We start from the raw sequence: 82677 nt of genomic DNA, 5'->3' as shown, positions 1-82677 counted from the left end.
GCGGCCCGTGAGGCGGTGGGCCTGCGGCGGGTGCTGGCTGAGCAGGACCCGGCCGCCTTCACCCCGAACCTGGTCATATCGCTTCGCGTCCTGGCGAGTCTCCTGGCCGAGGTCGGCAATGTTGACGAAGCGCTTTCGGTGTTCACGGCGCACAGCGAGAGCTTCAGCCCCTCCACCCGCGCCCGCCTCCTGCTCGCCCGCGCCAACTGGCGCGACCACGGCAAGGCAGAAGACCTGGTCCAAGCGGCCCGAATGGCGGACGACTCGGATGATCCGGCACTACTCGGCCCGGCCCGCCGCGAGGTAGCACAAGCGATCCGGACCTCCGAGGTGGACACTCACCCAGAGGCGCTTCCGGCCTGGGCATTGCTACCCCCACAGGACCCGCGGATGGAACTGCTACAGGGATGGCTGAAGTGCTCGGATGTCTCCGAACGCGTGGACTTCCTGGAACGGAACTTTTCCGAGCCCACAGCGGATGACGTGGCCTTCTACGCTGCCGCCGCCGAGCTGTATGTGGACATCCCGGCGATCGAGGCACTGGCGCAAATGGTTGAGTACATCGCAGAGGCGGGCATCGAGTTGGTGGCCGAGCAGCTGCGGGTCATCGCACGTGCCTATTCGCTTGCCCAGCACTTGCTGGAGGCCCACCAGTCCGGCAGCGGAAGCAGCTTCCTGCGCGAGCAGCTCTCCGGCGCGGACGGAACACCTCGGGACGAGCCTGCATGGGAACAGACTCTGTCCCATCCACAGATGCGCGACGCCGTGACTTCCGTATTGGATGACAATCTCCCAGAAGCCCTGGCCCAGCGCATGCGCGCCATACTGGACCTCGCCCTGCTCGCCGACCCGGAGCTCGCCTACGCGGTTCACGACACCTCCGAGGGCGCCGAGGACGCCCTCCAAGAGCTGCTCGAGGCACACAACTGGCGAGCCCTGGCAGCGGCAGTGAAGGTGCGCGCGGAGCTGTCCGGCGGCACCTACGGGCGCGTAGCCCTGGCGGTCGCCGCAGCCGCAGCGGGAGACGTTGACGAGGCCCTGGCTCACATAGAACCCGTCTGGCAGGGGGACCCGGTCGACCGCCGCCTCATCGACGCCCTCCTCACACATGCGGCGCTCGATCCCGAGTGCCCCGAGGGCCTGACCGAGCTCCACTCCCGGCTATCCGCCCCCTCCCGCCGAGATCGGTAGAAGTTACGTGCCGAGATCGGTAGAAGTTACGTGCCGAAATCGGCACTAGTTACGTGCTGAGACCGGCACTAGTTACGTGCCGAGATCGGCACTAATGACGTGCCCGGGTCGGTCCGAACCCGCCACACGCGGCGCAGTCGAGCGCTGGCACGCCTACTCCTACACAGCCTCCGGCGGCAGCACGTCCGTCTGTGCCGGCACTTCTGCAATGCCGATCGGGCAGGTGATGCCGTTGGGGCCGTGGTTGCAGTAGCCGCCCGGGTTCTTCTCCAGATAGCCCTGGTGGTAGTCCTCGGCCAGGTAGAACGGCCCGCCGAACTCGTCGTACAGCTCCGTGGCCGGGGCGATGGTGGTTACGCAGGTGCCGCGGCCCAGCCGGGTCAGCTCCCCCTGGAAGGCAGCCCGGATGGCCAGGGCGGCATTCGCCTGCGCCGACGTCGTGGTCCACACCGCCGAGCGGTACTGGGTGCCGACGTCGTTGCCGTGCCGGTTCAGCTGGGTGGAGTCGTGGTTCTCCCAGAAGGTGCGCAGCAGGCTCTCCCCGCCCGCGCCGCACACGGCGGGGTCGTAGGCCACCCGCACCGTCTCGGCATGGCCGGTGGCGCCCGTGCACACCTCCCGGTAGGTGGCGTTCGGGGTGGTGCCGCCCATGTAGCCCACGGCGGTGGCGACGACGCCGGGCCGGCGCCACAGGAAGCGCTCCACGCCCCAGAAGCAGCCGCCCGCCAGGTAGATGACCTGGGTGCCTTCGGGCCAGGGACCGTCCAGGGGTGTGCCCAGGACGACGTGCTCGCCCGGCTCGGGCAGGAGCGTGCTCTCCCGACCGGGGATCTCGGCGTTGCGGGCCGGGCGCTGCCGCGGCGTCGGGGCGGAGGAAGGAACGGACTGCGAAGGTGCTGTCATGGGGACGACGTTACCCGCGGGCGCTGGGCGCGCGCAGAGCGGTCCATGGACGCTCGCCCGGGGCGAATGGGAGGACGCGCCGACATGCGGGCGCCCCGCTCCCACCGCGATGGCCGGGAACGGGGCGCGACGCCGGGTAGATACGTCAGAGCGCCTTGACGTCAACGATCTCGGCGGAGATCTCCTTGCCGGTGGGTGCGTTGTAGCTGACCGTGTCGCCAGCGCGGTGGCCCATGAGGGCACGCCCCAGGGGAGCGTCGGGGGAGAAGACCTTGACACCCTCGGGGACGTCCTCGGTGATCTCCTGCCCGCCCAGGGCGAAGGTCTGCTCGCGGCCGGCCACCTTCGCAGTGACGATCGTCCCCGCGGTGACGGAGCCGTCGAAGGGGGCGGCGCCGACCTGCGCGTGCTCCAGCATCTCGGTGAGCGTGACAATGCGGGCCTCGTTGAGCGAGGCCTCCTCGCGAGCCGCGTGGTAGCCGGCGTTCTCGCGCAGGTCGCCCTCCTGGCGCGCGGCCTCCACGCGCTGGGCGATCGCCTTGCGCTCAACGCTCTTGCGGCGCTCGAGCTCCTCGGTGAGTCGGTCGTACGCCTCCTGGGTGAGCCAGGTGCCCTGCTGTTCGGTGGTCTCGTCGGCCATGGTTCCTCCTTGCGAACGGGCGGCAGTAATCCTCAGAAATCCTCAGGTGCTGTCTGGATATAAAGGGCGAGTCTATACGCTCCCGCCGGATCGTGCCTCGGCGGCCGCTGCATCGACGACGGCGTCCTTGCCGTTGGCCCGCCTCAGCCGCTCCTTACGGCGGGCGTCGTAGCGGGCGAGCGCCCCGGGGGAGAGGGTGGAACGAACACGCTCCCGCTCCGCCTCGACGTCGAACGCGGCCAGCGGCCAGGAGACCTCCTGGTCGGCCAGGGCGTGCAGCAGCAGCTCGGTGACCACCAGCCGCGTGTACCACTTGGAGTCCGCAGGCACCGCATACCACGGAGCCGTCTCGAAGGAGGTGGCCGGCAGCATCCGCTGGTAGATCGCCTGGTAGTCGAACCACTTGGCGCGCGTGCTCAGGTCCGACGGCGAGTACTTCCAGCGCTTGTCCGGGCGGTCGATGCGCTCCAGCAGACGCAGCCCCTGCTGCTCGTGCGAGATCATCAGCGCCACCTTCAGGATCGTGGTGCCCGCCGCGATGAGCTCCTCCTCAAAGGCCCGGATCTGCTCCACGCGCTCAGTGAAGGCGTCGTCGTCGAGCATGCCGCTGGCTCCGGGCACGAGGATGTCCTCGTAGTGGGAGCGGTCGAAGAAGCCGATCATGCCGGGGCCGGGAACGGCCTTGCGGATCCGCCACAGGAAGTCGTGCGCCAGTTCCTCCTCGGTGGGGGCCTTGAAGGCCTTCAACTGCACGCCCTGCGGATCTACCAGGCCCATGACGTGGCGTGCGAGCCCGCCCTTGCCGGAGGTGTCCAGGCCCTGGGCAACCACGAGGATGCGCTTGGGGGAGCCCTCCCTTGAGGCGGCGAACAGGCGCTCCTGCAACGAGGCCAGCAGCGGCGTGGCCGCCTCCACGTAGGTGGCCGCCTCCGCCTCGCCTCCCTCCCATCCGGGGGTGGCCGCGTGTTCGAAGGACGCCAGGACGAAGGAGGACCCTACGCGCAGGGCCGCGCGCGGATCGAGGGACCAGCGGCTCACATCGCGCAGCGGGCCGCGGCGATGGTGGTTGTGTGCGGCACTGCCGTTCTTCTTGGGCATCTCGGTTCCCCGTCCTGTACCGGTCGCGTGGATCACAGCGTAGCTGTGCGCGGGTCTGCCTCTCGCACACGACTTCGCCTCTGAGACACGCGTTTTCGGCGCTTTGCGGGTGTTTAGAGCGTGTAGAACTCCAAAACACGTGTTCGTGGCGGGATCGCGTGTCTATGAGGCAAGCGCGTGTTGATGGTGCAGGGCGCGTGAGCGCCGCAGCCAGATGCTCGCCGCGAGCACGGTGCAGGCCGCGAGCAGCTCGGCGGCGCTGGGGTCGCGGTTGATCAGCAGGAGCGCGTTGCCGGGGAGGAAAAGTCCCATCGTCCCGTATATCACGACCGCGAGGGTGGTCCGCTCGAAGCCCGCATAGGGCAGCAGCAGCGCGATCAGCCCGCCGACCCACAGGGCATTCTCAATGCACAGCTGCGCCACATCCCGGCCGCCGGCGAGACCGCCCACGCATCCGCTGACCATCGCCAGCAGTGCAGTCAGCGCCAGCAGCCAGATGAGCGTGACTCGCCGATGGCGGGGACGGCCGTGGGGGATGAGGCCGGCGAAGGGGTCGTGCAGCCAGCTAGCTATAACCGGCGCGGCGATCACCGGCAGGTAGAAGTACCCGTAGGCGACGTGCTGTCCGGACAGCGCCTCCTGATCCGACTGGAAGGTGGGGATCGTGACCGAGGCGATCGCGGAACAGGCCACCACGACGAGCAGCAGGGCGGCGGCATGCATGCGGGAGCGGTGCGCAATGAGCTCAATGCGCACGACTGGCAGGAGTCTCAGCACGTTGACCCCAGCGGCTCGTTCCACCAGGTGAGCTGGACATCCTCGGAGGCGTCGCTCATGAATTCCATGCCGTCCATCTCGACCAGGTCTTCCAGGGGCCACATCCCCAGCTTGTAGTGGAGCCAAGACTCGCGACTAAAGGGATGCTCCTCATCGAAGCAGACGTTCCAGTCGGCCGCGGCGGCAGCCACAGCGCTACTCGGATCGGTACGGACGCCGCTAGCTGAGAGAAAGGCCATCGAGTCGCCTGCACTCGGATAGTCGATGCCATCCTCGATGTAAGTACTGGGCCGGCTCCCCGGCGGCAGGACCTGCGCGATCTGCTCGGCTGTGCCTAGGGCGCGCGGCAGGAAGCGCTCGTGGTCCGGCAGCAGGCACACCCGGGCGCCGTCCGCCTCGGAGCACACGTACCGGTCCGTCAGCAGCGACTCGCCTATGGCCGGCGGGGCAATCGTGACGAGCGCTCCTCCGGCCCCGACCAGCAGCGCCGCAGCCGCCGCGGGCAGGCGGAGGCTGCGACGGCGCAGTTGCGCCTGGCTCAGCAACAAGGCTCCCGCGGCTATCGCCATGAGGAACAGCGTCTGGAACACGAAGTGCGTAGGCACTGGGGTCAGTGGCAGGAACAGGTGCAATGACGTCAACGGGGTGAAGCCGGGTACTGTGCCGTCGGCATCCACCCAGTCGAGCGTCACGGGGACGATGTATGTGACCAGGATGACCAGCGGAAGCGAGAAAGCCGGGTGCAGGAACAGTCCCAGGGCCAGGCTGAGCGCCAGGACCGCCAGCACGGCCGCCGTCGCTGCTACGGGCGGCCAGGCCGAGGGACTGGTCGGCGTCGGGTTGAGCCCCGCCGTGATGGCGTAGGCGGTCGCTACCACCAGCAACCACGCGAGGAGGCTCGGGGCCAGGCACCGGCGCAGAAGGAAACCCGCCATGCGGGTACCACCGCATCCCAGCTCCAAGGAGCGCAACGGTTCAATATTGCGCCGCGCATACAGAGCCAGCGGCAGGCCCGCCAGCGTAGCCGCGACCATCCCGCTGCTTCCCAGCACGGTGCCGGTCTCGTTCCAGTCGCCCGCCCAGCTGGGATCGGCATTGAGGCTCGCTGCAGCCGCCATGGCAAGAATCGCGGCAGATATCCAAGGCATGCGCCTCATGCGGCCGCCCGAGCCCGGTCCAGGCAGGCCAGATAGGCCTCGTCGCCGTCGCGAGTGTCCGGTGCGAAGCGGGCGAGGAAGTCGTCTACGGCACCGGCGTGTACCACCCTCCCGGCGTCAAGAACGACGACGTGATGCGCCGCTGGCAGCACATCATGCAGTGCGTGCGTGGACACGATCACGCGGCACGAGCGCGCTACCTCCGCGATCAGCTCAAGCAGCCCGCGGCGCTGGTGGGGGTCGAGGTCGTTGGTCGGCTCGTCCAGCAGCAGTAGGGCCGCAGGCGAGACGTGGCTGGCGGCGAAGGCGAGGCGGCGGTGCATGCCGCCCGACAGCTTAGACACCGGCTTGTCGGCGTCCTGGCTCAGCCCGATCTCCTGAAGCAGTTCCGTGGCGCGTTCCCGTGCCTGCGTGCGTGAGGCGCCGTCGAGCCAGGCCAGGTGCTCAAGCACCTCACGGGCGTGCAGATCCCGCGGCAGCTGCGGCGACTGCGGCATGAGCGCAACGGAGCTGGGGCTGAGCATCCCGCCGCCGAACCTGACTTGCGGATGCGCAAACTTGATTCTGCCGGCCAGGGCGGACAGCAGCGTCGTCTTGCCGGCACCGTTCGGTCCCGCCAGTACGGTTGTGCCCCGCGGCAGTTCAAGACCGGTGACATCGAGAGTGAAGTCACCCCGCTGAACCCGGCATGATGTGATCGTCAGGGAGCCCGTGTCCATCGCGTGCCCGTCTTCTCGGTTTCAGGTGCTTGCGGCAGCCGCGGCCGCCGCGGGCATTATGCACTCATCGCAGCACCGCCAGGTAGCAGGCGGTGCACTGGCAGGCCCAGGCGGCCACCGTGCACGCGTGGAAGATCTCGTGGAAGCCGAACCAGCGGGGGAAGGGGTCGGGCCGCTTGCGGGCGTAGATGACGCCGCCGACCGTGTAGACGACGCCGCCGGCCACCAGCAGCCACACGATCGCCGGGCCGCCGGTGATCCAGAACTGCGGGAGGAACCACAGCGCGACCCAGCCGAGCAGGATGTAGAGCAGAGTGCCCAGCCAGCGCGGCGCCGTCGGCCACACCACCGTCTGCAGGATGCCCAGCGCGGCCCCGCCCCACACGATCCCCAGTACCAGCCGGGCGGTGCCGGCGTCGAGCAGCGCCACCGACAGCGGCGTGTAGGTGCCGGCGATGAGCAGGTAGATGTTGGCGTGGTCGAAGCGCTGCAGGACGGCGGAGACGGCCCGCGGGAAATGACCGTTGGAGATGTGGTAGACGCCCGAGTTGGCGAACAGCAGCAGCGAGCAGACCAGGTAGGCCGCGCAGGCCCACTTCAGGGCGGCTCCCGGCGCCAGTGCCGTCAGCACGATGCACGCGGCCAGCGCCAGGGGGGCCGTGCCTGCGTGTATCCACCCGCGCAGCTTCGGCTTGACGACGCGGGCGAGCTCGTTGGCGGCGCTGATCGCGGCCGCGCCGCGCGACTGGACGGTGGTGCGCATCGACGGTTCTCCTCACGGGCGGTGGCTCAACTGCAACTTACGCTACCGTAGGTTACGCTGCCGTAGGTTTGCTGGAAAGGTGGGCTGCGGCTCACTCGCGCGCTACCCTCGGACCTGGCGCGCCCGCCGACCCTGGTGCGGTGGCGTCATGGCCAACCGGCGCGCACAGGAAAGAGACGAGTCATGGCGGGCAACAACCTCCTCTACAACCTCTACGAGCGCCGCCTCGCCGCCCAGGTCAAGCCCGAGCGCGTGCCCCAGCACGTGGGCGTGATCCTCGACGGTAACCGCCGCTGGGCCCGGGCCATGGGCATCGGCACCGCCCAGGGACACAAGCGCGGCGCCGACAAGATCGAGGAGTTCCTCGGCTGGGCGGAGGACGCCGGGGTCGGGGTGGTCACCCTGTGGCTGCTGAGCACCGACAACCTCTCCCGCGACCCCGCAGAGCTCTCCCCGCTGCTGGACATCATCGCCCACGCCGTGGACGAGCTGGCCGCCACCGGCCGCTGGCGGCTGCGCCTGGTGGGCGCCGTCGACCTGCTGCCCGCACCGGTGGCCGAGCGGCTGCGCGCCGCCGTCGCCTCAACTGCTCGCGCCGACGGCGCTGCCGGGGATGGCGTTTCTGCAAGCGGCGGCGGGGAGGCGAGGGCGGATCTGGCGGGATCCGCGGGCGCCCGGGACGCGGCGGACAGTGGCGAGGGCGACTCGCGCATGCAGGTGAACGTGGCCGTGGGCTACGGCGGGCGCCAGGAGATCGCCGACGCCGTGCGCGACCTGCTGCGTGAGCGTGCCGCCGCCGGCGCCACGCTGGAAGCGGTGGCCGACTCCCTGTCCGAGGAGGACATCACCGCGCACCTTTACACCAAGGGGCAGCCCGACCCCGAGCTGGTCATCCGCACCTCGGGCGAGCAGCGCCTTTCCGGCTTCCTGCTGTGGCAGTCGGTGCACTCCGAGTACTACTTCTGCGAGGTCTACTGGCCGGCATTCCGGCGCATCGACTTCCTGCGGGCGCTGCGCGACTACGGTCAGCGCGAGCGCCGGCTGGGCAGGTAGCCGGGCACTCGCCCTGCCTATGGCTGTGCCTGCCGCCGGTGGCCGGCGTCGTCGTGGGTGCTGCGGCCGCCGCGCCCGAACGCAACCGCCCCTTCGGCGGCGACAGCAGGTATGGTGAGCGGTGTCACAGGCGGGTGGTGTTCGGGTGCCCGGCGCCGCCCGCCGAACGCCGACGGAGGCAGCTATGCGAACTTACGTCCTGGACACCTCGGTCCTCCTGTCCGACCCACGCGCGGTGCTGCGCTTCGACGAACACGCCGTCGTGCTGCCGGTGGTTGTGGTCACCGAGCTGGAGGGCAAGCGCCACCACCCCGAGCTGGGCTACTTCGCCCGCTCCGCGCTGCGCCTGCTCGACGCCCTGCGCGAGCAGCACGGCCGACTCGACCGCCCCATCCCCGTGGGCGACCGCGGCGGCACGGTGCGGGTCGAGCTCAACGGCGCCGACGCCCACGTGCTCCCGGCCGCCATGCGCCTGGGGGACAACGACTCCCGCATCCTCTCGGTGGCCGTCACCCTCGCCCGCCGCAGCCGCCAGGGCGGGGGAGAGGAGGGAGGCGAAGTCGTCGTCGTCTCCAAGGACCTGCCCATGCGCATCAAAGCGGCCGCCGTGGGCCTGGCCGCCGAGGAGTACCGGGCCGAGCTCGCCAGCGAGGACATCTACTCCGGCATGACGGCCGTGTCTGTTACCGAGGAGGAGGTCTCCCGCCTGTGGGACGACGGCGTCCTGGACCTGGCGGGGCTGGCGGACGAGGAGGCCGCCGACGACGTGGCGGCCCAGCCCACCCACACCGGCGTGGTCGTCAGCTCCCCGCGCGGTTCGGCCCTGGCCACCGTGGTGGATGGGACCCTGCGCCTGGTCGATCCGGCGCGGGAGGTGTTCGGTGTGCGTGGTCGCAGCGCCGAGCAGCGCATCGCCATCGACCACCTGCTCAACCCCGACATCGGTATCGTGTCGCTCGGCGGCCGCGCCGGCACCGGCAAGTCGGCGCTGGCGCTGAGCGCCGGCCTGGACGCCGTGGTGAACCGGCGCGAGCACCGCAAGGTCATGGTGTTCCGGCCCCTGTACGCGGTGGGCGGGCAGACCCTCGGATACCTGCCCGGTGACTCCGCGGAGAAGATGTCTCCCTGGGGGGACGCGGTGTTCGACACCCTCAGCTCGGTGGTTCCCACGGACCGGATCGAGCGGATCGTCGCCGCCGGCCAGCTGGAGGTGCTGCCGCTGACGCATGTGCGCGGCCGCTCCCTGCACGACGCCTTCGTGATCGTGGACGAGGCGCAGTCGCTGGAGCGCAACGTGCTGCTGACGGTGCTGTCCCGGATTGGCCAGAACTCCAAGGTGGTGCTCACCCACGACGTCGCCCAGCGGGACAACCTGCGGGTGGGCCGCTGGGACGGCGTGGTCAGCGTGGTGGAGTCCCTGAAGGATCGGGACCTGTTCGCGCATGTGGACCTGGTGCGTACCGAGCGCAGCGAGATCGCCGAGCTGGTCACGCGCATGCTCGACGAGGTGCCGCTGTACTGAGCTCTGGCGGCGCGCCCGCCTGTGGTGGGCGCGCCGCCGGAACTGCGGCTTCTACCGACTTCGGTACGTAACTTCTACCGATCTCGGTGAGGGGGCGGCCGGGTATGGCCGGGGTACGGCCGGGGCGTGTGGTCGTCGGGTCAGGCGCCGCGGGACTCCAGCTCGGCGCGGGTGGGCGGGTTGGCGCCGGCGCGGGAGACGGTGATGTCGGCGATGGCGGCTGCGTGCCGCAGCACGCGCTCCAGGGCGGCGGCGTCGATGCTGCGCAGCGCCTCGCGCTGCTCGGCGCCCACCAGGCCCTCGGCCCAGATGCCGTCCTCGAGCCCGCCCATGAAGGAGTCGCCCGCGCCGACGGTGTCGGAGACCACCACGGTGGGGTCGGCGGGCACCTCCATGCGCAGGCCGGAGGCGGTCACCGCCAGGGAGCCCTGCTTGCCGCGGGTGACGACGACGACGGCCGCACCCAGCTTCAGCCAGCCGCGCGCCACCTCCTCGACGTCGGCGTCCTCGCCGTAGAACCACTCGATGTCCTCATCGGAGCACTTGACCAGGTCGGCCAGGGAGATCAGCCGCTCCACCTGGGCGCGCGCCTGCTCGGGCGTGCCCATCAGCTGCGGGCGGGCGTTGGGGTCGTAGCAGATCGTGGAGGTGGCCCGGAAGTCGGACAGCACCTGCTCAACCGTGGCGGCGCCGGGCTCCAGGATCGCGGCAATCGAACCGGTGTGTACCAGCAGCGGTGCGGCCTCGCCCTCAGCGCGCTGCGGGTAGGGCGGGTTCCAGTCCAGGTCGAAGACGTAGGTGGCGGCCCGGTTGGCGCCGATGGTGGCCTGCGCGGTCGAGGTCCGGGCAGCGCCGTCGGAGCCGGGCGTCAGCCGCACGCCGGAGGCCTCCAGGTGCGCCCGCACCGCCAGGCCGCGCGCGTCGGTGCCGATCCAGCAGTCCAGCTCGGCGTCACGGCCGAGGCGGCTGAGGCCCAGGGCCACGTTGGCGGGCGAGCCGCCGGGGATGTCCTGGGCGGGCTGGTCGGGGTGGATGACGACGTCTACGAGCGCCTCGCCGATGACGAGGGCGGTACCTGCGGGGCCGGGTGCGGACATGTTTGGGCTCCTAATTGGTGGTGACCGAGGGCGGACGTGGGCTAGAAGGTCAGAAGGGGGTGGAGGCGTGGTTGCCCGGAGCGCCGGAATCATCGGCGGTATCGGCATGGCCGACGTCTGCGACGGCGGCCAGACGGGCGCGTGCGTCATCCAGCCAGGACTGGCAGCGGGCGGCCAAGGCCTCGCCGCGCTCCCAGAGCTTCAGCGCTTCCTCCAGGGGAACCTGACCGGCCTCCAGGCGCTGGACGACGCCGACCAGCTGCTCGCGGGCCTGCTCGTAGGGCAGCGAGGCGACGTCGGCATTGGCGTCTGCGGGGCCGGTCGACTCAGCGGGGGAGGGCTCGCTCATGCCCCGATTCTTACATGCGCGCGGCCGCTGCGCGCCGGGTCCGCGGGCCCATTCGCGGGTACTTGCGCAAGACTTCCGCGGGCCGCGTGCGGGCCGGGGAGGCGACGGCGGCGAGGCGGCGGCCGGAGCGGGGCTCAGGGCTCCGGCGTGGCGGGCTTGGTAGTGCCCACGACCTGCGCCACCAAGCGGCCGGAGGCCAGCACGCCCTCGATCAGGTCGCCCTTCTTCAGCTGCTGGGCGGAGGTGATGATGCCAACGCCCGGGGCGCGCAGAATCGCATAGCCGCGGTCGAGCACGCCCTGGGGGGACAGCGCCCGCAGGCGGGCGTGATCCGCCCGCAGGTCGGCCGTGGCCAGGGACAAGGTGGCGGACAGCGCCCGGCGCATGCGCTCGCGGGCCTGGTCCAACTCGGCAATGCGGTCGCGCACGATCAGCGTGGGGTCGGCCATCACGGGCCGGGCCCGCACCTGGTCCAGCCCGCGCTGCTCGGCGTCGAGGCGAGAGCGCAGCACCGTGCGCAGGCGGTCACGCGCCTGGTCCAGGCCCATCATCTCCTCCGCCAGGTCCGGCACGATCCGGCGGGCGGCGTCCGTCGGTGTGGAGGCCCGGTAGTCGGCCACCAGGTCCAGCAGCGGGCAGTCGGTCTCGTGCCCGATCGCGGAGACGATCGGGGTGCGTGCCGCCGCGGCCGCACGCACCAGTCCCTCGTCGGAGAAGGGCAGCAGGTCCTCCACGGCGCCGCCCCCGCGCGCCACCACGATCACGTCCACCTCCGGGTCGGCGTCGAGCTCGCGGATGGCGGCGGTGACCTCCCGCACCGCCTGCGCCCCCTGTACGGCGACCTCCCGGATCTCGAAGGGCAGCCCGGGCCAGCGCAGGCGGGCGTTGACGATCACGTCGTCCTTGGCCTTGGCGTTGCGCCCGCACACGAGCCCGACCCTGCGGGGCAGGAAGGGCAGCGGATGCTTGCGCTCGGCGTCGAACAATCCCTCGGCCGCCAGGATCCGGCGCAGCTGCTCGATGCGGGCCAAAAGGTCGCCGATGCCGACCGGGCGGATGTCGTCGGCGCGCAGCTCCAGGCTGCCGCGCTTGGTCCAGAAGCGCGGCTTGGCGTGGACGACGACGCGCGCCCCCTCGGTCACCTGCGTGCCGGTGGCCTGCTCGATGGCGGCCAGCTCGCGAGTGAACACGGACACGGACATGGACATGTCGGCGTCCGCGTCGCGCAGGGTGAGGTACTGCACGCCCGAGCCCGGTCGGCGGTTGAACTGGACGATCTGACCCTCTACCCACACGAAGGTCATCTTGTTGATGTACTCGTCGATCTTGGTCGACAGCAGTCGCAGCGGCCAGGGATTGTCCGGCGTGGTCTCCCGCGCCAGGCGGGCCAGCGGGCGGCTCGCACCGTTGCCCGCGGGCGTGTCACCGGGCGCACTCGCGGGTGTGCGCGCGGGCGGGCCCGGACTCGTGCGGCGGTTGGGCGGGTACTCGGTCACGGGCCCCACTGTGCCACGTTAAACGTGCGGCGGGCGTGTTCGCAGGGCGGGCTCCTGTGGCACAGTGGTGGGCGTGACCACGAGCGAAACCACCACTGCCAGCGCCGAGGAGGCGCCCGTAGTCCCCGGCAGGCGCATCCTGCTGGCCGCGCCGCGCGGCTACTGCGCCGGGGTGGACCGCGCCGTCGACGCCGTGGAGCAGGCCCTGGCCCATTACGGGGCGCCGATCTACGTGCGCAAGGAGATCGTCCACAACAAGTACGTGGTGGAGGCGCTCTCGCGGCGCGGCGCCGTGTTCGTCTCGGAGACCGACCAGGTGCCTGAGGGCGCGCGCGTGGTGTTCTCAGCACACGGGGTTTCCCCGGCCGTGCACGCACAGGCCGCCGCTCGCCACCTGCAGACCATCGACGCCACCTGCCCGCTGGTCACCAAGGTCCACAAGCAGGCGATCCGCTTCGCCAAGGACGACTATGACATCATCCTCGTCGGCCACGCCGGCCACGAGGAGGTCGAGGGCACCCAGGGTGAGGCGCCCGAGCACATTCAGGTGGTCAACGGCCCCGCCGAGGTCGACTCCGTGCAGGTGCGCGACCCCGAGAAGGTCGTGTGGATCAGCCAGACCACTCTGTCCGTGGATGAGACCATGGAGACGGTGCGGCGCCTGCGGGAGCGCTTCCCCCACCTGAGCGACCCGCCGGGCGACGACATCTGCTACGCCACCCAGAACCGGCAGGGGGCCGTCAAGGCGATCGCCCCGCGGGTGGACGTCATGATCGTGGTCGGCTCCGGCAACTCCTCCAACTCCGTGCGGCTGAAGGAGGTAGCCCTGGAAGCCGGCGCTCCGACCGCGCACCGGGTCGACTACGCGCGCGAGCTGGAGGCCTCCTGGTTCGAGGACGCGAGCACAGTGGGCCTGACCTCCGGAGCCTCCGTGCCGGAGATCCTGGTGCGCGAGGTGATTGAGCGACTGGGGCAGATGGGCTTCACCGAGGTCGAGCAGGTGCGCACGGCCACGGAGAAGATCGCCTTCTCCCTGCCCAAGAACCTGCGGGCCGACCTCAAGGCGGCGGCCGGCGGTGCAGTCCCGGAACGGCGCCGCCGCCCCGCCCAGGACCACACCTGCTGAGCGTGCGAGCCGTCCGCTCAGCTGATAATGCTGCCCAGGGCCTCGGCGTCGGCCACCACCCGGTCGAAGGGCACCAGCCAGACCGGGCCGTTCGGGCTGGTGACCTGGACCACCAGGTGCTCGGCCTGCAGGCACTCCAGGCGTGAGGCGGTGTCGTCCCCCTGCGTCTGCCACGAGGGCTCCTCGCTGGGGATGATGTAGCCGCCCAGCGCCGGGTTCGCCCAACGCAGCAGAAGCACCCGGGCGCCGGCGCGCGCAGGAACTGCGGGGTTGGTGGCCAGCGAGGAGGCGACGCCCTTCGCCGAGCCAATGCCGACGGCCTCGGCGAGCGCGCCGTAGGTGGTGCAGATGGCGGGTTCGTGCTCAATGAGCTTGGTCATCGCCTGGGAGACCCGCTCACGGGCGGAGGAGTCCGCCGCGGCGTCGGCGATGGCCCGTACGCGCGCCCCGGTCAGCTGGGCCTTCTCGGCCAGCTCCGAGGAGCTCAGGCCGCTGGCCAGGCCACGCAGGATGAGGTCGTCGCGCTCATCGCGGAGCGTGGAGAGCTGGTCCTGCAGCTGCTGCTGCCTGGCGGCGAGCGTGTTCAGATGGTTCAGCACCTCGGCGGCGTCGCTCCCGGTGCGGGCGGAGACGTCAGGGACTCGGGCAGTGCCGGCTCGGGGCGAGGCGCTGCTTGTGGTTGCGGCTGTCATAGGAAGGTGGACCTCCACATGTCGCGGTCAGAGGTTGCCAGGCACGCTACGGGGCGCACCTGGGAGGTTGCTGCGAAGTATCGCATGAGACCAGTTTATGTGAATGGTAGCGTATATGTAACCCCAGCGTTGCGACCTCGGCGTCGGGGGCGGGCTTTCGTGCGCCCGCCATTGCGGCACCGCAGCGGCGGTGCTACTCGTCAGTCGCGGCCAGTTCGGCGCTGGAGAACCGCCGGACCTGGGCCTCGTCCGCGCGGACGGGCTTCGGCGCAGCGAGCCCCTCGCCGAGCGGCTCGAAGGAGCGGGCCGTGACCAGCAGCCGCGACTCCATGGAGCCGACCGCCTTGTTGTACGCGGCCACCGACCGCGCCAGGGCGGTTCCCAGGGTGTCGAGGTGCTTGGCCACGGTGCCCAGCCGCTCGTAGAGCGTGCGGCCCAGGGCGACCAGCTCGCGCGCGTCGTCATTGACGGCGGTGCGGGCCCATGCGGTTGCGCAGGTGCGCAGCAGTGCCAGGAGCGAGGCGGGTGTGGTCAGGGCGACGCCGCGGTCCAGTGCATGCTCCATGAGCGTGGGATCCGCCTCCAGCGCCGCTGCCAGGATGGGCTCGGCCGGCACGAACAGCACCACCAGGTCCGGGGAGTCCTGGAGCGTGCGCGCATAGTGGCGGTCCGCCAGTGCATCGACGTGTCCGCGCAGCGCCTTGGCGTGTGCGGCCAGCAGCTTGGCCCGGCGCCGCTGGGCGTCCGCTCCGGCCCTTCCCGCGGCGTCTGGTCCTGAACCGACGGCGCAGGCCTGCAGGTAGGAGTCCAGCGGCACCTTGGCGTCCAGGGCCAGGAAGCCGTCGCCGGGCAGGTGCACGACGACGTCGGGCCGCGACCTGGCGGGATCGCCGCCCGAGCTGCCGGCTCCGTTTCTCCGTCCGACCAGGGAGGCCACCGAGCGCTGCTCGGCGAAGTCGATGTGCCGCATCATTCCTGACGCCTCCAGCACGCGGGCGAGCTCGACCTCGCCCCACACCCCGCGCGAGGAGCGCGAGCGCAGGGCGCCCTCGAGCGCCGTCGTCGTCCGGCGCAGCTCGCGATCGGACTCGGCGCCCGCGCGCAGCTGCTCGGTCAGCGTGGCGTGCTCGGCGGCGCGCTGCTTGTCCATCTGCTCCACCCGGGCGCCGACCTGCTCCAGCTGTGCACGCACCGGTGCGAGTGCCCGCAGCACCGAGCCGTCGCGCTCCGCGCGCTCCTCGGCCGCGGTGGTGCGGGCCGCCAGCTCCTCCGCGCGGGCGCGCCACTGGGCCGCCTCGGTGCGCAGCGCGGCGGCCTCGTCCCGGCCGCCCGCCCTGGCGGTCGCCGAGCGGGCCACGGCCAGGGCGTAGCCGACCACCGCTCCGACGAGCAGGCCGGTGAACAGGAGCAGGATGGGAAGCGCTGTGGACATGAAACCACCATCGCACGGGCGGCCGACAAGAACTCCGGGCGCTTAGCGGCGGGCCGCTACACTCGCCCCGTGGCACTCACTATCGGAATCGTTGGACTGCCCAACGTCGGCAAGTCGACCCTGTTCAACGCCCTGACCCGGGCGACCGTTCTCGCGGCGAACTACCCCTTCGCCACGATCGAGCCGAACGTCGGCGTCGTACCGCTGCCGGACCCGCGGCTGGACGCGCTGGCGAAGATGTTCAACTCCCACAAGGTCGTGCCCGCCACCGTCTCCTTCGTGGACATCGCCGGAATCGTGCGCGGCGCCAGCGAGGGGGAGGGGCTGGGCAACCAGTTCCTCGCCAACATCCGTGAGGCCGACGCCATCTGCATCGTCACCCGCGCCTTCGACGACCCCGACGTGGTCCACGTCGCCGGCAAGGTGGAGCCCGCCTCGGACATCGAGACCATCACCACCGAGCTGATCCTGGCCGACATCCAGACCATGGAGAAGACGATCCCGCGCCTGGAGAAGGAGGTGCGCGGCAAGAAGACCGAGGCCGCCGTGCTGGAGGCGGCGCGGGCCGCGCTGAAGGTGCTGGAGGACGGCGAGCTGCTCTCGGCCGCCGCGGCCGGCAAGGGGCTGGACACCGAGATCCTGCGCGAGTTCCAGCTCATGACCACCAAGCCCTTCATCTACGTGTTCAACATGGACGACGCCGGCATGCAGGATGCCGCCCGCCAGCAGGAGTTGGGTGCGCTGGTGGCGCCCGCGGAGGCGGTGTTCCTGGACGCCCAGTTCGAGGCGGAGCTGGTGGAGCTGGAGCCCGAAGAGGCCGCCGAGATGCTGCGCGAGAACGGCCAGGAGGAGTCCGGCCTGGACAAGCTGGCGCGCGTCGGCTTCGACACGCTCGGCCTGCAGACCTTCCTGACGGCGGGGGAGAAGGAGTCGCGCGCCTGGACGATCCGCAAGGGTTGGACCGCCCCGCAGGCCGCGGGCGTGATCCACACCGACTTCGAGAAGGGCTTCATCAAGGCCGAGATCGTCTCCTACGACGACCTCATGGAGTACGGCTCCATGGCCGAGGTACGCGCCCACGGGCGGGTGCGCATGGAGGGCAAGGACTACGTCATGGCCGATGGCGACGTGGTCGAGTTCAGAACAGGACTAACCTCTAAAAGGTAGACTCGGTGCATGGCCGAGAGCATCACGGAGAACCTGTTCCGCACCTTCCACGGTGCGCAGACCTTCATCGAGAAACATGACATCCCCAAGGAGTATGGATTTCTAACGAAGAAGGATGGCGGCACCGACGCAGGTTACCCCGACTTCTTCAAGGACATGGATGAGTGGATCATCGTCGTGGAGGCCAAGTCGGGTGCGCCCGGCCCCAAGACCAGCCATGCGGCCGCTGAGGCCGAGGTTCAGGGCTACATGGCCAACAACGCAGTGCCGGACGTTGACATCGTGGGCATCGCTGTTTCCGGGCAGACTATGGACTCGCTCAAGGTCACGTACTACTTCCGCAAGGGTGGTACCGATGACGTCGAGGTCATTGACGGGCTCACGGCGCTCATGCCTCTGGACGCCCTTGCGAAGCACTACCAGGCGGTGGCGCACGGCGACCCCCTCTCCGATATCGAGCTGCGTCGGTTCCTGCTACAGCTCAACGAGCGGTTCCACAAGGACTCCCGCGTCCGGGACACCGAGCGGTCGCTGTTCTTCTCTGCGCTCATGATCGCCCTGGACGACAACCCGTTCCGCGCCGTCTACCAGTCGATCGACGCCCCCGAGGACAATCGGCTGGTCGAGGCACGCTACCTCAATGACCAGATCGTCGAGGCCGTCCAACGTCAGCTCTCCAAGAAGGTCAACTCGCGTTCTAAGGAGATCGACTGGGCGGACCGGTTCGCCTTCGTGAAGACTGTGGACATCCCCTTGGACGAGTACAAGAACATCATCGCCGACATTGACGAGCGGGTGCATCAACCCTCGAAGCAGGCCACCAAGCGGGACGTCCTCGGTCGCGCGTACAAGATCTTCCTCTCGCGCGCAGGCAAAATGGACAATAAGAACATCATCCTCACCCCGGACCACATCATCCGACTCATGGTTGATTTGGCAGACCTCGGTCGTGACGACGTCGTGCTCGACACTTGCATGGGCTCCGGCGGCTTCCTCATGGAGGCAATGGAGCAGCTCGTGGACATGGCCCACGGTGACCAGGAGCGGATCGACCACATTCACAACCACCAGCTAATCGGTATCGAACTGGACCCCATCCTGTTTGCCCTCGCTTGCTCGAACATGTTCCTCCACGGTGACGGCAGATCGAACCTGCTCTACCGAGACTCCCTGATCAACCGAGACCGCACCTTCGCTGTGACCAAGCAGGACGAAAAGCTGCGGGACTACATCCGCAGTTTGAAGCCCAACAAGTGCGTCATCAATCCTCCTTACGAAGGGGACCATCCGATCAACTTCACTATTTCGGCGCTCAACTACTTGGAGGAGGGCGGTCGGCTCGTCATCATCATGCCGAACAACACCCTGTCCAAATCATCTAATGCCAGGGCATCGGAGTCGATCCTGCGGCACGCTCAGCTTGACTTCGTCATCGACATGCCCCAGCAGCTCTTCTTTGAGCAGGGGCGCGGAGTCAAGACCTCAATCTTCGGTTTCACGAAGTCGAGCAATGGACATCGGCAGGACTCACTCGTCACGTTCGTGGACATGGAGGATGACGGGCACGAGGTTCGATATGGCGCAGGCCGACGTGATTCAGGGCGTTGGACCGCAATCGCAACCGCGGTGGAGCGGGCCGTGCGAGACCATCTGGAGTTGGAGGCTGCGCGTTCTTGGCGGTCGGTGATCTACGACGACCAAGGACGCCTTGAAGCGCGCGGCGTAAGGCGAAACCCGTGGCCGCAGGCGCAGTCACATGATCTCGATGCCGCCGTAGCAGACTGGCAAGAAGCGAGAGTGCTGCGCAAGGAGGCCTACGAGCGCATGAATGAAGCGCTGCTGGCCGTCGGGTTGGGTGTCCTCGATGCATGAGTGGCCACAGATGCAGTTGAGGGACGTCCTGCAGCAGCACAAGCCTGATGCGCTTGTACCAGCTAACGAGGAACGCGTTCGCTTCGCTGGCGTGCGGTGGTACGGCCTAGGTCTGTTCGTGCGTGAGGAGCGGTCCGGTAGCGAGGTGATCGGAAAGTGCTTCCCGCTGAAGCCCGGGGCGCTGATCTACAACCGTCTCTTCGCATGGAAACAGTCGTTTGCCGTTGTCCCGGCTGAGTTCGCCGGAGTCATGGTCTCAAGTGAGTTCCCGCAGTTCGATGTCGAGCGCGAACGAGCGATCGCAGAGTTCGTGGCTCTGTACTGCGCCTCTCCGCAGTTCGCCGCACTAGCCAAGAGTGAGTCGACGGGAGCTGCGGCGGTCAGCCGGAACCGACTGAAAGAAGTCCATTTTCTACAGCTTCCGATTCTGCTGCCAAGTCTTGAAGAGCAGCGAACCATCGTTGACCTGATGACGCGCGTAACGGACGCCGTCGCGGCCGCGGAATCAGAAGCAGCCATGTTGATGGAGGTCCTTCGCTTGCGTAGGGACGAGCTGGTCGGCGCGGTCGAATCGGTTAGAGTGCGCGCGGACGCTGCTTTCGGCATCCGCCTGGGACGCCAGCGCTCACCGGAGCGAGCGACTGGCCCGTCGATGACCCAGTACCTTCGGTCAGCCAACGTCGGCTACGACGAGCTGCGCATGGACGATGTCATGTCAATGGACTTCGACGCGAAGGAACGCGAGCGCTACCGGCTCCTCGACGGGGACGTGTTGGTCTCTGAGGGCAGCGCCAGCCCGACCGCAGTAGGCATGCCGGCTGTCTGGCATGACGAGCTCGACGGGCCCGTGTGCTTCCAGAACACTCTGTTGCGGTACCGCGCCATCGAGGGGATCACCACCCCGGACTTCGTCCGCCACTGGTGCCTGTGGGCCTACGAGTCCGGCCAGTTCCGCGAGACAGCGGGCGAGGCACCGGGCGTCCGCCACATTGGCTTCAAGAAGGCCAGCGCAATGCAGGTGCGCCTTCCCAATCTTGACCAGCAGGCCGAGATCACGGCTGTGCTCAACCCCATGGCAGACGCGGTGGCCGCCCTGCGGGCCGAGGCGCAGCGCCTCCTGGAACTGCGTTCGGCGCTGCTCGAAGCCCTTTTGGCTGGCGAAGTCGATCTGCTGGGCGCAGCTGACGAAGAGGAATGATGGCTGACCAGAGTACGGCGCCCCGCAAGGCGGCCATCTATCTGCGCATCTCCCAGGACCGCGAGATGGACGACTTGGCCATCGACCGGCAGCGCGAGAAGTGTGAAGACTTGGCTCGGTTCCGACAGTGGGAGGTTGTCGAGACCTACGTCGACCAGTCGAAGTCGGCGACAGACCGCACCAAGGTGCGCCCCGCCTACGACCGCATGGTGTCCGACTATCAGGCTGGAGCGTTCACCGCGATCATCTGCTATGACCTCGATCGCCTCACGAGGCAACCGCGTCAGCTTGAGGACTGGATCGAGGCGGCCGAATGGCGAGGCCTCGCACTCGTCACCGCCAACGGTGACGCCGACCTGACCACCGACGGCGAACGCATGTACGCCCGCATCAAGGCTGCGGTCGCCCGAGCCGAGATGGAGCGCAAGGGCCAGCGTCAGAGAGACGCCCAACGGCAGCGAGCCCACCAGGGGCGCGCTCCCAAGGGCATGCGACCGCTGGGTTATGCGGTCAACGGCGACGTCGCCGAAGACGAGGCCACGACCGTGCGAGCCATCTACGCCGCCTTCACCCGTCCCGAGCACCCCGAGTCCCTCCGGTCGCTCGCGCGCGCACTCTCGGGCGCCCAGGAGGTCGCTGGCATCGCTCCCAGGCCGAAGCACTCGCACGTGGTGTCTGTCGAGCGTGCCGACGCCCGTAAGGCAGAGGGCAAGGAGCCTCGACCCATCGAGCTCGACGGACCGTGGTCGCCGAGCACAATCCTCGGCATCCTGCGCAACCCCAGGTACGCCGGGTTGTCGACCTACACGCCCAAGGTCGCCCAACCCGACGGTGGTCGACGCCGGTCGTGGAAGGCGCAGATTCTGCGCGACGACGCCGGCGAACCGATCCGTGGGCAGTGGGAAGCCATCGTCGACGACGAGACCTGGTGGGCAGCCCAAACCATCCTCGACGACTCCCGGCGCATCACCAATACTTCGGGCTCGACCAAGCGCAAACACCTCGGCTCGGGGCTCTACCGCTGCGGCGTCGTCGTCGAGGCCGACGGCGCGGTCTGTGGCAAGCGGGTGACCGGCGGTCCCCGGGGCTATCGCTGCGCCGGCCACATCGTGCGCTCCGGGGCTGCCATCGACGACAACGTCACCAACCGCATCGCTGAGCGCCTGTCCGAGCCAGACGCCCTGCGCAAGCAGATGCAGGCCGAACACGGCCCCGCTACGCGTGGGATCGCCGCCGCCATCAGTGAGCACCGGGCGCGCATCCTACGGGCGCAGCGTGACTACGACGACGGGGTCATCGAAGGGCGAGACCTCAAGCGCAATCGGGACGCAGCCGAGGCGCGCATCGCCGAGCTGGAGGCCGAGCAACTGACGGTCGGCCGCGCTGGTCGCCTCACCCCTGTGCTGGGCACGGATGACCCGGCCTCGGCGTTCCGCGAGGGGTCGCTCGACCTGCGCCGCCAGGTCATCGACACGTTGGCCACCGTGACGCTCTACCCGCAGCCTCGGGGGCGCCGTGGGTTCGACCCTGCCTCCGTCGAGATCGACTTCGGCGAAGAGCCCGATCTAGCCGAAGGGCGGTCTGAGCACCATGCAGAACTGCGAGATGATCTACGTGGCCCGCAACCGCTCGAAGGGAAGCTGCTGACATGACGAGCATGGCTCCCGCAGACGCGCGGACCTTCTGGAAGGCGTTGATGGACAACGCCTCGAACCTCATCACCGATGCCCACCTGCTGCTCGAAGTCGGGTCGTTCGGGCGAGCCCGCTCGCTGACCGTCCTCGCTCAGGAGGAGCTGGGCAAGGCCTTGTGGATATACGAGGAGTTCGAGCGGTCCTGGTCGACCGGCAGCACCGAGCCTCATGCGGTCGGCCGCCTCGGGATGAACGGCCGTTCCCACATCCGCAAGTACGCCAGCGCCTACGTGTTCGGCGATGAGTTGGCGGAGTTCTGGGGGCGCTTCGACGTGGACAAATACACCCCGCGCGACGGCGAAACCGAGAGGGAGATGTACTCTCGATGGGAGCGCGAGGCCGAGGAAGCAGCGACTGCGGCCAATCTCGCCAAGCAGGCCGGTTTCTACGTGGACCGCGACACGAACGGCACGATCACCACCCCGTCGGACGTCGGCGAGGGCACCATTCCTGAAGATCTCCAGACCGCCGCGCAGGTCATCGAGATGATGCTCATCAAGGACCACACCCGCATGAAGCACGACGCCTCCACTCCGTACGACAGCACCCACACGCAGCAGTTCCGTCTCCTGCCGATCTCGCACCCTGAGGACTGGGCCGCCGCATCGGAGGCCTTTCGCAACAGCGGAGGCGACGCGTTCCCCACCTCGGGTTCCGAGTAGCGCCGCTGGCGTGGCGCCGGGGGCCTCCACGAGGACCCGGCCGAGCGCCGATTCACGTGAGTACGGCTGTGATGACGCCGGGTCCCTCCTGACACCGAGGAGGACCGTCATGACCACCGACGCCATCTCCCAGGAGACCCCGCGCATCTGGGTCGGTTGCCTCGCCTGCTACAACGCGGGTCGACTCGTGGGCGAGTGGTTCGCCTGCACGGACCCCGACGAGGTGGTGGCCATCGACCTGGCCACCGTGCACGCTGCCGTCGGCGGCCCGCGCGCAGGCTGCGAAGAGCTGTGGGTCATGGACACCGACTCGACCACGAGATGGGGCTCAACGAGGCCGCGGAGTGGGCAGGGTGCGTTCAAGAGGCGGGAGCCGAGCATTGGTCGGCGGTCTGCGCCTGGGTGCGCTCGGGTGCCTACGTGGCGGAGGGAACCGGGGAGGTGCCCAGCGTCAGCGACTTCGAGGAGAGGTTCTGCGGACACTGGGACTCGTTCGTCGAGTACACCGACCAGCTGGCCGAGGACACCGGCCTGATGAAGGGCTGGTCGGCGGAAGCCATCAAGTACTTCGACTGGGCAAGCTGGAAGAACGACCTGTCGTACGACTACACGGTGATGGACGCCCCGTCCGACCAAGGCTACGGGGTCTACATCATCCAGAACCGGTAATGGTTCCTCCAAGGTCCGCTGAAAGTACCCGTCGAGGTCCACCTGGGGTACCGCCGCCCACCGACCGAGGGGAGGGACACGCCAGGGTCCACTCCACTGAAAGTACCCTCCCAGGACCATCGAAGGGCCCGGCTGCTCAGGCAGCCGGGCCTCCTGCTTTCAGTAGTCGAGATCACCGTCGTCTGGCGAAGGTGCCAATTCGGCATCCGTCGCGGCGTCCATCTCGGCAACCAGCAACTCACGGGCCGTGAGGTCCCTCTGGGGCGTGGCCGGCTCCTCAGGCAGGGGGTGGGGCTCGTTGTGTGGTGGCAATTCCCGCGGGGGTTCCCGTCGGCGGCATGCAGTGGCGAAGATGTGTCACCCGCCGGGGCCTTCGTCGAGGACGCGCCTGCGCCGTCGAAGACGCTCTCTAACCGTCGAGGACGTCCTTCCGGTCAGCGTCCTGACCGGCTGCCCCGCGTCCTCACGGGCTGTCCCGCGTCGTCGAGGGGCTCGCGGGGTTCGTTGACCCCGCCGGGGGATCGTCGGAATGCCCGCGACCGCCTCGCGGTCCCCAGCACGACCTCTTGTGGGTCCGACCGAGCACGCTGCCGCCCGTATCCGAATCCCGCGACACGCAGCCCCGAACCGTCGCGTTCACACGAGCGACCCATACGCCGACTCCCGCCAGATCTGCCCTGCCCAACCCCCGAGGCGTGATCTTTACCATGCCATCACCTCCCGGTGTCGCTGCGTCGCACTGTGTGCAGGTGGGCGGAGATATCGCTTTGCAGTTGACACCGTGTCAGGGTGTTCGATGGGCTGCATGGATCACGACGAACGGCTGCTGCGCATCGGCCTGTTCTCCAGGCTGACCGCGATCAGTGTGAGGATGCTGCGGTACTACCAGGAGCAGCACGTACTGGAGCCCGCGGCTGTCGACCCGTTCACCGGGCACCGGTCCTACGCGCCTGCCCAGCTCACTGACGCGCACTGGATCACCCGGCTACGTGACGCGGGCATGCCGGTAAGCGAGATCGCCGAGATCATGGCCAACCGTGGTGATCCGCAGCGCGTGCGCGCCATCATGTCCGCCCACGGCGCCCGCCTCGATGCCGAGCAGGAACGCCTGGGACGCATGAGCGCCGCGTTCGAACACATCAACGCCTACCTCAAGGAGTCGACCATGGACATCAACGTCCGCCAGATGCACATGCCCGCCATGACGGTGGCGGCTCTGCGCCGCGTGCTGCCGTCCTACAACGACGAGGGCCAGCTGTGGCAGGAGGTCGTGCCGCTGATGGAGCGCAGCGGCCTGGTGCTGCCCGAGCATGACGAGGGGCTGGGCGGAACCACCTACCTCGACCCGGAGTACCGGGAGTCCGACGTCGACGTAGAGGTCTGGATCAGGGTCCCCGCGCCCTTCACGCCGGTGGCGCCGCTGGAATGCCGTGAGGTGCCCGCGCGCGACGTCGTGGTCGCAACCCTCCACGGCAGCTATGACGGCATGCCCGAGGCCACCGCGGCGATTGGCGGTTACATCGCCGCTCACAACCTGCGCACGGGACCCATGTTCAACATCTACCGGGTCGGCCCGGCGCACAACCCTGACCCCTCCACCTGGGTAACCGACGCGTGCTTCCCGATCATCGAGGAGTGATCGCGTCGTCTCTTTCCGCCTCGGCGCAGCCGGGAGCTGCCGGAGCGGAACGCCGTGGTTGCCGATGAACTGATCACTCGGGTCGGCATGCGTGGAGGGCCGCTGACAGGGCGAGTGCTGTTTGTCGATTCACGACCTTGGGGTGCGTTTCACGACCCCGGGGTGGTCGTGAAACGCACCCCAAGGTCGAAAACCGTCAGCATGGCGCTAGTCTCCACGACATGAGCGAGCTGACCTACCTCACCGGCCGCGGCTCCGTCGCGCCCGACCAGATCGAGGGCATGTTCGTCGGTTGGCCGTCCCCTCCCTCCGCGGCGCAGCTGGTGGCAGTCATGGACGGCAGCTACCGACGCGTCTGGGCGCTCGACGGCGACCGCGTCGTCGGCTACATAAGCGCCATCAGCGACGGCGTGCTCAACGCCTTCATCCCCTGGCTTGAGGTCCACCCGGACTACCAGGGCCGGGGGATCGGTGCGGAACTGGTGCGCCGGCTGCTCGCCCAGCTCGACGACATGTACGCCGTCGACCTGTGCTGCGATCCGGAAATGCTGCCGTACTACGAAAGGCTCGGCTTCGCCCGCCTGGCCGGCGCGGGTCTGCGCAACCCCGGTGCGCTCACAGGTGAGAACACGCCGCAGACGCTTTCGGATCTCTGAGACCGCTCGCCCGCACCCCTGCTGTCTGGCTAGCACCTGTGGCTTTACTCGGTGGGCGGTCTGCGCCGCAGGGTCTTGAGCTCCGCGCGCCGTCGCTTGGCCGCCAGGCGACGGCGCTGGGAACCGCGGCCGGGCTTGGTGGCACGGCGCGCCACCGGCGGGCTCGTCGCGCTGCCCGACGATCCGCGGGCGATCGAGATAGTGCATCGTTCGGCGGGTTCGCGCCGCTCCTGACTCGATGCTGGCGTTCGGCGCGGGCCGCAACGCAGCGGGTACCAATTATTGGTCGGATGGGGTCATGGCAACGAACACCTCCGTCAGCCTCGACGATCACTTCACCGGATTCATTGCGCGCCAGGTCGGATCTGGACGCTACCGGTCCGCAAGCGAGGTTGTCCGCGCCGGCCTGCGCCTGTTGGAGGACCGGGAGACGGAACTGGCGGCATTACGTGAAGCGCTTGCGGAAGGCGAGGCGAGTGGGCCCGCTGGGCCCTTCGACTTCGACGCCTTCATCTCCTCAAAGACATCGAAGACGTTATGAGCATTTATCGGCTGACCCCGGCCGCGCGCTGAGTGCGACCGCTACACCCGCAGCACGCCGCGCCACCCGCGCGCCCCGTAGTAGGAGTCGGCGCCGTTGTGGTAGACGAACACCCGGCCGAAGCGGCGGTCGCCGAACAGCGCCCCGCCCAGGGCGCGCACCTCCACCGGCGTCGCCAGCCAGGTGGAGGTCTTCAGATCGAATTCCCCGAGGCTCTGCAGGTGGCGGTAGCCCACCTCATCCATGAGCTCGACGCCGAAGGCCGCCGCCTCACCCGCGGCGCTGCCCCGCGGCGGATTCCTCTTGCGGGAGCGCAGTGCGTCGTCGTCCAGGCAGAGGCTGCGCCGGCCCGAGGGAGTCTCCGCCGCGCAGTCGTAGAAGACGAAGGCGTCCGCCTCGGCGTCGTAGCCGACCACGTCCGGCTCCCCGCCCGTGTCCTCCATGCGCCTGAGCGCGGCCACGGCCTCCGGGCGCGCCGCCAGGCGCGCGGCGACCTCGTCCCAGGAGATGCCCTCGTGCCTGTGCGGGTGCGCCTTGAACCGTTCCCTGAGCAGATCGATCATGTCATCCCCTCTGCTTGCGCTGTGCCAATGGCAGGACACATTCTCGCCTACGCGGACGGGCCAAGGCGCCGCCGCAGGGGACCACTCCCTGGTCCGTCACGCGACGGCAACACGGCTGGTCTCTAGGATCGTCCCGAAGCAAGCACATCAGGAGGAAGCATGATCAGGGTAGCGATCAACGGATACGGTAACCTCGGGCGCGGTGCCGAGCAGGCCGTCGCCAAGAACGAGGACATGGAGCTCGTCGTCGTCTTCACCCGCCGTGACCCGGCGTCGGTGACCACCCAGGGCGCCCCCGTCGCCCACGTGGACGACATGCCCGCCTGGGCCGACAAGATCGACGTCTGCCTGAACTGCGGCGGCTCGGCCACCGACCTGATCGAGCAGACCCCGGCCGCCGCCGCGCTGTTCAACACGGTCGACTCCTTCGACACCCACGCCCGCATCCCCGAGCACTTCGCCGCCGTCGACGCCGCTGCCAAGGCTTCCGGGCACGTCGCCCTGATCTCCACCGGCTGGGACCCGGGCCTGTTCTCCATGCTGCGGGTGCTGGGCGAGGCCGTCCTGCCCGACGGCGCCACCACCACCTTCTGGGGGCCCGGAGTCTCCCAGGGGCACTCCGATGCCCTGCGCCGCATCGACGGCGTGATCGACGCCAAGCAGTACACCCGCCCGGTGGAGGCGACCGTCGCCGCGGTCAAGGCCGGCGACGACGTCGAGCTGACCACCCGCTCCATGCACACCCGCGACTGCTACGTGGTGGCGGAGGAGGGCGCCGACCTGGCCCGCATCGAGCGGGAGATCAAGGAGATGCCCAACTACTTCGCCGACTACGACACCACCGTCAACTTCATCACCGCCGAGGAGCTGGCCGCCCGGCACGCCGGCATCCCGCACGGCGGCACCGTCATCCGCCGCGGGCACACCTCCGAGGGCGTGGCCGAAACCGTGAACTTCGAGCTGCAGCTGGACTCCAACCCGGAGTTCACCGGCTCGGTGCTGGCCGCCGTGGGGCGGGCGGTGACGAGGCTGGCCGCGCGCGGCGAGTCCGGCGCCCGCACCGTCTTCGACGTGACGCTGGCCGACCTGTCCGCCAGGACCCCCGAGGACCTGCGCGCCCACTACCTGTGATGCTGGTCGTCCCGCCCGGCGCCGTCTTCGCTCAGGCGGCGCCGGGCGACCTGTATCGATAGGCTGGCTTTTGTGGCAGGCGAGCAAGTGCATAGGGATCCCGGCCTCGGTGACGCCACCATCTGGGGTGAGCAGGCACCGCGCGCCTTCCTGTGCGTTCACGGTGCCGGCGGTTCGCGGCGCGACGCCGAGGGATTCGCCGCCCGGGCCGCACAGGCCGGCTGGCAGACCGTCGCCTGCGACCTGCCTGAGGGACTACTGCCCTGGGAGTGCGTGCCCTACTTGCATGACCTGGCGGCGCAGATGCGGCAGCGGTGGCCCGTGCTGGGGCTGCGCGCCACCAGCATCGGAGCGTGGCTGTCTCTGGTTGCGCTGCGCGATGCGCACCTCGAGCTCGCGCTGCTGCAGTCCCCGGTGCTGGACATGGTCGGATTGATCGAGCAGATGCTGCGCCAGGCGGGTCTGTCGCGCGAGGCACTGGCCGAGCAGGGCGAGATTCGCACCGATTCGGGCGTGCTCTCCTGGCGCTACCTGATCTACGCCGAGGTCCACGCGGTGGCCAATTGGAGCGTGCCGACGTCGATCATCATGGGGGATCAAGATGAGCTGCTGCCGCGTGAGCCGGTGGGCGCCTTCTGCCGCCGCTTCGGCGCCGACCTGACGGTGGTGGAGGGCGGCGCCCACTGGTTGCACGAGCCCGGGGAGCTGGATGCCGTGGTGCGGTGGGAGGAGGCCGCTCTGACGACGGACGAAGAAATGCCTGCAATGGGTTCCTGACAGGCGCTCTCGGGCCGTGCGGCGGGCAGAGCGCGCGAAGATGTCAGAGAATGCACCACTTTGGCGTGTCGCGGTGATGCTTGCGGGACGTAGCCGCGTGATCATGCGGTTCATCTTTGCGGCTCGAGCCGGCTCGGGTTGAAAGTGGTGTCTTCCGTGCCATCATCCGGCCCTCTCCGGCTCGCTCGCGTTAGGTGCCCGCGAATGGAGCCGCGCCTGCTTACTGGTGCCGGGCGCCTGAGCACCTTCGTCGGCCGCCTCGGCCAGACAAGCTCGCCATCACACCCGCAAACGCGAGGAGCCCCTAATGCGTCGATCGATGGCTGCTGACGACAGTTCAGAGTGTGAGGTGTCGTCTCGGTCCTCGGCGCACCCTGATGTGGGGAGACGTAGGTGCCGGCCCCGAACTGAGCCGGACGCCTGAGCGAGTGCATCCGAACCGTAATCTTGGTAGCTTCACCGCTGGGGCGCCCCTGAGGCGCCGTCCTCCCGTCCCGACCAACAGACAGGAACCCAAGTATGAAGACTCCTATCGTCAAGACCGCCACCATGACCGCTGCGTTCGCCCTCGTCCTGGGGCTGTCCGCCTGCGGGGGCAACAGCTCAAACGACGCCGAGCAGTCGGCCTCGCCGTCGGCTGAGGAGCAGGCCGCTACCACTGTCGAGTCGGAAGCTGACGCCGGAGCCGACGCTGGAACCGATGGGGGTCTTTCCGCGGACGACTTCGAGGTCGGCGGCGACTTCTCCGGCACCTTGAATGGCGAGCCCTTCGAGATCGAGAACGTCGGGGTGGCGTGCGGAGAGCAGGACGGGAACACCGTCATCGGGGTTGGTCCGTTGGACGCCGCACTGACCGACCCGGGAGTGAGGTCGATATCCCTCGTGGTTGATGGTGCCACGAGTGAAGTCTCGCTGATCACCATCATCCCCGGTGATGGAGAGTCGCTTAACTACACGAATATTGGTGGCTACAGCAGCGACGCGGGCAGCGTGCAGGCCGAGATCGACGGCTCCACCTACACCGTCACCGGCGAAGCCGCCCCGAGTAGCTCGACGGATACCCAGCCCTTTGAGTTCACCATCACCTGCCCCTGACACAACCAGGCGGCGGTCTGCTCTCGCCCGCGTGCGGCGCCCTCCGTGTGTGGAGGGCGCCGCACGCCGTCGTGAGAGCTCGGTCTCTCCCGAGGCTGCGCGGGGCGAGCCGGATAGCGCGGGACGAGTGGGGGAGATGTGTCGTACTGGCGCCACCCCATAGGTTCGAATCGATGTAAAATTGCTCCGCTTCCGGCAGGTCTGCCGGCTGTATCGCTTCGGCCTCGCCCGCCCGACGCAACAGGAGGATCGTGCACGACACCTGGAATCCCTGGCACGGCTGCCGTCGCGTCTCCGAGGGCTGCGACCACTGCTTCATGATGTTCCGCGACGCCTCCTGGGGTGTTGACGGCGAGCTCATCCGCCGCGTCGGGTCCGACGGCTTCCGCTACCCGCTCGCCGTCGACCGCACCGGCGCCTACAAGGTGCGCGCCGGAGAGATGCTGCGCGTATGCATGACCAGCGACTTCTTTCTGCGCCAGGCCGACCCCTGGCGCGAGGAGGCCTGGGACATCATCCGTGCCCGCCCGGACGTGAAGTTCTTCCTGCTGACCAAGCGCCCGCACCGGGTCGCCCGCTGCCTGCCCACTGACTGGGGCGACGGCTGGGACAATGTCATGCTCTCCGTCTCCATCGAGAACCAGCGCCGCGCCGACCAGCGCCTGCCCGTGCTGCTCGACCTGCCCTTCACTCACAAGGGCGCCATGGCCGCGCCCCTGATCGGCCCCATCGAGCTTGGCCGCTACCTGGCCGATGGGCAGATCGAGCAACTGATCGTGGGCGGGGAGAACTACGGCGGCGCCCGCCCGCTCGATGTCGACTGGGTCCGCTCCCTGCGCGCCCAGTGTGAGCAGGCGGACGTGTCCATGACCTTCATCGAGACCGGCTCCACGCTGATCAAGGACGGGCGCACCTACCGGATGGGCTCCAAGCGCAACCAGTCGGTGCAGGCCCATCGCTCCGGCCTGTCCTACACCGCTCAGGGCCGCAGGCCCTGGCGCCTGCGCGCCCCGCTCGGTTGGGAGGTCCCCGCCGCCCAGCTGCACGTGCCCCACTTCGACGGCGACTGCCTGAGCTGCGGCTCCCGCCCCATCTGCAACGGCCTGTATCGGGGACGCTGCGCCTGAGGTGCGCCGTTTCCCGGCGCCAAGCGCACGACAGGCGGGGCAAGCGCGGCTAGGCTCGGATCATGACGACGCTTCCCTGGTCCGCAGGCCACTGGCTGAACCCGCCCGCCGCCGTCGAGGAGAGGGGCGGGGACCTGCTGGTCACCGCCGTGGAGAAGTCGGACGCCTGGCGCCGGACCGGCTACGGCTTCATCGTGGACTCCGCTCATGCCCTGCTGGCACCCTTCGTGCAGGACAGCGCGGTGGAGGTGGATATGACCGCGGCCTTCACCGAGAACTTCGACCAGGCCGGGGTCATGGTGCGCGTTGACGCCGAGCACTGGGTCAAGGCGGGGGTCGAGTTCTCCGACGGCGCCTGCCAGCTGGGCGCCGTCGTCACGGCCGGCAACTCCGACTGGTCGGTGAGCCCCGTGCCCGACTGGCAGGGCAAGCGCGTGCGCATCCGTGTCAGCCGCAAGGGTGACGCCCTCACCATGCGCGCGGGACTCATTGCGCCCGACGGCACCGCCGCCCTGCGCATGGTGCGCCTGCTGCCCTTCCCCGAGGGCGCCGTCGCCCAGGCCGGCCCCTTCCTGTGTGCCCCCAGTCGGGCCGGACTGGTCGTTCCCTTCCACGCCTGGCGGGTAACCGAGGCCGACGCCTCGCTCCACTGACCGCCCAGATCGTGCGTCGACGGCGTTGAGTAGGATCTGCGGAGCGAACCGCTAGCAATTCGTGTCATGAGGAACCGGTAGCCTGCTCGAGTCGGCTCCACCCCGCCCTGTGGAGCCGTCCGCCGGGGAGTGCTGGGCATACGCTCAAGCGCCCGGTGGCTCAGGGCAACCTCAACCATCTCCGCACCGAAATCCATGAAGCTCAGTAATCACGACCTGGCCCTGCACGGCATGCTCAGCGTTCTCCCGCCTTACCTGGAGCGCTACCTGCGCAACACGCTGGGGAATCGTTGCACACCTGAAATGCTGCGTGCTCTGCTCGCCGGGTCGGGCCCGGTTCCGGAGCTCCCCGACCTGGCGGACCTGTCCATCCAGATCCGCATCCTTACCGCGCGTGGCTCCAACGGCCGCTACCTCATGCCGCTGCCACCGGGCGCGGGCAGCAAGCTGCACGAGGTGCGCCGCTTCCGCAATCAAGCGGTACACGGGGCTCGTTTCGACGCCGACAAGACCCTCGCGGCCCTGGTGGCCGTGAGTGAGCTGCTGCGGCTCATTAGAGCTGAGTCGGGGCGTGAACAGATACGCGAGCTCATAGGCAGCATCGACGACGGCCGGGGCGCCCGCCGCGGCCCGCTCGACGCCGTCGACATCAAGGTCGAGTGCGCGCCCGTGATCGGCTACGCGCACGCGGTCGCAGGCCTGGAGGCGGAGGTATCCGTTGCCCTGAGCCTTCCCGACTCTGCGGCAGGCGCCCCGGGCCCCGTCGAGGCGACCGTGACCATTATTGAGGACGACGGCGGCCACGAGCTGGTCGAGCCGTGGCGGTTCACCTGCGACGCGGGTGCGCAGCGCGAACTGCACACCAGCAGGGCCTTGAAACTGAACCGGGACAACCTGGCGCAGGTCGATCAGCCGGGTCCTGCGCACGTGCGCGTGGAGCTGCGCACTCGGGATGGTGCGAAGCTGGTCCGCCGGATTGATGCCCTGTCCGCATTGCCCCCGCGCCAGTGGCAGCAGACCGGAGGCGACTGTTGGGCCGGCCCGGCGCTGGCGACCTTCGTCCAGCCCGATCAGCCTGCGGTTCAGGCGCTGGCAGCACAGGCGCGCTTGCGCGCCGGCCTGGGTACAGCCGCCTTTGCACCCGACGACGTTGCCGATGCGGCCTGCGCCCTACTGCGCAGTCGCGGCATCGCAGCGGACGGGGGTGGTTTTCGAGGGCGGGATCCGCTTACGGTCCGCACCGCGGGCGAGGTCATGGATGCGCGTTCCGGCAGCGCGCTCGACGTCGCAGTCCTGCTCGCCGGCATCCTGGAACAGCTCGGGGGCCACCCGGTGCTGGCGCTGACGCCCGCCTCGGTGCTGCTCGGCTACGCGAGGAATGACGCGGCGAGCACGGATGGCTCCCCGGAGGCCTTCGCCGCAGGGGTGCGGCAGGGCGGCATCGGACTGATAGACCCGGTTGCCGCGCTGTGCTCGCCCGCGGGGGTGCTACACGCGCCGGGTGACGCGGCCCAGCAGATCGTGGAGGCCACCCTCGCAGAACTGACCCTGGTGGTTCCGCTCGCTGCGGCACGCTCCGGCGGTGCGGTGCCGCAGCCGGTGCTCGAACGCGACGAGGACGACGTCGTCGTGGAGCTGCCCCTGCCCCCGTCCGCCGCCCGGGCGGAACAGGATGCTGCGGGCCTGTCCGCTCCGACGCCCGCGCCCGCAGACCAGACGCGCCCGGCGCCCGAGCCGGGCACCGGGCGGGCGGCGGATGCGGCACCGGCGCGCGTGGAGGAGTGGAAACGGTCCCTGCTAGACCTGTCCCTGCGCAACCCGCTGATCGACCGCACCGCGCGCTCAGCGATCGAGCTCAAGGTGCCGCCGGAACTCGTCGGCGACTTCGAGGACATCGTCAACAAGCGCGACAACCTGGGCCTCAGGGCCGCAGCCGGCTTCGGCGGCAGGCCCGCCCGGGGCGCCGCGCAGGCGGCGGATGACGCCACGGAGTTGCTGAAGGCGCACACCGTGGGTGCGGTTCTTGGAAGCAAGGAGTACGTGCGGCGCCTACAGAACCTGGCCGCATCCGCTCGCACCACCCTGGAGGAGACCGGGGCGAACAACCTGTACCTCGCGATCGGCACGCTCTGCTGGTACGCCGATGGTCAGCGTGTGCGCTCTCCCCTGATCCTTATCCCCGTGAAGCTGGAACGGGAGGGGGACACGTTCATTGTGTCGCTGGATGAGGCCGGCGTGTCCACCCCCAACTACTCCCTGCTCGCGCGCTTCCAGGCGGATACGGGCATCGAGCTGACGGCGCTGCGTGAGCCCGAATACGACGACCACGGCGTCAATGTTGAGGCCACGCTGGACAAGCTGCGTCAGCAGCTGCGTGCCGCAGGTCGCCGCGACCGCGTCGAGCCCACCGTCCACCTCGGGCTGTTCCGCTTCTCCACTTACCGCATGTGGCGGGACCTCGCGGAGGACTGGCCGACCATAATCGCCAATCCGCTGGTGGCGCGCCTGCTGGACGGCACTCCCGGCGCCGGCGCTGCGGATCAGGCGGCCGGGCCGGCGACGGATCTCGATGAGGTAGTGGAGAACCTGCCCCTGGTGGCGGACTCCGCCCAGGCCCAGGTGATCGCCGACGCCGTCTCCGGGCGCAACCTGGTGGTTGAGGGGCCTCCCGGCACGGGGAAGTCCCAGACGGTCGCCAACCTCATCTTCCGTTCCCTGGCGCTGGGGCGCACCGTCATGTTCGTGGCGGAGAAGCAGTCCGCGCTCGACGTCGTCGCCCGGCGCCTGGGCGAGGAGACCGGCATCGGGGACCTGCTGCTCAACCTGCACGACAACGGCATGCGCCCCACCCGGGTTCGCGAGGCGCTACGCAGGGCACTGGAGCTGCAGGCACCCGGCCACGACGCCGCGGCAATGGCGGGACTGCGTCGCCAGCTGACGGACTCGCGGGGCGAGCTGGAGGCGTATCGCGAGCACCTGCACGCACCGGGGCAGGAGGGCAAGTCCTACTATGCGGCTCGCCAGGCACTGGTGGAGGCCATGGGGACGTCCGCGGCGCCGCATGTGCAGGCAGTCTTCAACGCCTGCGCCACCCGTAGCGGGCTGGACGGCTTCGACGCGGGCAAGCACGAGGCGCAGCTGGACGAGTACCGGCGGTTGCAGGCGAGCCTGCGCGAACAGCTGGCGCCCGAGCTGCTCGATGAGGTCCTGAGGCGTCGCGACCGCGTGCTGCGCGAGTCCGGGGACCGCGCCGAGAAGCTGCGCCGCGAGCTCGAGCGCCGCAAGGGCACTTTGAATGTCCGTGAGCTGGTCAACTCCTACTGGGACCTGATCACCGCGATCACCCCCTGCATCCTGGTGTCCCCGGACTCGGTGGCCCGCTTCTTCCCGCCGAACAGGCGTTACGTGGATATGGTGGTCTTCGACGAGGCCTCCCAGATCACCGTCGCCGACGCCGTCGGCGCCCTGGGGCGGGGCCACACCGCAGTGGTGGTGGGGGACCCCAAGCAGATGCCGCCCACGCCCTCGCCGGGCACGGCGGCCGCAACTGGTCGTAGCGCCTCCGGGGACGGCGGCGCGGACTCGATCCTCGACCGCTGCCTGGAGCTAGGCCTCCCAACCCGCCGCCTGACCTGGCACTACCGCAGCCGGGTCGAGTCACTCATCGCCTTCTCCAACCGGCACTACTACGACGGAAGGCTGCTGTCCTTCCCGAGCCCACTGGTGATGGCCGCAGCTCCGGACGACGGGCCGGACGGCTACGGCATCTCGCTGCGGCGCGTCAACGGCACCTACTACCGCGCCGAGACGGCCAAGCACCGCGGTATCAGACCCAACACCAACCCCGTGGAGGCCCGGCAGATCGTAGACGAGGTCAGCAGGCGCTTTGAGGCATCACCGCAGGCCACCCCGTCGCTGGGAATCATCACCTTCAACAATCACCAGTGCGAGTTGATCGAGGCCGAGCTGCGAAACAGCGGCCGCAAGCGCATCATTGACGCGCTGAAGGCGCCTGATGGCCTGTTCGTGCGCAACCTGAACAATGTTCAGGGGGAGGAGCGCGACACGATCCTGGTGTCGGTGACCTTCTCAGCCAACGAGCGCGGCGACCTGCCGCTCAACTTCGGGTCCCTGAGCCAGGCCGGCGGTCAGCGGCGGCTGAATGTGGCGATTACTCGGGCCCGCAGGCAGGTGGTCGTATTCTCCAGCTTCGACCCGGAGGACCTGCACGCCGAGCGCTCCACCCACCAGGGGGTGAAGGACCTGCGCGAGTACCTGGGGCGGGCCCGCAGCGGTATTGCGCCGCACGGCCGACCGCGCTCGGTCGCCTCCGTGGACCTGCACCGAGACCAGATCGCCGAGCGCTTGCGGGAGGCGGGCGCGGAGGTGATGTCCGGCGTCGGGCACTCGGACTTCGAGATCGACCTGGTGGTCACCGGGGCCGGGGGGAGGCGCGTGGCGGTGCTGCTGGACGGGCCCGGCTGGAACCGGCGGGCGAGCGCCACTGACCGGGACCTGTTGCCGGTCGATGTGCTGCATTCCATGGGGTGGGAGCGGATTGAGCGCGTCTGGATGCCCACCTGGGTGGCTGATGCGGATGCCGTGGCCGCGCGCCTGCTCGCCGCCTCGGGAGGCGCGCCGGATGCAGCGTCTGCGATGTCCTCGGTGTCGGCGGCGTCGGCGCCGACACCGCCCTCCCGGCCGCAGCCCACGGCGGCGGAGACAGAGGCAGCGCCGACGCCCACGGAGGTCTTGGCGTCAGAGCCCCTGCCCGAGCAGACGCAACCCGCTGCGCCGGATGCTGCGGCTGCTTCAGAGGCTACGCCACTGACCACGACGGAGTACCGGCAGTGGCGGCCCGTGGGCGTGTATCCGCTGGAGGTGCTCAACCGCGCACAGGACGTGGACTCGCCGGAACGCGCACAGGTCGTCGAGACGGCTCGCGCCATCTGCGACGTCGAGTCCCCACTCACCCGGCATCGGCTGATCGTCAAGCTCTGCCGTGCCTACGGGCTCACCCGAGTGGTGAGCTCCCGGGAGGAGAAGGTCGATGCGCTGCTGGGCGACGCATTCGCCTATACCGATGCCGCAGGGTTCGTGTGGCGGAGCATGGACGCTGCCCGGATGCCCGTGCACTACCGGCGTCATGCGCTGGATCACGTGGACTCCATCGAGGAGATCCACCCCCGTGAACTGGTGGCGCTGATGCGTGAAGTCCGTGCCGGCTCAGCCGGATGGGTCTCCACCGAGGATCTTTGCAATCAGGCGCTCAAACGCCTCAGCGTCAAGAAGCGCAGGCTCAGTGCCAGCGGAGTGAAGAAGGCCCTTACCGATGCGTTGGCGGAGGTCGAGCGGGAGGACGACGGGTGGTAGCACGGCGGGGCTGAGGGACCTGGAGGCTCGGACCTCTGGCCGACCTGCCGTCGCGCCAAGTCGGTTCGATATGTGTCGGACCCCGCCCGTATGGTGAGGGCATGGCCCGAGAGATCACGCCCGAGGACTGGCCGGCACGGATCGCCGACGCCGAGATCGCGAGCGTGGTCGGCTCGGCGGCCTTCGGACGCGGGCGCCGCTACGCGGATGAACGTAGGGTCGCCAACCTGTCCGTATCTGGAAACGGCGAGATTCTGGCCGCCGCGGTTCGCGGCGCGCAGGGGCGGATCTACCAGACCATGGTCTACGCCCGCAGCTCCGGCGAGCGCGTGAGCTGGTCGGGTACCTGCTCCTGCCCGGTGGGCGGCAACTGCAAGCACACGGCCGCCCTGGTCCTGACCGCCCGGCGCCAGGCCCGGGCCTCCGCCGCGCCGCCCGGGGACGCCGACTGGGAGCGCCGCCTGACCCAGCTGCTGCGCACCCGGCAGAACGCGCGCCGGGCCGTCGCCATTGAGGTTGCGGACACCGAGACCGCGCGCGCCGGAGCCGGCTCCCATAGTGCCGGCCGCTTCGGATTCGCCTCCGCCCGCCCGGGTCGCCTGCACCTGCGCCCGCTGATCGCCGGCAAGCGCGGCTGGGTCAAGCAGGGCATCTCCTGGCGCGGCCTCATGAACGGGGACCTGACCGGTGAAGTGGCTCCGGAGGTGCTGGCCGCCCTGGCCGAGCTGGCAGCCATGGACCCCTATGGCGATTACTACTACAGCAACTCCGTGATTGACCTGGGTGCGCTGCCCGCACGCGTCTGGGACGTGCTGCGCCGGGCCGTCGCCGCCGGGGTCACGCTGACAACCGCCCAGCGCAGCGGCAGCCCGGTGCGAATCCTGTCCGGCCTGCGCGCTGGCGTCGGCGTCCGCCGCCAGGCCGACGGCACCGCCCTGATCCGCCCCGCGCTGGACTTCGACGCCGTCGCGGGGCTGGTGCTCGGCGAGGGACGCGGGCCCGAGGCCCGGGCGCTGGGCGATCCCACCCACGCCTACGCGCTCGCGGGCACGGACGGCGCTCTGAACCTCATGCCCCTGGAGCCGCCGCCGGGCGAGGTGCTGGGCCGACTGCTGTCGCGCCATGAGCAGGTCACCATCCCCGCCGCGGATGTGGAGCGCTTCGAGCGCGAGCACCTGGGGCGGATCGCCTCCGTCCTGCCCATCGTCGACCTCGACCCCTCCCTGAGCGTGCCCGACGTCGGCACACCGGTCGCGGTGCTGCACGTGGGCCTGGACGCCGCTGCGCACCGCGCCGAGACCTCCTGGTCCATCCGCTACCTGACCGCCGCCGGATCCAGCTGCGGCGAGGTCGCCGTCGGCGGCCTGGCGGAACTCCTCACCGGCCCCGGACCGCTGGAATGGCGGGATCCGGTCGGCGCCTCCGGCATGGCGGGAACGGGCGCGGACGATGAATCCCGCTCCGCGGTGGTCGCCGAATCCGACTCGGGGCGGCGTCTTGACCAGGCCCCCTCAACCCGCGACGCCGAGGCCGAGGACCGCCTCGCCCGCCGCATCATCGACGCCTGCACGCCGCTGGTACCCACCCATGGCCGGCTGTGGCAGCCGGGCAGCTTCACCGCCATGAACACCGCCCGGCTGATCACCCGGGCGCTGCCCGTGCTTGAGGGCGTCGAGGGTGTCGTCGTCGAGATCTCCGGGCGGGTGCCCGACTACCGGGAGGCCGAGGAGACCCCGCTGATCACCACCGCCGTCGAGGACGACGACGAGCACCTGGACTGGTTCTCCCTGCGCGTGCGCGTGCGGGTGGGGCAGGAGGACGTGCCCATCGAGCGGCTGATGACCGCGGTCGCCCAGGGGACGGAGGAGGTGCTGCTCGACTCCGGCAAATGGATCAACCTGACCGATCGCCCGGAGATCGTGCGCCTGGCGCGGCTCATGGAGGAGGGCCGAGACCTGCGCGACCCGCACTCCCGCAGCGCCGGCGACCTGGCGGTCACCGCCTTCCAGGCGGGCCTGTACGCCGAACTGGAGCAGCTCGGCGTGATCGGGGAGGCGACCCGGCGCTGGCGCGAGGGCGTGGAGCGGCTACTGGCAGTGACGTCCGCCGCCGAGGCCGGTTCCGGGCCCGGGGGCGGCACCGGGACCGGCGACGCGAGCGGTGCCTCCGGGACGGCGGGCCTCCTGGACGCGCCGGTGCCCGAGGGACTGCGTGCGCAGCTGCGCCCCTACCAGCTCGACGGCTACCGCTGGCTCGCCCTGCTGCAGTCAACGGGGCTCGGCGGCATCCTCGCCGACGACATGGGCCTGGGCAAGACGGTACAGGTGCTCGCCGTCGTCCAGCGCATGGTGGAGCAGCGGACGGCGGGCGTCGCCGCGGCCCAGAACGGTGCCGCGGACGGTGAGGCGTCACCGCAGCCCGGGGCGCTCCGGGACGGCCCGGTGCTGGTGGTGGCGCCCACTAGCGTCGTCGGCGCTTGGGCGGAGCAGGCCGCCCGCTTCTGCCCCGACCTGCGGGTGCGCGCCATCAACCGCACCCGCGCCAAGCGGGATGAGAGCCTGGAGGAGATCCGCTCCGACGCCGACCTGGTGGTCACCAGCTACACCATCGCCCGTATCGAGGAGGAGGACTTCACCGCCGTCGACTGGGCCTGGGTGGTGCTGGATGAGGCCCAGTTCGTCAAGAACCACAACGCCGTTACCTACAAGGCCATGCGGCGCCTGCGCACGCCGTCGACGGTGGCGATCACCGGCACGCCGCTGGAGAACTCACTGATGGACCTGTGGAGCCTGCTGTCCATCACGGCGCCCGGGCTGTTGCCCGGCCCCGACCGCTTCGCCGAGCTCTACCGGCGCCCCGTCGAGCACGGGGACGACTCCGCCCTGGCGTCCCTGCGGGCACGCATCCGTCCCTTCCTCCTGCGCCGCACCAAGGAGGCCGTTGCCGCCGACCTGCCCGCCAAGAACGAGCAGATCCTGTCGGTGGAACTGGCGCCGGGGCACCGGCGCGCCTACGACCGGCGTCTGGCGCGTGAGCGGCAGAAGGTGCTGGGGCTGCTGGAGGAGGACACCGCCCAGTCGCGGTTCACCGCGCTGAAGTCCCTGACGATTCTGCGGCAGATGGCGCTCGACCCGGCGCTGGTCGAAGGGCCCGACGCTGAAGAACTCGCGTCCGGCCGGCGGGGGACCGCCCTGGTCGGAGAAGCCGAAGCGGGGAGCACCGGATCCGGGCGCGCCGCGGTTAAGCGCCGCCGCTCCAGACCCACGGCCAAGGTCGAGGTGCTGCTGGAGACGCTGCAGCCCGTGGTCGCCGAGGGCCACCGCGCCCTCGTCTTCAGCCAGTTCACCCGCTACCTGGCGGGGGTGCGCCAGGCGCTCGAGGCCGCCGGCATGCGCACCGCCTACCTGGATGGCACCACCACCAACCGGCAGGAGGTCATCGACGCCTTCCGGGGCGGGGACGCCGAGGTCTTCCTCATCTCGCTGAAGGCCGGCGGCTTCGGCCTGACGCTGACCGAGGCCGACTATGTGTTCCTACTCGACCCATGGTGGAATCCGCAGGCCGAGGAGCAGGCGGTGGACCGCACTCACCGCATCGGCCAGGACAAGCCCGTCATGGTCTATCGGCTGGTTTCCGCCGGCACCATCGAGGAGAAGGTGATGGCGCTGAAGGAGAAGAAGGCCGAACTGTTCGACCGCGTGGTCGAGGGCTCCGGGGACGGCGCGGCTTCTCCCGGCGCGGCGTCGGCCGGGCGCGCTCGGCTAACCGCCCAGGAGATCCGCGAGCTCCTCGGCGGCGAATGAGCGGCAATATCGTTTTGCCGACCCGCCCCGAACCGGGACCGCATTGGTGACGCGGCAGCCTCCGCGGCGGGAAGCGGAGGTGAATCGTGAAGTCTCCTCAGCCCGAGATGACGACCCCGCGGCGCAGCCAACGACCCGCATGCGCCTCCTCATGCATGAAGGCGGCCACATCGGCGCGGGAGACACGCTCCATCCCGTGCATACGCAGTGACTCGCCGACGCGGCAGCCTCCCCGCGCGGGCCCGTTGGTCAGCGCCGTCGGATAGACGAAGATCCACTCCAGGTCGCTGGCCCGCAGAAGCTCCTCCGCCGCAGCCTTATTGGCGTAAATTCCGCGCAGGAAGGTGCGGTAACCGAGCCGCTGCGTGAGCGTCGCGGTGCGGATGGTGTCCCCGACGCCGAAGGACGACATCCACACCAGGCGGCGGACTCCGGTGCGCTGCGCCGCCGCGACGACGGCGCTGGCGGCTTCGGTGAACAGGTCGCCATGGCGGGGCGAACCACCCCGACCGAGCGTGGAGATCACGGCGTCGCAGCCGTCCATGGCTCGGGCGACGCAGTCGGCGTCGCGCGCATCCCCTGCGGTTACGACCGTGCGGCCTGCCAGGTCGCCCAGCTTCTCCGGGTTGCGTACCAGGACGTGCACGTCGTCGCCGTGGTCAAGCGCCAGGGCGAGTGCGTGGTTGCCGGTGGGGCCGGTGGCGCCCAGGATGAGCAGTTTCACGGAGTGCCTTTCAGAGACGTCTGCGGGCGCTGTACGCGATGGAGCAGGGATTAGGGAGCCTAGCATGGTCGATGCCGCGCCGCGGGCCGGACGCCGAGGACGCGCTCCAGCCGTCGAGGACGTCCTCCAGACCCACGTTCTCGCGGGTTGGGCCGCGTCCTCGCGGGCTTACACGCGTGCTCAAGCAAGCAGCGGGCACAGGCAGGGGAGTCGGCCCGACTGGGGGCGGAGGTCCGGTGGCGCCAGCCGCCATTTCTACCGATCTCGGCACGTGACTTCTACCGATCTCGGTGAATGGGGTGGTGGGAGGGCTTGCCCTCCGGGCATATTGGCATGGTATTCCCGAGGTGTTTTCAGGGGCCTTTTAAATAACATTAGGCGGCGTTGGCTATAACGGGAATCTTGAAGAATCTTGGAAGGTGTCGCAATTGTTTCGGAAAGCTGGGAAGATAGCCCTGGTTAATTGCAAATAAAGGCTGATTGGCTCATGGGTGTGGTAGTGAACACAGCGCAGTGATATTCCTATGTCAATCGTTGTCAACCGAGAGGAGACCCGACATGTCACGGCCAGCATCAAACGGTTCCACCGCCCCGGATCCGGGCAGCAGCGAGCTCAACCCGCTGTTCGCCCGTCCCGGCGAGGCCTATGACCTGCCGAAGTTCCGCTTCCCCGCCGGGGAGGCCCTGCCCGAGACCGCCTACCAGGTGGTGCACGACGAGGCGATGCTGGACGGCAACGCCCGCCTCAACCTCGCCACCTTCGTCAGCACCTGGATGGACGAGCACGCCGACCGCCTCTACCTGGAGGCGGCCGACAAGAACATGATCGACAAGGACGAGTACCCGCGCACCGCGGAGATCGAGACCCGCTGCTGGACGATGCTCGCGGACCTGTGGCACGCCCCGGATCCGCGCCACACCATCGGCACCTCCACCATCGGCTCCTCCGAGGCCTGCATGCTCGGCGGCCTGGCGCTCAAGCGCCGCTGGCAGAAGGCCCGCCGCGCCGCCGGCAGGCCCACCGATCGGCCCAACCTGATCATGTCCAGCGCCGTGCAGGTGTGCTGGGAGAAGTTCTGCAACTACTTCGACGTCGAGCCCCGGTATGTGCCCATCAGCGAGGACCACAAGGTCCTGGACGGTCACGGCCTGGAGGACTACGTCGACGAGAACACCATCGGCGTGGTGGCGATCATGGGGGTCACCTACACCGGCATGTACGAGCCGGTCGCCAAGATCGCCCAGGCCCTGGACGCCATTGAACAGCGCACCGGGCTGAACATCCCGATCCACGTCGACGGCGCCTCCGGGGGGATGATCGCGCCCTTCATCCAGCCGGAGCTGGAGTGGGACTTCCGCGTCGACCGAGTCGCCTCCATCTCCACCTCCGGGCACAAGTACGGATTGGTCTACCCCGGCATCGGCTGGGTGGTGTGGCGCGAGCAAGCCGCCCTGCCCGAGGAGCTGATCTTCGAGGTGTCCTACCTGGGCGGGCAGATGCCAACCCTGGCGCTCAACTTCTCCAGGCCCGGCGCCCAGGTGCTGTTGCAGTACTACATGTTCCTGCGGCTCGGCTTCGACGGTTACCGCCGGGTACAGGCCAACAGCCGCGACGTGGCTCGCTACCTGGCCGACCAGGTCGCTGCCATGGGTCCCTTCGACCTGTGGAACGACGGCTCGGACATTCCCGTGTTCGCCTGGCGGCTGCGCGCCGACCACGCCGACAAGTGGAACCTGTACGACCTGTCCGACCGGCTGCGCATGAAGGGCTGGCTGGTCCCCGCCTATCCGATGCCGGATGACCTCACCGACGTCACCGTGCAGCGGATCGTCGTCCGCAACGGGCTCAGCCACGACCTGGCCGACGCCTTCCTGGAGGACATGCGTGCCGAGGTCGCCTACCTCGACCGGCTCGATGGGCCGCTGCCCCACGAGTCGGACCGCCCTACCGCCTTCCACCACTGAGGGGTCGAAATGTCACTCAAAACCTCCGACAACGTGATCGGAAACCCAACCGGCCCCGACGACGGGGCTTCCGGCAGCGCCGGAACGACGGCTGGTGCGCCCGCCGTCCCGTCCGGCCACGCGCCCGCCGGGACCCTCGGGGACCTGCCCGCCCGCGGTGCCGTCTCCTCCGAGGACGACTCGGCCCGCCCCTCCGCCGGCATGAGCGTGTTCAACCTGGCCATGCTCACGGTGGTGGCCGTGGCCTCCCTGCGCTCGCTGCCCGCCATGGCCGGCTACGGCCTGTCCTCGGTGGTGCTCTACATCATCCCGGCGGTGCTGTTCATGGTGCCCACGGCGCTGGTAGCGGCCGAACTCGCCACCGGCTGGAAGGGCGGCGTATTCATCTGGGTGCGCGAGGCCTTCGGGGAGCGCTGGGGCTTCGTGGCCATCTGGCTGCAGTGGGTGCAGAACGTGGTGTGGTACCCCACCCAGATCGCCTTCATCGCTGTGAGCCTGTCCTACGTGGTGGGCGGCGGCACGCTGGCGAACAACGGCGTGTACGTGGCCGGCGTCATCATCATCCTGTACTGGGTCTCCACCCTCATCACCCTGGCCGGCGGCAACCTGTTCGCCAAGGTGGGCTCGTGGAGCGGCATCATCGGCACGCTCTTTCCGGCGGCGCTGCTGATCGTCTTCGGGGCCGCCTGGCTGATCTCCGGCACGCCCTCCCAGACGGAGCTGACGACGTCTGCGGTCCTGCCGCCCTGGACCGGCCTGGCCTCCATCGTGCTGATCGTGTCCAATGTGCTCGCCTACGCGGGCATGGAGGTCAACGCGGTGCACGCCAACGACCTGTCCGACCCCGGCCGTGGTTACCCGCGCACGGTGCTGATCTCCGCCGTCATGATCCTGGCGATCTTCATCCTGCCCACGCTGGCGATCGCCGTCGCGGTTCCCAAGGCTAGTCTCGGAGTGGTGGACGGCATCAACCTGGCCTTCCAGACCTTCTTCGACCACTGGCACCTGGCCTGGGGCACCCCGGTGATCTCGCTGCTGATCGCCCTGGGCGCCTTCGCCTCCGTGGTCACCTGGATCGCCGGCCCCTCCAAGGGCCTGCTCGCCGCCGCCCGCACCGGCCTGCTGCCGCCGGCCCTGCAAAAGCGCAACAGCGCCGGCGTGCAGCGCTCGATCCTGGTGCTGCAGGGGGTGATCGTGACCATCCTGGCGCTGCTGTTCGTGGTGATCCCCAACGGCAACACCGCCTTCGTCACGCTGATCGACATGGCCGCCGCGCTCTACCTGATCATGTACATGATGCTGTTCGCCGCCGCCATCCGCCTGCGCGCCACCCGCCCGCAGGTGCAGCGCACCTACCGCACCCCGGCGATGGGGCTGGTGGCCGGCGTCGGCTTCCTGGCCTGCGCGGTGGCCTTCGTGCTGTCCTTCGTGCGCCCGTCCGGGTTCACGGGGCTGAGCACCGTCGGCTACGCCCTGGTGGTCGGGCTGGTGATCGTGGTGCTGGGCGTGCCGCCGCTGATCTTCTACGCGCTACGGCGGCCCGGCTGGCAGCTGGAGCCCGACCACGCCGTCGGCGACGCCATCCTGGTCAACCCGCCGCATCCGCGGCAGGGGGATAGCGGTGAAGCGGCGCGCGAGCCCAGGCACCACCTGCGGGCGGTCTCCCGACGGCATGGGAGCCATCCCACGGGGCGGGCCTCATAGCCGGCAGAACCGGATCGTCCCCGGGGCCGGAGCGTCCTGGCAACAACCGGTGCGCTCCTCCCGTCCGGGTCCGAACCGGTGATCAGCCCAACCCCAGTGGGCCCCGGCGCCTCTTTCAGGCGCCGGGGCCCACTGGTGCATGATGCACCCATGCGCACGACCTGCAGCAGCCGCCTCGCCTCCACCCCGGTGCCCACCACCGACGCCCATGTGCACACGCGCAGCCTGGAGGAGTTCCCGGTCGAGGGCGGGATCCGGGCATGAGCGCCACGTATCCCGGCGCGCTCATCCGCCCCGCCCAGCCCGACGACGCCGCGCGGGTGGCCCGCCTGCTCGCCCTGCGGGGCATCACCGTGGAGGAGGCCCTGGAGCAGGCGCCGCGCATGATTGCCGCGCTGCCGGTGCTGCTCCTGGCCTCCCTGCCACTGGGGCCGGCCGCCGATGACCCGCAGGCCCGCGTTGAGGACGCCGAGGCGCCCGCGAGTGCCGACATCGGGATCGGCGATGACGCCTCCGCCCCAGTGGCCCTGTCGGGAGCATTCCTGCTCCCCGGCGACCTGGAGGAGGGACGGCCGGAGCGCTGGATGGTCTCCGGCCTGATCGTCGATCCCGCCGCCCGCCGTCGCGGCATCGGCCGTGCGCTGCTCGCCGCGGTGGCCTCCGCCGTGCAGGAGGTCGCGCCGGGGGAGGACCTGTTCAGCGTCGTCGAGACGGCCAACCACGCCTCCGTGGCCACCCACTTGGCCGCCGGCTTCGAGACGGCCGCCCACGTGGACGGCTACGCCGGCCTGGTCTTCGACGACGCCCTGCTCATGCGCCTGCCGGGCGCGGCGGATCACTGACTTCGAAGCCGACTAGCAGCCGTCACTGTCGCAAACGGTCACAAACGAATCTGACGTGCCGAACGGCCGTACTCGGATCATTGGAATCATGCGGTTTTGTTTCCGGCCCCTGGTGTCGGGGCCGGTGTTTGTGCCCGTTTGCGACAGTGTTGGCGCGGATCGGGCCGGAAGGGGGGCCAGGAGGGCTGGAAGGTGCGCGGCTCAGTCCAGCAGGGGGAGCAAGTCCCGCAGGCTGGCTACGACGAGCGCACCGGGGGCGTCATCGGGCAGGGTCACGGTGGTGCCCGGACGCACCAGCAGCGCCGCGGGCATGCCCGCCTCCCGGGCGGCAACCACGTCGATCGGCCGGTCCCCGACGCACAGCACCTCCGCCGGATCCAGGTTGTGTCGCTGCGCCAGCAGCAGGTTCATGTCCGGACTGGGCTTGCGGGCCACCCCGTCGGGGGCGCAGACGACGTCATCCATCTCCAGGTGCAGCCCCTGTAGCAGCGCCGTCGCGGAGGTCCGATCCCGGTGCGTGGCCACCAGGTTGAGTCCGCCCAGCTCGCTGACCCGCGCCATCACCTCCCGCGCCCCGTCCATGACGGGCGCGGGCCTGGTGCGCCAGCGCTCCTTGAGGTCGGCGTACGCCGCCTCCAGCGCCTCCGGGTCAAGGCGCTGCTCGTCGCTGAGCGTGGCGATTGCATGGGCGATGGAGTGCCGGGTCAGCCCGGTCACGTGCCGCAGATGCTCGGGGGCGGCGTCCCCGAAGGCCGCCTCGCACAGGACCCGGTCAACCTCCGGGTAGGTGTCCACCAGTGTGCCGCCCATGTCCCAGATAATGTGACGCATGCAGTCATTGTCCCCGCAATCCGCCCCCGCTGTTGGCGATTCGCCCGCACCATCCGGGAACGCCGATCACGCCGTCCCCTGGGCCATGCAGATCGCCGTCCACTACGACAAGGTCCACCCGCCCCGCCGCATCGACGTCGCCGAGGCCTCCGCCCGCGCCGTTGTCGCCCTGCTGGCCGCCCCTGAGGCCGCCCCGGGCGGAGCCTGGCACGAGGCCGTTGAGTACTGGCGGGACGGGCGCATCCGCAAGCTGGTGCGCCGCGCTCGCGGCCGCCGCTGGGAGGAGATCCAGGAGCTTCCCGGCGTCACCGTCGCCCAGGCGGGTCCGGCCGGGTGGGGCAGCGCCGAGGCGCGCGCGCTCGTGCCCGGCCCGGTCCGCCCGCTGCCGCCGGCCCTGGCCAAGACCCAGGTGGAGGGCACGCACTTCCCCCACGGCGACGAGCTGCCCCCTCCGCCCGCCGCAATCACCGCCGCCGTCGCCAAGGCCCCCGACGCCGGCCGCGGGATCACCCTGACCAGCGCCTCGGTCTCGGAGCAGGCCCTGGTGACGGTGGAGGTCACGCCGTTGGAGGAGATGACCAGTGGGAAGCTGTGTGCCCAGGTCGCTCACGCCGCCCAGCTGGCCTGGGAGAGCCCGCGGCTGCCGGCGGATCTGCGCCGGCGATGGGCGGCGCAGGGGTACCGCGTGCGCGTCGCCTTTCCGTCGGCGCAGCCCTGGCGGACCCGGAAGCGGCCGGTCTCGGTGGTGGACGCCGGCTTCACCGAGCTGGACGGGCCCACGGAGACCACGCGCGCCTTCTGGTGACGGCTGCCCAGGCGGCGTCAGCGGACCGGCGGCTGAGGCGGCCCTGCCCGCGTGGCGGGCGATGGCGCAGGCGGGACTCAGGCGGCGTCGGACGCGGGCTCGGGCGTGCCGCGAAACACCCACAGGCGCATCAGCACATACAGGTAAATCCCCTCGCAGCAGGCCGAGATCACCCGGGCCAGCTCCGCGTTGACGCCCACTAGGTGCAGCAGGCTGGACAGCCCCAGAATGAAGATGACGTACTGGGAGACCAGGCCGACCGCGTAGCGCGATCCCTGGGCGGTCAGCGACCCGTGGGACTGGAAGTTCAGCCACCGGTTCAGCAGCAGCGAGTACAGGCCCGCCAGGGCATACCCCACGGTCACCGCCAGCGGGTAGAACCAGTGCAGCCGCTCGTAGAACAGCCACAGGAAGCTCATGTCAATGACGAATCCGGAGCCGTTGATGAGCGCATAGCCGATGAAGGTCACCGGCACCCGATGACGCACTATCCCCGGCAGCAGCCGGTGAATGCGGTTGATCAGGTGCAGGAATACGCGCGGGGCCAGGCGGGCGGGATCCTCCAGGCGGGCATTGATCCGCCGGTGGGCGGCGGCGGCGGCCTTGACGGCGTCCGGCGTGCGGTCCGCGGGGGAGGCGGGACGCCGCCCCCGAATGCCTCCGGACGTCGTGATGCTCGTCATGGTCTTCCTTCCGGGCGCCGGTTCCGCTGCGCCTACAGACCCGAGTTTCGTGTGTCCGCAGGCGCCTCGCAAGCCCGTATGGATGAACTCTGGATTCCGAAAGTATGAGATGAACCTGGACGGCCTCCTACCGGAGGATGAGAAATGACTGTCGGCGTGTCGGGCGCGCTCTGGCGCCCTTCGGCGCGTCGGGGACGCGCGCGGGGAGGCAGCCGGGCGAGCCGAGAATGCGCCTGCCGACGACACGCACTCGAGCGGCGGGACGCCGGCGAGCGCTTCAGGCGGAGGCGGCGCCGTCGAGCACGGAGACGACCTCCTGACGCAGCAGGACGCCGCCGGCATCTGCCGGGTGGTGCACCGTGCGGATGCCGAGCGCGGCCGCCTGGGCGATGTTGGCGGCGTTGTCGTCCACGAACAGCGCCTCCTGCGGGCGCACCCCCACCAGCTCGAGCACGGTGTGGAAGTAGTCCGGACTGGGCTTGGCCACCCCGAGCGTGCAGGAGTAGGCGTCCACGTCGCACAAGCCGTCGTAGCCGAGGGCTGAGCGCATCCACGCGCGGCGCTCGTGCTGCTGGTTGGTGGCCAGCACCGTGGTGTAGCCGGCGGCCCTGAGGTCGCGCACCACCTGCCAGGCGAGCGGGTCCGCTGTGGCCTGCCACCACAGCTCCAGCAGCTGCTCCGCGCTCGCGGTGAGTCCCAGCTCGCCCGCCAGCCGTTCCAGCAGGGTGCGCAGGTCCTCGTGTCCCCGCAGCGCGGGGCCCTCCTCGGCGAGCAGGCGGCGGCAGAAGAGCTCTCCGCCGCCGGCGGTCAGCGCCTGGTCCCAGGGGGTGCCGATCAGCTGCAGCACGCCGTCGGCGTCGAACAGCACGGCCCGCACCGGGCTGGTGCCGAGGGCGGGAATGGCGGGCGGAGCGGGGGAGGGGGCCGGCGTCATGGGGCGATCGTGGCGCAAAGCGGGGCGTTTGGCCAGCGGGCGCAGGGGGAGTCGCCGGGTTTCGGGCGGGCGCGGTCAGCGGGAGAGGGCGGCGGTGCCGGCGCGGCGCCCTCCTGGAGGCGCCGCTAGCGCTTGCGGGAGACGGCGGATCGCCGGGGGATGAGCGTGGGGACGGCTACGCGGTCGGCCGGCTGCTCGCCGGTGCCCGCAGTCTGCGCGGCCAGCAGGTCGAGGGCGCCGACGGCGATGAGGTCGAAGGGGACGTGCACCGTGGTCAAGGGCACGGCCAACTGGGCGGCCACCGGGGTGTCGTTGTAGCCGACGACGCTCAACTCCTCCGGGACCCTGCGTCCCAGGGCGCTGGCCGCGGCCAGGGTCCCCATGGCGAGCCGGTCATTCGCGGCGAAGACCGCGGTGGTCTCCGACGACCGGGAGAGCACTGCGGCGGCGGCCTCGCGTCCGGCGGTGTAGCCGAAGCCGCAGTGGCGGATGCGTGTCTGCGGCGTGTCCAGGCCGGCCTCGGCCATGGCGCGGTGATAGCCGGCCAGGCGCTGCTGCGCGGTGGAGGTGAAGTCGGGGCCGGGCAGGACGGCGATCGCGGTATGGCCGAGGTCGAGCAGGTGCCGCGTGGCCAGGTAGCCGCCGAGCTCGTCGTCGCACACGGAGGAGGGGGAGACGCCGTCGGTGCGCAGCGCGAGCACGTGCGGCACCTGCCGGTCGCGCAGCGAGGAGGGCAGAGGATCGTCCAGGCGCGCGGTGGCGAGCACCAGCCCGTCAACGCGTCTGGCCAGCAGCGAGTCGACGGCGCGGGCCTCGGCGGCGGAGTCGTCGCCGCACACGGATACGAGGGCGAACAGTCCCCGGGCTGCCGCCGCCGAGAAGATCGCCTCGAACAGCAGCGCCATCACCGTGTCGGACAGGCGCGGCACCAGCACCCCGACGGTGCCGGTGTCGCCGCGCCGCAGCGCGGAGGCGGCGGCGTCGCGCCGGTACCCGAGCCGTGCGGCCGCCTCCTTGACGCGCTGGGCGGAGGCGGAGCGGGAGGTCGGCAGGCGCTCGTCGAGGATGCGGGAGGCCGTGGAGATGGACACGCCCGCCGCGGTGGCGACGTCCTTAAGGGTCACGGCTTTCACGATGCTGCCTCCTGGTTCGCTGACCGCATCGTAGCGGTGCGGCCGCGAACCAGGAGGCGGGAGATGGGGGAGGAAGCCGGCGTGCGCGCCTGGGCTGGCGGCGACCCGCGGGCGTGGCCTGATCCGCCGCTCAGACGACGACGGCGGCCAGGGCGAAGCCGTAGACCACGCTCAGCCCGGTGGCCATGAGCCCGGGGATGAGGAAGGGGTGGTCGAAGAAATGCGTTCCGAGCTGCGTCGAGCCGGTGTCGTCGAGCTCAACCGCCGCCAGCAGGGTCGGATAGGTGGGCAGGATGAACAGGGAGGAGGTCGCCGGGAAGCAGGCGACCACGGTGGCCGGGGCCACGCCGATCGCCAGCGCCGTCGGGAACAGGGCCTTGGTGGAGGCCGCCTGCGAGTAAAGCAGCGAGGAGGCGATCACCACGAGCAGGGCGAACAGCCACGGCTTGCCGGCCAGGGCCGTCCCCAGGTGCGCCTGGATCCAGTCCTGGTTGGCGGTCATGAAGGTGGTGCCCAGCCAGGCGACGCCGAGGATGCAGGCGCAGGCGCTCATGCCGGTGCGGAAGATCGACGAGCCCGGAATCGCCTTCGGGTTGGCCCGGCAGGCCACGATGATCGCCCCGGCGGCGGCGAGCATGACGGAGATACGGCACTGGCCGGCGTCCATGACGGGGTCGCTGATCAGCCCGACCTTCTCGGAGATGGCGATGGAGTAGGCCAGCACCACCACGAGGGCGATCACGAAGATCAGCACCGACAGCTTGGCGCCCGGGCGCAGCTCGCGGACCTCGTGCTTGGGCGGGGCGATCTCCCCGGCCTTCAGGCGCCGCTGGTACTCGGGCACGGTGTCGAGCCGGTCGTTGCCGCGGGCCTTGTCCCAGAGCATGAACAGCAGGGCGGTGGTCATGGTGCCCAGGAAGGTGGCGGGGATCGACACGAGGATCAGGTCGATGAAGGTCCACCCCGTGTTTCCCTCCTCGAGCTTGCCGGACAGGAACACCACGGCGGCGGAGATCGGGGAGGCGGTAATGCCCAGCAGCGATCCGGCCACACCCACCGAAAGGGAGCGGGTGGGGCGGATGTTGTTCTCCTTGGCGACCTCCACGATCACCGGCATGGTCGCGAAGGAGACCTGCCCGGTGGAGGCGGCGAAGGTGAGCAGGTAGGTCACCATCGGCGCCAGCAGCGCCAGGTACTTGGGGTGGGCCCGCAGCAGGCGGTCGGTGAGGTTGACCAGGTAGTCGATCCCGCCGGCGACCTGCATGGCCGAGGCCGCGTAGATGACGACCATGATGAACACGATCACCTGCATGGGCAGGTCGCCGGGAGTGGCGCCGAGCAGGGACAGGACGAACACTCCCGCGCCGCCGGCGAAGGCAATGCCGATGCCGCCGATTCTGGCGCCGAGGATGATGAAGGCGAGGAAGACGAGGAACTGTATGAGGATCACGGCCTACTCCGTTGTGGGCGGTGGGGGTGGGGCAGTTGGCGGGAGCCCGGGCCGATGGTGCGGCGGAGGGGCATCTGCCGGTGGTGGGCGGTGGCGGGCGGTGCCGGGTGGGCACAGCCGGCCCGGTGCGTGCGGCGGCCGTCGGGTGGCCCCACGGCGGCCGCCGCACACGCCGATCACCGGTCAGCGATCGCCGTCACCACTCAGGCCGGGATCCGGGCCTTGCCGATTCCGGCGGCGGCCAGGGCGGCGGCGATCTCCTCGTGCGCGCCCTCGGCCAGCGGCCGCAGCGGGGAGCGGACGGTGGCGGTCTCCAGGACGCCGCGCTCGACCAGCGCCTCCTTCAGGGCGACGGTGCCCTCCATGTGGCTTCCGCGGTGGTACACCGCCTTGGTCACCGGCAGGAGCTGGTCGTGGACGGCGCGGGTGGCGTCGTAGTCGTGGGCCTGGCCGGCCTTGAGCAGCTTGATCAGCAGTTCGGGGGCGATGTTGCCGTAGCCGACCAGGAGGCCGTCGACGTCGAACATGGTGTGCAGCAGGTACTCGTCGTGGCAGCTCATGATCGTCAGGTCCGGGAAGGCCTCGCGCAGCACCGGGATCTCGGTGTCCCAGCGCTTCATGTTGCGCACCCCGTTCTTGGTGTAGTGCACGCCGGGGAGCGCGGCGATCTCGAGCTGGGTGTCCAGGTCGTAGCTGCACTTGGTGACGTCCGGGTACTGGAAGAGGATCTCGTTCAGGCCGGTCTCCTCGTAGATCGCCTTGTAGCGGTCCTGCGGGGCGCCGGGCTGGAAGCCGAAGCGCAGCCAGCCGTGGGAGGGGTAGATCAGGCCCGCGGTGGCTCCGGCGTCGACGGCGCGCTGAGCCTCCTCGCAGGCGACCTTGGTGCCCTCGCCGGTGATGCCGGCGACGACCGGCACGCGGCCGTCGGTGGAGGCCACGAAGGCCTCGATGACGGCGACCTGCTCGGACTGGGTGAGGAAGGTGCCCTCGCCGGCGTGGCCGAGCACCACCAGTGAGGTGACCTCCGGGAAGCTGCCGAGCCAGGAGCCCAGGCGCTTGATGGCGGGGAAGTCGATCTCGCCGTCGGGGGTGAAGGGGGTGACGGGGGCGGGGTTGAGGCCGCGGAGGTTGGGGACTGGAACGCTCATGTTGGTTCACTTCCTTGGGATCAAGAGCGGATCGGGCGCCCGGAAACACAGGTGCAAACGTTCCCGGGAACGTTTGCAAGCGTAGGTGAGGGCGGCCGCTCGTGTCCATAGGTCGGAAGGCCCAGGCGGCGGCGCGGCATACGGACAGGATGTCCGAATTCGGGACAGTTTGCGGCGGCGGCATCGCTGGACTGCCCCATACTTGGCTCATGCCAGACCCCGAAACCGCGCTCGCCCTGCGCGACGACGACGCCTACGCCGACTCGATCATCGCCTTCGTCACCGCCTCGCCCACCAGCTACCACGCAGCGGCGGAGGTCGCGCGGCGACTGGATGCCGTCGGCCTGACCGCCGTGGACGAGCGCGAGCCCTGGGGCGCCGACCTGCCCCGGCGCGGTTACACCCGGCGGGGCGGCGCCGTCATCGCCTGGCTGCTGCCCGAGCGGCTGGAGCCGCGCGGCGGGCTGCGGATCGTCGGCGCGCACACGGACTCCCCGGCGCTGCGGCTCAAGCCCCGCGCCGCCATGGTGCGCGACGGCGTGCAGGTGCTGAACGTGGAGGTCTACGGGGGTCCGCTGCTGAACTCCTTCCTGGACCGGGAGCTCGGCCTGGCCGGGTGCCTGACCACCTACGACGGCGCCACCCACCTGGTGCGCACCGGCCCGATCGCGCGCGTGGCCCAGGTCGCCCCACACCTGGACCGCAGCGTCAACGACTCCCTGCACCTGGACAAGCAGGCCCATCTGCTGCCGCTGTGGGCCATCACGGGCGGCGACGCACCAGGAGCGGCCACCGGCGGCACGGCCGACGGCGCCGCAGCCACCCGGCCCGGCCCCGACGCACCCGAGCAATACCTGTGCGAGCTGGCCGGCATCGACCCCGCCGACCTGGCCTTCTGCGACATCCTCACCTACCCCACCGAGCCCCCGGCCCGCTTCGGCCGCCATGGGGAGTTCCTCGCCTCCTCCCGGCTGGACAACCTCTCCTCCGTGCACGCCGCACTGGTCGCCCTGGAGACGCTGGCGTGCGGGGACGCCGTCGCCGCCCCGGTGGTCTTCGTGGCCAACGACCACGAGGAGGTCGGCAGCGGGAGTCGCACCGGCGCCGCCGGCCCGTTCTTGCAGGCCGTCCTGGGGCGCCTGGCCGGCGCCATGGGTGCGGCCGGTGACGCCTACGCGGCGCTGCTGGCCCGCTCCCTGTGCGTATCCGCCGACGCCGGCCACGCCGCCCACCCGAACTACCCGCAGCTGCACGACCCCGCAGTGCGCCCCGTCCTCGGCGGCGGCCCGCTGCTGAAGATCAACGCCCAGCAGCGCTACGCCACCGACGCCGCCGCCGTGGCCGCGTGGGCGCGTGCCTGCCGCGCGGCGGCGGTGCCCAGTCAGGACTTCGTGTCCAACAACGCCGTGCCCTGCGGCACCACCATCGGCCCGCTCACCGCCACTCGCCTGGGCATCCCCACGGTCGACGTCGGCCAGCCGCTGCTGTCCATGCACTCTCAGCGGGAGATGTGCGCGCTCGCCGACGGCGGCGGTCTGGCCCGGGCCCTGCACGCCTACTGGCTGGGCGCCTGATAGTCAATTGAGAACCACTGGGTTTTAGGATGCCTAAGGTAGCGGAACTTGAGATGCGCCGATTGCAAGGGAGTCATCAGATGGCTAAAGGGCATAAGTGTCCGGTGTGCGAGACATATACGCTTCAGCCAGTTTCGACCAACTGGTTGCAGTGCTCGAATTGCAGTACCAAAGGGTGTTATTCATGGGGGTGTGGGGTTGGGTGAGGGTCGTGTCGTTGTTGGGGCATCGGTCGCCGGGCGGGAGGATCGGGGTGTTACTACTCGATTCTCCTGTGGAGGCGACCGATGCGGTATGGGTCTACAACCGGGCTGGCCGGGGCTGATGTTGATGAGCTGGCCGAGCGGGTTCAGCAGATCCTGGACGGTACGAGGATTCCCCTGACGGTGTGGTTTGAAGTCGCCTGGCAGATGGTCGCGTCTAAGAACGGGGCCAGCGCCGCCCACCTGTATCAGGTGCTGCCGGTGGGCTCCTACCAGACAGTGTGGGCGATGCTGTCGCGGTTGCGGTCGGTGATGGGCTGGTCCGACTCACAACCGCTGGCTAGACGGGTCGAGGTCGATGAGACCTATCTGGGTTGGGTGGCCCTCGGGCAGGGACGGCGGGACGTGGGGCCGCGGGCAGGACCCTGGTTGCCGGGGCAATAGAGGTCGGCGAGAGGGGCTGGGGGCGGTGCCGACTGATGGTTATATCGGACGCCTCCAAGACATCGCTGCGCCAATTCGTGACCACCACCGTCCGGGCTGGGGCCACGGTGGTCACCGACGCCTACCCCGAACGAATCCGACCCTACCTGTAACAACGACCCGCTTACACAGAAAACTTGACAAGCTCGCCGATCAAAGTCACCGCCTCCAACGGCCCGGCCCATCAAGCACTGCCCGCTGTGCATCGGTCGATCACTTCCTGGCGGGGGCGTACCACGGGTCATGGTCCGCGGGGCACTTGCCCTCCTACCTCGACGAGTTCACGTTCCGGTTCAAGCGCCGCCACGCCCGGTACCGCGGCCTGCTGCTACACGCCTGCTCCAACGCGTCGTCAACGCCCCCTAACCCCCTATAAGAACCTCGTACAGGACCCATCGCGCAACACCAACCACCCCAAAGGCGCACAGGGCCCACGCGCCCTGCCGGGCACACTGCAACCCGACAGCCACCCACGCCCATGGCGCTGCTAAACACCACCCACCATTGGCAACGAAAGGGAGCCCCTTTTTGCCTTAAATTGGACTTTGATTTAATCGTCGATGGAAGAAAGTGCTGCTTTTTCGGCATGAATCAATGTGGTATCGAAAACAGGTAAGTCGGTATCCTCTTGCTGGACGAGCAGTCCTATTTCCGTGCAACCGAGAATCACGCCCTGCGCACCTTTATCTGCCAACTTATCGATGATAGCAAGATACTTGGATTTCGACTCCTGACGGATATTTCCTAAACAAAGCTCGTCGTAAATCACGGAGTTGATAGTTTCCACATCCTCTTCATTCGGAATTAGCACACGAATTCCCGTTTCTGTTAGCTTTGCCTTATAGAACTCCTGTGTCATTGTATATTTTGTTCCCAATAGCCCAACGGTCGTGATTCCTTGCTCTTTTAACCTATCCGCCGTTGCTTCCGCAATATGAATTATTGGGATGGAAATGTGCTCGCTCATTTGCGGGGCAACCTTGTGCATGGTATTCGTGCAAATAACGATAAAATCGGCTCCCGCCTTTTCCAGCCGTACCGCCGCATCAGATAGTGTTTCGGCACTCTTATCCCACTCGCCACTTGCCTGGTATTTTTCAATTTGATCAAAGTCTACGCTATACAACAGAGTTTTCGCAGAATGAAGCCCGCCAAGTTCCCTCCTGATCGTTTCGTTAATTACTTGGTAATATGTAACAGTGCTCTCCCAACTCATTCCGCCAATCAGTCCTATCGTTTTCATGCTAACCTCCTACAATTCTCATTGCACTTATAGTGGGGGTCATATAAGGGTGTTCTACATGTGATTTTACCATCCGGTTCGGTAGAGTTCGAGTTTGGTGGCCAGGGTGATGGTGTCGGGTAGTTCGTTCAGGCGGTGGCGGTAGCCGGTTGACAGGATCGTCCAGTTCTTCAGGGCGGCGATGGCGTGTTCTACGACGGAGCGGATGTAGGAGACTTGGCGGCCCACTGCTTGACCCACTGCGGGCGGGGCTGCCCGGGGGTCTTCTTGATGGGGGTCGGTGCTCCGTCGGCGGTGTGGACGGTGTCGGCGATCCAGTCTGCGTCCTGGGTGTCCAGCGCGTCGGCCCAGCCGCACAGTTCCAGGGCGGCGCTCTCATGACGGGAGCCGGGCATCGGGCCGGACACTGCCACCAGCTGGCCGCCGGTGGTGGCGGCGACCTGGACGGACAGGCACTGGCAGTGGTGCTTGGTGGAGAAGTTGGCCTTGGCGGTGTCCTTGCCCGCTCCCGGCCGGTTGCCGGTGGGGGTGTAGGTTCCGTCGATCAGCAGCAGATGGCCCTGTGTGATGGCCGCCTCCAGGCTGATACCGGTCATCGCCAGCGCCTGTGTCAGTAGCGGCTTGATGCGCCTGAAGATGCGGGACACGGTGGGCTGGGACACGCCAACCAGATCGACGGCCAGCGTCTGGGAGATGTTCTGGCACAGCAGCATCAGCACCAGCTCTACCTGCCTGCGCACACCAAGCAGGTGCCGGCCCAGGCTCGTGCCCCGACCGTCCAGGATCTGCTGAACCCGCTCGGCCAGCTCATCAACATCAGCCCCGGCCAGCCCGGTTGTAGACCCATACCGCATCGGTCGCCTCCACAGGAGAATCGAGTAGTAACACCCCGATCCTCCCGCCCGGCGACCGATGCCCCAACAACGACACGACCCTCACCCAACCCCACACCCCCATGAATAACACCCAAAGTTCGACGTGACTGAAGCAGTGGGACCGACGGCACCGTTGGCCCCACTGCTTTTGCTTCTTGACAACGTCTCAGCGCCAGGCGCCGCGCCAGTACTGGACCGGCAGGTGCGCGGCCTGCCAGTCGTTAACGCCCAGCTCGTGAGCCCAGCGCACCGGCAGGTACGGGTCGCGCAGCGCGCCGCGGCCCGTGGCGACGGCGTCGGCCAGGCCGGCCACCAGGATCTGCTCGGCCTGCAGGCCGGAGTCGATGAGGCCCACCGCGACCACCTGCGGCTGCCCGCCGCCCGGCGTCGTCATGCCGGCGACGGCGTGCTTGACCTGGCCGGCGAAGGGGACCTGGTAGCCGGGTCCCACCGGCACCTTCGCGGGCACGTTCCCGCCGGTGGACACGTGCAGCACGTCCACGCCGACCGCCACCAGCTGCCGGGCGAGCTCGGCGGTGTCGTCTCCCGTGAGCCCGCCCTCGGCCCAGTCGGTGGCCGACAGGCGGATGTCGAGGACCTTCTCCTCGCCAATGGCCTCGCGCACCGCCTGGGCCGTCTCCAGGGCGAAGCGGCGCCTTCCCTCGGCCGAGCCGCCGTAGGCGTCGGTGCGCGTGTTGGACAGCGGCGAGAGGAACTGGTGGATCAGGTAGCCGTGGGCGCCGTGCAACTCGATCACGTCGTAGCCTGCCGCCACCGCGCGGCGGGCGGCATCGGCGAAGGCCTGCACGGTGTCGGCGATCTCGGTGGTCGTCAGCGCCCGCGGCGTGGCGTGCTCCGGGTAGGCCGCCGCGCTCGGCGCCACCAGGTTCCAGCCGGGCAGGGTGCCCGAGCGCGCCCCCTCGACGGCGGGGCGCCACGGGGGCGTGCCCGCCTTGCGGCCGCCGTGGCCGAGCTGCACGCCGGCCAGCGCGCCACCGGCGTGAATGGCCTCGACGATGCGGCGGTGGCCGGCGACTTGGGCGTCGTCCCACAGGCCGAGGTCGTTGGGGGACAGGCGGCCCTCCGGGGTGACGGCGCTGGCCTCCACAATGATGGTGCCGAAGCCGCCCTGGGCGCGGGAGCCGTAGTGCACCACGTGCCAGTCGGTGACGACGCCGTCCTCGGCGGTGACCGAGTACATGCACATGGGCGGGAGCCAGAGACGGTTGCGGGCGGCGAGAGAGCGCAGGGCGAGGGGCTGAAGCAGCTGAGGGTATGCCATGGCGTAACGCTACGCGCGGCCGACGTCGGCGGCCAGGGGGCGGCGGGGAGAGCGTGGCATGGGCGAGCCGTCGTCGGGACGGGCGGAGGGCACCCCGTCACCGCGGCCACCGGAGCCCGGGCGCGCTCGCCGTCGGCCGGGTGGGATGCGTCCGGGATCACTGCGCCCTCCCGCCGCGCCTCGATAGCCTGGGACCATCATGACCATCTCGACCCTCGCCCCGTCCCGCCCCGTGCCCTACGGGGATCCCGCTCACGCGCCCGCCCCGATCACCCGGCGCATCGACGACGTCGCCCTCGTCTTCGAGGGCGGCGGCATGCGTGGCACCTACACCGCGGCGCTGGTGCAGGTGCTGCTGGAGGAGGGGCTGTTCTTCCCCTGGGTGGGCGGCATCTCCGCCGGATCCACGAACACCGTCAACATGGTCTCCCGCGACCTTTGGCGCACCCGGGAGGCCTTCGTCGGGCTCACCACCGACCCGGACGCCGGCGGCTGGGGCAGCTTCGCCCGCGGCCAGGGCTACTTCAACTCCGAGCACATCTACCAGCACACCTCCCTGCCCGGGGAGCTGTTCCCCTTCGACTGGGAGACCTTCAAGGCCTCTGAGGCGACCGTGCGCATCGGCTCCTTCCGCTGCGACACCGGTGAGGAGGTCTACTGGGGCCTGGAGGACATGGACGTCATGGAGGACCTGCTGGTGCGCTGCCAGGCGTCGTCGTCCATGCCGCTGCTCATGCCCACCGTCCACATCGACGGCGTTCCCTACCTGGACGGCGCGCTCGGCCCCACCGGCGGCTTCGCCACGGACGCCGCCGCGGCCGACGGCTACGAGCGCATGCTCGTGGTCTCCACCCGGCCGGCCGGCTACCGCAAGCCCGCCGAGAAGCGCCCCGCCGCCTACCGGCGCATGTTCTACAAGCAGCCCGAGGTGGCCGAGGCCATCATCAACCGGCCCGACGGCTACAACCGGACTATCGAGGAGCTGGAGCGGGGGCGTCGGCAGGGGCGCGTCTACCTGTTCCAGCCTGACCGCATGTCGATCGAGAACGGCGAGCTGCGCTATGACCGTGTGGTCAGCGCCTACGAGGCCGGCCTGGCCCAGGCGCGCCGGGAGCTGCCCGACATCATGGAGTTCCTCGGACTCTGAGAAGCGGCGCGGAGCGGTCGGCGTGGGCATAACGGTGGTGTGACGATGTCAACGTGCGGTTTCGCTGGCCTAGGCCTCGGCGTCCGTGTTGAGTTGGGCCGTATGCCGCCCGGACCCGGGCGGGCTCTGGCCTGAAGGGAGCAACTCCATGACCAACAAGCCCAAGATCGGGATCGTCCTCGGATCGGTGCGGGAGGTCCGCCTCGGTGAGCAGATCGCCGAGTGGGTGCTCGAGCACGCGCGCGCCCGCGGCGACGCCCACTACTCCATCATCGACGTCAAGTCCTTCGACCTGCCCCTGTTCACCTCGCCGGTGCCGCCCGCCATGGCGAACAAGCAGTATGACGACCCGCGGGTGCAGGCCTGGTCCGAGGCCATCGACTCCCAGGACGGCTTCGTGTTCGTCACCTCCGAGTACGACCACGGCATCCCCGGCGCCTTCAAGAACGCCACCGACCACCTGTTCTCCGAGTTCCAGAACAAGACCGTCGGCTTCGTCGGGTACTCCGGCGACGGCGCCATCCGCGCCGTCGAGCAGTGGCGCACCGTCCTGGGCGGTTGGAGCATGCACACCGTCTCCCCGGCCGTGCAGCTGATGCTGTACGTGGACGCCTCGGCGGACATGAGCACCTTCACCCCGGCCGACCTGCGCGACGGTGAGCTCGCGGCCACGCTGGACGCGGTGGTCGCCTCCATCAACGCGCGCAAGGCCTGAACGGCCGCAGCCGGCCCGAGCGCCGGGCCAGGCGGCTCGGCGGCGGCGCGAGCGCGTGAGGCCGGCCCGGGAGGGTCCGGCATCGGGGCGGGGCACGGACACTGGTCCGGGCCCCGCCCCTCGTTTCGGCCTGCCGGTCTCGGCGCGGGCGTCAGTCTCCGGCGAAGCCGAAGGTGGTGATAGCCGGGACCGGCCGCCCGCCGTCGAGGGCGCCGGTCAGGAGCCGCAGCGCCGCGAGCTCGTGCGGCGGGATCGGCTCGGGCAGGGCGCCCAGTGCGAACCAGGCCAGGCCGCCGCTCTTGTCGGGCTCCTGGATGGTGGGGCGGCCGCGCCAGCGGGTGAGGGTGAAGAAGAAGTCCACGCGCTGCTCCAGCGCCGGCCCGCCGACCGCATTGGAGCGGTGCATGGCGGTCAGCGGGGCGAGGTCAACGGGGTCGACGACGACGCCCAGCTCCTCGGCGCCCTCGCGCACCGCCGCCGCGGTCACCGACTCGCCGGGCTCGACGTGCCCGGCGATCCCGGCGGCCCAGTGCCCATCCATGAAGCCGGTGTTGCGGCGCAGCTGCAGCAGCACCTCGGTGCCCGCAGCACCGGGGGCGGTGAGGTCGGCGTCCTGCCGCGGGCGCAGTAGCAGCACATAGGCGGCGGGTACCAGCGCGAAGGGCGCGGCGGGGACGCCGGGCACGGCGTCGTCGGGGCCGGTGTGAAGGGGGAGTGCGGGCATGGCGGCACGCTAGCGCGTCTACTACGCCACTTCGCGGTCTACTACGCCGGTTCGTGGCTGGTTGAATGCCCCCCGGGGCCCTCAGCAGAGCGCTAAGTGGCGTTCTGAACGGTGAAGTGGCGTTGCAGACCCACAGCCGGGACGCGGCCGTCAAGTCACGCCGTAACCATACGGCGCGCACAGCTCGCCCATATCGACGGCGAACACACTGATGGGTGACACGACCAGCCGCCTCCGGCGCGAACGGGCCAGGGCTCCGCTCTCCGGCGGCGGCATCAGCACTCGGAGGAGATCCCAATGGCTTTCAATCGCCCCCGCTACGCCCGCGCCGACGAAACCACCAAGGACGGTGACGTGACCGTCGACCGCTTCCTCATGCGCAGACGTGCAATGCTGGTGGGCGGCCTCGGCCTGGCTGCGGCCGGGGCGCTGGCCGCGTGTGGCTCCTCCGGTACGTCGGCCTCCGCCGCCTCCGGTGCTGCGAGCAACTCCGCCGCTGCGACGACCGATGCCACTGCCTCCACCGACGCGGACGTCGCCACCGGCCCCGAGTACCACGAGGCCAGCGCTTCGAACACCGCCCTGTCCGCCGGCCCCTGGACCGGCTCCATCGGGGACAAGGAGGTCACCCTGAACGGTGCCTACATCGTGGACGGCATCACGGCCACCATCGACGGTGGCACCTACGAATCCACCAGCGCCGACGAGGCCGTCTTCCTGGTCGTCAACGGCGGCGCCCTCACCGTCACCAACGCCCGCATCAACAAGTCCGGCGACGCCTCCACCGACGGCGAGCACGGGGTGGACGACTCCTACAGCTTCTACGGGCTCAATTCCGCCGTGGTGGTGGTCGGAGACTCCAGCAGTGCCAGTGTCGACCAGACCACGCTGACCACCGACGCCTCCGGCGCCAACGCCGTCGTCGCCACCGGTGGCGCCACCGCCGAAGTCACAGCCAGTGCCATTGCCACCACCGGGGAGTCCTCCCGTGGCCTGCACGCCACCTACGCGGGCACCATCACCGGCGCCGACCTCACCATCACCACCGAGGGCGCCCACTGCGCCGCCGTCGCCACCGACCGCGGCTCCGGCACGGTGACGGTGGACGGCACCAACACCTTCACCACCGCCGGCGACGGCTCGCCCTGCATCTACTCCACCGGCGAGATCACCGTCTCCGGCCTGACCGGAACCGCGGGGCAGGGGCAGGCGATCGTCGTCGAGGGCAAGAACCACGCCACCGTCTCCGACTCGACCTTCACCACCGACTCCGAGACCGCGGGAGTGATGCTGTACCAGTCCATGTCCGGCGACGCCGCCGACGCCGACGCGGCCACCGAGGCCTCCACCCTGGCCCTGACCAACGTGGCCCTGACCTGCAGTCGGGACGTACCGATCCTCTACGTCACCAACACCACTGCCGAGGCCACCCTGACCGGCTGCACCCTGGAGACCTCCGGCGGCCTGGCCACCGCAGACGAGGACCGCTGGGGCAGCTCCGGCTCCAACGGCGGCACCCTGACCCTCACCATGGACGCCACCAGCTTCGACGGCGTCATCACCGCCGGTTCCACCTCCGCCATCACCGTCAGCACCACCAACGGTGGTGCCGCCACCGGCGCCACCTCCGGGAGTGTCACGGTCTCCTGAGTCCGCGGTTGGGCGTCTTGCGGCGTACGCGGCGCTCGAGGCCGACACCTGTCATGGAGTGCACCACTTTCTGCGTCTCCTTCCTCTGCGGCCCCCGCAGTCACCGCGGAATCATGCGGCTCGATGTGGCGTGCCGGGGACAGTACTGGTTGAAAGTGGTGCATTCCATGACAGGCCTGCCTGGTCTGGCAGCCGCGGTGTGTCACAGGTGCCGGCCTGGGCGTGTTGGCGGTGCTCACCCGGGCGGGTAGGGGAAGGCCTTTGACACGTGGGCTGTCCTACAACCGAGAGTTGGAGGTATCCCACAAGATGTGCTCGCGGATACGGGCGGCAAACGGCGGTGCGTCGTGGAGGCCTCGCCCCCTACGGTAGTGGCATGAGCACAAACCCGCGTCCTGCTGTCCGCGTTGAAGCCGCTCCGGCCGCCGCCGCGCCCCGGGTCCACCGTGTGGCCCGCGAGGCGGCGCTCGTCCTCAGCGGGGCCGTCGCCATCGCCCTGATCGGCCAGATCGCCCTACCCCTGCCCTTCACCCCGGTGCCGGTGACGCTCGGCACCTTCGCCGCCCTCGGCGTGGGCGGGGTGCTCGGCTCTCGCCGCGGCCTGGCGGCCGTGTCCCTGTTCGCCGCCGCGGCCGCGCTCGGAGCCCCGGTGCTGGCGGGCGGGAACGGCGGCATCACCGCCTCCTTCGGGTATGTGCTCGGCTACGGGCTCGCCGCGCTGCTCGCCGGCCGGGCCGGTGCCACCTCCGTCAGCCGTGGCGCGGGGGCGATGGCGGCCCTGCGTGCGTCGGCGGTGCGAGTCGGCCTCATGCTGCTCGCCTCCGCCCTCGTCTACGCGCCCGGGCTGGTCTGGCTGAAGGCCGCCACCGGCGCCTCTTGGGGCGCGGTGCTCGCCATGGGGCTGGCGCCGTTCGTGATCGGTGATCTGCTGAAGTCCTTCGCCGCGGCTCTGCTGCCCCGGCCGACCGCGCTGCGCTGACACGCGCTCCCGAGTGCCGAGACCGGCCCTCCGCATCGCGGTAGGCGGCGATAGGACTGCACCATGACCAACCCAGTCGATTCCCCGTACTCTCCAGAGCCGACGGGCTCCCACCCGGCACCTGCGAAGCGCAGCGATGAGGACCGCTCCGCCTACATCGCCGTCACGGTCTTCCCGCTGCTGATCCTGCTGGCCTTCGCCGCCGCGATGCTGGCCCCCGAGGCGCTCAGCCCGCTGGCGGCGGGCACCAACTACGCGCTGGGCATCATCATGTTCGGCATGGGGCTGACCCTCACGGTCCCCGACTTCGCCCTGGTGGTGCGCCGCCCCCTGCCGGTGCTGGTGGGCGTGGCCGCACAGTTCGTGGTCATGCCGATCATTGCCTGGACGCTCACCCGCATCTTCCAGCTGGACCCGGCCCTGGCCGCAGGTGTCATCCTGGTGGGCTGCGCCCCCGGCGGCACCTCCTCCAATGTGATCTCCTACCTCTCGCGCGGTGACGTGGCGCTGTCGGTGACCATGACCTCGATCTCCACCCTGCTGGCTCCGCTGATGACGCCGCTGCTCACCCAGTGGCTCGCCGGCCAGTACATGCCCGTCGACGGCGGCTCCATGGCGCTGTCGATCGTCAAGATCGTGCTGGTGCCCGTCGTCGGCGGCCTGGTGGTCCGCGCCCTCCTGGGGCGCTTTGTGGAGCCGCTGCTGCCGGTCATGCCGTGGATCTCCGTGCTCGGCATTTGCTACGTGGTGATCGCCGTGGTCTCCGGCTCGGCCGCCAAGATCGCCTCCGCCGGGCTGCTGGTGCTGCTGGTGGTCGCCCTGCACAACTGCCTGGGCTACCTGCTCGGCTACCTGATCGGACGGGTGACCAGCCGCGACGAGAAGGCCTCGCGCACCACCGCCATTGAGGTCGGCATGCAGAACTCGGGGCTGGCGGCCGGGCTCGCCGCCCAGTACTTCAGCCCGGAGGCGGCCCTGCCGGGTGCGGTCTTCTCCATCTGGCACAACCTCTCCGGCGCCGTGGTGGCGGCCCTGTTCCGCCGTCGGGACGCTCGCGCCGCGAGCTGACCGTCCGCGCCGACGCCGCCGAGTCCCCGCCCGGGGCGGCCGCTTCCGGCGGCCCTGCGCGGGGCGGCGGGCTTCCTCTCGGTCGGTGTGGCGAGTCCGGGGTGCCCGCTGCCGCCCACGGATGGAATGTGGCGGAGGTTACTTGGGTGGCCGTTATTCGCCGGTTCGATGCTGGACATCGTTGGACAGGGCACCCCGCTCTTGGCCTCCAGGGTGCCAAGGGCGTCTCGAAATGCGGGTATCGTGAGACGGTCCGTCCGGTCCTGGAGCCGCCCGTGGGCGACTTGATCCGGGCAGGACGTCCGTAGCCGCACGGAATCCGGCCTCCCCGAGGGGCCGCGTCCTCCCGCGGCCCGCCAAAGAGAAGACCGCATGTTTCCGTACCTAATGCGCAGGATCGCGAACTACGCGCTCCTGTTGTTCATAGCGACCGTGCTGGCGTACTTCCTCGCCGCAACGCAGCTCAACCCGCTGGGGTTGTACGACATGAGCAACACCAAGCTCAATTGGGACGGCATTTACGCCACGCTCACGTCCTACAACATCAACCCCAACGATCCGGTTATGGATCGCTTCAGGATCTGGGCTACCGGTGTGCTCACTGAATGGGACTGGGGCAAGACCCCCAAGGGCGAGTCTGTCAACGCCATCGTTGCCCGCCGCATGTGGGTATCGGTGCGGCTGGTCTTCCTCGGCTCCTTCATCGGTATGGGCGTCGGCACGGCACTAGGCGCTTGGACCGCCACCAAGCAGTACTCCGCCGCCGACCGCATAATCACGGTGCTTTCCCTGATCGTCTTCTCCACGCCGGTCATGGTCATCGCCCTGTTCCTCAAACTCGGTGCCATCAAGGCCAACGCCGCCCTGGGCGGGCAGGTCTTCGAGTTCGTCGGCGAGGGCTCCGGCTTCGTCGGTCGCGCCCAACACCTGCTGCTGCCGACCATCTCCATGTCGCTTACAGGCATCGCCACCTACTCGCGCTACCAGCGCAACCTCATGCTCGATACCCTCGGCGCCGACTATGTGCGCACCGCCCGCGCCAAGGGACTGCGCAAGCATCAGGCCATTACCCGCCACGCGCTGCGCACCTCACTGATCCCCATGGGCACCTACTTCGCCTTCGCCCTGGCTACCATGTTCGTTGGCGCCTCCATCACGGAGACCGTCTTCACCTGGCACGGCATGGGTGAGTACGCCGTCACCTCCATCTCCACCTTCGACATCAACGGCACCGTCGCCGTGGTCGCCTTCTCCGGACTGATGACGCTGATCGGTGCCCTCCTGTCTGACGTCCTCGTGGCGATCATTGACCCGCGCGTGAGGGTGAGCTGATATGACCGGCAACTCAACAGTCCCCGGAAGTCGCGCCTCCAACCGTCCGGACTCCGCCATCGGGCCCGACTCCGCGCCCGGCGCCTCGCTGGAGACCGCCATCCCCGGCAATGCGCCGGAAACGGCCGACTCTGCCGCGCAGGCGGCCCGGCTGACTCGGGGGCAGATCCTGCGACGTCGCTTCTTCCGCAACAAGAGCGCCGTCGGTGGGCTGGTGGGCTTCGGGCTGATCGTGCTGCTGGCCATCATCGGCCCGCACATCGCCCGCTACCACTACACCGAGCCCGACTTCCTCGCCTTCCACGTGGCTCCGAACGCTGACCATTGGCTGGGCACCACCAAGGACGGCTCGGACGTGTTCGCCATGGTGATCGAGGGCCTGCGCAAGTCGCTCATCATCGGCTTGAGCGTGGCCGCGATTCAGACCGGTGTCGCCGCCATCGTCGGCAGTGCCGCCGCCTACTTCGGCGGGTGGTTCGACAAGGCTGCCCTGTGGGTCATTGACCTGCTGCTGGTGGTGCCCTCCTTCCTGATCATCGCCATCGTCTCTCAGTCGGTGTCCGGCCAGTCCAAGGGCTCCATCCCGCTGTTCATCATCCTGCTGGCGGCCTTCGGCTGGATGCTCACTGCTCGAGTGATCCGCTCAATGACGCTGTCAGTGCGGAACATGGAGTACGTGACGGCTGCCCGTTATATGGGAGTCAGTGCGCCGCGGATCATCGCCCGTCACATCCTGCCCAACGTCTCCTCCTACATCATTATCGACGCCACGCTTGGCATCGCCAGCGCGGTGCTGAGCGAGACGACCCTGTCATACTTCGGCTTCGGCGTGAAGCCGCCGAACACCTCCCTGGGCACGCTGATCCAGCAGTCGCAGGGCGACGTCGCCGTTTACCCCTGGGCCTTCGTCGCCCCCGCCGTCGTCCTGATCGTCATGCTGGTGTGCGTCAACCTCATTGGCGACGGCGTGCGCGACGCACTCGACGCCTCGTCCAAGTCTGGAGGTAGGGCATGAGCCGTTCCCGCAAGCAGACCCCCGCATTCGATGCTGACGCCCTGCCTGACCCCGCGGCGGTCGCTCCGCTGCTGGAGGTGCGGGATCTGCGCGTCAACTTCCCGTCCGAAGACGGCGTAGTGCATGCCGTACGCGGTGTAAACCTGGAACTGGCCCGCGGCGAGGTTCTCGCCCTTGTCGGTGAGTCCGGCTCCGGCAAGTCGGTTACCTCCACCGCCGTGATGGGGCTGCTGGACGAGTCTGCGGCTGTTTCCGGTTCCGTGAAGCTGCACGGAACGGAGTTGCTGGGTCGCTCGGACGCCTACATGTCCAAGATCCGTGGCACTCAGGTATCCATGGTGTTCCAGGATCCGCTGTCAGCCCTGACCCCCGTCTACACCGTGGGCCGACAGATCGTGGAGGCACTGAAGATCCATAACCGCGGCATGTCCGACAAGGACGCGAACCGGCGCGCCATCGAGCTGCTGGACCTGGTGGGCATCCCCAACCCTTCTGTGCGCGTCAACGCCTACCCGCACGAGTTCTCCGGCGGCATGCGGCAGCGCGCCGTCATTGCGATCGCCATTGCCAACGACCCAGACCTGATCATTGCCGACGAGCCCACCACCGCGCTGGACGTGACCATTCAGGCGCAGATCCTGGACGTGCTGCGCACCGCCAAGCAGGAGACCGGCGCCGGCGTCATCATGATCACCCATGATCTGGGGGTCGTGGCCGGCATGGCCGATCGCGTCAGCGTCATGTATGCCGGCCGGATCGTGGAGTCCGGCGACGTCGACGACGTGTTCTACCGCTCGCGCATGCCCTACACCATCGGCCTGCTCGGGGCGCTGCCTCGGCTGGACGCCAAGAAGGATTCCGCCCTGGCCACGCTGGAGGGCAACCCGCCGTCGCTGCTGGCCGAGCCCAGCGGCTGCCCCTTCGCGCCGCGCTGCCCCATGGTGCAGGACGCCTGCCTGGAAGGCGAGCCCGCCCTGGTGCCGGTGCGCCCCGACGGCGGCCTCGATGCCGTAGACGACGCCCCCGCGGGCCCGCAGCTGTCCGCCTGCCGCCGCTTCCCGGAGATCGAGGCCGAGAACCTGACTTACCGGGACATCTTCCCGGTGCCCAAGCTCAAGACGCCGGAGGCCCTCGATCTGCCCCACGCGCAGCGTGAGGAGGTCCTGCGAGTTACCGACCTGGTCAAGGATTTCCCGCTGATGAAGGGGGCCGTGTTCAAGCGCCGTGTGGGTACCGTCCACGCCGTCGCGGATGTGTCCTTTGACGTGCGCAGGGGGGAGACTCTGGCGCTGGTGGGGGAGTCCGGCTGTGGCAAGACCACCACCCTGTTGGAGGTACTTGACCTCAAAGCGCCTCAGAACGGCAAAATCGTGGTGCTGGGCAAGCAGACGGATGAGCTCTCCCGCGCCGAGCGCCGCCGGATGCGCCAGGACGTGCAGATCGTCTTTCAGGATCCGATGGCATCACTAGACCCGCGCCTGCCGGTGTTCGACCTGATTGCCGAGCCGCTGCGCGCCTTCAAACGTCCCAAACGGGAGATCGCCGAGCGGGTGGCCGAGTTGATGGAGCTGGTCGGCCTGGAGCCCAGCCACGCCAACCGCTACCCGCGCAACTTCTCCGGCGGGCAGCGCCAGCGCATCGGCATCGCCCGCGCGCTGGCCCTGGAGCCGAGCCTGCTGGTGCTGGATGAGCCGGTCTCCGCCCTGGACGTGTCCATCCAGGCCGGCGTGATCAACCTGCTCGACGAGCTGCGTGCCACCCTGGGGCTCAGCTACCTGTTCGTGGCGCACGACTTGTCCGTGGTGCGGCACATCGCCGACCGGGTGGCGGTCATGTACCTGGGACGGATCGTGGAGATCGGCGACGTCGACGCCGTGTTCTCCGCACCAGCCCACCCCTACACGCAGGCGCTGCTCTCGGCCATTCCGATTCCGGACCCGGTCAAGGAGCGCACGCGCCGCCGCATCATCTTGCAGGGCGACTTGCCCTCGCCCGCCAACCCGCCTTCGGGATGCCCCTTCCGCACTCGCTGCCCCAAGTTCGCAAATGAACTCGACGATGAGCAGCGGGAAGCATGTCTGACGCGGCTGCCCGATTTCGCCTTGATGGGGGAAGACCACCAGGCCGCTTGCCACTACTCGGAGCACGCCACCGTGTTCTGAGTCCCCCTGCGAGTGGGTACGGGTTGGTGCGAGTTGGGAGTGAATACCCACCTGACGTGCAAAAACACTCGTATGGTTTTCACAGCTGCAGGGCGCGACACGCGCCCTGCTTGCCAGCAAAGGCTCAGCAAATCCGCTCAGCCGATCCAGAAACGGAGTACCACCATGCAGATCAACCGTCGTCTCTTCCTCTCGGGCACCGCCTCGGCGGCCGCCCTGGCGGCTCTGGCCGCCTGCGGTGGGGGCTCGTCCTCCTCATCCGCCAGTGCCTCTGCCGGCGCGGTGGAACTGGCTGCCGCGGACATCAATCCGCAGGACCGCTCCGCCCTGCAGCAGGGCGGCGAATTCCGTATCCCGATCGATGCCATGATCCCCAACTACAATCCGCTGCACATTGATGGCAACGTGGGGGACAACGGCACCACCCTGCAGGGCTTCACCGGCGTGCGGAACTGGATCTACAACGAAGACGGCACCTTCGAGGTGAACACTAACTTCTGCCTCGACTACACCGAGGAGGAAGTGGACGGCAAGACCGTTGTCACCATGCACCTCAACCCCGAGGCCAAGTGGAACAGTGGCGAGCCCATTCAGGTGGCTGACTACCAGGGCTGCTGGCAGGCCTGCAACGGTAAGAACGAAGACTTCAACGCCGTGGTCGCGTCCACCGACGGCTGGGACCACATCGAGTCCATTGAGGCCGGCGCCGACAAGTTCGAGGTGATCACCACTTTCGACGCCGTCTTCCCTGATTGGTCCATGGTTTTCTCCGATCCCGGCATCATCCCCGCCGCCCTGACCACCGATGCGGAGGTCTTCTCCTCCTGGACCGATGCCTCCGTCACCGACTACTGGACCGGGCCCTACCTGGTAACGGACGCCGACTCCGCCAAGCAGCTTCTCACCCTGGAGCCCAACCCGAACTGGTGGGGCGACGCCCCGCTGCTGGACAAGATCACCCTTCGGGCCATGGACTCCTCCCAGCTCGGTACCGCCTTCGGCAACAACGAGATCGACTACGTCTTCCCGATTATCGACGCCGCCACCTACGAGCAGTGCGGACAGCGCGCCGACGGCGAGATCCGCCAGGCGGCGGGCCTGCAGTGGCGTCACTTCACGATGAACGGCTCCTCCGGCGTCCTGGCCGACCAGGCTGTGCGTCAGGCCCTGGTCAAGGGCATGGACCGCCTCACGATCTCCGAGGGCGACTTGCAGGGTCTGCCGGTGCCGGCCTCCCAGGTCCAGCTCGGCAACCACCTGTTCATGCCCTACAACGATGGTTACGTGGACAACACCGGGGAGTACGCCTATGACCCGGAGGCCGCCGCGGCTGATCTTGAGGCCGCCGGCTGGACCCTGGCCGATGGTGCCGAGTTCCGCGAGAAGGACGGGCAGAAGCTCTCCATCAAGTACCTGCGCATGCCTGACATCTCCACCTCTGCCACCGAGGGGCGCATCCTGCAGGCCAATATGGCGGCGATCGGTGTGGAGATTGTCATGGATGACACCAACCCCAATGACTTCTTCGCCCGCCTCCACGATGGCCAATTCGAGATTACGGCCTTCGCCTGGCAGGGCACCCAGTACCCCATGGCCAACATCGGCCAGATCTACGGCGAGGGCTCGGCCTCCAACTACTCCCGCGTATCCGATCCGGAGCTGCAGGAGCTCATCGGCCAGGTGGCCACCGAGGCCGATCCGGACAAGCGCATCGAGCTGGCCAACCAGGCCGACGCCAAGATATGGGAGCTGGCCACTGTCACCCCGATCTACTCGCGCGTCGACTACCGCGCCGTGCCGAAGAAGCTCGCCAACTACGGTGCGTTCGGCCTGTCCACCGCGCGGGCGGAGGACGTCGGCTACATGGCTGAGTGATTCCGGCCGCAGCGTTTTTTGAGCGGCACTACGAGACCTCGAGTCGATCCCGGCAGCGGAACGGCTTTGGGGACGTTCCCGTAGCCATTCCGGCTAATGCGGGTTTCGTCGGCGGTGCCTACTTCGACCAATTGGTCGAAGTAGGCACCGCCGCTTGTGCTGCGGACTCACCGGAGATGATGAGGCAGGATGGGGGAGTGCCCACCATCATCCTGCGCTCGCTGGCCGGCCGGATCGGGACCGTCTTGGTTGCGCTTGCCTGCCTCTACCCGGTCATGGTCATCTGGCTCGCCGACGGCTATGGAAACGGCCTGAAGGCGCTGGTGGTGGCCGCAGTCGTTGTCCTCGCGGTCTGGCTGCTGTGGTGGCGTCCGCAAGCAGTGGTGGCAGAGGACGAGATCGAGGTACGCAACGCCTTCCGCAGCCATCGCATCCCCTGGGAGTCGCTGCGCGGCACCCGTACCCGCTGGGGACTCGTCTTGGAACTCGGATCGGATGCCCCCGCCAGCAACGTGACCGTGTCCGCGTGCCAGCGCGGCGGGGTGCTCACCGCCGTGCGGCACGAGCGCCGCGCTGTGCGCGTGGATGAGGCATACGTGACCGCCACGGTCACCGACCCGTCCGAGGACGCGGTGAGTGCCGAGTGTCCCACTTACCGCACCCACATGGACGCTGCCGACGCGGCCCACCTGATCGAGCTCTACCGTGCCGCCCGCACCGAGTACCTGGCGCTTACCCGTAGGCTGCGGCGCCGTGCCCAGCGCCTCGGCAAGCTGCCTGCCGAGCCTACGGCTCCCGTCGACTCCGGCGGCCAGAACAACCCGTCTTCGGCTGCGCTCGCTCGGGTTCCCACCGGCCGCTGGGATCGGGCTCCCATGGCTGCTACCGCCGCCATCGTGTTCCTGCTTGCCGTTGTCCTCCTTGCCCTCTGAGCCGCCGGGACGCCGGGCGGTCGGCGGCGTCCCGGGCGGTTCCCGGCCTGTATCCGGCTCGCGTCGGTGAGGGAAGCGGCCGCCGTCCCGCTCGCCGTCGGGACACTGGGAGACATGGGTGAGCGGCCGCACAGGCGGCATGTCGCGCCTGTCATGGCCCGTCGCCCCGCGCGGCGGTACCCTTGCTGAGTTTGTGCGCCCGCGGGCGCTTGCCTAGGGGAGGAATCAGCCCATATGACCGTGCGCCAGGACCTGCGCAACGTCGCCATTGTCGCCCACGTCGACCACGGCAAGACCACGCTTGTCGACGCGATGCTCTGGGAGGCCGGTGCCCTCGGCAACCGCGCCACCCAGGACAACACCGGCGAACGCGTCATGGACTCCGGCGAGCTGGAGCGCGAGAAGGGCATCACCATCCTCGCCAAGAACACCGCCGTCCACTACGCCGGCCCCGCCGCCGTCGACGCGGGACTGCCCGCCGGCATCACCATCAACGTGATCGACACCCCCGGCCACGCCGACTTCGGCGGCGAGGTCGAGCGTGGTCTGTCCATGGTGGACGGCGTGCTGCTGCTCGTGGACGCCTCCGAGGGCCCCCTGCCGCAGACGCGCTTCGTACTGCGCAAGGCCCTGGCGGCGAGCCTGCCCGTGATCCTGGTGGTCAACAAGGTGGACCGCCCCGACTCCCGCCTGGACGAGGTCGTCTCCGAGACCACCGACCTGCTGCTCTCGCTCGCTTCCGACCTGGCCGACGAGCACCCGGACATCGACCTCGACGCCGTGCTGGACGTACCCGTGGTGTACGCCTCCGCCAAGGCCCGCCGCGCCGACACCGTCAAGCCCGCCGACGGTGAGCTGCCCGCCTCCAAGAACCTCGAGCCCCTGTTCCGCACCATCATCGAGCGCATCCCTGGCCCCTCCTACGACGAGTCCGCCCCCCTGCAGGCACACGTGACCAACCTGGACGCCTCCCCGTTCCTGGGCCGGCTCGCCCTGCTGCGCATCCACGCCGGCACCCTGCGCAAGGGCCAGACCGTCGGCTGGGCCCGCCACGACGGCTCCCTCACCTCCGCCCGCGTCTCCGAGCTGCTGGTCACCGAGGGCCTGGAGCGGAAGCCCGCCGAGGAGGCCCACGCCGGTGACATCGTTGCCGTCGCCGGCATTGAGGACATCACCATCGGCGAGTCCCTGGTGGACCCCGAGGACCCGCGGCCCCTGCCGCTGATCAAGGTGGACGACCCCGCCATCTCCATGACCATCGGCATCAACACCTCCCCGATGGCGGGCCGCACCAAGGGCGCCAAGGTAACCGCCCGGCAGGTCAAGGACCGCCTGGACCGCGAGCTGGTCGGCAACGTCTCCCTGCGGGTGCTGCCCACCTCCCGCCCCGACGCCTGGGAGGTGCAGGGCCGCGGCGAGCTGGCGCTGGCCATCCTGGTGGAGCAGATGCGCCGCGAGGGCTTCGAGCTGACCGTCGGCAAGCCGCAGGTGGTCACCAAGATGATCGACGGCAAGCGCCACGAGCCGGTCGAGCGCATGACCATCGACGTGCCCGAGGAGCACCTGGGCGCCGTCACCCAGCTCATGGCCGCCCGCAAGGGCCGCATGGAGACCATGGCCAACCACGGCACCGGCTGGATCCGCATGGAGTTCCTGGTGCCCGCCCGCGGCCTGATCGGCTGGCGCACCCAGTTCCTCACCGAGACCCGCGGCACCGGCATCGCCTCCTCCATCGCCGAGGGCTACGAGCCCTGGGCGGGACCGATCACCTCCCGCACCACCGGCTCCCTGGTGTCCGACCGTGCCGGCGCCGTCACCGCCTACGCCCTCATCCGCCTGCAGGACCGCGGCACCTTCTTCGTCGAGCCCGGGCAGGAGACCTACGAGGGCCAGGTCGTGGGGGAGAACCCCCGGGACGAGGACATGGACGTCAACGTGGTGCGCGAGAAGCAGCAGACCAACATGCGCTCCTCCACCGCCGACGTCTACGAGGCGCTCACCCCGCCGCGCCGCCTCACCCTGGAGGAGGCCCTCGAGTTCGCCTCCGACGACGAGTGCGTGGAGGTGACCCCGGACGCCGTGCGCATCCGCAAGGTCATCCTCGACTCCCAGGAGCGCTTCAAGGACGCCGCCCGCCGCCGGCGCGCCGGCGCCTGAGGCGCCGGGTTCTCACCGCTCCACCCGGAGACGCGCCAATGAGCCAGACCCCGCCCGACGCCGGCGCCCGCACCACCGCGGGCACGCCCGCCGACGCCGTCCCCGACTCCGCCGACCCGGCCGCGGTACCCGCCGTGCCCGGCGCCCGGGGCGCCCGCACACTCGTGCGCCCGCTGCTGGCCGTACTCGGCACCGCTGCGGTCATCGCCTGGCTGGGACTGGCCTGGGCGACCACGCGCACGCTGGCCCCCGGCTCGACCGTCTCCGGCGTGGACGTGTCCGGCATGACCCGCGCCCAGGCGGTCGCCGCCGTCGATGACGCGCTCGGCACCGTGCTTCAGCAGCCGGTCACCCTCACCGTCGACGACGCCACCGATGAGCTGGTCCCCGCGCGCTCCGGCGTGAGCGTGGACGCCGCCGCGAGCGTCGACCGGCTCACCGGCCCCTCCCTGAGCCCCGTCACCCTGGTGCGGCGCCTGACCGGAACCGCCGTCGACGCCGTCGTGGACGTGGACGCCGACGCCCTCACCACCGCCCTGAACGCCCGCCTGGACACGCTCGCCACCGGGGTCGCCGACGCCGTCGTCACCCTGGACGGCACCACCCCCGTGCTCACCCCCGGCGCGGTCGGCGCCGGGTTGGACGTGGCGGCGAGCGTGACCGCCCTGACCGACGCCTGGCCACTGGGAGAGACCACCATCGGCCTCGCCTCGGGCACCGCCAATCCGGCGGTCACCGATGCCGACGCCCAGGACTTCATCGACACCGTCCTGACCCCGCTGCTGTCCGACGACATCACCGTCACCGCCGCCGGCACCAGCGCCGCCGACGCGGCCGCGGACGACGCCGTCCTGACCCCGGCGGCGCTGGCCGCCATGACCGTCATCTCCGCCCCCGACGGCACCCTGAGCGCCGCCCTGGATGCCGACGCGCTGCACGACGCCGTCGTCGCCGCCCTGGGGGAGGGGATCGAGACCCCCGCCACCGACGCCACCTGGACCATCGACGGGACCCCCGAGACGGCCGCCGCCGCCAAGCCCGTCTACCACCCCTCCGCCACCGGCACGGGCATCGACCCCGCCGCCCTGGCCGAGGCGGTCCTGGCCGCCGGCACCGACAGCGACGGCGACCGCATCGTGACCGCACCCATCACCGTCCTGCAGCCGGAGGTCACCACCGCCGAGGGCGAGTGGGGGATCGTCGAGGTCGTCGGCGAGTTCTCCACCCCATACGTCTCCCAGTACGGGCGCGACCAGAACCTCCAGCGCGGCACCGAGATGATCAACGGCACCCTGGTGGCGCCGGGGGAGACCTTCTCCACCACCGACGCCCTGGGCCCGGTGGACCTCGAGCACGGCTACACCTACGCCGGCGTCGTCACCGACGGGCAGCACACCGACGCCATGGGCGGCGGCCTGTCCCAGGTGGGCACCACCGTGTTCAACGCCGGCTTCGAGGCCGGCATGGACGATGTGGAGCACTGGCCCCACACCTACTGGTTCACCCGCTACCCGGCCGGCCGCGAGGCCACCATCTGGACCGGTGTCAAGGACGTCAAGTGGCGCAACTCCACCCCATACGCGGTGCTGGTGCAGGCCTGGGCCGGCGACGGGGAGGTGCACGTGCGGCTGTGGTCCACCCCCTACTACGAGGTCACCATCACCGAGGGGGAGCACACCAACTACCGCCCCTACGCCACCGTGCACAGCTCCGGGCCGGGCTGTGAGCCCTACGGCGGCGGCACGCAGGGCTTCGACGTCACCGTCACCCGCGCCCGCACCCACGACGGCGAGCGCCTGCCCGACGACGTCCTCACCACCGCCTACGACTCCGACAACCCCGTGGTGTGCAACTGAGCCGCACCGGGGCGGCGAGCCGGGCACACCGTCGCCCCGCGCAATTCGCACCCTTTGCGTGACGCAAAGGCGCCCGCGCGGCCGGGAGAATCCGGCGTGCTTGCTGACACCTTGCACAACTATTGGGATCGGCGCCGCGGCGGAGCGATACTGGGAGGCAGCTGCGTCAGGCCGCGACCCCAACGTGGCTCACCCGAAGACAGAGAGGAAGCAGTCAATGACCTACGTGATCGCCCAGCCCTGCGTGGACGTCAAGGACCGTGCGTGCGTGGATGAGTGTCCGGTCGACTGCATCTACGAGGGCGCGCGCAGCCTGTACATCAACGCCGACGAGTGCGTCGACTGCGGCGCCTGCGAGCCGGTGTGCCCCACCGAGGCGATCTTCTACGAGGACGACGTGCCCGAGGAGTGGGAGGACTACACCCGGGCGAACATCGACTTCTTCTCGCTGAAGGGCCTGGGCTCCCCGGGCGGCGCCCAGAACGTCGGCCCGCAGGACTACGACGACCCCATGATCGCCGCCCTGGGCCCCCAGAACGAGGACTGGAGGGCCGCCAACGGCTACTGAGCCGCTGAGCCACTGGAGCCGCCCCACCCCGCCGAGATCGGTAGAAGTCACGTGCCGAAATCGGTAGAAGTGGCTGCTGCGGCCGGACTAAACGCCTGCGGCCGAGACCGGGCGTAAGATGCTCGCAATATCAATGGCAGTTCCCTGACCCTTGGCAGGTGACACGTGCGAGGTTCGTCCGGCCGTGAGAACACTCAAGGCGCTGCCCGCTGAGTCATACAACGGCTCGATCCCGGATGCGATCCGTCGGTCTCGGTGGGAGGGTCTCGCCGACGTCGATATCAGCCTACTTCCGCACCCGCTGATAGAGGCCGGTAAGAAAGCACTCGCCCACGGAGCAGAGCGGCACGTCACCGCTACTGCCGCTGCTGGCAGGCCTGTTTTCGAGCTGCGCACCCGCGAAGGTGCGGCATGGCGCGGGGCCATGATCGTTGACGACGAAGGTGTCGGCTGGATTGTCTACGCGCAGCGGCACGACCGATTCCACTCGACCGTCGCCAGGCGGCTCGGTGCCGCACAGGAGCATGATTGGACGCCCGTCCCGTGGACTTGGCTCTCCGTAAACGGGAGCAGGTTCGAGCTGGAATCCGTCAGTGGCGTGTGCAGACGCTCGCGACGATCATTGGAGCGGTTGGCGCTGTGGCGGTGGCGGATGACCGCAGCAGTGAGCTCAGGGTGCAGCGGGAAGAACCGGGACTGGATGCGTTCGCGCGATCAACGACCTTCTCGTCAACGATTGCGGTGGCAGTGATGGCGGAGACGTCTCTCGGTGAACGTCTTCGGCCCACCCACCTTCACTGCGCCCGCAAAGATCTGATTGCTGAAAGCGCAGTGGAAGGGCGTGCTGTGCGCGGCCTATGCGGGGAGGGGTTCGTCGTCAGGTGCGACGAGGGACTGCCCGTGTGCAAGGACTGTGAGGCAAGGTTGCCGGTTGCTCGCCTCGTGGCCGAGCGGCTGCGGTAGCAACACACGCCGCAAGGCGAGCAACTCAGAGCTCCTTGAGCTCGGCGATCTGCTCGGCCGAGAGCGGTGCAATCGCGTCCACCGCCTGGGCGATGGTGCGGTCACGGTTGGCAAGGTCCTCCGCCATCTGCGCACTGGCACGCTCTCGACGGTCGAGATAGTCGATCAGGGCAGCCGCCGGTATGCGGCGGTCCTTGCCGACATAGTGGAACTTCAAGAGGCCGGAGTCCATGAGCTTGTACACGCTCGGACGGCTCATCCCTAGAGCTGTTGCCGCCTGATTAGGGGTGACTGGACGATCGAGGCTGAGTGACGCAACATCGACGCCGTTGCGCAGGGCGGCCAACATGTTCTCCAACAGGATTGCCAGCGGCGAGCCCTGGGGGGAGGTTGTGGGCGGCATCGAGCAGGACATCCATACTCTGCTCGTCGATGGAGACGGCGTTAACAGTTGTCACGGTGCTGATCTTGATTGCCATCGGGTCGCCTCTGGCGGGCGGCAGGTGCCGCTCCGCCTGCGAAAAATGTAGTAGATGTGGTAGATGTAGCAAGTGTTTGAGGGGCGTTGGAAGATGAGGCGCCTCACGCCGCGGTTCGCCAGAGCGCTGCTGTGAACGCGAGAACGTACCAAAATGGTGGTGTGAACGCCTCCACGCCCACCGTCCCCAGTCCGGCCCCCGCCCTGCCCCGCCCGCTCGCCCTGCCCGACTTCCCCTGGCACTCCTTGCGCCCCTACCGGCAGCGCGCCGCCCAGCACCCCGACGGCGTCGTCGACCTGTCGATCGGCACTCCGGTCGACCCCAGCCCCGCCGTCGCCCGGGAGGCCCTGACCGCGGCCGCGAACGCCCCCGGCTACCCGCCCGCCGACGGCACGGTGCAGGTGCGCGCCGCCATCATCGACTGGATGCGCCGTCGCCGCGGCGTGCAGGGCCTGAGCGACGCCGGCGTCATCCCCACCATCGGCTCCAAGGAGTCCGTGGCGCAGCTGCCCCTCCAGCTCGGCGCCCGCCCCGGCGACCTCATCGCCCACCCGCGCGCCGCCTACCCCACCTACGACGTCGGCGCCCGCCTGGTCGGCGCCACCCCCGTCCCCGTGGACACCTCCGCCGACCCCGACACCTGGGAGCTGCCCGACGGCCGGCTCAGCGCCATCTGGCTCAACAGCCCCGGCAATCCCGACGGGCACGTCCTCGCCGTCGACCAGCTCGCCCGCATCGTCGCCTGGGCGCGGGCGCGCGGCGTCGTCGTCCTCTCGGACGAGTGCTACGCCGAACTCGCCTGGGCGGAACCCTGGGCCGGCGACGGCGTGCCCAGCCTGCTCGACCCCCGGGTGGTCGGCGTGGGCCCCGACGGCGAGCCGGACCTCACCGGCCTGCTGGCCCTGTACTCCCTGTCCAAGCAGTCCAACCTCGCCGGGTACCGCGCCGCCTTCCTGGCCGGCGACCCGAACCTTGTCGCCGCCGTCACCGAGGTGCGCCGCCACACCGGCATGCTCCCGCCGGCACCCGTCCAGGCCGCCCTGGCCGCCACCCTCGCCGACGACGCGCACGTGGCCGCGCAGCAGGCCGTCTACCGGGCCCGGCGCGAGGCGCTGCTGGAGGCTACCGCCGCCGTCGGCCTGGCTAATGACCCCGACTCGGTCGCCGGCCTGTACCTGTGGCTGAGCGGGCCGGGCTCCATGAGCGCCTGGGACCTGGTGGGCGCCTTCGCCGAGCTGGGGATCGTCGTCGCCCCCGGGGACTTCTACGGGCAGGCGGGCGCCGGGCACGTGCGCATGTCCCTGACCGACACCGACGAGCGGGTGGCCGCCGCCGTGCGCCGCCTGCATGCTCCCGAGGCGGCCGCGCTGTTCGTCGGCTGACGGGGCGGGGGGACTCGGACGCGGTCGGTTCTCGGCGGGGAGAACGGCCCGGGGCGACGACGACGCCCGCCTGCCGGTATGGTTCCCGACAGACAGGTCCGGGGTACGCGCCCGCGGCCCGCCGTCGCCAGCAAGGAGACACTCATGACCGAAACGCCCACCGACCTCAGCGCCCAGGACACCCCCGGGATGCTCACCATCGGCGAGACGAGCCTGGAACTGCCGCGCGCGCTGGCCACCGACGGCGCGGACGGACTCGTGATCGGCAAGCTGCTGGGGACCACGGGCCTGGTCACGCTCGATCCCGGCTTCACCAACACTGCCGCGTGCACCTCCGAGATCACCTACATCGACGGCGCCGCCGGCATCCTGCGCTACCGCGGCTACCCGATCGAGGAGCTGGCCAAGTCCTCCACCTTCCTGGAGGTCGCCTACCTGCTGATCAACGGGGAGCTGCCCGACCCGGATACCTTCGAGCGTTTTCAGCGGCGCATCGGCCGCCACCGCCTCCTGCACGAGGACTTCCGCAGCTTCTTCACCTCCTTCCCCTCCTCCGGGCACCCCATGGCGATCCTCCAGGCGGGCATCGCCGGCCTGGCCACCTACTACGAGGACACCCTCAACCCGCACGACCCCTACGAGACCGAGCTGGCCACCGTCCTGCTGCTGAGCAAGATGCCGACGATGATCAGCTACATCGCTCGCCGCGCCATCGGGCTGCCGCTGCTGTACCCCGACCCCAAGCGCGGTTACGTCGAGGACTTCCTCAACATGACCTTCGGCATGCCCTACCAGGCCAGCGACATCGACCCCACCGTGGTGCGGGCCCTGGACATGCTGCTGATCCTGCACGCCGACCACGAGCAGAACTGCTCCACCTCCACCGTGCGGCTGGTCGGCTCCTCCGACGCCAACATGTACGCCTCCGTGGCCGCCGGCGTCGGCGCCCTGTCCGGGCCGCTGCACGGCGGCGCCAACGAGGCCGTGCTGCGCATGCTTGACACCATCCAGTCCGAGGGCATGAGCACCACCGAGTTCGTCCGCAAGGTCAAGAACAAGGAGGACGGCGTGCGCCTGATGGGCTTCGGGCACCGCGTCTACAAGAACTACGATCCGCGCGCCGCCCTGGTCAAGGCCGCCGCGCACGAGGTGCTGACCCGACTGGGCTCCAAGGACGGGGACCGCAAGCTGGAGATTGCCATGGAGCTGGAGGAGGTCGCCCTGTCCGACGACTACTTCATCTCCCGCAACCTGTACCCGAATGTCGACTTCTACACCGGCCTGATCTACCAGGCCATGGGCTTCCCCACGAAGATGTTCACCCCGCTGTTCGCGCTCGGGCGCCTGCCCGGCTGGATTGCCCAGTACCGGGAGATGATGGCCGACTCGGCCAAGCGGATCGGCCGCCCCCGGCAGGTGTACAGCGGCCAGACCGAGCGCCACTACGTGGCCATGCACCGCCGCAAGCGCGTGCGCGAGTACCCCGACACCCGTGTAGGCGAGCCCACCCTGGACCGCGTCCCGCGCGTGTGACGGCGCCGGGGCGATCGCGCCCGTGAGGCTCTGCCCAACTCTCGGGCCGGTGCTCGCACTCCGCAGGCGTTCCGCTCCGAGGGGGACTGGTACGCCGTGCAGTACGCCAGCGCCCCGGCCACCCTGCTGCTTGGATTCGTCTGCTTCGACTCGGCGGTGTTGTTCCTGCTCCAGGCGGTTTTGCCAGGGGTAATACCGCTTGTGGTCCCGACGGCGATCATGACTGTCCAGCTGTTCCTCGCCATCGCGCTGCTGTGTTACTCGGCGCTGCGGGCTGAGCGCAAGGAGTGAGCCTCCGAGGCGGCCTGCGGGCACCGTGCGTATCGCCGCGGGCCTGTGCCGACGGCCTGCTCGCCGGTACGCCGGTGACGGGGGCGTGGACGGCCGACAGGCCGTCGCATCTACCGAACTCGGTACGTAACATCTGCCGATGTCGAGGAATCAGATGTGTGGGATGGAGGGCTACTCGCAGGTGATCTGTATGTGAGGCGAGGCTAAACTACTGTATATGACCGGACTGCCTCCTACCGCCGTGCCCGCCGACTCCTCCGAACCGCCCCTGCCCTACGCCGACCGCCCCGTCGCGACGGCGCCCGGTCACTGGGTGCTCGCCCGGGCAGGCAAGCGTGTGCTGCGCCCCGGCGGGGCCGCCCTGTCCACCGCGATGCTCGGCCACGCCCGTCTGGCCGGCGCCGACGTCGTCGAACTGGCCCCCGGGCTGGGCCGCACTGCCGCTGAGGTCATCGCCGCCGCCCCGGCCTCATACACCGCCGTCGACCGGGACCCCGACGCTGCCCGGCGGGTGGCTGCCGTCGTCGGCGATGACGGTACCGTCCGCCAGGGAGAGGCCGCGAGCACCGGCCTGCCCGACGCCAGCGCCGACGTCGTGATCGGCGAGGCGATGCTCTCCATGCAGAGTGACAAGGCCAAGGCCGCGATCGCCGCAGAGGCGGCCCGGATGCTGCGCCCCGGCGGCCGCTACGCCATCCATGAGCTCGGCGTGGTCCCGGACGACATCGACGATGCCCGCTACACCGAGTTGCGCAAGGACCTGGCCCGCGCCATCCACGTCAATGCCCGCCCCATGACTGCGGCCGCCTGGAGGCAGTTGCTCGAGGGCGCCGGGCTCGTGGTCGAGTGGGTGGACACCGCCCCCATGGCCCTGCTCAAGCTCAGCCGCAACCTGCACGACGAGGGCCTGGGCGGCTTTGCGCGCATCGCCCGCAACGTGCTCACTGACGCCGAGCTGCGTCGGCGGGTGATGCTCATGCGGCGCACCTTCAAACGCTATGAGCACGACATGATGGGCATCGCGCTGGTGGCTCACAAGCCGGAGTGAGTCAGGCTGCTCTGGCGGACGACGGTGCACACCGCGGTCGGCATAACATGGCTTCGGCGTTCGGCACCCGGTCAGTGCGTCGCGCCCGGCCCGGCCTTGTCGCTTGGTGTGCTTGACGGCTTGTGGGCTTCGGTGACGGTTCGTCACTTCCCTCGACGCTTCGGCGGTTGGCATCGATGCTTCGGCACTTCCACCGACGGTTCGGCACCTGGCGGCACAACCGTCGGGTCAAGGCGGGAAGCGTCCGCCGGAAGGTACGAGGCGTCGTCGTAAGTGATGAATCGTCA

Annotated in this window: 70 protein-coding genes and 1 pseudogene; 46 read left to right on the top strand and 25 right to left on the bottom strand. The window is 69.4% G+C overall.

Annotated elements, in window-relative coordinates; translation table 11 throughout:
* The coding region (locus tag BLR49_RS13270; RefSeq protein WP_176765832.1) for a hypothetical protein at positions 1–1191 on the top strand (1191 nt) is incomplete at its 5' end.
* Positions 1192–1350: 159 nt separating this feature from the next.
* Here the strand turns inward: BLR49_RS13270 and msrA are convergent.
* The 7 genes from msrA to trhA form a co-directional block, all read right to left on the bottom strand.
* Positions 1351–2094 (bottom strand): peptide-methionine (S)-S-oxide reductase MsrA, encoded by a 744-nt coding sequence (msrA, locus tag BLR49_RS09025; protein WP_092536677.1) that lies wholly within the window; start codon positions 2092–2094, stop codon positions 1351–1353.
* Between the two features lie 145 nt (positions 2095–2239).
* Positions 2240–2734 (bottom strand): GreA/GreB family elongation factor, encoded by a 495-nt coding sequence (locus tag BLR49_RS09020; RefSeq protein ID WP_092536674.1) that lies wholly within the window; start codon positions 2732–2734, stop codon positions 2240–2242.
* A 72-nt stretch (positions 2735–2806) separates the two neighbouring features.
* Complete coding sequence (locus tag BLR49_RS09015) at positions 2807–3832, bottom strand: PPK2 family polyphosphate kinase (RefSeq protein WP_092536671.1); 1026 nt, start codon at positions 3830–3832, stop codon at positions 2807–2809.
* Between the two features lie 162 nt (positions 3833–3994).
* Entirely contained in the window at positions 3995–4633 is a 639-nt protein-coding gene (locus BLR49_RS09010; RefSeq protein WP_092536668.1) for a hypothetical protein, read from the bottom strand.
* Positions 4603–5757 (bottom strand): hypothetical protein, encoded by a 1155-nt coding sequence (locus tag BLR49_RS09005; RefSeq protein WP_092536665.1) that lies wholly within the window; start codon positions 5755–5757, stop codon positions 4603–4605. Before BLR49_RS09005 ends, BLR49_RS09010 begins: the two co-directional genes overlap by 31 nt.
* Positions 5758–5762: 5 nt before the next feature.
* Positions 5763–6485 (bottom strand): ATP-binding cassette domain-containing protein, encoded by a 723-nt coding sequence (locus BLR49_RS09000; RefSeq protein WP_092536662.1) that lies wholly within the window; start codon positions 6483–6485, stop codon positions 5763–5765.
* A 64-nt stretch (positions 6486–6549) separates the two neighbouring features.
* A complete protein-coding gene (gene trhA / locus BLR49_RS08995) occupies positions 6550–7248 on the bottom strand; it encodes a PAQR family membrane homeostasis protein TrhA (protein ID WP_092536659.1) in 699 nt (232 codons plus the stop codon).
* Positions 7249–7431: 183 nt separating this feature from the next.
* Between trhA and uppS the strand changes: the two genes are divergently transcribed.
* Entirely contained in the window at positions 7432–8301 is an 870-nt protein-coding gene (gene uppS, locus BLR49_RS08990) for a polyprenyl diphosphate synthase (protein WP_092536656.1), read from the top strand.
* A gap of 184 nt (positions 8302–8485) precedes the next feature.
* Positions 8486–9823 (top strand): RNA 5'-3' helicase PhoH2, encoded by a 1338-nt coding sequence (gene phoH2 / locus BLR49_RS08985; RefSeq protein WP_092536653.1) that lies wholly within the window; start codon positions 8486–8488, stop codon positions 9821–9823.
* Between the two features lie 140 nt (positions 9824–9963).
* On the opposite strand, the gene BLR49_RS08980 is transcribed toward phoH2, so the two are convergent.
* The 3 genes from BLR49_RS08980 to xseA all read right to left on the bottom strand — a co-directional run bounded on the left by BLR49_RS08980 (position 9964) and on the right by xseA (position 12765).
* A complete protein-coding gene (locus BLR49_RS08980) occupies positions 9964–10920 on the bottom strand; it encodes a carbohydrate kinase family protein (protein ID WP_092536649.1) in 957 nt (318 codons plus the stop codon).
* Positions 10921–10969: 49 nt separating this feature from the next.
* Complete coding sequence (locus BLR49_RS08975; RefSeq protein WP_092536646.1) at positions 10970–11269, bottom strand: exodeoxyribonuclease VII small subunit; 300 nt, start codon at positions 11267–11269, stop codon at positions 10970–10972.
* A 134-nt stretch (positions 11270–11403) separates the two neighbouring features.
* Entirely contained in the window at positions 11404–12765 is a 1362-nt protein-coding gene (gene xseA / locus BLR49_RS08970) for an exodeoxyribonuclease VII large subunit (RefSeq protein WP_176765831.1), read from the bottom strand.
* 73 nt (positions 12766–12838) lie between these two features.
* Here xseA and BLR49_RS08965 point away from each other — a divergent pair, with 73 nt between their 5' ends.
* Complete coding sequence (locus tag BLR49_RS08965; protein WP_092536745.1) at positions 12839–13891, top strand: 4-hydroxy-3-methylbut-2-enyl diphosphate reductase; 1053 nt, start codon at positions 12839–12841, stop codon at positions 13889–13891.
* A gap of 17 nt (positions 13892–13908) precedes the next feature.
* On the opposite strand, the gene BLR49_RS08960 is transcribed toward BLR49_RS08965, so the two are convergent.
* Together BLR49_RS08960 and BLR49_RS08955 are read right to left on the bottom strand one after the other, a co-directional pair.
* On the bottom strand, positions 13909–14583 hold the full coding sequence (locus BLR49_RS08960) for a hypothetical protein (protein WP_092536641.1): 675 nt from the start codon (positions 14581–14583) through the stop codon (positions 13909–13911).
* 193 nt (positions 14584–14776) lie between these two features.
* Entirely contained in the window at positions 14777–16015 is a 1239-nt protein-coding gene (locus tag BLR49_RS08955; RefSeq protein WP_092536638.1) for a DNA recombination protein RmuC, read from the bottom strand.
* A 69-nt stretch (positions 16016–16084) separates the two neighbouring features.
* Between BLR49_RS08955 and ychF the strand changes: the two genes are divergently transcribed.
* The 10 genes and pseudogenes from ychF to BLR49_RS08905 all read left to right on the top strand — a co-directional run bounded on the left by ychF (position 16085) and on the right by BLR49_RS08905 (position 26113).
* Positions 16085–17182, top strand: coding sequence for a redox-regulated ATPase YchF (gene ychF / locus BLR49_RS08950; RefSeq protein WP_092536635.1), 1098 nt, complete (start codon positions 16085–16087; stop codon positions 17180–17182).
* Positions 17183–17191: 9 nt separating this feature from the next.
* Complete coding sequence (locus tag BLR49_RS08945) at positions 17192–19054, top strand: HsdM family class I SAM-dependent methyltransferase (protein ID WP_092536632.1); 1863 nt, start codon at positions 17192–17194, stop codon at positions 19052–19054.
* Between the two features lie 10 nt (positions 19055–19064).
* Positions 19065–20252, top strand: a complete 1188-nt coding sequence (locus BLR49_RS08940; protein ID WP_092536629.1) for a restriction endonuclease subunit S domain-containing protein — start codon at positions 19065–19067, stop codon at positions 20250–20252.
* A complete protein-coding gene (locus BLR49_RS08935; protein WP_092536625.1) occupies positions 20252–21904 on the top strand; it encodes a recombinase family protein in 1653 nt (550 codons plus the stop codon). Before BLR49_RS08940 ends, BLR49_RS08935 begins: the two co-directional genes overlap by 1 nt.
* Complete coding sequence (locus BLR49_RS08930) at positions 21901–22608, top strand: AbiV family abortive infection protein (protein ID WP_092536622.1); 708 nt, start codon at positions 21901–21903, stop codon at positions 22606–22608. The genes BLR49_RS08935 and BLR49_RS08930 overlap by 4 nt, the downstream gene beginning before the upstream one ends.
* Positions 22609–22717: 109 nt before the next feature.
* Positions 22718–22861: pseudogene (locus tag BLR49_RS13980) on the top strand (antirestriction protein ArdA); the annotation flags it as partial.
* Between the two features lie 68 nt (positions 22862–22929).
* Positions 22930–23277, top strand: coding sequence for an antirestriction protein ArdA (locus tag BLR49_RS13870; RefSeq protein WP_281241809.1), 348 nt, complete (start codon positions 22930–22932; stop codon positions 23275–23277).
* Between the two features lie 805 nt (positions 23278–24082).
* Positions 24083–24916 (top strand): MerR family transcriptional regulator, encoded by an 834-nt coding sequence (locus BLR49_RS08920; protein WP_092536742.1) that lies wholly within the window; start codon positions 24083–24085, stop codon positions 24914–24916.
* A gap of 221 nt (positions 24917–25137) precedes the next feature.
* The gene (locus BLR49_RS08915; protein WP_092536619.1) at positions 25138–25572 is read left to right on the top strand and encodes a GNAT family N-acetyltransferase; all 435 of its coding nucleotides are present in this window, start codon (positions 25138–25140) and stop codon (positions 25570–25572) included.
* Positions 25573–25870: 298 nt separating this feature from the next.
* Positions 25871–26113 carry a type II toxin-antitoxin system ParD family antitoxin gene (locus tag BLR49_RS08905; protein ID WP_092536616.1) on the top strand — a complete coding sequence of 81 codons (243 nt, stop codon included), beginning with the start codon at positions 25871–25873 and terminating at the stop codon, positions 26111–26113.
* A 41-nt stretch (positions 26114–26154) separates the two neighbouring features.
* On the opposite strand, the gene BLR49_RS08900 is transcribed toward BLR49_RS08905, so the two are convergent.
* On the bottom strand, positions 26155–26676 hold the full coding sequence (locus BLR49_RS08900) for a DUF4256 domain-containing protein (RefSeq protein WP_092536613.1): 522 nt from the start codon (positions 26674–26676) through the stop codon (positions 26155–26157).
* A gap of 159 nt (positions 26677–26835) precedes the next feature.
* On the opposite strand from BLR49_RS08900, the gene BLR49_RS08895 reads away from it, so the two are divergent.
* The 7 genes from BLR49_RS08895 (at position 26836) to BLR49_RS08865 (ending at position 40635) form a co-directional block, all read left to right on the top strand.
* The gene (locus BLR49_RS08895) at positions 26836–27807 is read left to right on the top strand and encodes a diaminopimelate dehydrogenase (protein WP_092536610.1); all 972 of its coding nucleotides are present in this window, start codon (positions 26836–26838) and stop codon (positions 27805–27807) included.
* Between the two features lie 72 nt (positions 27808–27879).
* The gene (locus tag BLR49_RS08890) at positions 27880–28584 is read left to right on the top strand and encodes an alpha/beta hydrolase (protein WP_143013732.1); all 705 of its coding nucleotides are present in this window, start codon (positions 27880–27882) and stop codon (positions 28582–28584) included.
* Positions 28585–29103: 519 nt separating this feature from the next.
* The gene (locus tag BLR49_RS08885; RefSeq protein ID WP_092536605.1) at positions 29104–29679 is read left to right on the top strand and encodes a lipoprotein LpqH; all 576 of its coding nucleotides are present in this window, start codon (positions 29104–29106) and stop codon (positions 29677–29679) included.
* Between the two features lie 251 nt (positions 29680–29930).
* A complete protein-coding gene (locus BLR49_RS08880; RefSeq protein ID WP_092536602.1) occupies positions 29931–30806 on the top strand; it encodes a DUF5131 family protein in 876 nt (291 codons plus the stop codon).
* A gap of 62 nt (positions 30807–30868) precedes the next feature.
* Positions 30869–31459 (top strand): DUF1349 domain-containing protein, encoded by a 591-nt coding sequence (locus BLR49_RS08875; protein WP_176765830.1) that lies wholly within the window; start codon positions 30869–30871, stop codon positions 31457–31459.
* Between the two features lie 195 nt (positions 31460–31654).
* Entirely contained in the window at positions 31655–36832 is a 5178-nt protein-coding gene (locus BLR49_RS08870; protein ID WP_245690571.1) for a DUF4011 domain-containing protein, read from the top strand.
* Between the two features lie 101 nt (positions 36833–36933).
* Positions 36934–40635, top strand: coding sequence for a DEAD/DEAH box helicase (locus BLR49_RS08865; protein ID WP_092536596.1), 3702 nt, complete (start codon positions 36934–36936; stop codon positions 40633–40635).
* 97 nt (positions 40636–40732) lie between these two features.
* Here the strand turns inward: BLR49_RS08865 and BLR49_RS08860 are convergent, their stop codons facing one another.
* A complete protein-coding gene (locus BLR49_RS08860) occupies positions 40733–41359 on the bottom strand; it encodes an NAD(P)-dependent oxidoreductase (RefSeq protein WP_092536593.1) in 627 nt (208 codons plus the stop codon).
* A 558-nt stretch (positions 41360–41917) separates the two neighbouring features.
* On the opposite strand from BLR49_RS08860, the gene gad reads away from it, so the two are divergent.
* From gad to BLR49_RS08845, 3 genes are all read left to right on the top strand, one after another.
* Positions 41918–43324, top strand: a complete 1407-nt coding sequence (gene gad / locus BLR49_RS08855) for a glutamate decarboxylase (protein ID WP_092536590.1) — start codon at positions 41918–41920, stop codon at positions 43322–43324.
* A 9-nt stretch (positions 43325–43333) separates the two neighbouring features.
* On the top strand, positions 43334–45028 hold the full coding sequence (gene gadC, locus BLR49_RS08850) for a glutamate/gamma-aminobutyrate antiporter GadC (RefSeq protein ID WP_218121336.1): 1695 nt from the start codon (positions 43334–43336) through the stop codon (positions 45026–45028).
* Between the two features lie 260 nt (positions 45029–45288).
* Positions 45289–45870: a GNAT family N-acetyltransferase gene (locus BLR49_RS08845; protein WP_092536587.1), complete on the top strand. Its 582-nt coding sequence runs from the start codon at positions 45289–45291 to the stop codon at positions 45868–45870.
* Positions 45871–46071: 201 nt separating this feature from the next.
* On the opposite strand, the gene BLR49_RS08840 is transcribed toward BLR49_RS08845, so the two are convergent.
* Complete coding sequence (locus BLR49_RS08840) at positions 46072–46701, bottom strand: HAD family hydrolase (RefSeq protein WP_092536584.1); 630 nt, start codon at positions 46699–46701, stop codon at positions 46072–46074.
* An 85-nt stretch (positions 46702–46786) separates the two neighbouring features.
* Here BLR49_RS08840 and BLR49_RS08835 point away from each other — a divergent pair, with 85 nt between their 5' ends.
* Positions 46787–47506 (top strand): aminoacyl-tRNA hydrolase, encoded by a 720-nt coding sequence (locus BLR49_RS08835; protein WP_092536581.1) that lies wholly within the window; start codon positions 46787–46789, stop codon positions 47504–47506.
* Positions 47507–47583: 77 nt separating this feature from the next.
* Here BLR49_RS08835 and BLR49_RS08830 read toward each other — a convergent pair whose 3' ends face one another.
* The 5 genes from BLR49_RS08830 to BLR49_RS08810 all read right to left on the bottom strand — a co-directional run bounded on the left by BLR49_RS08830 (position 47584) and on the right by BLR49_RS08810 (position 52854).
* Complete coding sequence (locus BLR49_RS08830) at positions 47584–48189, bottom strand: GtrA family protein (RefSeq protein ID WP_092536578.1); 606 nt, start codon at positions 48187–48189, stop codon at positions 47584–47586.
* 277 nt (positions 48190–48466) lie between these two features.
* Complete coding sequence (locus tag BLR49_RS08825) at positions 48467–49123, bottom strand: HAD-IA family hydrolase (RefSeq protein ID WP_092536575.1); 657 nt, start codon at positions 49121–49123, stop codon at positions 48467–48469.
* A 125-nt stretch (positions 49124–49248) separates the two neighbouring features.
* On the bottom strand, positions 49249–50256 hold the full coding sequence (locus BLR49_RS08820) for a substrate-binding domain-containing protein (protein WP_218121335.1): 1008 nt from the start codon (positions 50254–50256) through the stop codon (positions 49249–49251).
* A 130-nt stretch (positions 50257–50386) separates the two neighbouring features.
* Positions 50387–51706, bottom strand: a complete 1320-nt coding sequence (locus BLR49_RS08815; RefSeq protein ID WP_092536569.1) for an anaerobic C4-dicarboxylate transporter family protein — start codon at positions 51704–51706, stop codon at positions 50387–50389.
* Between the two features lie 203 nt (positions 51707–51909).
* Positions 51910–52854, bottom strand: a complete 945-nt coding sequence (locus BLR49_RS08810) for a dihydrodipicolinate synthase family protein (protein WP_092536566.1) — start codon at positions 52852–52854, stop codon at positions 51910–51912.
* Positions 52855–53063: 209 nt separating this feature from the next.
* Between BLR49_RS08810 and BLR49_RS08805 the strand changes: the two genes are divergently transcribed.
* The 3 genes from BLR49_RS08805 to BLR49_RS13975 all read left to right on the top strand — a co-directional run bounded on the left by BLR49_RS08805 (position 53064) and on the right by BLR49_RS13975 (position 55227).
* Positions 53064–54428 (top strand): M18 family aminopeptidase, encoded by a 1365-nt coding sequence (locus BLR49_RS08805; RefSeq protein ID WP_092536563.1) that lies wholly within the window; start codon positions 53064–53066, stop codon positions 54426–54428.
* A 287-nt stretch (positions 54429–54715) separates the two neighbouring features.
* Complete coding sequence (locus BLR49_RS13265; protein WP_092536560.1) at positions 54716–55075, top strand: hypothetical protein; 360 nt, start codon at positions 54716–54718, stop codon at positions 55073–55075.
* Positions 55006–55227 (top strand): transposase, encoded by a 222-nt coding sequence (locus BLR49_RS13975; protein ID WP_092536557.1) that lies wholly within the window; start codon positions 55006–55008, stop codon positions 55225–55227. The genes BLR49_RS13265 and BLR49_RS13975 overlap by 70 nt, the downstream gene beginning before the upstream one ends.
* Positions 55228–55664: 437 nt before the next feature.
* On the opposite strand, the gene BLR49_RS08790 is transcribed toward BLR49_RS13975, so the two are convergent.
* The 3 genes from BLR49_RS08790 to BLR49_RS08780 form a co-directional block, all read right to left on the bottom strand.
* On the bottom strand, positions 55665–56357 hold the full coding sequence (locus tag BLR49_RS08790) for an aspartate/glutamate racemase family protein (protein WP_176765829.1): 693 nt from the start codon (positions 56355–56357) through the stop codon (positions 55665–55667).
* A gap of 191 nt (positions 56358–56548) precedes the next feature.
* A complete protein-coding gene (locus BLR49_RS08785) occupies positions 56549–57211 on the bottom strand; it encodes a transposase (RefSeq protein WP_218121334.1) in 663 nt (220 codons plus the stop codon).
* Positions 57212–57398: 187 nt separating this feature from the next.
* Complete coding sequence (locus tag BLR49_RS08780; RefSeq protein ID WP_092536555.1) at positions 57399–58514, bottom strand: NADH:flavin oxidoreductase/NADH oxidase; 1116 nt, start codon at positions 58512–58514, stop codon at positions 57399–57401.
* A gap of 199 nt (positions 58515–58713) precedes the next feature.
* Between BLR49_RS08780 and BLR49_RS08775 the strand changes: the two genes are divergently transcribed.
* Positions 58714–59661 carry a patatin-like phospholipase family protein gene (locus BLR49_RS08775; RefSeq protein WP_092536552.1) on the top strand — a complete coding sequence of 316 codons (948 nt, stop codon included), beginning with the start codon at positions 58714–58716 and terminating at the stop codon, positions 59659–59661.
* 148 nt (positions 59662–59809) lie between these two features.
* Positions 59810–60376 carry an NADPH-dependent FMN reductase gene (locus tag BLR49_RS08770; protein WP_092536549.1) on the top strand — a complete coding sequence of 189 codons (567 nt, stop codon included), beginning with the start codon at positions 59810–59812 and terminating at the stop codon, positions 60374–60376.
* Between the two features lie 151 nt (positions 60377–60527).
* Here BLR49_RS08770 and BLR49_RS08765 read toward each other — a convergent pair whose 3' ends face one another.
* Entirely contained in the window at positions 60528–61100 is a 573-nt protein-coding gene (locus BLR49_RS08765) for an NUDIX hydrolase (RefSeq protein WP_092536546.1), read from the bottom strand.
* Between the two features lie 297 nt (positions 61101–61397).
* Here BLR49_RS08765 and BLR49_RS13260 point away from each other — a divergent pair, with 297 nt between their 5' ends.
* The 12 genes from BLR49_RS13260 (at position 61398) to BLR49_RS13970 (ending at position 77657) form a co-directional block, all read left to right on the top strand.
* Positions 61398–62750 (top strand): hypothetical protein, encoded by a 1353-nt coding sequence (locus tag BLR49_RS13260; RefSeq protein ID WP_176765828.1) that lies wholly within the window; start codon positions 61398–61400, stop codon positions 62748–62750.
* Between the two features lie 376 nt (positions 62751–63126).
* Positions 63127–63729, top strand: a complete 603-nt coding sequence (locus BLR49_RS08755) for a biotin transporter BioY (protein WP_092536543.1) — start codon at positions 63127–63129, stop codon at positions 63727–63729.
* A gap of 63 nt (positions 63730–63792) precedes the next feature.
* A complete protein-coding gene (locus BLR49_RS08750; RefSeq protein WP_092536540.1) occupies positions 63793–64797 on the top strand; it encodes a bile acid:sodium symporter family protein in 1005 nt (334 codons plus the stop codon).
* A gap of 372 nt (positions 64798–65169) precedes the next feature.
* A complete protein-coding gene (locus tag BLR49_RS08745) occupies positions 65170–66129 on the top strand; it encodes an ABC transporter permease (protein WP_092536537.1) in 960 nt (319 codons plus the stop codon).
* 1 nt (position 66130) lies between these two features.
* Complete coding sequence (locus BLR49_RS08740; RefSeq protein WP_092536534.1) at positions 66131–67144, top strand: ABC transporter permease; 1014 nt, start codon at positions 66131–66133, stop codon at positions 67142–67144.
* Complete coding sequence (locus tag BLR49_RS08735) at positions 67141–69306, top strand: dipeptide ABC transporter ATP-binding protein (RefSeq protein WP_092536532.1); 2166 nt, start codon at positions 67141–67143, stop codon at positions 69304–69306. Before BLR49_RS08740 ends, BLR49_RS08735 begins: the two co-directional genes overlap by 4 nt.
* 165 nt (positions 69307–69471) lie before the next feature.
* Positions 69472–71181, top strand: coding sequence for an ABC transporter family substrate-binding protein (locus tag BLR49_RS08730; RefSeq protein ID WP_176765827.1), 1710 nt, complete (start codon positions 69472–69474; stop codon positions 71179–71181).
* Positions 71182–71378: 197 nt separating this feature from the next.
* Positions 71379–72113 carry a PH domain-containing protein gene (locus BLR49_RS08725; RefSeq protein ID WP_176765826.1) on the top strand — a complete coding sequence of 245 codons (735 nt, stop codon included), beginning with the start codon at positions 71379–71381 and terminating at the stop codon, positions 72111–72113.
* A gap of 234 nt (positions 72114–72347) precedes the next feature.
* Positions 72348–74270 carry a translational GTPase TypA gene (gene typA / locus BLR49_RS08720; RefSeq protein WP_092536523.1) on the top strand — a complete coding sequence of 641 codons (1923 nt, stop codon included), beginning with the start codon at positions 72348–72350 and terminating at the stop codon, positions 74268–74270.
* Positions 74271–74308: 38 nt separating this feature from the next.
* Entirely contained in the window at positions 74309–76126 is a 1818-nt protein-coding gene (locus BLR49_RS08715; RefSeq protein WP_092536520.1) for a VanW family protein, read from the top strand.
* 217 nt (positions 76127–76343) lie between these two features.
* Positions 76344–76694, top strand: coding sequence for a ferredoxin (gene fdxA, locus BLR49_RS08710; RefSeq protein ID WP_092536517.1), 351 nt, complete (start codon positions 76344–76346; stop codon positions 76692–76694).
* A gap of 750 nt (positions 76695–77444) precedes the next feature.
* Positions 77445–77657, top strand: coding sequence for a DUF3039 domain-containing protein (locus tag BLR49_RS13970; RefSeq protein ID WP_143013735.1), 213 nt, complete (start codon positions 77445–77447; stop codon positions 77655–77657).
* 25 nt (positions 77658–77682) lie between these two features.
* Here the strand turns inward: BLR49_RS13970 and BLR49_RS08700 are convergent, their stop codons facing one another.
* On the bottom strand, positions 77683–78060 hold the full coding sequence (locus BLR49_RS08700) for a helix-turn-helix domain-containing protein (RefSeq protein ID WP_176765825.1): 378 nt from the start codon (positions 78058–78060) through the stop codon (positions 77683–77685).
* A 237-nt stretch (positions 78061–78297) separates the two neighbouring features.
* Between BLR49_RS08700 and dapC the strand changes: the two genes are divergently transcribed.
* The 4 genes from dapC (at position 78298) to BLR49_RS08680 (ending at position 82390) form a co-directional block, all read left to right on the top strand.
* Positions 78298–79518 carry a succinyldiaminopimelate transaminase gene (gene dapC, locus BLR49_RS08695; protein WP_092536508.1) on the top strand — a complete coding sequence of 407 codons (1221 nt, stop codon included), beginning with the start codon at positions 78298–78300 and terminating at the stop codon, positions 79516–79518.
* Between the two features lie 144 nt (positions 79519–79662).
* Positions 79663–81051, top strand: a complete 1389-nt coding sequence (locus BLR49_RS08690) for a citrate synthase (protein WP_092536505.1) — start codon at positions 79663–79665, stop codon at positions 81049–81051.
* Positions 81052–81147: 96 nt separating this feature from the next.
* Positions 81148–81342, top strand: coding sequence for a hypothetical protein (locus BLR49_RS08685; RefSeq protein WP_092536502.1), 195 nt, complete (start codon positions 81148–81150; stop codon positions 81340–81342).
* Between the two features lie 217 nt (positions 81343–81559).
* The gene (locus tag BLR49_RS08680; RefSeq protein WP_092536499.1) at positions 81560–82390 is read left to right on the top strand and encodes a class I SAM-dependent methyltransferase; all 831 of its coding nucleotides are present in this window, start codon (positions 81560–81562) and stop codon (positions 82388–82390) included.
* The last annotated feature ends 287 nt before the right edge of the window (positions 82391–82677 follow it).

The sequence above is a fragment of the Actinomyces ruminicola genome (genome assembly GCF_900103885.1).
GTDB lineage: Bacteria > Actinomycetota > Actinomycetes > Actinomycetales > Actinomycetaceae > Actinomyces > Actinomyces ruminicola.
The sequence above is the reverse complement of the archived record's forward strand: the minus strand, read 5'-3'. Positions and strand labels throughout refer to the sequence as shown.

What these genes read in the sequence shown, in the direction of transcription:
- gad (WP_092536590.1), top strand. Translation starts at nt 41,918, where the DNA reads ATGTCACGGCCAGCATCAAACGGTTCCACCGCCCCGGATCCGGGCAGC.
- BLR49_RS08825 (WP_092536575.1), bottom strand. Translation starts at nt 49,123, where the DNA reads ATGACGCCGGCCCCCTCCCCCGCTCCGCCCGCCATTCCCGCCCTCGGC.
- BLR49_RS08715 (WP_092536520.1), top strand. Translation starts at nt 74,309, where the DNA reads ATGAGCCAGACCCCGCCCGACGCCGGCGCCCGCACCACCGCGGGCACG.
- BLR49_RS08750 (WP_092536540.1), top strand. Translation starts at nt 63,793, where the DNA reads ATGACCAACCCAGTCGATTCCCCGTACTCTCCAGAGCCGACGGGCTCC.
- BLR49_RS08835 (WP_092536581.1), top strand. Translation starts at nt 46,787, where the DNA reads ATGCAGATCGCCGTCCACTACGACAAGGTCCACCCGCCCCGCCGCATC.
- BLR49_RS08690 (WP_092536505.1), top strand. Translation starts at nt 79,663, where the DNA reads ATGACCGAAACGCCCACCGACCTCAGCGCCCAGGACACCCCCGGGATG.
- BLR49_RS08785 (WP_218121334.1), bottom strand. Translation starts at nt 57,211, where the DNA reads ATGCGGTATGGGTCTACAACCGGGCTGGCCGGGGCTGATGTTGATGAG.
- BLR49_RS08700 (WP_176765825.1), bottom strand. Translation starts at nt 78,060, where the DNA reads ATGCCGCCCACAACCTCCCCCCAGGGCTCGCCGCTGGCAATCCTGTTG.
- BLR49_RS13870 (WP_281241809.1), top strand. Translation starts at nt 22,930, where the DNA reads ATGGGGCTCAACGAGGCCGCGGAGTGGGCAGGGTGCGTTCAAGAGGCG.
- BLR49_RS08895 (WP_092536610.1), top strand. Translation starts at nt 26,836, where the DNA reads ATGATCAGGGTAGCGATCAACGGATACGGTAACCTCGGGCGCGGTGCC.
- BLR49_RS08865 (WP_092536596.1), top strand. Translation starts at nt 36,934, where the DNA reads ATGGCCCGAGAGATCACGCCCGAGGACTGGCCGGCACGGATCGCCGAC.
- BLR49_RS08845 (WP_092536587.1), top strand. Translation starts at nt 45,289, where the DNA reads ATGAGCGCCACGTATCCCGGCGCGCTCATCCGCCCCGCCCAGCCCGAC.
- BLR49_RS08900 (WP_092536613.1), bottom strand. Translation starts at nt 26,676, where the DNA reads ATGATCGATCTGCTCAGGGAACGGTTCAAGGCGCACCCGCACAGGCAC.
- BLR49_RS08915 (WP_092536619.1), top strand. Translation starts at nt 25,138, where the DNA reads ATGAGCGAGCTGACCTACCTCACCGGCCGCGGCTCCGTCGCGCCCGAC.
- BLR49_RS08740 (WP_092536534.1), top strand. Translation starts at nt 66,131, where the DNA reads ATGACCGGCAACTCAACAGTCCCCGGAAGTCGCGCCTCCAACCGTCCG.
- BLR49_RS08775 (WP_092536552.1), top strand. Translation starts at nt 58,714, where the DNA reads ATGACCATCTCGACCCTCGCCCCGTCCCGCCCCGTGCCCTACGGGGAT.
- BLR49_RS08955 (WP_092536638.1), bottom strand. Translation starts at nt 16,015, where the DNA reads ATGTCCACAGCGCTTCCCATCCTGCTCCTGTTCACCGGCCTGCTCGTC.
- BLR49_RS08790 (WP_176765829.1), bottom strand. Translation starts at nt 56,357, where the DNA reads ATGAAAACGATAGGACTGATTGGCGGAATGAGTTGGGAGAGCACTGTT.
- BLR49_RS08765 (WP_092536546.1), bottom strand. Translation starts at nt 61,100, where the DNA reads ATGCCCGCACTCCCCCTTCACACCGGCCCCGACGACGCCGTGCCCGGC.
- BLR49_RS08840 (WP_092536584.1), bottom strand. Translation starts at nt 46,701, where the DNA reads ATGCGTCACATTATCTGGGACATGGGCGGCACACTGGTGGACACCTAC.
- msrA (WP_092536677.1), bottom strand. Translation starts at nt 2,094, where the DNA reads ATGACAGCACCTTCGCAGTCCGTTCCTTCCTCCGCCCCGACGCCGCGG.
- BLR49_RS13970 (WP_143013735.1), top strand. Translation starts at nt 77,445, where the DNA reads ATGGCGGAGACGTCTCTCGGTGAACGTCTTCGGCCCACCCACCTTCAC.
- BLR49_RS09000 (WP_092536662.1), bottom strand. Translation starts at nt 6,485, where the DNA reads ATGGACACGGGCTCCCTGACGATCACATCATGCCGGGTTCAGCGGGGT.
- BLR49_RS09005 (WP_092536665.1), bottom strand. Translation starts at nt 5,757, where the DNA reads ATGCCTTGGATATCTGCCGCGATTCTTGCCATGGCGGCTGCAGCGAGC.
- BLR49_RS08935 (WP_092536625.1), top strand. Translation starts at nt 20,252, where the DNA reads ATGGCTGACCAGAGTACGGCGCCCCGCAAGGCGGCCATCTATCTGCGC.
- BLR49_RS08960 (WP_092536641.1), bottom strand. Translation starts at nt 14,583, where the DNA reads ATGACAGCCGCAACCACAAGCAGCGCCTCGCCCCGAGCCGGCACTGCC.
- trhA (WP_092536659.1), bottom strand. Translation starts at nt 7,248, where the DNA reads ATGCGCACCACCGTCCAGTCGCGCGGCGCGGCCGCGATCAGCGCCGCC.
- BLR49_RS08930 (WP_092536622.1), top strand. Translation starts at nt 21,901, where the DNA reads ATGACGAGCATGGCTCCCGCAGACGCGCGGACCTTCTGGAAGGCGTTG.
- BLR49_RS08980 (WP_092536649.1), bottom strand. Translation starts at nt 10,920, where the DNA reads ATGTCCGCACCCGGCCCCGCAGGTACCGCCCTCGTCATCGGCGAGGCG.
- BLR49_RS08975 (WP_092536646.1), bottom strand. Translation starts at nt 11,269, where the DNA reads ATGAGCGAGCCCTCCCCCGCTGAGTCGACCGGCCCCGCAGACGCCAAT.
- typA (WP_092536523.1), top strand. Translation starts at nt 72,348, where the DNA reads ATGACCGTGCGCCAGGACCTGCGCAACGTCGCCATTGTCGCCCACGTC.
- BLR49_RS08780 (WP_092536555.1), bottom strand. Translation starts at nt 58,514, where the DNA reads ATGGCATACCCTCAGCTGCTTCAGCCCCTCGCCCTGCGCTCTCTCGCC.
- BLR49_RS08745 (WP_092536537.1), top strand. Translation starts at nt 65,170, where the DNA reads ATGTTTCCGTACCTAATGCGCAGGATCGCGAACTACGCGCTCCTGTTG.
- BLR49_RS08875 (WP_176765830.1), top strand. Translation starts at nt 30,869, where the DNA reads ATGACGACGCTTCCCTGGTCCGCAGGCCACTGGCTGAACCCGCCCGCC.
- phoH2 (WP_092536653.1), top strand. Translation starts at nt 8,486, where the DNA reads ATGCGAACTTACGTCCTGGACACCTCGGTCCTCCTGTCCGACCCACGC.
- BLR49_RS08920 (WP_092536742.1), top strand. Translation starts at nt 24,083, where the DNA reads ATGGATCACGACGAACGGCTGCTGCGCATCGGCCTGTTCTCCAGGCTG.
- BLR49_RS08810 (WP_092536566.1), bottom strand. Translation starts at nt 52,854, where the DNA reads ATGAGCGTTCCAGTCCCCAACCTCCGCGGCCTCAACCCCGCCCCCGTC.
- BLR49_RS08680 (WP_092536499.1), top strand. Translation starts at nt 81,560, where the DNA reads ATGACCGGACTGCCTCCTACCGCCGTGCCCGCCGACTCCTCCGAACCG.
- BLR49_RS08885 (WP_092536605.1), top strand. Translation starts at nt 29,104, where the DNA reads ATGAAGACTCCTATCGTCAAGACCGCCACCATGACCGCTGCGTTCGCC.
- BLR49_RS08905 (WP_092536616.1), top strand. Translation starts at nt 25,871, where the DNA reads ATGGCAACGAACACCTCCGTCAGCCTCGACGATCACTTCACCGGATTC.
- BLR49_RS08805 (WP_092536563.1), top strand. Translation starts at nt 53,064, where the DNA reads ATGCCAGACCCCGAAACCGCGCTCGCCCTGCGCGACGACGACGCCTAC.
- BLR49_RS08940 (WP_092536629.1), top strand. Translation starts at nt 19,065, where the DNA reads ATGCAGTTGAGGGACGTCCTGCAGCAGCACAAGCCTGATGCGCTTGTA.
- BLR49_RS08735 (WP_092536532.1), top strand. Translation starts at nt 67,141, where the DNA reads ATGAGCCGTTCCCGCAAGCAGACCCCCGCATTCGATGCTGACGCCCTG.
- BLR49_RS13265 (WP_092536560.1), top strand. Translation starts at nt 54,716, where the DNA reads ATGCGGTATGGGTCTACAACCGGGCTGGCCGGGGCTGATGTTGATGAG.
- BLR49_RS08870 (WP_245690571.1), top strand. Translation starts at nt 31,655, where the DNA reads ATGAAGCTCAGTAATCACGACCTGGCCCTGCACGGCATGCTCAGCGTT.
- BLR49_RS08770 (WP_092536549.1), top strand. Translation starts at nt 59,810, where the DNA reads ATGACCAACAAGCCCAAGATCGGGATCGTCCTCGGATCGGTGCGGGAG.
- BLR49_RS09020 (WP_092536674.1), bottom strand. Translation starts at nt 2,734, where the DNA reads ATGGCCGACGAGACCACCGAACAGCAGGGCACCTGGCTCACCCAGGAG.
- BLR49_RS08755 (WP_092536543.1), top strand. Translation starts at nt 63,127, where the DNA reads ATGAGCACAAACCCGCGTCCTGCTGTCCGCGTTGAAGCCGCTCCGGCC.
- gadC (WP_218121336.1), top strand. Translation starts at nt 43,334, where the DNA reads ATGTCACTCAAAACCTCCGACAACGTGATCGGAAACCCAACCGGCCCC.
- BLR49_RS13260 (WP_176765828.1), top strand. Translation starts at nt 61,398, where the DNA reads ATGGCTTTCAATCGCCCCCGCTACGCCCGCGCCGACGAAACCACCAAG.
- BLR49_RS08730 (WP_176765827.1), top strand. Translation starts at nt 69,472, where the DNA reads ATGCAGATCAACCGTCGTCTCTTCCTCTCGGGCACCGCCTCGGCGGCC.
- uppS (WP_092536656.1), top strand. Translation starts at nt 7,432, where the DNA reads ATGGCGGGCAACAACCTCCTCTACAACCTCTACGAGCGCCGCCTCGCC.
- BLR49_RS08830 (WP_092536578.1), bottom strand. Translation starts at nt 48,189, where the DNA reads ATGACGAGCATCACGACGTCCGGAGGCATTCGGGGGCGGCGTCCCGCC.
- BLR49_RS08945 (WP_092536632.1), top strand. Translation starts at nt 17,192, where the DNA reads ATGGCCGAGAGCATCACGGAGAACCTGTTCCGCACCTTCCACGGTGCG.
- BLR49_RS09015 (WP_092536671.1), bottom strand. Translation starts at nt 3,832, where the DNA reads ATGCCCAAGAAGAACGGCAGTGCCGCACACAACCACCATCGCCGCGGC.
- fdxA (WP_092536517.1), top strand. Translation starts at nt 76,344, where the DNA reads ATGACCTACGTGATCGCCCAGCCCTGCGTGGACGTCAAGGACCGTGCG.